This window comes from Paenibacillus xerothermodurans (genome assembly GCF_002220865.2).
Taxonomy (GTDB): Bacteria; Bacillota; Bacilli; order Paenibacillales; family NBRC-103111; genus Paenibacillus_S; species Paenibacillus_S xerothermodurans.
The window spans coordinates 1-115343 of record NZ_NHRJ02000002.1 but is presented as its reverse complement, the minus strand read 5'-3'; the positions used below and the strand labels follow the sequence as shown (position 1 = coordinate 115343).

Annotated in this window: 101 protein-coding genes, 19 tRNA genes, 7 pseudogenes, 2 riboswitches and 1 other annotated feature (1 of these 130 running past the window's edge); of the genes and pseudogenes, 90 read left to right on the top strand and 37 right to left on the bottom strand. The window is 49.7% G+C overall.

Going from position 1 to position 115343, the window contains the following annotated elements; all coding sequences use genetic code 11:
• The 16 genes and pseudogenes from CBW46_RS04165 to CBW46_RS21685 all read left to right on the top strand — a co-directional run.
• Positions 1-1740, top strand: the 3' portion of a protein-coding gene (locus CBW46_RS04165) for a beta-L-arabinofuranosidase domain-containing protein (RefSeq protein WP_089198767.1). 132 nt of this gene lie to the left of the window's left edge; only the last 1740 of its 1872 coding nucleotides appear in the window; its start codon lies off the left edge, out of view; it ends in the stop codon at positions 1738-1740.
• 190 nt (positions 1741-1930) lie between these two features.
• Positions 1931-2716 carry a sugar phosphate isomerase/epimerase family protein gene (locus CBW46_RS04160; RefSeq protein ID WP_089198766.1) on the top strand — a complete coding sequence of 262 codons (786 nt, stop codon included), beginning with the start codon at positions 1931-1933 and terminating at the stop codon, positions 2714-2716.
• A gap of 475 nt (positions 2717-3191) precedes the next feature.
• Positions 3192-3866 (top strand): NAD(P)H-dependent oxidoreductase, encoded by a 675-nt coding sequence (locus CBW46_RS04150; protein WP_089198764.1) that lies wholly within the window; start codon positions 3192-3194, stop codon positions 3864-3866.
• Positions 3867-3886: 20 nt separating this feature from the next.
• Positions 3887-4089 (top strand): annotated as a pseudogene (locus CBW46_RS04145) (VOC family protein); the annotation flags it as partial.
• A gap of 444 nt (positions 4090-4533) precedes the next feature.
• Complete coding sequence (locus CBW46_RS04135) at positions 4534-5001, top strand: NUDIX hydrolase (protein ID WP_089198763.1); 468 nt, start codon at positions 4534-4536, stop codon at positions 4999-5001.
• A gap of 178 nt (positions 5002-5179) precedes the next feature.
• On the top strand, positions 5180-7648 hold the full coding sequence (locus CBW46_RS04130; RefSeq protein WP_089198762.1) for an FIMAH domain-containing protein: 2469 nt from the start codon (positions 5180-5182) through the stop codon (positions 7646-7648).
• A gap of 215 nt (positions 7649-7863) precedes the next feature.
• Positions 7864-9555 carry an endo-alpha-N-acetylgalactosaminidase family protein gene (locus CBW46_RS04125; RefSeq protein WP_243633205.1) on the top strand — a complete coding sequence of 564 codons (1692 nt, stop codon included), beginning with the start codon at positions 7864-7866 and terminating at the stop codon, positions 9553-9555.
• A gap of 66 nt (positions 9556-9621) precedes the next feature.
• Positions 9622-13218 (top strand): glycosyl hydrolase family 95 catalytic domain-containing protein, encoded by a 3597-nt coding sequence (locus tag CBW46_RS04120; protein WP_089198760.1) that lies wholly within the window; start codon positions 9622-9624, stop codon positions 13216-13218.
• 463 nt (positions 13219-13681) lie between these two features.
• Positions 13682-14644 (top strand): S8 family peptidase, encoded by a 963-nt coding sequence (locus tag CBW46_RS04115; protein WP_089198759.1) that lies wholly within the window; start codon positions 13682-13684, stop codon positions 14642-14644.
• Between the two features lie 446 nt (positions 14645-15090).
• On the top strand, positions 15091-17538 hold the full coding sequence (locus CBW46_RS04110; protein WP_089198758.1) for a hypothetical protein: 2448 nt from the start codon (positions 15091-15093) through the stop codon (positions 17536-17538).
• A gap of 57 nt (positions 17539-17595) precedes the next feature.
• The gene (locus CBW46_RS04105) at positions 17596-18882 is read left to right on the top strand and encodes an ABC transporter substrate-binding protein (RefSeq protein WP_089198757.1); all 1287 of its coding nucleotides are present in this window, start codon (positions 17596-17598) and stop codon (positions 18880-18882) included.
• Between the two features lie 50 nt (positions 18883-18932).
• The gene (locus CBW46_RS04100; protein ID WP_243633165.1) at positions 18933-19805 is read left to right on the top strand and encodes a carbohydrate ABC transporter permease; all 873 of its coding nucleotides are present in this window, start codon (positions 18933-18935) and stop codon (positions 19803-19805) included.
• Positions 19802-20605: a carbohydrate ABC transporter permease gene (locus CBW46_RS04095; protein ID WP_089198756.1), complete on the top strand. Its 804-nt coding sequence runs from the start codon at positions 19802-19804 to the stop codon at positions 20603-20605. Before CBW46_RS04100 ends, CBW46_RS04095 begins: the two co-directional genes overlap by 4 nt.
• 36 nt (positions 20606-20641) lie before the next feature.
• Positions 20642-22225 (top strand): response regulator, encoded by a 1584-nt coding sequence (locus tag CBW46_RS04090; RefSeq protein ID WP_165842188.1) that lies wholly within the window; start codon positions 20642-20644, stop codon positions 22223-22225.
• Entirely contained in the window at positions 22225-24051 is a 1827-nt protein-coding gene (locus CBW46_RS04085; RefSeq protein ID WP_089198754.1) for a sensor histidine kinase, read from the top strand. The genes CBW46_RS04090 and CBW46_RS04085 overlap by 1 nt, the downstream gene beginning before the upstream one ends.
• A 459-nt stretch (positions 24052-24510) precedes the next feature.
• Complete coding sequence (locus CBW46_RS21685; protein WP_243633164.1) at positions 24511-25542, top strand: superoxide dismutase; 1032 nt, start codon at positions 24511-24513, stop codon at positions 25540-25542.
• Between the two features lie 116 nt (positions 25543-25658).
• Here the strand turns inward: CBW46_RS21685 and CBW46_RS04075 are convergent, their stop codons facing one another.
• Positions 25659-26999 (bottom strand): TrkH family potassium uptake protein, encoded by a 1341-nt coding sequence (locus tag CBW46_RS04075; protein ID WP_243633163.1) that lies wholly within the window; start codon positions 26997-26999, stop codon positions 25659-25661.
• Between the two features lie 217 nt (positions 27000-27216).
• On the opposite strand from CBW46_RS04075, the gene CBW46_RS04070 reads away from it, so the two are divergent.
• Positions 27217-28602 (top strand): protoporphyrinogen oxidase, encoded by a 1386-nt coding sequence (locus CBW46_RS04070; protein ID WP_089198753.1) that lies wholly within the window; start codon positions 27217-27219, stop codon positions 28600-28602.
• A 35-nt stretch (positions 28603-28637) separates the two neighbouring features.
• Here CBW46_RS04070 and CBW46_RS04065 read toward each other — a convergent pair whose 3' ends face one another.
• Positions 28638-28994, bottom strand: coding sequence for a hypothetical protein (locus tag CBW46_RS04065; protein WP_089198752.1), 357 nt, complete (start codon positions 28992-28994; stop codon positions 28638-28640).
• Between the two features lie 240 nt (positions 28995-29234).
• Here CBW46_RS04065 and CBW46_RS04060 point away from each other — a divergent pair, with 240 nt between their 5' ends.
• Positions 29235-29984: an SDR family oxidoreductase gene (locus tag CBW46_RS04060; RefSeq protein ID WP_089198751.1), complete on the top strand. Its 750-nt coding sequence runs from the start codon at positions 29235-29237 to the stop codon at positions 29982-29984.
• Positions 29985-30108: 124 nt separating this feature from the next.
• Here CBW46_RS04060 and CBW46_RS04055 read toward each other — a convergent pair whose 3' ends face one another.
• From CBW46_RS04055 to CBW46_RS04040, 4 genes are all read right to left on the bottom strand, one after another.
• A complete protein-coding gene (locus tag CBW46_RS04055) occupies positions 30109-30969 on the bottom strand; it encodes an SDR family oxidoreductase (protein ID WP_089198750.1) in 861 nt (286 codons plus the stop codon).
• Between the two features lie 363 nt (positions 30970-31332).
• Positions 31333-33423: a gamma-glutamyltransferase gene (gene ggt, locus CBW46_RS04050; protein ID WP_243633162.1), complete on the bottom strand. Its 2091-nt coding sequence runs from the start codon at positions 33421-33423 to the stop codon at positions 31333-31335.
• A 244-nt stretch (positions 33424-33667) separates the two neighbouring features.
• Positions 33668-34237 carry a M15 family metallopeptidase gene (locus CBW46_RS04045; protein WP_089198749.1) on the bottom strand — a complete coding sequence of 190 codons (570 nt, stop codon included), beginning with the start codon at positions 34235-34237 and terminating at the stop codon, positions 33668-33670.
• A 116-nt stretch (positions 34238-34353) separates the two neighbouring features.
• Positions 34354-34674 carry a YkgJ family cysteine cluster protein gene (locus CBW46_RS04040; RefSeq protein ID WP_089198748.1) on the bottom strand — a complete coding sequence of 107 codons (321 nt, stop codon included), beginning with the start codon at positions 34672-34674 and terminating at the stop codon, positions 34354-34356.
• A gap of 404 nt (positions 34675-35078) precedes the next feature.
• Between CBW46_RS04040 and CBW46_RS04035 the strand changes: the two genes are divergently transcribed.
• Positions 35079-35792, top strand: coding sequence for a YebC/PmpR family DNA-binding transcriptional regulator (locus tag CBW46_RS04035; protein WP_089198747.1), 714 nt, complete (start codon positions 35079-35081; stop codon positions 35790-35792).
• Between the two features lie 137 nt (positions 35793-35929).
• On the top strand, positions 35930-36892 hold the full coding sequence (locus CBW46_RS04030; RefSeq protein WP_089198746.1) for a TIGR03571 family LLM class oxidoreductase: 963 nt from the start codon (positions 35930-35932) through the stop codon (positions 36890-36892).
• A 104-nt stretch (positions 36893-36996) separates the two neighbouring features.
• On the opposite strand, the gene CBW46_RS04025 is transcribed toward CBW46_RS04030, so the two are convergent.
• Positions 36997-38484, bottom strand: coding sequence for a BCCT family transporter (locus tag CBW46_RS04025; RefSeq protein ID WP_089198745.1), 1488 nt, complete (start codon positions 38482-38484; stop codon positions 36997-36999).
• Positions 38485-38691: 207 nt separating this feature from the next.
• On the opposite strand from CBW46_RS04025, the gene CBW46_RS04020 reads away from it, so the two are divergent.
• The 5 genes from CBW46_RS04020 to CBW46_RS04000 all read left to right on the top strand — a co-directional run bounded on the left by CBW46_RS04020 (position 38692) and on the right by CBW46_RS04000 (position 43974).
• A complete protein-coding gene (locus CBW46_RS04020; RefSeq protein ID WP_089198744.1) occupies positions 38692-39426 on the top strand; it encodes an SDR family oxidoreductase in 735 nt (244 codons plus the stop codon).
• A 237-nt stretch (positions 39427-39663) separates the two neighbouring features.
• Entirely contained in the window at positions 39664-41622 is a 1959-nt protein-coding gene (locus CBW46_RS04015; RefSeq protein WP_089198743.1) for a DUF2207 domain-containing protein, read from the top strand.
• Between the two features lie 358 nt (positions 41623-41980).
• Positions 41981-42289: a DUF3846 domain-containing protein gene (locus CBW46_RS04010; RefSeq protein ID WP_089198742.1), complete on the top strand. Its 309-nt coding sequence runs from the start codon at positions 41981-41983 to the stop codon at positions 42287-42289.
• A gap of 171 nt (positions 42290-42460) precedes the next feature.
• Positions 42461-42571, top strand: a riboswitch (TPP riboswitch).
• Positions 42572-42639: 68 nt separating this feature from the next.
• Positions 42640-43401, top strand: a complete 762-nt coding sequence (locus tag CBW46_RS04005; RefSeq protein ID WP_089198741.1) for a 3-oxoacyl-ACP reductase — start codon at positions 42640-42642, stop codon at positions 43399-43401.
• Positions 43402-43467: 66 nt separating this feature from the next.
• The gene (locus CBW46_RS04000) at positions 43468-43974 is read left to right on the top strand and encodes a GNAT family N-acetyltransferase (RefSeq protein ID WP_243633161.1); all 507 of its coding nucleotides are present in this window, start codon (positions 43468-43470) and stop codon (positions 43972-43974) included.
• 59 nt (positions 43975-44033) lie between these two features.
• Here CBW46_RS04000 and CBW46_RS03995 read toward each other — a convergent pair.
• The 3 genes from CBW46_RS03995 to CBW46_RS03985 form a co-directional block, all read right to left on the bottom strand.
• Positions 44034-44106: transfer RNA gene (locus CBW46_RS03995), tRNA-Lys, on the bottom strand.
• 41 nt (positions 44107-44147) lie between these two features.
• Positions 44148-44224: transfer RNA gene (locus CBW46_RS03990), tRNA-Met, on the bottom strand.
• A gap of 221 nt (positions 44225-44445) precedes the next feature.
• Positions 44446-45345, bottom strand: coding sequence for a manganese catalase family protein (locus CBW46_RS03985; RefSeq protein WP_089198739.1), 900 nt, complete (start codon positions 45343-45345; stop codon positions 44446-44448).
• 319 nt (positions 45346-45664) lie between these two features.
• Here CBW46_RS03985 and CBW46_RS03980 point away from each other — a divergent pair, with 319 nt between their 5' ends.
• Together CBW46_RS03980 and CBW46_RS03975 are read left to right on the top strand one after the other, a co-directional pair.
• On the top strand, positions 45665-45892 hold the full coding sequence (locus CBW46_RS03980) for a hypothetical protein (RefSeq protein ID WP_089198738.1): 228 nt from the start codon (positions 45665-45667) through the stop codon (positions 45890-45892).
• A gap of 341 nt (positions 45893-46233) precedes the next feature.
• Positions 46234-47640: a family 43 glycosylhydrolase gene (locus CBW46_RS03975; RefSeq protein WP_089199314.1), complete on the top strand. Its 1407-nt coding sequence runs from the start codon at positions 46234-46236 to the stop codon at positions 47638-47640.
• A 93-nt stretch (positions 47641-47733) separates the two neighbouring features.
• Here the strand turns inward: CBW46_RS03975 and gcvPB are convergent, their stop codons facing one another.
• The 3 genes from gcvPB to gcvT are packed head-to-tail and all read right to left on the bottom strand — an operon-like array spanning position 47734 to position 51735.
• Positions 47734-49245, bottom strand: coding sequence for an aminomethyl-transferring glycine dehydrogenase subunit GcvPB (gene gcvPB, locus CBW46_RS03970; protein WP_207802241.1), 1512 nt, complete (start codon positions 49243-49245; stop codon positions 47734-47736).
• On the bottom strand, positions 49242-50603 hold the full coding sequence (gcvPA, locus tag CBW46_RS03965; protein WP_279386452.1) for an aminomethyl-transferring glycine dehydrogenase subunit GcvPA: 1362 nt from the start codon (positions 50601-50603) through the stop codon (positions 49242-49244). Before gcvPA ends, gcvPB begins: the two co-directional genes overlap by 4 nt.
• A gap of 31 nt (positions 50604-50634) precedes the next feature.
• The gene (gene gcvT / locus CBW46_RS03960; RefSeq protein WP_089198736.1) at positions 50635-51735 is read right to left on the bottom strand and encodes a glycine cleavage system aminomethyltransferase GcvT; all 1101 of its coding nucleotides are present in this window, start codon (positions 51733-51735) and stop codon (positions 50635-50637) included.
• A 191-nt stretch (positions 51736-51926) separates the two neighbouring features.
• Positions 51927-52021, bottom strand: a riboswitch (glycine riboswitch).
• A 194-nt stretch (positions 52022-52215) separates the two neighbouring features.
• Between gcvT and gcvH the strand changes: the two genes are divergently transcribed.
• On the top strand, positions 52216-52614 hold the full coding sequence (gene gcvH, locus CBW46_RS03955) for a glycine cleavage system protein GcvH (protein WP_089198735.1): 399 nt from the start codon (positions 52216-52218) through the stop codon (positions 52612-52614).
• A 146-nt stretch (positions 52615-52760) separates the two neighbouring features.
• Here gcvH and CBW46_RS03950 read toward each other — a convergent pair whose 3' ends face one another.
• Complete coding sequence (locus CBW46_RS03950) at positions 52761-53855, bottom strand: mechanosensitive ion channel family protein (RefSeq protein WP_089198734.1); 1095 nt, start codon at positions 53853-53855, stop codon at positions 52761-52763.
• 232 nt (positions 53856-54087) lie between these two features.
• Between CBW46_RS03950 and CBW46_RS03945 the strand changes: the two genes are divergently transcribed.
• The gene (locus CBW46_RS03945) at positions 54088-54537 is read left to right on the top strand and encodes a GNAT family N-acetyltransferase (RefSeq protein ID WP_089198733.1); all 450 of its coding nucleotides are present in this window, start codon (positions 54088-54090) and stop codon (positions 54535-54537) included.
• Here CBW46_RS03945 and CBW46_RS22250 read toward each other — a convergent pair.
• Entirely contained in the window at positions 54496-54774 is a 279-nt protein-coding gene (locus CBW46_RS22250) for a sugar phosphate isomerase family (RefSeq protein WP_424446064.1), read from the bottom strand. The two genes, CBW46_RS03945 and CBW46_RS22250, sit on opposite strands and share 42 nt — an antisense overlap.
• Before the next feature lie 512 nt (positions 54775-55286).
• Between CBW46_RS22250 and hisH the strand changes: the two genes are divergently transcribed.
• The 3 genes from hisH to CBW46_RS21675 are packed head-to-tail and all read left to right on the top strand — an operon-like array spanning position 55287 to position 56421.
• Positions 55287-55886, top strand: coding sequence for an imidazole glycerol phosphate synthase subunit HisH (hisH, locus tag CBW46_RS03935; protein ID WP_089198731.1), 600 nt, complete (start codon positions 55287-55289; stop codon positions 55884-55886).
• Between the two features lie 29 nt (positions 55887-55915).
• Positions 55916-56173: a HisA/HisF-related TIM barrel protein gene (locus CBW46_RS21680; protein ID WP_243633203.1), complete on the top strand. Its 258-nt coding sequence runs from the start codon at positions 55916-55918 to the stop codon at positions 56171-56173.
• Between the two features lie 26 nt (positions 56174-56199).
• Positions 56200-56421: a HisA/HisF-related TIM barrel protein gene (locus CBW46_RS21675; RefSeq protein WP_243633160.1), complete on the top strand. Its 222-nt coding sequence runs from the start codon at positions 56200-56202 to the stop codon at positions 56419-56421.
• 199 nt (positions 56422-56620) lie between these two features.
• On the opposite strand, the gene CBW46_RS21670 is transcribed toward CBW46_RS21675, so the two are convergent.
• The 5 genes and pseudogenes from CBW46_RS21670 to CBW46_RS03915 all read right to left on the bottom strand — a co-directional run bounded on the left by CBW46_RS21670 (position 56621) and on the right by CBW46_RS03915 (position 57867).
• Positions 56621-56992, bottom strand: coding sequence for a Gfo/Idh/MocA family protein (locus tag CBW46_RS21670; RefSeq protein WP_243633159.1), 372 nt, complete (start codon positions 56990-56992; stop codon positions 56621-56623).
• Complete coding sequence (locus CBW46_RS21665) at positions 56979-57161, bottom strand: Gfo/Idh/MocA family oxidoreductase (RefSeq protein WP_243633158.1); 183 nt, start codon at positions 57159-57161, stop codon at positions 56979-56981. Before CBW46_RS21665 ends, CBW46_RS21670 begins: the two co-directional genes overlap by 14 nt.
• Positions 57162-57163: 2 nt before the next feature.
• Positions 57164-57280 (bottom strand): annotated as a pseudogene (locus CBW46_RS21660) (carbohydrate ABC transporter permease); the annotation flags it as partial.
• The gene (locus CBW46_RS03920; RefSeq protein ID WP_089198730.1) at positions 57279-57461 is read right to left on the bottom strand and encodes a hypothetical protein; all 183 of its coding nucleotides are present in this window, start codon (positions 57459-57461) and stop codon (positions 57279-57281) included. The gene CBW46_RS03920 and the pseudogene CBW46_RS21660, both read right to left, overlap by 2 nt.
• A 4-nt stretch (positions 57462-57465) precedes the next feature.
• Positions 57466-57867, bottom strand: a pseudogene (locus CBW46_RS03915) (carbohydrate ABC transporter permease).
• Positions 57868-57977: 110 nt separating this feature from the next.
• Between CBW46_RS03915 and CBW46_RS03905 the strand changes: the two are divergent.
• The 3 genes from CBW46_RS03905 to CBW46_RS03900 are packed head-to-tail and all read left to right on the top strand — an operon-like array spanning position 57978 to position 59254.
• Positions 57978-58268, top strand: coding sequence for a hypothetical protein (locus CBW46_RS03905; protein WP_089198727.1), 291 nt, complete (start codon positions 57978-57980; stop codon positions 58266-58268).
• Entirely contained in the window at positions 58193-58384 is a 192-nt protein-coding gene (locus tag CBW46_RS21655) for a Gfo/Idh/MocA family oxidoreductase (RefSeq protein ID WP_341538164.1), read from the top strand. The genes CBW46_RS03905 and CBW46_RS21655 overlap by 76 nt, the downstream gene beginning before the upstream one ends.
• A gap of 18 nt (positions 58385-58402) precedes the next feature.
• Positions 58403-59254: an MBL fold metallo-hydrolase gene (locus CBW46_RS03900; RefSeq protein WP_089198726.1), complete on the top strand. Its 852-nt coding sequence runs from the start codon at positions 58403-58405 to the stop codon at positions 59252-59254.
• 20 nt (positions 59255-59274) lie between these two features.
• Here the strand turns inward: CBW46_RS03900 and CBW46_RS03895 are convergent, their stop codons facing one another.
• On the bottom strand, positions 59275-59586 hold the full coding sequence (locus CBW46_RS03895; protein ID WP_089198725.1) for a cyclic-phosphate processing receiver domain-containing protein: 312 nt from the start codon (positions 59584-59586) through the stop codon (positions 59275-59277).
• A gap of 181 nt (positions 59587-59767) precedes the next feature.
• Here CBW46_RS03895 and CBW46_RS03890 point away from each other — a divergent pair, with 181 nt between their 5' ends.
• From CBW46_RS03890 to CBW46_RS03775, 25 genes are all read left to right on the top strand, one after another.
• Entirely contained in the window at positions 59768-60274 is a 507-nt protein-coding gene (locus tag CBW46_RS03890) for a DUF3189 family protein (protein WP_089198724.1), read from the top strand.
• A 264-nt stretch (positions 60275-60538) separates the two neighbouring features.
• Positions 60539-60612, top strand: a tRNA-Ile gene (locus CBW46_RS03885).
• Positions 60613-60660: 48 nt separating this feature from the next.
• Positions 60661-60736, top strand: a tRNA-Ala gene (locus tag CBW46_RS03880).
• 4 nt (positions 60737-60740) lie between these two features.
• Positions 60741-60816: transfer RNA gene (locus CBW46_RS03875), tRNA-Asn, on the top strand.
• A gap of 5 nt (positions 60817-60821) precedes the next feature.
• Positions 60822-60909 (top strand) — tRNA-OTHER (locus CBW46_RS21175).
• Between the two features lie 22 nt (positions 60910-60931).
• Positions 60932-61005: transfer RNA gene (locus CBW46_RS03870), tRNA-Met, on the top strand.
• 4 nt (positions 61006-61009) lie between these two features.
• Positions 61010-61098, top strand: a tRNA-Ser gene (locus tag CBW46_RS03865).
• Between the two features lie 17 nt (positions 61099-61115).
• A tRNA-Glu gene (locus CBW46_RS03860) sits at positions 61116-61187 on the top strand.
• A 5-nt stretch (positions 61188-61192) separates the two neighbouring features.
• Positions 61193-61268 (top strand) — tRNA-Val (locus CBW46_RS03855).
• Positions 61269-61276: 8 nt separating this feature from the next.
• Positions 61277-61353, top strand: a tRNA-Met gene (locus tag CBW46_RS03850).
• A 5-nt stretch (positions 61354-61358) separates the two neighbouring features.
• Positions 61359-61435 (top strand) — tRNA-Asp (locus CBW46_RS03845).
• A gap of 10 nt (positions 61436-61445) precedes the next feature.
• A tRNA-Phe gene (locus CBW46_RS03840) sits at positions 61446-61518 on the top strand.
• A 7-nt stretch (positions 61519-61525) separates the two neighbouring features.
• Positions 61526-61601 (top strand) — tRNA-Thr (locus tag CBW46_RS03835).
• Positions 61602-61604: 3 nt separating this feature from the next.
• Positions 61605-61686 (top strand) — tRNA-Tyr (locus tag CBW46_RS03830).
• A gap of 83 nt (positions 61687-61769) precedes the next feature.
• A tRNA-Gln gene (locus CBW46_RS03825) sits at positions 61770-61844 on the top strand.
• Between the two features lie 8 nt (positions 61845-61852).
• Positions 61853-61925 (top strand) — tRNA-Lys (locus CBW46_RS03820).
• 90 nt (positions 61926-62015) lie between these two features.
• Positions 62016-62090, top strand: a tRNA-Gly gene (locus CBW46_RS03815).
• A gap of 3 nt (positions 62091-62093) precedes the next feature.
• A tRNA-Arg gene (locus tag CBW46_RS03810) sits at positions 62094-62167 on the top strand.
• 204 nt (positions 62168-62371) lie between these two features.
• Positions 62372-63010, top strand: a complete 639-nt coding sequence (locus CBW46_RS03805) for a DUF421 domain-containing protein (RefSeq protein ID WP_089198723.1) — start codon at positions 62372-62374, stop codon at positions 63008-63010.
• 72 nt (positions 63011-63082) lie between these two features.
• Positions 63083-64237, top strand: a complete 1155-nt coding sequence (locus CBW46_RS03800) for a GntR family transcriptional regulator (RefSeq protein WP_089198722.1) — start codon at positions 63083-63085, stop codon at positions 64235-64237.
• A 292-nt stretch (positions 64238-64529) separates the two neighbouring features.
• Positions 64530-65828: an ABC transporter substrate-binding protein gene (locus CBW46_RS03795; RefSeq protein WP_089198721.1), complete on the top strand. Its 1299-nt coding sequence runs from the start codon at positions 64530-64532 to the stop codon at positions 65826-65828.
• Positions 65829-65850: 22 nt separating this feature from the next.
• Entirely contained in the window at positions 65851-66831 is a 981-nt protein-coding gene (locus tag CBW46_RS03790; protein ID WP_243633156.1) for a carbohydrate ABC transporter permease, read from the top strand.
• Positions 66832-66845: 14 nt separating this feature from the next.
• Positions 66846-67664, top strand: a complete 819-nt coding sequence (locus CBW46_RS03785) for a carbohydrate ABC transporter permease (RefSeq protein WP_243633155.1) — start codon at positions 66846-66848, stop codon at positions 67662-67664.
• Between the two features lie 206 nt (positions 67665-67870).
• On the top strand, positions 67871-68749 hold the full coding sequence (locus CBW46_RS03780; protein ID WP_089198719.1) for a sugar phosphate isomerase/epimerase family protein: 879 nt from the start codon (positions 67871-67873) through the stop codon (positions 68747-68749).
• Positions 68750-68770: 21 nt separating this feature from the next.
• Positions 68771-69847 carry a Gfo/Idh/MocA family protein gene (locus tag CBW46_RS03775; RefSeq protein WP_089198718.1) on the top strand — a complete coding sequence of 359 codons (1077 nt, stop codon included), beginning with the start codon at positions 68771-68773 and terminating at the stop codon, positions 69845-69847.
• Between the two features lie 202 nt (positions 69848-70049).
• On the opposite strand, the gene CBW46_RS03770 is transcribed toward CBW46_RS03775, so the two are convergent.
• Positions 70050-70937, bottom strand: coding sequence for a TIGR01777 family oxidoreductase (locus tag CBW46_RS03770; protein WP_089199311.1), 888 nt, complete (start codon positions 70935-70937; stop codon positions 70050-70052).
• 287 nt (positions 70938-71224) lie between these two features.
• Between CBW46_RS03770 and CBW46_RS03765 the strand changes: the two genes are divergently transcribed.
• The 7 genes from CBW46_RS03765 (at position 71225) to CBW46_RS21170 (ending at position 77073) form a co-directional block, all read left to right on the top strand.
• Positions 71225-72634: an extracellular solute-binding protein gene (locus CBW46_RS03765; protein ID WP_089198717.1), complete on the top strand. Its 1410-nt coding sequence runs from the start codon at positions 71225-71227 to the stop codon at positions 72632-72634.
• Between the two features lie 45 nt (positions 72635-72679).
• Positions 72680-73555, top strand: coding sequence for an ABC transporter permease subunit (locus CBW46_RS03760; RefSeq protein ID WP_089198716.1), 876 nt, complete (start codon positions 72680-72682; stop codon positions 73553-73555).
• A gap of 5 nt (positions 73556-73560) precedes the next feature.
• Positions 73561-74424: a carbohydrate ABC transporter permease gene (locus CBW46_RS03755; RefSeq protein WP_089198715.1), complete on the top strand. Its 864-nt coding sequence runs from the start codon at positions 73561-73563 to the stop codon at positions 74422-74424.
• Positions 74425-74467: 43 nt separating this feature from the next.
• On the top strand, positions 74468-75757 hold the full coding sequence (locus tag CBW46_RS03750; protein WP_089198714.1) for a CehA/McbA family metallohydrolase: 1290 nt from the start codon (positions 74468-74470) through the stop codon (positions 75755-75757).
• 442 nt (positions 75758-76199) lie between these two features.
• On the top strand, positions 76200-76541 hold the full coding sequence (locus CBW46_RS03745) for a metal-sensitive transcriptional regulator (RefSeq protein ID WP_207802240.1): 342 nt from the start codon (positions 76200-76202) through the stop codon (positions 76539-76541).
• Positions 76542-76570: 29 nt separating this feature from the next.
• On the top strand, positions 76571-76771 hold the full coding sequence (gene copZ, locus CBW46_RS03740; protein WP_089198712.1) for a copper chaperone CopZ: 201 nt from the start codon (positions 76571-76573) through the stop codon (positions 76769-76771).
• Positions 76772-76902: 131 nt separating this feature from the next.
• Positions 76903-77073: a hypothetical protein gene (locus CBW46_RS21170; RefSeq protein WP_165842187.1), complete on the top strand. Its 171-nt coding sequence runs from the start codon at positions 76903-76905 to the stop codon at positions 77071-77073.
• Between the two features lie 133 nt (positions 77074-77206).
• Here CBW46_RS21170 and CBW46_RS21650 read toward each other — a convergent pair whose 3' ends face one another.
• Together CBW46_RS21650 and CBW46_RS21645 are read right to left on the bottom strand one after the other, a co-directional pair.
• The gene (locus tag CBW46_RS21650) at positions 77207-77308 is read right to left on the bottom strand and encodes a sporulation protein YjcZ (RefSeq protein ID WP_089199310.1); all 102 of its coding nucleotides are present in this window, start codon (positions 77306-77308) and stop codon (positions 77207-77209) included.
• Between the two features lie 257 nt (positions 77309-77565).
• Positions 77566-77682, bottom strand: a complete 117-nt coding sequence (locus CBW46_RS21645; protein ID WP_111361056.1) for a sporulation protein YjcZ — start codon at positions 77680-77682, stop codon at positions 77566-77568.
• A gap of 171 nt (positions 77683-77853) precedes the next feature.
• Here CBW46_RS21645 and CBW46_RS03720 point away from each other — a divergent pair, with 171 nt between their 5' ends.
• The 4 genes from CBW46_RS03720 (at position 77854) to blaI (ending at position 83677) form a co-directional block, all read left to right on the top strand.
• Positions 77854-79797: a TOMM precursor leader peptide-binding protein gene (locus tag CBW46_RS03720; RefSeq protein WP_089198711.1), complete on the top strand. Its 1944-nt coding sequence runs from the start codon at positions 77854-77856 to the stop codon at positions 79795-79797.
• 407 nt (positions 79798-80204) lie between these two features.
• Positions 80205-81143 (top strand): class A beta-lactamase, encoded by a 939-nt coding sequence (bla, locus tag CBW46_RS03715; protein WP_243633201.1) that lies wholly within the window; start codon positions 80205-80207, stop codon positions 81141-81143.
• Between the two features lie 231 nt (positions 81144-81374).
• Entirely contained in the window at positions 81375-83150 is a 1776-nt protein-coding gene (locus tag CBW46_RS03710) for a BlaR1 family beta-lactam sensor/signal transducer (protein WP_089198710.1), read from the top strand.
• A 137-nt stretch (positions 83151-83287) separates the two neighbouring features.
• Positions 83288-83677, top strand: a complete 390-nt coding sequence (gene blaI / locus CBW46_RS03705) for a penicillinase repressor BlaI (RefSeq protein ID WP_089198709.1) — start codon at positions 83288-83290, stop codon at positions 83675-83677.
• Between the two features lie 194 nt (positions 83678-83871).
• Here the strand turns inward: blaI and CBW46_RS21640 are convergent, their stop codons facing one another.
• From CBW46_RS21640 to CBW46_RS22240, 3 genes are all read right to left on the bottom strand, one after another.
• Positions 83872-84483: a cytochrome P450 gene (locus CBW46_RS21640; RefSeq protein ID WP_243633154.1), complete on the bottom strand. Its 612-nt coding sequence runs from the start codon at positions 84481-84483 to the stop codon at positions 83872-83874.
• A gap of 27 nt (positions 84484-84510) precedes the next feature.
• Entirely contained in the window at positions 84511-84963 is a 453-nt protein-coding gene (locus CBW46_RS21635) for a cytochrome P450 (protein WP_243633153.1), read from the bottom strand.
• Between the two features lie 98 nt (positions 84964-85061).
• The gene (locus CBW46_RS22240) at positions 85062-85256 is read right to left on the bottom strand and encodes a DUF6199 family natural product biosynthesis protein (protein ID WP_424446061.1); all 195 of its coding nucleotides are present in this window, start codon (positions 85254-85256) and stop codon (positions 85062-85064) included.
• 276 nt (positions 85257-85532) lie between these two features.
• Here CBW46_RS22240 and CBW46_RS03695 point away from each other — a divergent pair, with 276 nt between their 5' ends.
• Positions 85533-86375: an SPL family radical SAM protein gene (locus CBW46_RS03695; RefSeq protein ID WP_089198708.1), complete on the top strand. Its 843-nt coding sequence runs from the start codon at positions 85533-85535 to the stop codon at positions 86373-86375.
• 247 nt (positions 86376-86622) lie between these two features.
• On the opposite strand, the gene CBW46_RS03690 is transcribed toward CBW46_RS03695, so the two are convergent.
• Complete coding sequence (locus tag CBW46_RS03690) at positions 86623-86943, bottom strand: hypothetical protein (RefSeq protein WP_089198707.1); 321 nt, start codon at positions 86941-86943, stop codon at positions 86623-86625.
• A 314-nt stretch (positions 86944-87257) separates the two neighbouring features.
• Positions 87258-87474 (top strand) — a binding site (T-box leader).
• A gap of 56 nt (positions 87475-87530) precedes the next feature.
• Here CBW46_RS03690 and CBW46_RS03685 point away from each other — a divergent pair.
• The 5 genes from CBW46_RS03685 (at position 87531) to CBW46_RS03665 (ending at position 93410) form a co-directional block, all read left to right on the top strand.
• Positions 87531-88316, top strand: a complete 786-nt coding sequence (locus tag CBW46_RS03685) for a class I SAM-dependent methyltransferase (RefSeq protein WP_243633200.1) — start codon at positions 87531-87533, stop codon at positions 88314-88316.
• Between the two features lie 230 nt (positions 88317-88546).
• Positions 88547-89020: a MerR family transcriptional regulator gene (locus tag CBW46_RS03680; protein WP_089198705.1), complete on the top strand. Its 474-nt coding sequence runs from the start codon at positions 88547-88549 to the stop codon at positions 89018-89020.
• A gap of 19 nt (positions 89021-89039) precedes the next feature.
• On the top strand, positions 89040-89912 hold the full coding sequence (locus CBW46_RS22135; protein WP_089198704.1) for an SRPBCC family protein: 873 nt from the start codon (positions 89040-89042) through the stop codon (positions 89910-89912).
• Positions 89913-90514: 602 nt separating this feature from the next.
• Positions 90515-92791 (top strand): bifunctional 2',3'-cyclic-nucleotide 2'-phosphodiesterase/3'-nucleotidase, encoded by a 2277-nt coding sequence (locus CBW46_RS03670; RefSeq protein ID WP_089198703.1) that lies wholly within the window; start codon positions 90515-90517, stop codon positions 92789-92791.
• Positions 92792-93200: 409 nt separating this feature from the next.
• Positions 93201-93410: a hypothetical protein gene (locus CBW46_RS03665; RefSeq protein ID WP_089198702.1), complete on the top strand. Its 210-nt coding sequence runs from the start codon at positions 93201-93203 to the stop codon at positions 93408-93410.
• Positions 93411-93535: 125 nt separating this feature from the next.
• Here CBW46_RS03665 and CBW46_RS03660 read toward each other — a convergent pair whose 3' ends face one another.
• Together CBW46_RS03660 and CBW46_RS03655 are read right to left on the bottom strand one after the other, a co-directional pair.
• Entirely contained in the window at positions 93536-94162 is a 627-nt protein-coding gene (locus CBW46_RS03660) for a YfbR-like 5'-deoxynucleotidase (RefSeq protein ID WP_089198701.1), read from the bottom strand.
• A gap of 332 nt (positions 94163-94494) precedes the next feature.
• The gene (locus tag CBW46_RS03655; RefSeq protein WP_089198700.1) at positions 94495-95049 is read right to left on the bottom strand and encodes a general stress protein; all 555 of its coding nucleotides are present in this window, start codon (positions 95047-95049) and stop codon (positions 94495-94497) included.
• Positions 95050-95575: 526 nt separating this feature from the next.
• Between CBW46_RS03655 and CBW46_RS03650 the strand changes: the two genes are divergently transcribed.
• Entirely contained in the window at positions 95576-96619 is a 1044-nt protein-coding gene (locus CBW46_RS03650) for an NADH:flavin oxidoreductase (RefSeq protein ID WP_207802239.1), read from the top strand.
• A 245-nt stretch (positions 96620-96864) separates the two neighbouring features.
• Positions 96865-97929, top strand: a complete 1065-nt coding sequence (locus tag CBW46_RS21620; RefSeq protein ID WP_243633152.1) for a glycerophosphodiester phosphodiesterase family protein — start codon at positions 96865-96867, stop codon at positions 97927-97929.
• Positions 97930-97937: 8 nt separating this feature from the next.
• Here CBW46_RS21620 and CBW46_RS03640 read toward each other — a convergent pair.
• Positions 97938-98775: pseudogene (locus tag CBW46_RS03640) on the bottom strand (NAD(P)-dependent oxidoreductase); the annotation flags it as partial.
• 807 nt (positions 98776-99582) lie between these two features.
• Between CBW46_RS03640 and CBW46_RS22005 the strand changes: the two are divergent.
• Positions 99583-99699, top strand: coding sequence for a glycerate kinase (locus tag CBW46_RS22005; RefSeq protein WP_165842186.1), 117 nt, complete (start codon positions 99583-99585; stop codon positions 99697-99699).
• A gap of 150 nt (positions 99700-99849) precedes the next feature.
• Positions 99850-100836, top strand: coding sequence for a 2-keto-3-deoxygluconate permease (locus CBW46_RS03635; protein WP_089198699.1), 987 nt, complete (start codon positions 99850-99852; stop codon positions 100834-100836).
• A 202-nt stretch (positions 100837-101038) separates the two neighbouring features.
• Here CBW46_RS03635 and CBW46_RS21615 read toward each other — a convergent pair.
• The 4 genes and pseudogenes from CBW46_RS21615 to CBW46_RS03615 all read right to left on the bottom strand — a co-directional run.
• A pseudogene (locus CBW46_RS21615) lies at positions 101039-101447 on the bottom strand (thiamine pyrophosphate-binding protein); the annotation flags it as partial.
• A gap of 114 nt (positions 101448-101561) precedes the next feature.
• Positions 101562-103226 (bottom strand): glycerol-3-phosphate dehydrogenase/oxidase, encoded by a 1665-nt coding sequence (locus tag CBW46_RS03625; RefSeq protein WP_089198698.1) that lies wholly within the window; start codon positions 103224-103226, stop codon positions 101562-101564.
• A gap of 88 nt (positions 103227-103314) precedes the next feature.
• Positions 103315-104820, bottom strand: a complete 1506-nt coding sequence (gene glpK / locus CBW46_RS03620) for a glycerol kinase GlpK (protein ID WP_089198697.1) — start codon at positions 104818-104820, stop codon at positions 103315-103317.
• Positions 104821-104858: 38 nt separating this feature from the next.
• Complete coding sequence (locus CBW46_RS03615) at positions 104859-105569, bottom strand: MIP/aquaporin family protein (protein ID WP_089198696.1); 711 nt, start codon at positions 105567-105569, stop codon at positions 104859-104861.
• A 991-nt stretch (positions 105570-106560) separates the two neighbouring features.
• Between CBW46_RS03615 and CBW46_RS03610 the strand changes: the two genes are divergently transcribed.
• The 3 genes from CBW46_RS03610 (at position 106561) to CBW46_RS21160 (ending at position 108262) form a co-directional block, all read left to right on the top strand.
• Positions 106561-106794, top strand: a complete 234-nt coding sequence (locus tag CBW46_RS03610; protein ID WP_089198695.1) for a hypothetical protein — start codon at positions 106561-106563, stop codon at positions 106792-106794.
• A 1089-nt stretch (positions 106795-107883) separates the two neighbouring features.
• Positions 107884-108027: a recombinase family protein gene (locus tag CBW46_RS22230; RefSeq protein ID WP_424446058.1), complete on the top strand. Its 144-nt coding sequence runs from the start codon at positions 107884-107886 to the stop codon at positions 108025-108027.
• A 70-nt stretch (positions 108028-108097) separates the two neighbouring features.
• Positions 108098-108262: a hypothetical protein gene (locus tag CBW46_RS21160; RefSeq protein ID WP_165842185.1), complete on the top strand. Its 165-nt coding sequence runs from the start codon at positions 108098-108100 to the stop codon at positions 108260-108262.
• Positions 108263-108631: 369 nt separating this feature from the next.
• On the opposite strand, the gene CBW46_RS03600 is transcribed toward CBW46_RS21160, so the two are convergent.
• Positions 108632-109207, bottom strand: a complete 576-nt coding sequence (locus tag CBW46_RS03600; protein WP_089198693.1) for a hypothetical protein — start codon at positions 109205-109207, stop codon at positions 108632-108634.
• A gap of 1872 nt (positions 109208-111079) precedes the next feature.
• Between CBW46_RS03600 and CBW46_RS03585 the strand changes: the two genes are divergently transcribed.
• From CBW46_RS03585 to CBW46_RS03575, 3 genes and pseudogenes are all read left to right on the top strand, one after another.
• Positions 111080-111694 carry a hypothetical protein gene (locus tag CBW46_RS03585; protein WP_089198691.1) on the top strand — a complete coding sequence of 205 codons (615 nt, stop codon included), beginning with the start codon at positions 111080-111082 and terminating at the stop codon, positions 111692-111694.
• A 4-nt stretch (positions 111695-111698) separates the two neighbouring features.
• Positions 111699-112194, top strand: a pseudogene (locus CBW46_RS03580) (response regulator transcription factor); the annotation flags it as partial.
• Positions 112195-112605: 411 nt separating this feature from the next.
• Complete coding sequence (locus CBW46_RS03575) at positions 112606-113346, top strand: hypothetical protein (protein ID WP_089198690.1); 741 nt, start codon at positions 112606-112608, stop codon at positions 113344-113346.
• A gap of 218 nt (positions 113347-113564) precedes the next feature.
• On the opposite strand, the gene CBW46_RS03570 is transcribed toward CBW46_RS03575, so the two are convergent.
• Entirely contained in the window at positions 113565-114125 is a 561-nt protein-coding gene (locus CBW46_RS03570; RefSeq protein WP_089198689.1) for a histidine phosphatase family protein, read from the bottom strand.
• Between the two features lie 244 nt (positions 114126-114369).
• Between CBW46_RS03570 and CBW46_RS03565 the strand changes: the two genes are divergently transcribed.
• The 3 genes and pseudogenes from CBW46_RS03565 to CBW46_RS03560 all read left to right on the top strand — a co-directional run bounded on the left by CBW46_RS03565 (position 114370) and on the right by CBW46_RS03560 (position 115248).
• The gene (locus CBW46_RS03565) at positions 114370-114669 is read left to right on the top strand and encodes a hypothetical protein (protein WP_089198688.1); all 300 of its coding nucleotides are present in this window, start codon (positions 114370-114372) and stop codon (positions 114667-114669) included.
• A pseudogene (locus tag CBW46_RS21610) lies at positions 114618-114827 on the top strand (hypothetical protein); the annotation flags it as partial. The gene CBW46_RS03565 and the pseudogene CBW46_RS21610, both read left to right, overlap by 52 nt.
• A gap of 13 nt (positions 114828-114840) precedes the next feature.
• Positions 114841-115248 carry a GNAT family N-acetyltransferase gene (locus tag CBW46_RS03560; protein WP_089198687.1) on the top strand — a complete coding sequence of 136 codons (408 nt, stop codon included), beginning with the start codon at positions 114841-114843 and terminating at the stop codon, positions 115246-115248.
• The last annotated feature ends 95 nt before the right edge of the window (positions 115249-115343 follow it).

Sequence of the window (115343 nt, the reverse complement as noted above, 5' to 3'; positions counted from 1 at the left end):
GTGGGACCGGATAACGGCTGGCTGGGCGGACAGGGGGAAAGCTGGGAGCGCGGACCTTACTACCTGGACGGATTGATACCGTTGGCATTTTTGCTCGAGGATGAGGAGTTAATCGCCAAAGCGTCCAAATGGATCGAGTGGAGCTTAGCAAGTCAGCAGGAGAACGGCATGTTTGGGCCTCAGCATATCACGACGGTCAATAACGATGTGAACAAAAAGCAGGATTGGTGGCATTACACCATCATGCTTAAGGTGCTGACCCAATACCAAGAGGCAACAGGCGATGAGCGAATCATACCTTTTCTCACACGCTTTTTTCGGTACTTGCATAGCGTTATCGATGAAGCTCCGCTGGATGGCTGGGCGCAGGCCCGCGGGGCGGACTTGCTGTTAACTGTGAATTGGCTGTATGAACGGACAGAAGAAGCTTTCTTGCTGGAGCTTGCACACAAGGTGAAAGAGCAGACTCTTAATTGGTCGGATCTCTTTCAAGACTTTCCGTTTTGGCGGAAATATGAAGGAAGGTTTGATCATCGCACACACGTAGTGAATGTTGCGATGGCAATGAAAACCCCGGCGTTGTTTTACCAGCTAACTGGCGAGGAGAAGCACCGTGAGGCTGTGTATAAAGGCCTTGACAGCTTGATGCGGTATCATGGTCAAGCGCATGGCATGTTCTCCGGCGACGAATGGTTATCCGGGACCCATCCGAGCCAAGGCGTGGAGCTATGTGCCGTGGTAGAGTATATGTTCAGCTTGGAGCACTTGATCAGTATCCTTGGCGACGGGAAGTTCGGCGACCTATTGGAAAAAGTGGCGTATAACGCCTTACCTGCCACGATTTCTGCCGATTGGACCTCTCATCAGTATGACCAGCAGGTGAATCAGGTAGTATGTAACGTGGCAAAACGCAATTGGGTCAACAGGGAGGATGCCAACATTTTTGGATTAACGCCCAATTTTGGCTGCTGTACTGCCAATATGCATCAGGGCTGGCCTAAGCTGGTCTCCCATCTCTGGATGAAAAGCCAAGACAAGGGGCTCGCGGCCGTGGCGTATGCGCCTTGTACGGTCCGGACAGTTACGTCCAGCGGTAAACAGGTCACCGCCAAGATAGAGACGGATTACCCGTTCAAGGAAAGCATTCGTATAGCATTGGCGCTTGAGGATGCAGATACGTTCCCGCTGTATTTGCGTATACCGGCTTGGTGCTCTGAGGTTAAGCTGGAAATCAATGGCGAGAACATTGCCGTACTCAGTGAAAAAGGCTTCATCCGTATCGAAAGGCAGTGGCGGGATAAAGATGAGATTCATCTTACATTCCCAATGTCGCCAACGATGCTTAATCGGGGCAACTATGCCGCCAGTGTGGAGCGGGGTCCGTTGGTTTTTGCGCTTCCAATCGCTGAAAGCTGGCACTGCATCCATACCCGTGAACGTTTTAGCGACTGGGAGATTTACCCCGCATCACCATGGAAGTATGGACTGATCAAGGACCAAGATATCCAAGTACAGATTAGCGCCGTGCCGCATCAGCCGTTCCAGGCGGTAGATGCCCCAGTGCGCCTGGTACTTAGGGGGCAACAGCTGCCTAACTGGGCAATGGAACTGCATTCCGCCGCCGCGCCGCCGATGCAGCCGAAGCTGGACGCCACCCAACCCATAAAACAGTTGGAGCTAGTGCCCTATGGCAGCGCGCGGCTTAGGATAGGGGAATTCCCAATGTTCCGCGGCATTTGACTCAGATCCTTATATCTATATTGCTGCGCTGATTCAGCACTACGGCTCACATCCAATTGCCACACAAGCAATGCATAAGCGGATTCAGAAGCAGTCGGAGTTATACAACTGAACAAATGTGATTGTAACCGATTACACAAACGTTTATATTGAGTATGTAGGTTCAAATTTGATAAGGGAGTTGGATTGGATGAAAATCGCTGCGCAGCTGTACACACTTCGGGATTTCCTCAAGACACCTGGCGACATTGCCGAAACACTAAGAAAGGTGCGGGAGATAGGATACAGCGCGGTACAAGTGTCAGGTCTCGGGCCGATCGGTGCTCAGGAGTTAAAAGACGTGGTGGACCGGGAGGGGCTGACGATTTGTGCGACGCATATCTCTTATGCGGATCTGACCGGCGATCTTGATGCCGTTATCGAGAAGCACATTCTGTGGGGGTGCAAATATGTCGGTTTGGGGGCGATGCCGGTTGACTACCGGACCAGCGCGGACGGATACATAAGGTTCGCAAATGAAGCGTCGGAAATCGGCAGAAAGCTGAAGAAAGCAGGTTTGCAGTTCATTTACCATAATCATAACTTTGAATACGCGAAGTTTGACGGCAAAACAGGGATGGATATTCTTCTCCAAGAGTCGGATCCGGAGGCGATAGGATTTGAGCTTGATATTTACTGGGCGCAGGCCGGCGGCGCGGATCCGGTAGAATGGATTCATAAGCTAAGGGGACGCATGCAGGTCGTTCATTTGAAAGATATGACGGTGACGGCAGACAGGGAACAACGTTTCGCCGAAATCGGTGAAGGCAACATGAATTTCTCCCGCATTTTGCAGGCCTGCGAGGACATCGGTGTGGAATGGGCTCCTGTCGAACAAGACCAATGCTATGATCGCAACCCTTTCGAGAGCTTACAAATCAGCCTGAACAACTTAAAGAAGCTGGGTGCAGGGACTTTGTTGGACGTATCCGGATGATGTCATATGCGCAGCGCGAACAGCCAGTAAAAAATCGCGAGTGATAAGCCTAACGGGATGTCCGAATAACGGACGTCTCTTTTTTTGTCTATGAACACTGAAGGAGGACATAAGAGATGAGCGTCGACAAACTGCAGCGAGCTTGGAATGAACATGGCGAGGGCAGTTTTTCATTCGACGTTTTGGAGCCAATCAAGCCCGGGAGGAGTTTTTGGAAAGTTTGGATGAACTCAACAGATATTAGTAAAAATTGGCGAAGATGGAGCAATTGTGGCTGGAGGAATTGCAGCCGTACGGCGAACGCGGATATAACAAGAGGCCGATCTTAGATAATCAGCCGCTGTTTATGCTAATATTATTCTTTGCATGTAAACAATTTTGAGGAAAAAGAACCACGCGAACTGCTAGCTGGTAACCTATTCTGATATGGAAATAACGAAGCGGAAGACAAATCAATTATTAAAGGGTGAATTTGATGAAAAACACGACAACAAAAAAACAGGAAATTCTCAGAGCATTCCAATTCCGCCATGCAACAAAAAAGTTTGCCCCAAATAAGAGTGTTTCTCATGAGGATTTCCAATTTATACTAGAAGCAGGCAGATTATCGCCAAGTTCAGTCGGATGGGAGCCATGGAAGTTCCTGGTCGTGCAAAATAAACAATTGAGAGACAGATTGAAAGAAGTCAGCTGGGGAGCACAGGGGCAGCTTCCTACCGCAAGTCATTTTGTTATCATTCTTGCCCGAAGAGGACTGAGATACGATTCAGATTACGTGCAGCATCTCAGTAGAAACGTGAAAAAAATACCTGATGATGTCATGGATAAAATAACACCTCGTTATAAAGAATTTCAAGAGTCTGATCTTCGCTTGTTCGAAAGTGACAGAACATTATTCGATTGGGCAATCAAGCAAACGTACATTGCGCTAGGTAATATGATGACAGCTGCCGCCCTGATCGGGATAGATTCGTGTCCAATTGAAGGTTTTAACTATGACAAAGTGCACAGCATTTTAGAAGAAGAAGGATTACTGGAGAATGGGAAGTTCGATATATCCGTCATGGTGGCATTTGGATATAGAGCCGCGGAACCAGATCGACCGAAGAGCAGACAAAGCATGGAAGATGTCGTTCAGTGGATACACTGACGTCGTTGATGGAGGTTATCATGAGACCACGAATTACGGTGATTGCACTTGGTGTGGAGATTTGGAAAAATCGATGAAATTCTATCGGGATGGACTAGGGCTGCCAACGCAAGGAATCGTTGGTAAGGAATTTGAACATGGCGCAGTTGCCTTTTTCGACCTGCAAGCAGGCTTAAGGCTCGCAATTTGGCATCGTAAGCCTGCCGGTGCCTGCGCCAAGGTCCACAATGTCTAACCCTGCGAACTCCCTTATGGTTGCTATCTCTTGGGTTAAGGTGGGTTGCTTAGAAATCAATTGGTGATACTGTTCGGCTCCTGATTCGTGGTAATAAATGCTAACGCTGTCTGACATCCTCAAGTCCTCCGTTCCATAAGATGAATTCCTTGCTATTATAAGAGTGACGCTGCGCTAAGGTCAAAAACGAATGTGTCAACGCCAGCGTTGGTGCATGCAGAGAACCGGCTGTTACGCGCTTCCACCGGAGTACTTCGGAATCCAACGGCCCATTATGGTGTAACTTGTACGAGCAGCCAGTCGGGGGCAGCCAGCGGACGACACCAGCAATATATACTAAATGCGCTCCATGTGCCGAATATTCCCATAAACAACTTTCCCCCTGCATTAAAAGTTTTGCTGGTGTGGGGTTAGGGAGGCCTTATCTGATCCATGCAATTTAATCCACCAAATCAGCATATAGTGAATCAATTGAACATTGGGAGGGCGGATGTAGTGGTGCCAAAACATATCGTGTCTGCAGCAGCAATCGTACTGAATGAGCAAAATGAAATATTATTAATAAAAGGTCCTAGGCGAGGTTGGGAAATGCCCGGGGGGCAGGTAGAAGAAGGAGAATCATTAAGAGATGCAGCGATCAGGGAGACTAAGGAAGAGAGCGGTTTGGATATTGAGGTGACACAATTTTGCGGTGTTTTCCAAAATGTAAGCAAGTCTATTTGTAACACGTTATTTTTAGGGCGACCAGTCGGAGGAGAGTTAACCACGACCCCTGAGTCGTTAGAAGTAGGATTTTTTCCAATCGAGGAAGCATTGGAGATGGTGACTTGGACAAATTTCAGGCAGCGAATAGAGAATTGCTTGAATGCAGAATGTCACCCATTTTATGTTGAGTTTTGATCCGAGCAACAGCAATAGGGGGTTGCTTAATTGGCCGATACATTTTAACATATATTTTGTAAGTGCTTTCAAAGTATGATTATGATAAATATGGAAATGGTGGTGGGTTATGTCGCGTCTGCCGGACAAGCTAGCACGTGCAACGGATATTTCATACAAAAGGAGGTACAAGAATCCAATGGCTGGAAACAAAAATCTCTTACCGGTTGTATTGGTTCCATCGTTGATTCTTGGGTTGCTGCTGCCGTATGGCTATGCCCCAAGAGTACACGCGGCACAGTCTGTGAATCTGCTGCAAAACGCCGGATTCGAAGAAGGAGCGATGGGGTGGGCATTCTCCGGGGACACAGGCATTGAGCAGACTACTCCGAAAAACGGGGCGCATCTGGCGCACTTGAACAAAGGAGCCAGCAACGTTGTATCGCAGCGAGTCACCGTCACGGAGACAGGTAACTACTCCTTGACCGCCTGGGTGGGCAGCGCCGGAACCGGGGGCCAGATGGGAGTGCGCAGCGCAGCCGGCCAAGTGTTGAAGAGCACTGCGATATACAGGATGCAGGACTACAAACCCTATCAAATTACCGATGTTAAGTTGACCAAAGGCGACGAGATCGAGATCTACGTGACCGGCGGAAATAATTGGATAAATTTGGATGACTTTGTGTTTTACCGGGATGATGCTAACATCAGCTCATTCAAACTGGTCGGACAGATGGGCGAATCAGAGATTGATCGCGTTGAAAATAAAGTAGTCTTTTATATGCCTCATGGCAGTGACGTCACATCATTGACACCGGAAATCGCTGTGTCGGACGGAGCACAAATTACAGCGGCACCTGCCGGTAAGCTGGATTTTTCCCAGCCGGTAAAATACACCGTGCAAACGCCGGATGGCATCGTGAAGCAATGGGAAGTGACTTGCATCATGGAAGCAAAGAGCATCGCGGTCAACAGTTCCCACCGACAGTTAAATGAAACGTTCAATTGGGCCAAGTGGAAAGCGCAAAAATATGTGCAGACCGGTAAGCGGGGGCTAATTAACGAGGACGAAAGATTGAATAGTCCGTCATCCATCGCAGATTATATTCCTTCCTACTGGGCAGGGTATGCGCACCGAACCGCGTTTTACGCAAGGGATTTTGCCCACCAGGCCACAGGAGCGCATATCATCGGCCTGCAGCAAGAGAATTTCTCCATGTTGAAGCAGTTTGCCGGCAGCGCAACAGAGGAGAAAAAATGGTATCCTTCGTGGGCGCTGAACTTTGACGGCAGCGATTTTAAACTTGATTTTCGCAGTATCGATTCGTTTGTCAGAGAGGTGCCGGCGGTTTTTGAAATCGTACAGAAAGGATATGAGCAATATCTCTGGACAGGCGACGAGCAGTATATTCGAGATCCGGTGCTGTGGCAGTTTTACACCAAGGCCGTGAGTGATTTTATCGAACTGCATGATACCCGTTTTCCTAACGGCATAGCGGAAGGCACCGGAAAAGGGATTTTTAGCGGGTCGGCGAGCTACAACGAACGCGGCGACGAACATTTGATCGAAGCGGGGGACGGCACGGCAGCACAGTACTTGGCGTTTTTATCGTATGCTCAAATGCTCGAGGCCAGAGGTGACTCGGCTCAGGCGGCGGCATATTTCAAACGTGCGCAGGATCTGAAGACTCATTTCAACACAGTGTGGGGAGTAAAAGAAGGAGTGCCTGAGTACATCAGAGGGTACAGTGAAGATGGCACCGCACTTCAGGGATTCGGCCGGGAAGCGTCACTTTTGATGGCAACCAAGCTCATTACCGAGCCCGGTGCGAAGACCGATGCATTTTTAGATTATCTCGATGAGAAGTATGCCACGGAAAAGGTGCCGAACATAGAGGCTTTGTCGTATTTGCCGGATACTTTTTTCTTGTATGGCCGAAATGAAACCGCATGGAAATGGATGAAACACATCATCGACAGCAGACCGCTGCCCCATGAAGTGGCTTCACAAGGAAGCAACGGGGACTATCCTGAAGTCTCATACACGTTGATCAGCCAAACCGTGGAAGGTCTTGCCGGCATACAGCCGAATGCGCCCAAACATCAGGTGGCCACAGTGCCGCGTTTGCCCAAGGACATCGATTGGCTTGAGCTGAATTACGTTCCCCTTGGCGCACATGAGCTGTATGTGAAACATGAGGGCACGACCAAAACAACACTGAAACATAATAAAGGACCTGAAACGCTTGAGTGGGAAGTTCAGTTTTACGGCAGGTTCCCGCTGCTCTTTGTCGACAACAGGATTTATCTCACCAAACAGAAAACACTTAACGGCAAAGATGTGAGCTATATCACCGTCGACGTGCCAGTTGGCAAAACGGTAACCGCCCAAGCTATACCACAATGGACTGTGCTTAAGCTGTTGGCCCTGCTGGAGCAATACTTGCGTTCGCAGGATGTGAAAGGACCTGTCGCAAATCAGCTGTCCAATGCATTGCAGCAAGCTGAGCATCATCTGAGTAAGGGGGCCGTTGACCAAGCTATCCATGAGTTGGAAAAAATGGTCAGGGACCTTCAAGATGCTAAGATGGCGCCGCATGTTTCACATCAAGCGAAAGAAGGTCTGATGGCCGGCATCGCCGAGCTGCTTAAGCAGTGGCGGCCATAATACAATAGCATCCTCCGGTGAAGCGGTTCATCGGAGGATTTCATTGCACAATCGACCAGTGTAGAAAACAGCGGTCAAAGTGTAGATTTTGCACAGTCCAACTAGGCGAGAGGCTCTGATACAATTGGTATGTAAGCGCTTCCTACACACATCCCCACAATTGGGAGCATGCTTCACAAATACTAAATGATGAAAGAGAGGAAATTTACGTGCAAATGAAATTTGTCACTGGTTTGGTGTCGGCGAGCCTGCTGCTGCCCCTAATGGTCAGTTGGCCCGCCCCTGTTAACGCTACTGCGCGGGAGGCGGAAGATCTCAGCAGTCTCATTTTGACTGCGGACCAAACAACGATCAACCTGGATGGCACTGCTGCACTTACGTTGAAGGGAGTATCGCACGATGGTCGTCGCGTAGAGCTGGATTCTGCTGACATCGAGTATTCGGTGAGCGATGACAAAATAATTTCGTCCGTCGAAAAAACGAAGGAAGGGGCGATTGTCCGCGCGGGAACCATCACGGATGGTCAAGCTACGGTCACGGCTACCGTGACTGACGAGGACGGAGATAGGAAGACGGCGAGCGTGCCGATCCATGTGAATCTGGCTCCTGACCGGCCTTTTGTGCACGACTATCATGAGACGTTAACGATGAAATTGTTTATGGCTGACAACAGTGGGAAGGTCTTTCATACTTTTGAGCAAGGCATGGAGACCATCAAGAGAATAGATCAGGCGACGAGGGGAATACCCAAAATCATTTATCTTGTCGGATGGCAATATAACGGCCATGATACCGGCTATCCTGCGATGGATGTGGTTAATCCGAACCTGAAGCGCTCACAGGATGAAAATGCGGAGGACAGCCTGAAATGGCTGATGCAGGAAGCTTTTAAATACAACACAACGGTCAGCTTGCACATCAATATGCTGGATATTCGGGAATCCAGTCCGCTTTGGGAGACTTACCTGGAGAATGACTTAATCGCTAAGGATCCCAATGGCAACTTAATCAAATACCGCTGGGGTTACCCTATCAGCTACACTCGCGAATGGGAGTCAGGCTTTACGAAAAAAAGAATTGATAAGCTGTTCGATATGCTGCCGATCAAGAAAGCGGGCACGATCCACATCGATGCGTTCCATCAGTATGTACCAGGTTTACCGGTCGGACCGATCAGCCCATACCATGACATATCCATGGATCAAGATGTCGAAACCCAGAAGAAAATATTCCGGTATTGGAGAGACCGTGGAGTTGACGTAACTTCAGAATTCGATGCAGGCTATCGCAAAGATCCGCTTATCGGACTTCAGCCCATGGCATGGCATTTTGGCAGGACCGGTCTGGACGGGTTAAAGCTTGATCCGATGAAGATTCCGGCCTCGCTGTATGTCGGCGGCGACGGCGGCGATCCACGCTTTGGGACAAGCATGCTGGGAGAGAACATTATTAAAAACGATCCCGAGAATCTAAGCGGCTTCCAAGCGGATTTCGCCACCAAAACACTGCCATGGCAGTACTTGAATCAGCTGAAACGACTGACGGATGTGAATGGTGTTGTGACGTTTGAGAATGACGTGAAAAGCTGGAATGAGAATGGAAAGCTGCGCATCACCCAAGGAGACGCGGTGCTGAGGGATGGAAATGATGTGTTTGTGCCGGCTCTCTGGAACCAAGAAAAGTATCGTGAAATCATTGCTTTTAGCAAAGACGGGTATGCGAACAGAACCTGGAAATTTCCAAATGATTGGACAGATGTGAAGAAGGTCGATATCTATACGGTCGGTTTCGATGGTTTGAAGTTAGTTGCCAAAAATCAACCGGTTTCCAATGGGGAAATGACGCTAACGCTTGAAAAGGGGCAAACGCTTTCCATCGTCCCGCATAACGCTAATATGAAGAAATAATGCGGCCTAGGAACGCGAAATACACAGGCGTCGCATAATAAACAATCAAAGCAAGGGGGAAAGCCCATGAAATACGCGACACGTAAGCAGATGCGGACAATGGTGGCAGCTGCAGTGATTGCGACCAGCGTCAGCGCACTCACTTTCGGCAGCTATCCAATCAACGCCAAGGAGCACTCTGGCTACACTCCTGCGCAGGCAGTAATCGACCATCTCAACAAAGATGATTGGTCGGAAATTCAGAAGCTTCTGACCGATATCTACGGCTCTGTGACCTCTCCACTCAAAATCACCGACGTGAGCCAAGGGAAATACACACAAGGGCAGTTAATGGGCAACGGGGATATCGGTGTCATCGCAGCAGGAGTTTCAACCACATCGCAGCAGTTTTACTTCGGCAAGAATGACTTTTGGGGAACCACGCACGGCGAAGCATCCCGCATCCGGGATCAAGCGGGCGTTCTATCCGGCGGAGGGTTGGACATTTGGCCAACGACGGCAGCAGGCAGCAGTGCATCGTCCGTGTTTAACATGAAGCAGGATATCCTGAATGCGCAAGTGATTACCAATATCGAGCTCAAAGATAACGACGGAAACGATGCAAAGCTCGAAATGAACTCGTGGACTGCTGATACCGACAACGTATTTGTCACAGAATTAACCAACAGCGGAGCGGGGGCGGTGACGCTGAACACGAAGCTGTGGGTACCTGCCAAGGCCTATCCGGGCGGCGGTGCTGCAGAGATGACGGACGCGCAAACCACCTACCCGTACACGGGCGGAATTGAGGCAACGGCTCACAATCATATCCTTTGGACAACGCGAGACTCCAGCCCGGGAGAAAGCGGCAGCAGTTCGAATTACCGGAGCCGAATGGCGACCGCCGCGACTGTTGTCGGTGCTGAGCTCACGAATCTACGAGAGACAAGAGAGGCGAACGACTACTATGATCACTACAGCAAGAAGTATCAGGAGTCGCTTGGGGAGGCCGGTGACTTCACCGTGGAGCCGGGCAAAAAGGTATACCTGGTGTCCTACTTCGCCAGCAGCAGCGGTGCGTTCGATAAAATTAAAAGCGTTGAAGATGTACGATCGGATGCACTCAGAGGGATCGCAGCTTACCGCTCGGAAGAAGCGATTGTGCAGTTGAAAAATGAGCACTTGAACTGGTGGAAAAACTACTGGCTGAAAAGCTACACACAATTTAATGACCCTGAGCTCAATAAATACTATTACGGGTCATTATATATTCTTGGAAGCTCCAACAGGCCGACAAGTCCGAACGGCAAGGTGAACCCGCAGAATCTGCCTGCGCCGATGTATGGCTCATGGATACCAGCCGACAATATGGGATGGGGCGGCAGATATTTCTTGAATTATAATCAGCAAGCCCACTACTATGGCGCTGGCTCCGCGAACAGAATCGATACGGCGGTTCCGTACAACCACGTCATCGCTTATAACCTGCCGTGGCAGATCAATAACGCAGCAGCACAAGGGTTTGACGGCGCCGCACACATTAGATCGCTGACTCCGTTCAATGCGTTGGCGAATCCGCAGCCCGCGCCAATAGCAAAGGATCCGGTCAAGACATATGGCTTTGACGACAGCTCGACGGACCAGAAGTCGAACGGGTTGTTCGCCGCGATACCGATGATCTTCTACTACGAGTACACATTGGACAAAGACTACTTGCGTAATGTCCTGTATCCGTACCTGAAGCAGTTGATGAACTTTTACAGTGATTATGTTGTGAAAACTGACGATGGCAACGGCCAATACCATTATACCGTGCTAGGCTCGTCCATCCATGAAGGCGATTCAGCTGACATTAATCCTGATTTGGACATCGGTGCAATGAAATACTTGGCCCAATTTTTGACCACTTACGCACCGGAAATGAAGGAGGATAAAGCGAATGTCAGCAGATGGAAGGATTTAAGCGAACACACCTTCTTCCCGGAAGCGATGCTCCCCAAAGGTACATTCAACGCTAACAACAGCAGTAACTTCGTGCCAACGATGATCGCGACCGATTATCAATCACCCAACCAGCCTCACGTGGATATGATTGAACCGGGCGATCAGCCCGTTGAGCTCGAGGGCATCGTATTCCCGTTCCAAAACGTGCAAATGCTGGACGGGGACAAGGAGCTACTGCAAAAGGTACGTCATACCTTGGAGTACATGAACGCATGGGCGGCGACAAGTTTCTCCGGCTGGAGCAGTCAGAACAACGGTTTTCCTAAGGTGTATGCCATTATGGCAAGGGCAGGCTGGCCGGCGGCAGACCTCATTGCAAAATTCGACACCGCACTGGCGGCAAAGATTAAGCACAGCAATCTGACTTATCATTCTAGCGGCGGTGCAGTGGAAACGGTGGGAGCGATGGAGGGATTAAATTCCATGCTGCTGCAAAGCAGTACGACCCCGCTCGTGCCAAGCACAATCTGGGTACTGCCGAATTGGGATATGAATAAGTCCGTGAGCTTTGAGAGAATGGGCGCCAAAGGCAATGTGGCAGTTTCCAGTGCATATGATGCGAGCACGAAAACGATTCCTTACGTGGATTTACACAGCAAACGGAACGGCATCATCGCCCTGGTAAACCCTTGGCAAACCGGGAAGGCCGTAGTTCGGGCAGTGAACAAGGACAACACACTGGGCGACGCTGTGAAATACGATATTATCGGCGGAAAAATTGTGTTTTACGCGAAAGATAATACCAGATATATGGTCATGAATGATTCGCGCAAAAATACCCGTCATGTTTCCGGTATCAACTTGGATAAATACTCCTCGACCCTAATTGTGAATGGAGCAGATGGTACAGATACCACCGCCGTAACGGCCACCGTGTACGGTGGTCCCGATGATACGGTAACCTGGGAATCCTCGGACAAGGACGTTGTGAGGGTGTATGGCAAGGGCAATAGTGTGACCATTAAGGCAGTCGGCACGGGTAGGAATAAAGTGGCGGACGTGACGGTGACGGCCAGAAGTCAACGGGATAAAGGAATTAGCGAAACGGTCAAAGTGAAGGTTGCCGATGCAAGCACCGTCCCAACCGGTCTGCAATTAGTCAGCCCGGATGCGGCTACCATTTACGGTCCGGCTGCAACCGATCCTTCCACCGCTAAGGTCATGAGCACCAACCGGCTGCAGCTGACCGCTTCAATGGAGCCCGGGAATGCTTACGACAAACGGATCATGTGGACATCCAGCGATCAAAATATCGCGATGGTGGACAAAAATGGCTTAGTCATCGGACGGGGACACGGCACGGTTACGATTACCGGACGAAGCATGGCCAATCCTGATCTTCCACCGGTGACTGCCACGGTTACCGTGACAGCTGCCGGCGCGGACCACAGCGCGGATGAAACGCTGGCGAACGTTTTAACCGCCGCAAAAGCGATTTCGCAATATGAGCAGGACCGCACGGGTGAGGGCGGATTTACACGAGTGTCCGCCAGTCCGCACTGGGAGCCGAATCAGGAGCAATTCCAAAAGGCATATATCAATGCGCTGGGTGTAAAAGCGAAATATGCGAGCTATCGCGCTACGGATATCAGCAGAGACACGGCGTACTTTGCGGCAATCGCTTTGAACGAAGCGATCCGTGCCATTGACCCACGCAAAGCGTTAGACATAGGCAGTTAAGCTCGGACACCTTATCAAATCCCGATGATTAGACTCCAATCCGCCGCGGATCACATCAAACGGCAACAATTTCTGCAACAGAGTAATGACATTGGCTCGTGCTCCATATCGTGAACAAGCCGGTGAACACGACCTATGTAGGAAACAGCGGTTTATGTGCAGCGGGCCCTCTCTGTCTGAGAGGGGCCCGCGGCTCTCCGCAGGAAAATGTGGGGCAGGCTTCGGGCATACAGGTATTTTCCACCCTCTTTGAGGTCACCACCGTAACCGTGGACGTCTGGGAATCCGGCATAAACACGACACCGGAACCATTTTGATAGTTGTCACGTGGGATGCGATACCGATCGCCCGTTCTTGCACAAAAAAACAAAACTTACCAAAGGGCATGTTCGATGACAACTGTAAATGTTAATATATTACTTATAAGGTTGATTTTGATAATCTAATAATGGGAGGAATAAACGTGGGGCGAAAGGTGCACTTGATTCCGTTTGAAGTGGTTAAAACTCTAGAAGCGGTGAGCGAAGTCCCAAAAGGTGTGGAGATGATTCAGGCGCCAAAAATGTGGCAGCAAAGCAGAGGTAAAGGCATAACGGTTGCGATACTCGATACCGGCTGCGACATTACCCACCCGGACTTAAAAGAACGGATTATCGGCGGAAGAAATTTCACCAATGATGATGAGGGAAACCCTGATGTGTATACGGATTACGTTGGGCATGGTACGCATGTTGCCGGGACCATAGCGGCAGTAGAAAATCAGGCGGGTGTCGTCGGGGTTGCTCCTGAAGCCAACCTCTTGATTGTGAAGGTTCTTGGTCAACAGGGTTCCGGCCTGTATGAGTGGATAATTCAGGGGATTCTGTATGCAGTAGAACAAAGAGTGGATATCATTTCAATGTCTCTTGGAGGTCCAGACGACGTGCCTGAACTGCATCAGGCGGTGCAAACAGCCGTCGCTAACGGCATCCCTGTGATTTGCGCAGCAGGCAACGGCGGGGATGGCCAAGATTCAACCCATGAATTTGATTATCCAGGCTCATATAATGAAGTGATCAGCGTAGGATCCGTTAGCTTGGAGAGACGTTCTTCGCCTTTTTCGAACTCCAACAATGAAGTAGACTTAGTGGCTCCTGGAGAGAAGATTCTATCAACCTTTTTACATGGGGAATATGCTGCATTGAGCGGAACCTCTATGGCTGCGCCGCATGTTTCCGGAGCCATGGCTCTCATCAAAGTACTTGCTAATAGCAGCTTCGGACGACATCTCACAGAGCGTGAATTATATGCCCAACTTATAAAAAGAACGGTGCCGTTGCAGAATTCTCCACAAGTCGAAGGCAACGGATTTCTGTATTTGACGACAGCAGACAAGCTAGCAGACATCTTTGCTGAGCAATCTGTTGCGAAGTTAGGAAACTTATGATCAGCACGTAACAACCGCAAACTGTCGACTGCAATTCATTGAGTAGGCGGCCTATCTATAGACTTGTGACAATGACAAACGAGCAAGTACCGGGGCAAATCCGGATTTTGAGAGAGGTGTCGGATGCCATAGCATGCGAAAGGTGCGATGATTCGGATCAGGCCGACGCGGGAGCAGGGGAGCGGGCTGGCTTGGCTCACCAGCAGTGAAGCCAACTCGTACCGATGTTGCAGCAGTAATGGTGTAAAAAAAGTAGATAGAAACAAAGAACATGTGAACCCAAGCGCACTTATCGGTGTCGTTTGGTTTTTTTTGTCGTTTGGGGGTTTGTTGTATGTTGGATGACTCAACAAATTATTGAACAGAAAAAGTAAGTTTTCTGCATCGCAAATAGGCAGCGGAACGGTAAAATGATAAGCAAACCAGGTCAGAGAAAGGAGCCTTTTATGCTAAAATTGACGTTTGCCAATGATGTAAGCGGATACTACCCTCTGATTCAAAATATGTCAGGGCCCCCGTTTATCGTCGAATATCCGGTGGTTGCCCGTTATTTGCACGGTAACACAACTCGGCGGAGATATGCTCAGGTGCGTACGGTTAGCAAAAACGAATGGAGAGCTGTGTGCGGTTGGTGTGAGGCTGAGTATGCATTCGAGATCGTCGACCTGTGGCGTGAAGATGAGGGAGGGGGAATTACGGTAAACCGCAGCTTCCGGGCGACCAGGACAATGAACGACACTGTATCTGGCAGTCGCCGTGATCAAGCGCATTTGGACATCGCGCTGTATCCGGTTGATCACAACAAGACATCTGATCGAAGCTATGACCATCGGGATGCGCCCACAGGCGCTGGAAGTTGTGGCGATCATAGTGGGATAGCTGCGGGCGCAAGCGATGATGATCGCCATGTGATAGCTGCTGAAGTGCGCGATCACAGTGGGTATACGCGAGAGGCTAGTGCCAGCGCGAGTCATCTTCACGGTCTGCTGCCGCAAGGGGGCGGTGGAGTGCAGCTCCAGCTGCAGCTGGCACAGCTGGTATCGCCGCATGAAGCAGTACGATTTCATGCTCCGGGCATCCTGTATGCGTCCAATGACCAGCTGCACCAGTGTAATGTGACCAATGTCTATATGGACGACCGCTTAACGTATCCGTTAGTTCTGGGTTACCATCCAGCCTCTCAGGCAGCGGTATGCTTCGCACGCACCAGGTTATCCACCTTTGCTGAGCAGCCGGTCAGACAGCGCGACCAAGCCCGATATGCGCAGAAGACGGATACCGGTTCGCTAGGATATACACGGCTCGAGCACAAAATTGTTTATCAGGCTTACTTACCTTACTTCGAAGGGCAGCAGAGTGTGGCGCTTAACGCTGAAAAAACGCCCGCATCGGCATTTTATCCGTTGACCGATGAGTTTTTCGAGCTCAGCGTGAGCTATGAACTACAAGTTATGACACATGAGCATTATGCCGCTGCCGTATTGGGCGCATTCAAACGCGCTGCTAAACATTCCACACCCGAGCCGGTGCAGCTGCCATTCAGTTTGGAGAATTCTATCCGCTTCCGTTCGTCATCCTTGCAAAGGTCATATCGTGAGCACTCCAATGGCGCGGCCGGTTTTTTCTTTCATTTTGATCCAAGGCACGGCTATGAGTCACCGCCGTCTGGCTTCGGCGCATCCTTCGTCAACATTCCCCACGAAAGCTATTTGACGGTGCTGGAGTACGGGTTTACAGGGCGGCAGATTAACGCCGCTTACACCACGGCCAAGAGTGTGGGCGGTGAATGGTGGGACAGAGGTAAGCGCGTAATTGATTTCTTCATACAGCGCTGTCAGCAGCCGAGCGGCTGGATGTACACACTATACGAGGTGGCTCAGGACCGGCCTTTATATTCCTTTGGAGACCCAACCGCGCCAAAACTGCATTATGTGGCCCATGGCACCGTCGGCGGTAATTATGTGAGATTAATGGTGGAACCAGCTTACGATCTGCTGCTGGCTTATCAGCTGTACAGAGACAACGGCAGGCTGGAATCATTGTGGCTTGAAGCGGCCATCCGTTTCGCGGACTTCCTGGTGCGATGCCAAAATGCAGACGGTTCGTGGTACAGAGCATATGAGCCAAACGGGACGCCGTTAAAGAATGCACCGGGCTTTGGCGATGATGAATTTTCTTCCAAATCCGCTACGATCATTCCCGTTATGTTCTTGTTGGCGCTCTGGCAGGAAGTTAAGGATCAGGGCGGCCGGTATTACGAGGCAGCCAAGCAAGCCGCGGATTTCGTTCTCGCCACGTATGTTGCACAGGATCACTACCAGGGCGGCACGCTGGACAATCCTAACGTGATTGACAAAGAGGCGGCTCAGTACAGCACGGCAGCGCTGTTTACTCTGTACAAACATACCGGTGACAGCCGTTATCTTACCGGGGCAGAAAGGGCGGCGCAGATTTTCACCACCTGGAACTATATCTGGCATGCGCCCACTCTCCCGGGCACCGCTTTAGCGAATGCAGGTTTCAGCACCATCGGATGCGGAGGGATCAACTCTATTTGGGGCGGCGGAGTGGTGGACATTTACTCCCTCTTTTTTCTCCAGGAGCTGTATGAGTTGGGGCAGACCGTGGGCGAACCGTTTTACTGCGAAATGTCCAAGCTGATCGCGGCGGGCACACAGCAGCTCCTGTCTTATCCGGATGATCTGATGGGATTTGCGGATATCGGGATGCAACCCGAGGGCTTCGGTGTGTGCTGGCAAGGCGTGGACGACGGATTCATAGCGAAGGGTGACATTTGGGGTACGTTGGGCTGGATTTACACAGCGGGGATTTTTGGATTGGGCCGGTATCTCGATGGACTGAAAATTCCGGACAAACAGGCGCCGGTAACCTAACATTGCTGCGGCAAGCACCACCACCAACAATCGCAACATACAAAGGGAGGTTCTCTAATGATAAAGCAATTGATTCCGGCAGCTTTGACGGTAGGCATTGCGGGTGTAATGGTCTCTGGCTGCTCTGGAGTAGACAACAACGTTCAACCAAACAACGCATCCAACGTAACGCAAATTAACCTCTTAAGCAGTTGGAGCACCGACACTGAGCGCGGCAGGGTCTTGCAGAATTTGATCGACAGATACAACGAGCAAAACCGAGACAAAGTTAGGGTCAACGTAGATATCAATCCTGATTGGCCCGCTTACCAGGAAAAAGTGAAAACAATGATTGCAGCGAACCAAACCCCGGATGTGTTTAACTTTAATTTTAACCCAAACGATCTGTCCCGGCAGAAATCCGGCAACTTATTGGATTTCACTCCTCATTTGGATAAAACCTGGAAATCCCGGTTCAAAGCCGACGACCTGGAAGCACTAACCGTAGACAACACGTTGACAACTCTGCCTTTTGAAAAAGCCGGCGTATTGTTTTATTACAACAAAGACCTTTTCGCCAAGGCGGGCATCCAACACTTCCCGACGAACTGGGATGAGTTCTTCGCAGTCTGCGCCAAACTCAAGGACCACGGCATTACGCCTATTTCATTAATGACTGCAGATGACGCTTGGCATACGACCAATGCTTTGACTTATCTTGCTGCCAGCGCAGACGGTGTCAATGTATTCGACGTAGGCCAATCTCTGGCTACGCCGGCAATGGTGAAAGCGGCAGAATATTTGGAAAAGTTATTCGAGTACACGACAGAGGATGCCCTTGGTGCAAACTATGCCGTAAGTTCTAATCATTTTGTGCTCGGTAATACGGCGATGATCATTGACGGCCCATGGTTGATCGGATCACTAGATCCGCAGCAGCTGAACTCATACGGTGTAGCTCCGGGTCCCACGTTCAACGACGGCAAGGCAAAGCCAGGTTTCATTGTGACAGATACCTACACGCCATGGTCGGCAGGAAAGCAGGCGTCGAAAGAAAAAGAACAAGCAGTGGTCGACTTTATGAAGTATCTGACGTCGGAGGAAAGCTCCAAGCAGCTCACTTTACAAGGGAAAATTCTGTTGTCCACCAAAATGAATTTATCCGAGGAGGAAATGAATTCTTCTGGCGAAGCGCTTGGCTCCTTTATCCAGATGGGCAACGAAGCCCCGGAAAGCCTGATCCAGATTGTGAGAGTGCTAAAACCAACGGCGATTGCGCAGCTGCCTGCGTTGCTGGAAGGGCTGTTTTTGCAGCAGCTTAGTCCCCAGGAATTCGCGCATCGGCTTGATGCCGCCAATAAATAGATCGCGGGCATTGCAGGGCTAAGCATTATAACGAAAGGAGCGCCTATTAGATGATTTCACATCGTTATGTATTGTTGTACTCACTTCCGGCCGTGGCGTTCACCGTCGTGTTTTTCGTATTTCCGATGCTTTTTGCAGGCTATGTGAGCTTTTACGAATGGAACGGACTTGGAGCAATGACTTTTGTCGGCTGGGACAATTTCAACCATTTGTTGCACGACCCCGTGTTCAAAAAATCACTACGGAACACGCTGATGTGGATCCTGTCCGCCATCTTTCTTCACGTCCCCGTAGGCCTGCTGCTGGCTCTGGTGCTTGCGCAACGTCCCAAGGGCTGGAAGTTTTTCCGAACGTTGTTTTTTCTCCCGAACGTCATTTCTACCACCGCGCTCGCGTTCTTATGGTACTTCGTACTCCACGTGAAACTCGGGATACTCAACAATCTGTTCAAAGCGGTGGGCTTGGGAGATCTGACGCGGGCATGGCTGAGTGACCCGGACACAGCATTGTTTGCGAATCAACTGCCGTTTATACTGTATGTCGGCTTTACGATGGTCGTTTTTCTCACGCAGATCACTTCGATTTCCCCGGATTTGTATGAGGCAGCGGACCTTGACGGCGCGACCGGGCTGCAAAAAGACTACTACATAACGATGCCGCTGCTGAAGAGAACGTTCGCGATGAACATCTTGTTTAATGTGGCATTTTGCCTCAGGATGTTCGAATATCCGTTCTTAATGACCGGAGGGGGACCGGTTAACTCAACCATGAATATGTCTCTGTATATGTACAAAGAGATGGTCACCGCAAACCGTTACGGCGTATCCATGGCCGCAGGTCTGCTCACCATCCTGTTTGGACTGATCATTATGGGTGCCGTGTTTGGTTTGATTCGTCTGAGAGAGAGGAGAGAAGCTGCATGAGACTGATTAAATGGTGTGTCATCGTTGGATTCACAGCGATTATGGTTGTACCGTTTCTCTGGCTCGCCACCGCGTCGTTCAAAACGAACCGCGATCTATTCTCCAATCCGTTCGGACTTCCTGCAAAATGGGTCACTACTAACTACGAAGCTGTGTTATCAGCCCATCCGTTCGCCTTGTACCTGTATAATTCTACGTTCGTTGCCGTGGTGTCGACGATCCTGGCTCTGGTGGCCGCGGCGCTCGCCTCCTATATTTTTAATTATATGTTCAAGTGGAAATCGGGCTGGTTCATATTCCTGACGCTCGGCGTGTTGATCCCGACCAACGCTTTCATGGTACCTTACTATTACATTGTGAATTGGCTTGGCTTATACGATCAGCTTTTCGGTGTCGCACTGGTTTACGCAGGCGTGTCGCTGCCTTTGAGCGTGTTTATCATCAAAAATTACATGGACTCCATACCATATGAAATCACAGAGGCTGCTTTCATCGATGGTGCCGGCATTCATGCGAATTTTTGGCAGATTATTCTACCTGTGAGTTACCCTGGTATTGTGACAGCCTCCATCTTTCTGATGATCACGGCGTGGAATGAACTGCTGTTTGCGAATCTGCTCACCCAGAGCGAGGGCACTCGAACGCTACAGGTCGCTATCCGTTTTTTTCTCACGACGTTTCAGGCCAACTACCCTCAGGCATTTGCGGCAATGATTATAGCGATCGTGCCAACGGTTGTTGTTTATGTGTGTTTAAGCGAAAAAATCATCGGGGGACTCACGGCAGGTGCGGTGAAATGACAGGCTTATATGTTGTGGACAACGGGAGGGGATTTCATGCGGATTATGTGTGTGGATGATGAGGAAATCATCCGGGAAGGACTGCGCACGTTAATCGATTGGAAAGCGGCAGGGTTCGATGAGTGGGCTGAGGCCCCCCATGCCGCCCGGGCGATTGAGTTAATCCGTCTACAGCCGCCGGATTTGATCATTACAGATATTTACATGCCGGTCATGTCGGGTATTGAGTTTGCCAGAACCGTCAGGGCGGAACATCCGGGCATCCGCTTCATCATTTTAACCGGCCATGAGAAGTTCGAATGCGCCCAAGAAGCGATTGAGATCGGTGTGGCGAGGTATATGGTGAAACCCATCTTCCCGGAGGAACTGCAAGAAGCGGTGAGTGCCGTTGTGGATGAAATCATAAGTGAGCGCACCGCAAATAAGTGGAGCGAGCAGGCGAAGCAGCGGCTGCGAGAATACAAGCCTGTTATCACTGAACAATTTTGGGTAGAATTGTTGTCTGGCTCACTCAGGGGAGAGGAGGCAATCCGGGCACGTATGCAGCAGCTAGACATCGAGCTTTACGCTGAGTCACTGTCGTGCGTGGTCATCAAGCTGGATATGCATGCAATTGCAACTCGATATGGGCGCCATAACATGAACCTGATTAAATTCGCCGTCCGAAATATCACCGAAGAGATTATGCATGAGAAATTGGCGCATATAGCCGACATCGAACCTTCACAACTGCACGCCGTGTTCCGTGGTGAAGTCAATGCGGACAGTTTGGCGATAGTATTGCGGTCTTTCGAAACCACGCTGGATCTAAACGGATGCGTCGGAATTGGAAGCGCTTATCCGGATGTGAGTGAACTCTTTCATTCTGCCAGAGAGGCGGAAGAAGCCGCGCAGATACTGACCATGATGGATCAAACGGGGATAATCGGGTACAAAGAGATTCCTACCCGGAAAAAGGAACGCCTAGACTATCCGTACGCGGAAGAAAAAACGATCCTGGACACCCTACGGTACCGGGAGGAGGCGCAGCCAAATTTGCTGACACCCTTTTATACAGCCCTTTCACAGCAGCGTACCGCCTGGCCGATGACCAAGCTCGCGTTCGTTCAACTGCTGGGGTCCATTTACCGCGTTGCGGACGAGTATGACATAGGCGACAGTATGCCGCCATTCTATGATACCTACACGGAGCTGATCAACGCGCAGTCAGGCACAGGCATCCGGGAATTATTCCAACGCTTATGCGAACTGTTGGTGACTTGCAAGAACAAAAAACATTCCAGCTTGGTGAACCTTTTAATCGATCAAGCCAAAGCAGTGATAGAGGAACGGTTTTCCGACTCCGAGCTTACGATTAACAGCATCGCCGCACAGCTCTGTGTGACTCCGAACTACTTATCCAGGATTTTTCACCAGACGACAGGGATGACTTGTGTGGAGTACTTAACGCAGAAACGGTTGGCGGCAGCAAAGACACTGTTAAAGCATACCCGGCTAAAAAGCTATCAGATCGCTGAAAAGGCAGGCTACGCGAATTCCCACTACTTCAGCAGTCTTTTCAAGAAAAATGTGGGGGAAACACCGAGTCAATTCAGAATTGGACATGGAGCACGAGACTAATGAGGCAGACCACTACCATCCGAGCGCAAATGGTCGGCTTTTTTTCCGTTTTGCTTACCATTCCGCTGCTGATTAGCGCGATATATATTTACCTTACACTGCAGTCCAATCTGAAGCAGAACCACATCCGACACCAGAGCCAAACCGTTCAAGTCCTTTCAGTAGAGATCGGCGAATGGAGGCAAGCATATGAAAATTTATCGCTTCGCATTTTCGGTGACCCTCTGGTACAGCATATTCTTAAGATAGAGCAATGGCAGCAGACTGCGCAACATCTCAGCCTGCGCAGTGAGCTGCGGGACCGGTTGATCTCATATGCTGAAACAACGGACAATTGCCGCGCGATCTATGTGATGGACAGCAGCTTCAACAGCTATGGTACCAAGCCGGATGCCGCTATGTTCGAATACATGCAATCCAAGCGTGACACTGCCGACCGGTTGGACGGCTACCCGGCGTGGAGCAGCGAATGGATTGACCAAACGATTGTGCTGTACCGCCGGATTAACGACAACCAGTACGATTTGAATCATGGAATAGGATACCTGTTTATTGTTCTGGATCGGCAGGAGCTCCTAAGTATTTATGAGCAATTCACACTAGAGAGGGGGCAGCAATTTGCCCTGACAGACTTCTGGGGAATCCGCATTTCCACGTCGGACCGTAGCATAGTTAAGGCAATGACCGGGGTCGATGGTGCGGGACATGCAACAAGCTACGGCATCGTTCAGCTGGACGATGGCAAGCACGCCTATACCGCTGTGCGCAATCAGGACTGGCAGCTCACAACATGGGTGGCTGAGGAAGAGATTTATGCACCGATCCGCCCCATTCTGGTAGCGGTTATTTTTGTTTCGGTGGCCCTGATCGTTTACAGCGTGATGATGGTGGTGTTTATTTCCAATCGAATCACAAGACCGCTGCGGGTCGTGCAAAATGCTATGAAGCAGGTGGGCGGCGGGCTCCTCGGCCTTAAAGTACCGGTGATGCGCCACGACGAAGTTGGGCAGTTGGCCGCAACACTAAACCGGATGTCAGATGAAATCGTGGCACTGGTGGAGAAAAACCGCGAAGAGGAAGCAAAGCTCAGGAGACTTCAGCTGCGTACATTGGAATATCAGATCAATCCGCATTTCTTGTATAATGCTTTGGATTCGGTCAACATGTTGGCGCGAAAGTACGATGATAGGCGAATCGCCGACATTGTCACCTCCCTGTCGCGGCTGTTCCGCATCGGGCTCAACCAAGGGAAAGAACTCATCTCCGTTCATGATGAGATTCAGCATGTGAGCTACTATCTAAAAATTCAGGGAATCCGGTTTGGCGATCAATTGAGGTGGGATGTCAACATGGATCAGACGATCAGCAGCTGCGGTATGATCAAATTCCTGCTGCAGCCGTTGGTTGAGAATAGCATTAACCATGGAATCCGGAAGAGCGGCCGGCCAGGTTTTGTTGCAGTGTCTGCCGTCCTTGATAGCAATCATATTGTATTGACCGTGAAGGATAACGGGGCAGGCATGCCAGAGCAGCAGGTCGAGGCAGTGCGCAACCTCCTGTCTCTTGAGGACGGCGACATTAACTTAATGCACTTGAAGTCGAAGGCATCTAATTCTCTGCACGAGCTTTCTGATGTCCAGGCTCACTTGGGTAACAGCGGTGGTGGCTTCGGACTTAGGAACGTGCACCAGAGGATACAGCTACATTACGGCGCGTCGTACGGTCTCACTGTTGAAAGCGAGTATGGCAGAGGCACGGTCATCCGGGTTAGGCTGCCGTTACAGCAGGGCGCGGGTTCTGCAGCGGAGGGAATTGCTAATATATAGCAGCGAACAAAGGGAACGGGCTATGAAATATCCCTGGTGACAGTGTACATGTGCATTATTTAAATCGGATAAAACTCGAGCGTCGTCCAGGGCTTTCGGGCTCCGGTTTTGTGAGCTGCGCGTCGACAGGTGAAGCACCGGACCTGTCACGCCAGATAAGTGATACAAGTCCAGCCACCAAGGGATGGTGGCTCTTTTTGATCACTAAGGAAATTATCCTCATTGTGACCACGTGAAGCGTGGTTTTTTTTCGCCAGGTATTAATGCCGCTCCAGGCAGCAAGACTTGAATACTGGCCGGAGCGACAGTTAATTTATACGTCGGCATTGGTACGCTGAACAAACTTATTGAAACCAACGCACAGGTCCGACTCGACAGTACCGCGGCGGCAAGTGCCTGCACCCATGGGCATTCACCAGCATAAGGTAGGTTATATGGATTTAAGTGAGGAGTGATCATTTGAGAAACTACGGCTGGACGGCTTCAAATCTACAGCAAGCATACCAAAGTATCATAGAATGGTGTGCACGCGGGGCTGGTTATGTATCCCGTTTAAGAGTGGCACAGCTTTCATATGGACGAAACGAGCTGTTAGATAGCTGGGAATACGCATTTCGGGATTTGGAAAGTAAGGTAAGAAACGTCCGGGATAAACCAACAGCTCATAGTCCCCACCTGTTGCAGCAATTACTGTCGCAAAGCCATGTGTTAAACAGCGGTTTTATTCACTTCATCCAACACTACCCTTTTACCAAACATACACCAACTGCAGCATCGATTTCACAGGCTTCCCCCATCATTGCAACAGAGGATAGACCGGAAACCGAATCAAGCATCAGGATTGAAAATGCGGAGTCGATGCGCCCTGTGCCCATCGGGGGACACACATTGCCCCCTCTGCCATATGCCTATAATGCGCTGGAACCTTATATCGATGAGCAAACGATGCGGCTTCATCATGATAAACATCATAAAACGTATGTGGAAGGTTTAAATAAAGCGGAGAAAATGATGCAAAAGGCGCGTAAAAGCGGGGATTTCGAGCTGATTGCATATTGGGAGCGCGAGGCCGCTTTCCATGGTGCCGGACACTACCTGCACACCATTTTCTGGTATAACATGACGCCGGAAGGAGGCGGTGAACCGACAGGAGCCCTGCGTGATCAAATAGAGCAGGATTTTGGTTCTTTTTCAGCGTTTAAGAACCACTTCAGCGCTGCAGCGGAGAAAGTCCAAGGCAACGGCTGGGCGATTCTCGTATGGTCGCCACGGTCGCACAGATTGGAAATACTGCAGGCGGAAAAACACCAAAACCTGTCGCAATGGGACGTAGTTCCCTTGCTGGTGCTGGACGTGTGGGAGCACGCGTACTATTTGAAGTATCAGAATAGGAGAAGGGATTATATTGATGCCTGGTGGAATGTCGTCAATTGGTCGTATGTGAATGAGCGTTATGAAAAAGCCAAGACACTACGGTGGACCCCCTATTGATGTACACTTGACAGCAGGATCGGGGTATGCCGCTGCAGCCGTGTTTCCGCCTCCAGGCACAGCCGCTACGCACTGTAAAGAGCTGGGGCAGCGGCCGGGCGGAAGCGGCATGGACTCTAAGCGATAATGAGCTTGCCTTCCGGATGCCGGAACAAATCCTTCTCCTGTTTCGGGCGAAGGGCATATGCCAATGTGATAGGTCCTAGTCTGCCCGCAAACATGGTGAAAATTAACAGAGCTCTGCCGATATCACTGAGCTCCGGCGTGATCCCAGTGGATAATCCTACCGTTCCGAAGGCCGACACCGCTTCGAATAATATGCGAATAAACGATGCTTGTTCGGTTACCGACAATACCATTGTCACCACAACGACAAGGGCCACACCGAGAGTAGCCACCGTTAGAGCTTTTAAGATGCGGTCCGGAGCTAACCGATGATGAAAAAGGACGATGTCTCTTTTGCCCTGCAGCATCGTTCTCACCCCAGCAAGCAGCGCTGCGACAGTGGTAATTTTGATCCCGCCCGCGGTGGAGCCGGGACCGGCACCAATGAACATCAAGATGATCAGGAAAAACTGGGACGCCTGACGCAGGTCATCCAGCTCTACCGTGTTGACGCCAGCCGTGCGCGGACTGACTGACTGAAAAAATGAAGCCAGAATTTTGCCTCGCCAGCTTAGCGGTTGCAGCGTGTTTGTATACTCAAAGATAAAAAACACAGCTGCACCAAACAAAATGAGAAAGGCGGTCATCGAGAGAACGACTCTTGTGTGCAGTGAAAGTTTTTTTCGAGCTCGCTGGTATTCCAGCAGGTCCTTGATCACGACAAAGCCGATCCCGCCCAAAATGATCAATGCCATAGTGACGATATTGACAAATGGATCTTCCGCGTATGGCGTTAGGCTCCGGTATTCACCGAACAGGTCAAATCCCGCGTTGTTGAAAAACGAAATCGCATGAAAAACTCCGAAATACGCAGCTTGGCCAAGGGGCATATCATTTGCGAACCGTATCGTAAATAGTACCGCGGCGATGCCCTCAATCGTAAGCGAGTACTGCAGCACCCGTTTGATGAGATCCACTATTCCTTGCATGTGCTGCTGACCCATCGCCTCTTGTAAAACGATCCGTTCCCGAAGCGATATCCGTCTGCCCAGCACAATAGCGATTAGCGTACTCATCGTCATAAATCCGAGCCCGCCGATTTGAATCAATAGCAGCAGGATGAGCTGCCCCGGTACGGAAAAATATCTGCCGGTATCCACCACCGTGAGTCCGGTCACGCACGTTGCTGATGTGGCGGTAAAGATCGCGTCCAAATACCGAAGTGCCGTTCCTTCAGCTGAGGCGAAAGGCTGTGATAATAGTACGGCCCCGATCAGAATGATCGCCGCAAAGCCCGCCACGAGAATACGCGGGGGGGATCCTTTAAACAATCGCAAAATAGCAGCAAGCAACGCTTAACACCTCGTCCGCGGCAGAGTCTTCCATGGAAATATGCTCCCCACTGGAGGCGGCATATATTCTGTGCTCGCCTGAACAAGGGACAGGCTGCAACAAAAATGGTGGTCGAAGATGAAAGGACGTATAATAGTGACAAGCATATGTGTATTGTTGGCAGCAGCAATGGGGAGCTTTTTATTACATACCGTTAGCAAGGCAGGTGGAAGCACTTTGAAAACAATAGTTATCATCGGCGGGGGGATCACGGGGTTGGCCACCGCTTACTATCTGGAGAAGACGCTACAAGCTGAGCAGAGAGAGGCAAAAATTGTTCTGCTGGAGGCGGACGCGGCTTTGGGCGGCAAGATCAGGACAGTGCAAGAGGGCGAATTCATTATGGAAGCGGGAGCGGATTCCATTGTCGCGCGGAAAACGAACGTGTCACCCCTGCTGCATGAGCTGGACTTACAGGAGGCGGTCGTGTATAACGCCACTGGAGTGTCCTTCATTTACACCGATGGCGAATTGAAGCAGATTCCGAAGGATGCCGTATTCGGTATACCACTGAGCTTGGAATCGTTGGCTACGACTGAGCTTGTATCGGCACAGGGCAAGGTTGATGCCTTAAGAGACTTGTACACGCCGAATGAAGCCTTTACCAAGGAGGATTCCATTGGGGCGTTCCTCCAGTATTTTCTAGGCAAAGAGCTGGTGGAAAAGCAAATTTCGCCGGTGTTGTCCGGGGTGTATTCCGGCAGGCTGGAAGACCTGACGATTGCGTCAACACTGCCTTACTTGCTTGATTATAAAAATGAGTACGGCAGCATCATTCAAGGATTGTCAGCCAACAAACAAAAATTCCAGGCCAACGGTGACAAGAAATTTTTGTCGTTTCAACATGGTGTCTCTTCCTTAATTGACAGACTGGCAGAGCGGTTAACCGTTGTTGACGTATACCGAGGCGTTCGGGCTGAGAAGGTCGAGAAACGGCAGGACGGGTATACGGTTACTTGCTCCAATCACACGCAGATCGAAGCGGACTTCATTGTGCTCAGCGTGCTGCATGACGCGGCGCGATCTCTTATGAATGATGAAAGGCTTGATAAAGAGTTCGAGCAGTTGAAAAATAGCTCCTTGATCAGTGTGTATCTTGGCTTTGACATCCCGGACAGTCAGCTGCCCAAGGATGGGACAGGTTTCATCGCCGCGGAAGACAGCGGGCTGAAGTGCAACGCATGCACATGGACCAGCCGCAAATGGCAGCACACCTCGGCGCAGCATAATTTGCTGGTACGGTTATTTTATAAGAGCGTCGGCCCTCACTATGAAATGCTCCAGCAGATGACGGAAGAACAGCTAAAGCAGGTAGCACGGAAAGATATCCAAGACAGTATGGGTATCACGGCCACACCGGTATCAGTTGAAGTGACCAAGTGGCATAACTCCATGCCCAACTATCATTTGAAGCACCCGCAAATCGTACGCTCGTTGGAAAACCAACTAGCCGAGCGGTATCCTAACGTCCTCTTGGCTGGGGCGTCCTATTATGGTGTCGGTATTCCGGATTGTATCGCAAACGGAGAGCAAACCGCCCGTAAAATTGCGGAAAGATTGTAAAACAGCAGGCTGCCGCGGCAGCCTGAGCTCCTCCATCATCCTATAACATCGACAATTTGCCAGTTCTGTCCGCTGTATCTTGTCAACCAGAAATATTTCGTCACTTCCTCAGTGTCGAACTGCATAGTCACATGCACCGTGGCGACATCTTTTTTGAAAGGAGAACCTGTGTCTTCCCCCAGTGACATCTTCACCTGATATGCCAGTACGTATTTCGCGTCAGGGTATCTCAGACGAGCCGCGTCTTCCACCATTTTTTTGATCTGGGTTTGCTCATCAACTTTGACAATCGGGCTTTCAATCACAGTGTAAACAACGATTGCTCCGAAACCGGCCACGGCAAGCAGCGTTGTCAAACCCATGATTTGCGATATCACTCTGTGCTGTAACAAAGCTCTTCTCCCCTAGGTGTCGATGTTATGCGAATTGTTCCCCGGGACATGACTTGCGGCACTGTGTGACGCTACAGCAGCGGTAAGAGTGCCCCAACTAAGGAAACGATCTATTATATGAGGTCCCCGTTCCGCGATATGCCCTGGTGGCTGCGAAAAAGATCGCCGTAGTTTTTTTTACAAATATTCGGATAAACTAACAGTTGGAAGTTATTGAACTTGAGAAAGGTGCGTTGAGACGTGAAAAGGGATGGAAACACGGTGCTAATCACTGGCGGTGCGTCGGGCATCGGCCTTGCTTTGGCGGAACGTTTCTTGAAGACGGGCAACACTGTGATCGTTTGCGGGAGGCGACACGAGAAGCTGCAGGAAGCGGCAACGACTTTTCCGGGGCTGCACATCAAGGTATGCGACGTATCGGATACATCGCAGCGGCAGGAGCTGCTTGAATGGGCGACAAGGGAATTTCCGCAGCTCAACGTACTGATCAACAACGCCGGAATTCAACAGCGCGTAGATCTGCTTGACGCTAAAGACGAGTGGGAATATTACCAGAAGGAAATCCAATCCAATTTTGACGCGCCTGTACATCTGACGATGCTGTTCGTTCCACATTTGAGAAAACAACAGCACGCCGCAATAATCAATGTTTCGTCCGGCTTAGCTATTACACCCGGAGCGTGGGTGCCCATTTACAGTGCAACCAAAGCCGCTCTGCACTCGTTTACGGTGAGCCTGCGGATTCAGCTTGCCGACACAGGTGTGGAAGTGCTCGAGGTGCTGCCGCCTGCAGTCAACACAGATCTCGGCGGGGTGGGGCTGCACACGTTCGGTGCGCCGCTGGATGATTTTGCGGATTCCGTATTCAGTGAGTTGTTTACAGGTAAGCAAAAAATCGGCTACGGCGGCACGGAAGAGCGTCTGTTGGTATCGGCTCGAGAAGCGGAGGAGCTGTCGGCAAAAATGTACGAGGGCTTCATGCAACGGTGATCGCTGCATGAAGCCCTTCGCACTGTGCGCTATTGCGTGGCTTATGTCAGGCTCTCAGTTGGGAGTCGGCAGCTGAGCTGTCATGGGACAAGGTGAGACCTGCGCACACAGAACTTTCGGCAAGTCATCCATTGACTATGGTACCACCATTGATATGTAAAAACTGCCCGGCCATGTATGAGGAGTCATCGCAGGCAAGATAGACGTAAGCCGGTGCTAGCTCTTCCGGCTGTCCAGCCCGCTTCATAGGGGTCGTCGTACCGAAATTTGCGACTTGCTTTTCGGTCAGGGTGGCAGTCACGAACGGCGTCCAAATCGGACCCGGTGATACGCCGTTGACCCGTATGTTTTTTCCAATTAACTGCAGGGCAAGTGAACGGGTGAATGACACGATGGCGCCTTTAGTGGCTGCGTAATCGAGCATGTCCGCCGTTCCCTGATACGCGCTGTCAGATGCCGTATTGATAATTGTACTCCCTGGCCGCAGATGGGGCAAAGCCGCCTTCGTCATATAGAACATGGCAAAGACATTGGTGCGAAACGTTTGTTCCAACTGATCTGCGGAGATATCTAGGATATTTTTCTTCGGGTATTGCTCGGCAGCGTTGTTCACTACAACGTCGAGCCGGCCGAACGCTTGTACCACCTGCTCAACTGCTTCGCCACAGAATCGTTCATCACCGATATCACCTGCGATCGTCTCGCATCTGCGGCCTTCCTGTTGTATTTGACGCTTGGTTTCCTCGGCATCTACATGCTCATTGAGGTACATGATGGCAACGTCGGCGCCTTCTTTGGCGAACGCGACGGCGACCGCCCGGCCGATCCCGCTGTCGCCACCGGTGATGATGGCTGCTTTTCCGCTGAGTTTACCTGAGCCTTTATAGTCTTTCTTCTCGAAATCGGGTTTTGGGGTCATGTTGGCCTCTATACCGGGCTGTCTGTCCTGATGTTGGGGCGGAAAGGCGTGCTTCGTATTTGACATTCGCTGACCTCCTGTGCATTTGCTTTCTTCCTTAGGATGGAAATCTGCGGCGAAAATATACCGCGGCCTGCACGGTGTGCGCGTCCCGCATCCATGTGAATGCAATGGCGGGAATGGTTATGCGAAATGGCATGTGAACGGCGCGTCGGCAGGCGCGAAAGAAGCGGGGGAGAGGGACAGGCGGCCGGTGCGACATTTGGCGTCAGGGGAGTGAACTCACACGTCAGCGGATGTCGTCCGAATCAGCGCCATGACAGACTGCCGGCTGCGCCAGCGGAGTGCAGCCGCTGTTTGCAGAACGAAAAGCACCGTGACTAGCTCCCGGTGCTTTCCTTCTATTAATCCAGCGTCTTTACTGTGCCACTATCTGGTGATTTTAAACTTATCTTCCTGATACGCTTTTTCTACCTGATCAGACGCCTTTTCCATCTCCTTCGCCAATAACACTGTGCGCTCTGAATCATTCCAGGTGACGTCATAGCCCAAAGCCTCCGCGGTTGCTCTCACGGGCAGATAGGGCTGACCGTCGAAAACGACCGTGTTGGCAGTTAGGCTCGATCTATCAATGCCGAGACCGAGTGTGAGCGGGGCGGCTGCGATGTAGCTGATGCCATCCTTGATTAGCGTCTGGTCCGCCGTGTAAGGATAGGTGAGCCCATTGACTTTCAGCGTGAATACAGCTTCCATCGGCGGCACGGCAGGTTGGGGCCGGCTTACCGTGAACGCTGCGCCGTCCACACCCGACACCGTGCCCTCGCGGGTGTTATCGGCTCCTCCGTACATTTTACCGCTGTCTGCATCGAATATCACGGCCTGTACGTTGCCTATATCGTCCGGTTTTTCCGCGAAACGGTGGCCCTTGCCAAGCAGCTCAAGTACGACTTCCTGCGGGATGCCGGGCTCCCATTCTACATGGGGGTAGGAGCTTGAATAAACGCGCGGTGTGAGAATCGCCTGCTGCAAAGGAAGCCTGTGGTCGATCACGTTCAGAATCGTTTGGGCGACAGATGCAATGATAGTCGGACCCCCGGGAGATCCAACGGCCATAAACGGCCTTCCGTCCTTAAGCACGAGCGTAGGCGACATGCTGCTGCGCGGCCGCTTGCCAGGCTCTACCTGGTTGACACCGCCGGGCTCTGCGTCAAAGTCGGTCATTTCGTTGTTCAGCATGAATCCGTAGCCGGGAACCATAATTCCGGAACCGAACTCCATTTCTATGGTAGTGGTATAGGAGACCAGATTGCCCCAGCGATCCATCACGGAGAAGTGTGTGGTTTGGCCTGTCGGTTTCTTTTCTTGCGGCACGTTTTTGGCAGAGGCTGCTGTGTCTTCGTATTGCCAGGGGTCGCCGGCTTGGATGGAAGGGGTGGCCGCGCTCGGATTGATGAGCTGTCTCCGTGCGTTGATGTACCGGTCGTCCAGCAGTCCTTGTTTTGGCACCGGGTAAAAATCTTCGTCAGCCATAAACGCCGCCCGGTCCGCGTAGGCCAGATGCATGGACTCGAGCAGACGATGGAGATAATCCGCCGAGTTGACCCCCATTGCCTGAACGTCGTAGCCCTCCATTAACTTCAGAATTTGCAAAACGGTAAGACCTCCGGAGCTGGGGGGCGACATGGAAGCCACTTCATATCCTCGATACGTGCCGCGAACCGGTTCTCTCCATTCCACTGTGTAGTTTCTCATATCATCCATTGTCATACTGCCGCCGCGCTTGTTCACCTCGGCAACTAACGCCTCACCGACCTCGCCGTTGTAGAGCACATCCGAGCCGTTTTCCTTGATTAGCCGGAGCGTTTTGGCCAGATCCGGCTGCACCAACAAATCGCCTTCCTTCAACGGCGAGCCTCCCGGCGCGAAGACGTTGGCTGCCGTTCCGAACTTCTGCAGCTTCTGGATATTGTTCTGTATGTACTTGGCGGTAGCCCAATTCACGGTAACCCCCTGTTCGGCATGATCGATAGCGGGGGCGATCACTTCGTTCAACGTCATGGTGCCGTACTGGGCCAGAGTCGTTTCAATTCCCTTCAAAGTACCCGGCACGCCTACCGCTTTGCCGTTAGTGTGCCGCTCCTCGAACGGGACAGGATGACCGTTTGCATCGAGAAATAGCTTAGGAGTCACGTTAGCAGGCGCAACCTCGCGACTGTCGATAATGTCGATTTTATTGCTATCCTTTCGGTAAATCATCATAAAACCGCCGCCGCCAATTCCGGACATCATGGGCTCCACTACGTTGAGTGACAGCTGGATGGCAGCCGCCGCGTCGACCGCGTTTCCGCCCTGCTGCAGAATGCTTCGCCCGGCTTCGGCCGCTAATGGATGCGACACGGCAACAATGCCGTTAGCGGTGCCTTCCGCCGACGAATCGACGCCGGGTACCGCCGCCAGGGCAGGTGTAACAGCGGAGAACAGTGTCATCATGGTCACGATAGACTTTTTCAGCAATTTCAAATTTAACCCTCCATTTCAAAAAAAAGTATAACTTTCGCATGTAATTACCCGTCAGCCTAGAGCGGTAAGCAAATGGATGCCTCGCATAAAGCCTCGCAGCACAAAAAAGCCGCAAATGATTGTCAATGACATCATATGCGGCATTCCGCCGGGTTAGAGCAGCTTAAGCTGGCGCGAGCGAAAAAGCCATCCGAGCATGGTGCTGCTATGTATGGAATAAACAGCGTCAGGCAATACCGACGGCTCAGGAATTGAGTGCAGGTGGTCTCTCTCCCCGACGCAGCTCCCGAATTGAATAACCGAAATCCATCTGCAAGTGGGGATAATCCGGAAAACTATGCCAATCACCGCCCCATGTAAACCCCAATTGCTTGGCAAGAGTGACGACTTCCATCCAATCAGATTGTCCGTTGCCGTTGCCATCAAACTTCATATCCCAAATCGCCTTTCCGTTATTGCTGCGCAGTGCAAAATCGATTGCGAGGCCGTAATTATGGTAAGACTCTCCGCCCTCCGCGTGCGTCACGATCCGTCCGCTGGTGCTTCGCCCCTGCTGGTATAAGGCATTCTGTTCCTCCACACTGCGGAAGCCGTCAGTGATTAGGATAACGATGCCCTTCCGTTTGGCTGCTGCCACCAGCTCCGCTTGCTTTTGGGCGACGACCGGATGCAGAGCGGTAACGGGCGGGACTTCTCGCGGTTTCACATCAGGCACAATTCTTTCTAGCGACGGCATGTCCTTCCCGAAAGCGATCGCTGTCGCAATCAATAACGCAAAAATTAAAAATTTGCCGACATTGCGTTTTCTTCGCATTGCACGCCGGGGTCGCCCGGACGACGAGTCCGGCACAACGTGATTCCGCTGCAATGCTGACGTTTCTCTAAGATAAGTATTCATGTGCCTATTCTATCATAGTCACACCCTTGGATTCATGTTTCACCGGCGCTGCTGCGCGGTTTTCCAAGTATTGGTACAGTTGCGCAATCAATTCGTATTACAGGGCTAGTCGCTTGCTCCAACAAACTTAAAATCCGATAAGCTTCCTCGTTGGACTGCCCACACATCTCCACGGACGGTGCCAGGCTGCTGCACACAGCCGGACGCTCCGGATGACCGAACAGACGACAGCGGTTATCGCTTGTCAACTGAATGCAGGGAACCCCGGCGGGCTTGCCCTGAGGCATGCCGGGAATCGGCGAAGAGATGGAAACAGCCACACAGCAGGCGGCACAACCAATTCTGCAGTCCATGCACGGCCTCCTTAGTCCTAAAAAATGGAATGTAAACCATTATATCATCTTTGCCCACACATTACTCAGCTGCCAGTCCGAGCAATATTATCGATCTCACCGCAGCGCCACTGTCAGGTAAATACCAGGTAACAACGTTACCGTGTCGACGCGTGGCCACTTACCCGGATGCTTCGGCCGCTGACATTAAACAACAAGCGGACCAGGCGCTGTAGACGTCAAAAAAACAGGTACAAGCAGAGTGTGCTCTAACGCGCGGTTGCGAGTGATCAAGACGCATAATGATAGCGTTGGCATTTGTGCGAGCGGGCTTTTCAGGATATAATGGACAATGTGTGTAATTAACAAACGCATAGTCCTAACGGTGATTGTGCAGATTCAATATTGAAAGTGAGCGGGGACATATGGGCCGTAAGTGGAATAATATCAAAGAAAAAAAAGCGTCAAAAGACGCCAACACGAGTCGTATTTACGCCAAGTTCGGAGTGGAGATTTATGTAGCCGCAAAGAAGGGTGAGCCGGATCCGGAGGCGAACCGCGCGTTAAAAGTGGTGTTGGAGCGGGCTAAAACGTACAACGTACCTAAAGCAATTATCGACCGTGCCCTCGAGAAGGCTAAGGGCAGCGGGGAAGAGAGCTATGAAGAGCTGCGCTATGAGGGCTTTGGGCCGAATGGCTGCATGGTGATCGTCGATGCGTTGACGAACAACGTCAACCGGACTGCTTCATCGGTACGGGCTGCATTCACCAAAAACGGCGGCAGTATGGGAGTTAGTGGCTCGGTGGCATATATGTTTGATGCCACGGCTGTCATCGGCCTCGTAGGCAAATCAGCTGACGAAGTGCTTGAGATGTTGATGGAAGCGGATGTAGATGTTCGAGACATTATAGAAGAAGATGACGCCGTTATCGTATATGCAGAGCCTGACCAGTTCCACGTCGTGCAAGAAGCGTTTAAAAACTCCGGAATTACTGAATTCACAGTAGCGGAACTAACCATGCTGGCACAAAATTACTTAACTCTTGCCGAAGATTCACAAGCGCAGTTTGAAAAGATGATCGATGCCTTGGAAGACTTGGAAGATGTACAGCAAGTGTACCATAACGTCGAACTTTAATTGACCTGATCAAGGACTATTCATCCCGTGGATCCGATCCCACGGTATTAGCGAGAACATCGTATTCCATACGATGTTTTTTTATTGCAACGGGAAATGATAGAGAATGTCCACAAGTTCAGAAAAGGAGCAATGACATGAGTGCTGCACGGCATGGTGCATATCAACGCATGTACCAACAAGACAAAATGACTCTGGGGTTCCTCATTCCATTCGAACCCATGACGAGCTCACTCCCAAGAATGGAAAACACAGTTGAATTAGCGAGAAAACTAGAAGCTTTTGGCTTAGCTTGTATTTGGCTGCGCGATGTCACGGTGCGAAACCTTGCTGCTGACGACCATGGGCAAGTGTACGATTTGTGGATCTATTTGACCTATCTTGCTGCAAAGACCGATCACATCGCACTGGGCACAGCGAGTGTAGTTCTTCCTCTTCGTCATCCTGTGCGCGTCGCTAAGGAGGCAGCCTCTGTCGATCGGCTGTTTCCTGATCGGCTGATCATGGGAGTTGCATCAGGAGATCGCGAAAAAGACTTTATAGCCCTCGGTGTGGCGCGCGAACAAAGAGGAGAGATTTTTGAGGAGAATTATCTTTTCCTGGACCGGCTGCTCAATGAAGACAACCCGACCATTAAATCCAACCAGGGTATTATAGAGGCCAACGAAATGGAATTGATTCCAAGGCCTGTCACGGCCATCCCGACCATGGTCACCGGCTTTAGCCAGCAATCGCTTGAATGGATTGCGGCACATGGAGACGGCTGGATTCAGTATCCGCGAGGTCTAAAAGAACAGGCAGCGCTAATTCAAGAGTATCGTACATTGGTCAACAGAAAGTTTCCTGGCATATTTAAACCATTCACGCAGACCTTGTATGTAGATTTATCGGAAAACGCCGATACCGTGCCCACACCAATTCCATTGGGATATCGCGTGGGACGGAAGCATCTATTGGATTTGCTGATGAAATTCCAGGAAATCGGAGTCAACCACCTGGCGTTTGTGCCATACTTCGCAAAGCGGCCGATAGACGAGATGATAGAGGAGATCGGAGAAGAAATTTTGCCGCATTTTCCGGCGCATGCAATTTCACCATGAAATACACCCCTAAGCAGCACACTCACACGGATAGAGTCTCGCTGCCCGCGTGCTGCCGAGGGGCTGTGTTTTATGCAATATCTATCAGAACGCGTGGATGCTCGTTATTTTTTTCCGCGTGGAAGTTCACTGTTCAACCCTTTCAACAGTGCCCAACACATCAACATCAAAAGTATGGCAAACGGGAATGCGGCGACGAGGGACGCCGTTTGCAGCACGTTTAAGCCACCGGACAACAGGAGCACGGCCGCCGTGGCCGATTGGATCACTCCCCATGTTATTTGGATGGCCGTGCTAGGATTCAGCCTCCCTCTTTCACTCAGCATACCCAATACGAATGTGGATGTATCAGCCACCGTTATGTAATAGATGGATACGACAGCGAACCCCAACGCACTCAATACGGGACTCGCCGGGAAATGCTCGAAGAACCTGAAAATTGAGAGCGAAACATCGGCTGTGATTTCTCTCGCCATTTCCGGCTGATCCAGGTTTTCAATCATGTGAAGTGCCGATCCGCCAAATACCGCAAACCAAGCGCATGTACCAAACGTCGGCACGAATAGTACGCCTATCACAAATTCCCGTATGGTCCTGCCTCTGGAAATCCGAGCGATGAACATACCTACGAATGGAGACCACGCGATCCACCACGCCCAATAGAATAGGGTCCACGTGCCAAGCCAATCATTTTCCCCGAAAGGGTTCAATCCTAAGCTCATTTCGACGAACTCACCTAAGTAATTGCCCAAGGTCGTGAAAAAGATGTTGAACACGGCAGTGGTGGGCCCAAGCATTAGCACCATAAGCATGATCAAAACAGACAAGATGATGGCAGCGTTGGACAAATACTGAATTCCCTTTTCCAGTCCGGTAGTTATTGAAATGATGAACAGAACCGTGGCCGTACCGATCACGATCAGCTGCACATACAAAATGTTCGGCACGTCAAACAGCGCATGAAGACCCGCTGTAATTTGCATGGCGCCCAGCCCTAGCGAGGTGGCGATTCCGAAAACCGTAGCGAAGACGGACAGTATATCGATGGTTTTGCCGATCGGGCCATGGATTCTGTCATTCAACAGGGGATAAAAAGCCGAGCTGACCGTTGCCGGCAACCCTTTGTTAAATTGAAAATAGGCGAGCACCAAACTAATGACCGTGTAAATCCCCCATGGCTGCAAGCCCCAATGAAAAAAGGAGTACGTCATCGCAAGCAGTGCCGCTGCAGGCGTGTAGGGCTCCCCGTACGGCGGTTCCGTGTAATGCGTCACCGGCTCTGCAACCCCCCAGTATACGATGCCTACGCCCATCCCGGCTCCGAATAACATCGCCAGCCAGGAGGCGGTTCTGAAATCCGGTTCGGCGTCGGCCTTGCCCAGTCGGATGTGGCCGTATTTGGAGAACAGCAAGTAGACGGAGAAAAGCACCAGAAAAAACGTGGTAGCCACGTACACCCACCCGAGGTAGTCAATCATGAAGTCAAAAGCCTCTGTCGTTATTCGCGTGAAATGCCCGGTGAAAAAGCCGCCCCACACGATAAATAATATCGTGAGCAGGATGGATATGTAAAAAACGCTATGCTTTTTCATTTGTGGTAACCGCTCCTTTTCTGGCTGACCCCGCAGTGTCTAATGCAGCACAACCTCATGTTATGGGTTTTCTAGCGGCGACCTTTTTATTGTGCTTGAAACATGGGAAGTTATTCATAGCACGAAGGGCAGGCGACGGTTAAATCACGCTGCAACCGGCATGCTAATAAAGAAGTTTTCATCCACCAGTGAAAAAGGAGCGTTAACATGGAAAATAAAGCAGCAATTATCACAGGCGCGAGCAGTGGGATAGGAGAAGCGACGGCCAAGGAGCTGGCAAAACAGGGGCTGCGTGTTATGTTGGCCGCGCGGCGTGAAGATCGGCTGCGCCAGCTGGCAGAGGAGATCAATCAGACCGGCGGGCAAGTTGTGTATAAGGTCACGGATGTGACGTCGCGGAATGACATGGAAGCACTTGCAAAAGAGACCATTGAAAGCTTCGGGCAGATCGATATCCTCATTAACAATGCCGGAGTGATGCCGCTCTCGTTTATTAATAAATTGAAGGTGGACGAATGGGACCGTATGGTGGACGTGAACATCAAGGGCGTGCTTTACGGCATCGCTGCCGTATATCCGCATATGGCCGAACAGAACGATGGACATATCATCAACGTTTCTTCGGTTGCGGGACATGAAATTTTTCCAACCAGTGCCGTGTATAGTGCCACAAAGCACGCCGTCAGGGCTATCACAGAGGGGCTGCGAAAAGAACTAAGTGCGGAACAGAAAATTCGTACGACCATTATTTCACCCGGCGCAGTAGCCACCGAACTCACTCACACTATCACGGATGAGGACGTAGCAGCTGTGTTCAGTCGAATGGGAGATATACAGCCGCTGCGACCTCAAGATATAGCCAACGCTATTGTGTATGCAATTCAGCAGCCACCGTCTGTGTCCGTAAATGAAATTATCGTTAGGCCGACATCTCAACCCTGACACAGCCATCCCCCAAGATGTTGTGCTTGCAAATAAAGACCGAGGTCAAGCCGCCTCGGCTTCTTTGTGCTGGCCGGACGTCGCACGGCATACGCAGTCAGTTTACCAAAAATAGTCTATTGTTCCCTTAACAATTAACTGGAAATTTGAGAGAATTGACGTGGCATATTTACCAGTTGGTCTCCTACTATTGGTGAGGTCGCCTTTTATCAAATACATAGATCACGAGGTGATCGCATGAACAAATGGCTGGCGCTGTTACTCCTGCCGACAGTGTTATTTCTGAGTGGCTGGGAGACGGGAGAGGACTACACGATTGATCAGGTCAGCGCAAGAGCACAGGTTTTGCCGGATGGGGATATGTATGTGGAGGAGTTATTCACGTACACCTTCGACGGAAGCTACAGCGGTACCAAGCGGTATCTGCAAGAAGAAGGCCATAACGGTATTGAGTTCTTCGAGGCGTATGTCGCTCCGAACAATCAGCCGCTCGGCCGCTTTTCTCACGAGGGGCTGCAGCCGCTTAAGGTCGAATACAACGCGGATGATTACACATTTTACATTTACAATGCGGCATACAGCGCAACGAAGCAGGTCTATTACCGCTACCGCGTGGATCAAGCGGCATCCAAATATGTCAGGACAGGGGAGTTGGATTGGCAATTTTTCACGGGCAATGAGAGGCCGCTTGCTAATGTGACGCTGGATATCATCCTGCCGCGGGCTTTCAATAAAGACCAAATTCATGTGTTTCTCCAGGACCGCAGGGGCGGACAAATCACCAACACCTCGGGCACAACCATCCAGTACAAAAATGCAGAGCTGGCGGTGGAAGGTACGGCAGAGCTCCGGCTGCTGTTTCCAAGCGAGTTCCTGACCGAGGCTCCGACGAAGAGCAGGGCCGTGCGCATTGAGCAGATTTTGCAGGAGGAACAACAGAGGGAGATGCGGTTCGCCGCACGACCGGCCCGTCTCGCGCTCGCGGAGCAGCTCATTGTAGGGCTGCTGGTTCTTCTGTTAATCGGAATCGCCGCCTACATCTCGCCCGCAGCCAAGCTCATCGGCTGGGTGAGGCGCAAGGAGATCACGCCGGAGCAGTTGGAAAACACTGATCCGGTTCTGATATCGTATATTTACCGGAAAGGCCGGATGAAGAAGCATGACTTTATCGCTGGCGTGTTCGCGCTGCACCGGAAGGGGTACATACGGATTTACGAGGAAACACCGCAGAAGCGGTTCCTCGATGACCCGGCGGCTCCGGATACCGTGCTGCGGTTTGTGTTCACCGGGGACCGGAGCCAGCTTTCGGATGCCGAATTGCATCTCATGAAATGGCTGTTTCGTAGGCCTGCGAGGGGTGAGCCAGCCTTCACCCTTGACGCCATCGCGGGCCCTACCAAAACGGAGCAGCGCTATGGCGCGCGAGCTAATTATTATTATAAAAAGCTGACCGCGTTCGAGGAACGATTCCGGGTTTGGCTGTCTCTCCTGCAGGCAAGCGAGCCGTTTGCCTCCCTGCTCGGAGAATACACTCCCATGAAACGGCTCGTGCGCCCGCTTATGGCGATGCATTATGTCGTACTATTGTACTTGTACTACGCTGATGTAATGAAGTGGCAGGCGCTGGCAATTACCGCTTCGGTGCTTGGAATTTTGGCATTGTGGGCGGGGTACAAATATCGGCGCAAGAGATACACGGTGTTATTCTTGGTCTTTTGCTTTATTTTCGGAGCGCAGCCGGCAAGCGACGGTGCATCAGGCGGCTATCTGGTCACAGTGCTGCTGTCGTTTCTTTTCCTCTGGGCTATACCGCGCACTCGTGTGACGCGAGAGGCGGCCCAATTGCGTTACGCAATCGCGTCCTGGCGCCGACGGCTGAAGCGAGGAGAGGATTACGTTGCAGCAGACACCGCGCGGCTAGAGCGTGCTATGGCATGCGCCTTAGTGCTGAATGTGGGCGGCTCGTTTATCAAGAGCATTACGCCGCGTGGCAGCGAGTCCGGCATGGACACATATCCTTCCGCGCTGCTGCGGCCCGCCGCCGTCCAGGCGATTCTATATACGCAGAGCAGCCTGGCCGTGAGCGTTAAATCCTCCTCGTCGGGCAGCAGCGGTGACAGCGGCAGCTACAGCAGCTCCGACAGCTGTGCAGCCGACAGCTCCGGCGGAGGAGATGGCGGCGGCGGCGGCGACTGACAGGCAAAAAGGCCGCACCGCAGCTGAATCCCAACAACGGGCTATCCCGAAGTTTTATCTGCCGGGATAGCCCTCTTTGTGCGATCATCATGCATTTGGGATTCTAGCTGCATACCCACTTTCCGCCATACTGGGACTAAGATACGGCCCAGACACCTACGGGACGCAGTCGCAGGGAATCTTCCGACGCGAGTCTTACGGATATGCGGTCCTGTTGGACTGCTTCGCCTGTGTTGCAACGCCAGAGTCTGCACGCAGTTGAATAAGTAATCGAATGCAAAAGGGGAACTGGCACGGGTTGTTTTACCACAGTTCGGCAATGTTATAACCAGTATCTATTTTCAACAGGAGGTTGCATATGGCGAATGTTTTGGTGGCCCGCCCCGGGCAGGGAGTGACGCTTCAGCCGTTCACCGATGAATTGAGCGCTCTGGTCAACGGCTCGCTGCAATGTGTTCAGCTGGGAAATGGCTATATTTTATACTGTAATCATGATGGTGCGGAAATGGATTTGCCCACGAACCCATATTTTTCCCGCGGAATAGTGAAGGGACCGTTTGTCATCAGCAAAACAGGCCCCGATGGCGGCAATGTGGGATTAAATCCGAACGATCACGCCTTTGTGCTAAAAACATTTATACAAAATCAGCATGGGGATGTAACATAGAACTGATACACCGTAAGCCTGCAGGTTGGAGCGCCTGACAGCGTGCCGGACCGATGTGTCCCGTTGTCTCCAAACCAGCGCTGCGCCACCATACTGCTAATCCTGCCAGATCAGCGCTAACTGTTTACTTTTTTATATGTGAAAGTTAAGATTAGAAAGCACGCATCGAATACGTGTTACTGGGGGTGCCCGTGAAAGTCGGGCTGAGAAAAAACGGTAGGTTTTTAACCCTTCGGACCTGATCTGGTTCATACCAGCGTAGGAAAGTAACGTCAAGCTATGTTTACCTTATTTTTGCGGCCAGGCCCTCTAGCGGGATCTGGCTATTTATGATTTGGAGGCGCCAGCGGATGGAGATCAAAGATCAAGTAGTGCTTATTACGGGAGCAGGCCGCGGCTTAGGCAGGGCCATTGCACAGGGCTTCGCCAGGGAAGGCGCAAAGGTTATCATCAACTATCATCACAGCGAGGACAAGGCGTCACAGCTCAAGCAAACGATCGGCAAACAAGCTATCGCGCTGAGGGCAGATGTGCGTGATATCGAACAGGTACAAGAAATGTTTCAGCGAGCGGACAAGCACTTCGGCCGACCCGTCACCACTATTGTTAATAATGCACTCATCAACTTTAAGTTTGACCCTGTGAGTAAAAAAGATGCCTCTAAAATTACGTGGCAGGATTATCAGGCTCAGCTCGAAGGAGCGATCCTTGGTGCGTTAAATACGATACAGACGGGCTTAGCTGACATGAAGGAAGCCGGGTTTGGGCGCATCATCAATATCGGAACCAACCTTTTTCACAACCCTGTGGTCGCATATCATGACTATACAACCAGTAAAGCCGCACTGTTAGGATTTACACGCAACATGGCGAAAGAGTTAGGGCAATATGGAATAACAGTGAATATGGTGTCCGGCGGTTTGTTAAAGCAGACTGATGCCAGCTCCGCAACTTCCGATGAGGTGTTTGAGCTCATTAAAAATTCCACGCCGCTGCGTCGGGTCACTGATCCGTCGGAAGTGGCTGATGCCGTTATTTTTTTCGCGTCACCATGGGCGAGGGCTGCTACGGGCCAAAATCTGATTGTCGATGGCGGCCTGGTCATGGGCTGATAACGCGTTGTCAACAATTTCTGCATGCAATGATTAAACAACACTTCCGGCGGGGAGAGTAAGGTTGTGGAGAGAAACCTATGGCAGTTTAATGCTGACATGCGTGCTGCGCCTTATTACGCCATTATCTTTTGTACAAGGATGGGAACTTCGCCAATGCGGCAATATCAAATCGTTGAACGTGCGCCTACACCGGCGGAGCATAAAAAGCTGTGGGAGGCCGTGGGTTGGGGCCCTATAGACACCCGGATGACACAAGCATCTCTTAGCAATCATATCTACGCCGTGGTTGCGGTGTGTGAGGGCGACGTTGTCGGCATGGGGCGGATTGTCGGTGATGGAGTTATGTATTTTTACATACAAGAGGTAGCGGTTTTGCCTCAGCACCAGGGGCGGGGATTGGGAAAGACGATTATCGAACATTTGCTTGCCTATATACAAAAGCGCCGGCACCACAACGGTGTTGCGTTTGCCGGACTGTACGCCACGCGCGGAAATGTGCGATTATACGAACGATATGGTTTCAAGGATCACTCGCCATTTATGACCGGCATGTACAGGCGATTCGAGTGAACGAATAGAAGCGGCAAAAAAAATCCCACCAGCGATGCTGGTGGGATTTCATGTATTTATGGGCCCGGTGGGGGTCGAACCCACGACCTGATGATTAAGAGTCAACTGCTCTGCCAACTGAGCTACGGACCCATACGGTGCAAAATGTTATTGTTGAACGTATAGTTAAATATTGGTTGCGGGGGCGGGATTTGAACCTGCGGCCTTCGGGTTATGAGCCCGACGAGCTACCGGGCTGCTCCACCCCGCGATATTAACGGTTCTCGGTGTCACCGGCTACATTTAATAGTTTACATAATATCAGTCATGTATGCAACCGGTAATTCATGCCATATGGAGACATGTTCTCGCCCGCTATGGAAACGCGTGCGGAGGAAATAGGCTCTGCCCGCATCGGCACGCGATAAAAAAGAGGCTCAGCGTGCGCTGAACCTCCTCGGTATGCTCATATGTTTACTGAACGTACATAAGTTATCTTACATTTGCGGCTTGTTTGAGGCGCTTCGAGATCTCGAGGAAGTCCTCCGCCGAAATACCGGGCGCGAATTCCTCATCCAGCATTGGTGCTTCCGGGATGGGTACTCCTTTCGGAACCCCTTGTATAACTTCCAGAGGCTGACCGTCTTCAGGATGCGCGCCTTTCCAGATCTGTACTACTTCGTTGAAATCATCGTCGCTCCAAGTGTACAGCTTGGTGTGAACGCCTTTTTCCTCATATTTTCGAGCTTCGTTGAATGCTTTATTGCTCAATTTCGGGATAGGAACGAGCTTTGTTACGTCCACACCAGTGGCTACTTCCAGCGCTTTTGCATAAGCGACCACATGCACACCGCCCCTCACCAGCAAAAAGCCGACGACTTCCCGGGCAGCCGGATGGTCGGTGGTTTCATAGACTTTCATTTTGTGCGTCCGCGCTCCACATTCTAAGAAAAAGTTATGCAGCAGGTCCTCAATCAGGTTGCCGCTGTTGAAAACATATTCACCACTCCAGGGTCTTCCCATGGAGTCGATGGGCATCGAGCCTTGAGCTCCGGCAAGAAACGGATACGACAGCCGCATATCTTTTAGCGGGTTAAGCGGGGTGGCATCGGGCTCTGCATAGCTGGTGGATCCCATCATACATTTATTCACTGCATGCGCAACAAGCTCGACATGCCCCAGTTCTTCCGCCGTGATGCTAGTCACCAGATCATAAAATGGCTTCAACTTGTGTTTTCCACGAAAATTGAAAGATTGAAAGAGGTAATTGTTCAATGTCGACATCTCGCCGAATTTGCCGCCCAACAGCTCCTGCACAGCCGCCGCTGCATTAGGGTCCGGCGTATTCACTTCTGGAATTTCGATCATAATTTCATCCATACGTTTGAACATTGCAGTCCCTCCTGAAAACAGTTGTATCGACCAGGTCGATCAACAGTTAATTACACTAAGGGCAATCCTTTTGAAACCTTAGACCGAGAGTTGAGTTTGCGCACCGCCTGCATCACCACTACGTTGGACGTCAACTGACGCGCCATTTTGCCGAGAGCCAAGCCATTCTAGTAATACTCACGCAATCTGCTGCCAAAGACAAATTTTGCTCATAAACCACAAAAACAGAGCGGCGGACGAACTAATATTTTATGGCGGGCAGCAGCTGTCTGCCTTGTAGTTTTTTCTATCACAATGTCGAGACAATAGAGGTGCGATCATGGAACATGAGATTGAATTAGCTGTGGAAAAGATTGAGCAGTTAAATGCCAGAAACCAGATGGCAATGATGGAACTGATAAAAAAAAGTCTGAAAATGAATGACGAGGAGTTTAACAGAGAATTGCTGTTAGCCTATGCGCACAGAAATCCCGTGCATATCTTGGAAATAGCGATCGCGTTACAGTATGAGGAGATGATTAAGGCATTGCCCGAAAGGTTTGGTTAGTGCGCGGAGGCTCATCAAAGTTCAGCTTGAGAAATCAAGCTGTTTTTTTATTCCGAAGGGAATTGAATCTCCCAAAAAAGGAATTATTTGAATGACACAGAATTCTATCATTGATAAGGGGGTGATACAGCACCAGGTGGTCCGTTGATTGTCCGTAGATCGTGCCGCAGGTGCAACCGCATGTTGGTCCGCAGGCCGGACCGTAGGCCGTGTTTGTCCGCTGATTTGTCGCCGCATCGTCCGGCGCGGAATGGTTTTTGCAGCGACGGCGGATAGTTTGCATGGTTCACACGGAATTTGACAGTAAAAAATCGTAAAAGGAGTGATTATTCGTGAAACGGATGTTGATGTCTGTGCTATGTGTTGTGATGACCATGATGTTAGCACCGCAGGTGAACGCCGACAAGCCGGGGCTGAAGCCGGTCCGCAATTTTTACAACGTGCTTATGCAAGATGGCGCAGATCCCTGGATGTATAAGCACAACAACGGTTGGTACTACTTCACGAAGACAACGGGCGGAGACGTAACGATTTGGCGTTCCAGAACGATAAGCGGACTCGATGCAGGTGACAGTAAGACCGTTTGGACGCCGCCGTCGGAAGGTATGTACAGCAAAAACATATGGGCTCCAGAACTGCACTTCTTAGACGGTAAGTGGTACATCTATTTTGCCGCCGATGACGGACGTAACGAAAATCACCGCATGTATGTGCTTGAGAATGCAAGCGAGGATCCGTTCGAAGGACAATGGACCTTCAAGGGCAACATCAGTGATTCGACGGAACGCTGGGCGATCGACGGCACCGTGCTGGAGGTCGGTAAACAGCGCTATTTTCTCTGGTCGGGATGGGAAGGTACGACGAACGTCAAGCAGAATATTTACATCGCGAAGATGAGCAATCCGTGGACCATCAGCTCAGAGCGCAGCATGATCGCTACACCTACCTATGCGTGGGAGACGAATACGAGCCCCCAAGTGAATGAGGGCCCACAGGTCATCATTCGTAACGGCACGATCAGCTTGGTGTATTCCGCCAGCGGCAGCTGGACCGACACGTACTGTCTGGGTCTAATTACAGCCGACATTACAGACGATCTCACTGACTCCGCCTCTTGGACAAAGAGAGACAAGCCTATTTTCGCCACTGCCAATGGCGTTCATGGCCCGGGACATCACAGCTTTACCAAGTCTAAAGATGGAGAAGAAGATTGGATCATTTATCATACGGCGAGATGGCAGGGCGCCGGGTGGACGAGAAATATTAGAGCACAGCAATTTACCTGGAACACAGACGATACCCCACATTTGGGCGCTCCAGTGAACCCGAACGCGCCGATTCCGCTGCCATCCGGGGAGAAACCGCACTACCGTTATGAGGCTGAAGCTGCAGCACTGGTCAATGGTCCTCAAACGGCAGCAGAAGTAAGCGCTTCCGGCGGTAAAAAGGTGGGATACATCGATCATGCTGACAGCTATGTGGAGTTCCAAGTGTACGCGCAACATGCCGGCGACTATATTGTGGGTGCTCGCACCGGCAACGGCACCACCGGCCGACCGTGGGCAATTCATACGTTGTCGGTGAACGGGGGTGCCGGCAGCAATTTCTATACAGCTTATTCCGGCTGGAACAATTGGGGGCTTTCCACAGCAAAAGTACATTTGAACAAAGGAGTTAACACAATCCGAATTACGCATAAAGAACATTTTGCCGAGATCGATAGTATTGATCTATTTCCAGCGAAGTAGCGGCAGACGAGCAGCGTGAAATATGCGCTAGCCATGGTGGGAGAAAGCCGCATAGGCGGCGGTTGCGGCAGGAGCTCACTTAGGAGGCGATACTCACGACCAACCACAGGAACAGTGCAGAACGGGCTTGCGAGCTGCTAGCGTTTCATCCAATCGCTTGACGACGGTCGTGTGAGGCGCATTCAGCAGCAGTTCAGGTTCATGCTGTGCTTCCTGTGCGATACGAATCATAGTATCAATGAAAGCGTCCAGCGTTTCTTTGCTTTCCGTTTCGGTGGGTTCAATCATAATGCATTCTTCCACATTAAGAGGGAAGTAGATTGTTGGCGGATGATAACCGAAATCGAGAAGGCGTTTGGCTGCATCCAATGTGTGCACGCCGAATTTTTGTAATCTTCTACCGGACAAGACGAATTCGTGCTTGCAGATTCGCTCGAACGGAACATCGTAGTATGGCTGCAGTCTGCGCATCATGTAGTTTGCGTTCAGGACGGCGCACTCGGACACCTGCCTGAGCCCTTCCGCACCGTAGCTGCGAATGTAAGTGTACGCCCGCACCAATATGCCGAAGTTTCCGTGGAAGGACTTCACTCTGCCGATGGATTGAGGGTGATCATACTCCAAATAGTATGTTCCATGCCCGTCACGCTCAACGGTCGGTGAAGGCAGAAAAGGCACAAGCGCGCTTTTCACCCCAACCGGGCCCGCGCCGGGGCCGCCGCCGCCGTGCGGTGTGCTCATCGTTTTGTGAAGGTTCAAATGCACGACGTCAAAGCCCATGTCGCCGGGGCGTGCGATGCCCATAATTGCGTTGGAGTTTGCGCCATCGTAATACAAGAGGCCTCCCGCTTGATGCACGATCTCGGCGATTTCAAGGATTTGCTGCTCGAACAGCCCGAGAGTGTTCGGATTGGTGAGCATTAACGCCGCTGTATCCGGGCCGACCGCCCTTCGGAGCTCTGCAAGATCCACTAGACCGTTCGCATCCGATTTGATGGTCACGGTCTGAAAGCCGGCTATGGCTGCGCTTGCGGGATTCGTACCATGCGAAGAGTCCGGGACAACCACCTTGGTGCGGTGCTCGCCGCGGCTCTCGTGATACGCGCGGATCATCATCAGTCCGGTCCACTCGCCGTGGGCGCCGGCAGCCGGCTGCAGGGTGACTTTACTCATTCCGGTAATCTCAGCCAGGTCGGTCTGCAGCGTGTGCAGCAGCTCCAATGCTCCTTGGATGGACGACACAGGCTGATATGGATGAATTTTCGCAAAGCCGGGGAAACGCGCGACATCTTCGTTGATTTTGGGGTTGTATTTCATCGTACAGGAGCCTAGTGGATAAAATCCGTTATCTATGCCGAAATTGCGGCGCGATAGTGCCGTATAGTGTCGGATGACATCTACCTCATACACCTCCGGCAGCTGTGCGGGACGACTTCTCAGCAGATGCGAAGGGATCCATTCCGTGATGTCGGGCGCCGCTACGTCGCATGCGGGCAAGGAATAAGCGATGCGGCCCGGTTTGCTGATCTCAAATATAAGTGGTTGATCATGTTTCACGTTATCATTGCCAGCAGGTTTAACCCGTTCCAGCTCGTTGTTGCTCATAGCAGGGCCTCCAATCTGTCGGCAAATTCGTCGATTTGTGCTTTGGTTCTACGCTCGGTGACCGCAATCAGCAGCTGTCCCTGCAGTTCAGGGTAGTCGTTTCCTATGTCATAGCCGCCGATGAACCCGGAATGCAGCAGGGCATGATTGATACTCTGAACATTGGAGTGTTCGGGCAATTTGACGACGAATTCATTGAAAAATGGAGGGCGAAACGTGAGTGAGACGCCGTTCACGCGTTCCAGGGCGTTCGCGGCATAATGAGCCTTATGCACGTTGTTCTTGGCCACCTCCTGTATACCGGCCTTTCCTATCACCGATAGATACACGGAGGCACACAGTGCGAGGAGGGCTTGGTTGGAGCATATATTGGAGGTGGCCTTTTCCCGCCGAATATGCTGCTCACGGGCTTGAAGCGTCAGGACGAAGCCGCGCTTGCCGTCACGGTCGACCGTTTGGCCCACAATACGGCCGGGCATCCGGCGGATCCAGGGCGAACCGACGGCGAAAAATCCGCAGGTGGGGCCGCCCAGTGAAGAGGGGATACCCAGAGGCTGGGCGTCACCGACCACAATGTCCGCGCCAAGCGCCCCCGGTGCTTCCAGGATCCCTAACGACAAAGGATTTGTGCTGACTACCAGGAGTCCGTGAGCTTTATGGATGATTTCGCCGATCGTTTTCAATTCCTCAAGGCAGCCGAAAAAATTCGGTGATTGAACGATGACCGCGGCTGTTTGATCGGATACGGCCTCTGCCAATCGCTCCAGATCCGTCACTCCATCGGTATAATCGACTTCCACCACCTGGAGATCCAGCCCGCGAGCCGTCGTTCTCAATATTTGCCTTGCTTCCGGATGCACCGCCCGGGATACGATAAGCTGTTTGCGTTTAGTGGCTCCACTTGCGAGCGCACCGGCTTCGGCCATCGCCGTGCCTCCGTCATACATGCTGGCGTTCGCTGCCGACATGCCGGTTAATTCGCAAATGTAGGATTGAAACTCGAAGATGGCCTGCAGTTCGCCCTGGCTGATCTCCGGCTGATAAGGCGTGTACGCCGTATAAAACTCAGAACGGGAGATGACGTGATTGATGACGACAGGAATATGGTGATCATAAATGCCGGCTCCCAAAAAACTGACATAGTGATCGGTATCCGCGTTTCTCTCCGCCAGCTGTCGAGTATGAGTAAGCAGGGCGGACTCGTCGAGCGCAGACGAAACATTCAAGGCGCCTTGGAAGCGGACGGAAGAAGGAATGTCGGCAAACAGCTCGTCGATCGACCTCACGCCGATCACCCGCATCATTTCTTGTTGATCCTGCTCAGTCATCGGTAGATAGCGATGCCGCAAGAAGATCATCTCCTTAAAAAAAAGTGGTTGAGCACTCAGGTCATCTTTGCCGTTTGTAGAATGGCGTTGGCACCACGCGGGCTTTCAGCCGTTTGCCGCGTATCTCTACCTCTAATTCCGTATCAATATCACAATAAGACGATTCCAGGAGCGCCAGCCCAAGATTTCTTTTTAGCGTGGGGGATTGTGTGCCCGAGGTCACTTCACCGATGCACCTGCCGTCCGCGAACACACGATAGTGTGAGCGGGGGATGCCCCGGTCAATGCTCTCGATGCCGATCAGCTTCCGCCGCAACCCCTCACGCTGCTGTGTCAGCAGAACCTCCCGCCCGATGAATCGTTCCTTTTCCAGTTTGACGAAATATCCGAGACCCGCTTCGAGCGGAGAAGTAGCAGGGGACAACTCATGGCCATACAGCGGCAGTGTAGCTTCGAAACGCAGTGTATCGCGGGCTCCGAGACCTGCTGGCAGCAGCCCGTACTCTTGCCCCGCTTCCAGCAGACCCTCCCATACCGCGGGTGCGTCATCCGCGTGGAGATAGATTTCAAATCCGTCTTCTCCAGTGTAGCCGGTGCGCGAAATCAGAGCCTTAACGCCGAACACGTCCGCATCCGGTGTGAAGCGAAAACTTTTCAACTCGTTTATAGCGGCTGAGGTCGCTGTGGACAAGATGGTCTCCGCATGAGGGCCTTGTATCGCCAGCAGTGCGGTTGTATCGGAAATGTTCTCAAGCTCCACGTCACCCAGTAAGTGAAGGCGCATCCACTGAATATCCTTGTCAATGTTGGACGCGTTAATGACAAGCATGTACTGGTCTGCGGTCAAACGGTACACCAACAGGTCGTCAACCACTCCGCCGTCAGGGTAACACATGAGGCTGTATTGCGCGCGGCCGTCTTGCAGCTTGCCGACGTCGTTGGTGGTCAGCTGCTGCAGATATTTCTCGGCGAAGACGCCCGTCACCAGCACTTCGCCCATGTGCGATACGTCAAACAACCCTGCTCGCTGCCGAACGGCCTCGTGTTCCTTTTGAATGCTGCTGAATTGCACGGGAAGTGCCCAACCTCCGAAGTCAATGCACCGGACGGTATTATGTCCGGCATACAGCGGGAACAGCGGTGTCCGCTTTAAGTTAGCCATAGCTGCAATCACCTCGTTTGTTTAACAGTGTTGGTTGTGAAAAACATAAAAAGGACAGAGGAAAGAAGTCGGTTGCCCTTGTGTCAGCATCCTCAGTTTCTTTCCTCTGTCCTTTGTACCTGAGAGTTCCCTGATGCCACGATAGCATGAGTTGCTCCTTCGGCGGCCCGCACGGGCACTCTCCAGAGGTGTGTCCGGCGACGGTCCTTTTGCCTGAGAGTTTCACCTGGCGGCTTACCCCTTCGGCGTTACTTTAATGTCAAGTAATCTCTCTCATCGCCATCATTCACTAAATGTATTGTGTTGTTTATTTATGATTATTTCCTAAAATAAGGAAATATGTCAATGGACATTTGAGCCAACTTAGCTGTTATGTTAGGCATATTGACGCAAAGGATTGTCCTTACTTATGCTAAAATCACGGCTGCACTCATCAGCTTTCCTGGTTGGCTCATGCGGATCTTAGGAGGTGAAATCAATATGAGCGAAGTGCGAGAGGGACTGTTGTACAGCGAGGATCATGAGTGGATGCAGATGCTGGATCCCCGGACTGTGCGCGTGGGTATCAGCGATTTTGCACAGTGCCAGCTAGGGGATGTCGTTTTCATCGAACTTCCCGAAGTTGGAGCCGCAATACATGCGGGACAAAATATAGGCACAATAGAATCCGTGAAAACAGTGTCCGACCTGATCGCACCTGTGTCGGGCACGGTGACGAAAGTCAACGCCGTGCTGATTGATCAGCCGGAACTAGTCAATGAACAACCCTATCACCTGGGCTGGATGGTGGAGATCGAGTGTACGGAGGCGGCGCAGGCTGAGATTGCCAACCTTATGGACAGTGAACAATATCAGGCGTACATCGATGAACAGCCGTAAAGCAGGGGGAGTTTCGTGAGCTTCCAAGATGTGACGATAAGGCTGCCTGGCGCGGAGGGCCTTTGTGTGCTCCGGTGAAGAGGCGGGCACCGCGGAATTATTGGGCAGCCCAGATCGGCTCTGGGCTGCTCTCTACACCAAGCAACTTACACCTGCGAGTAACGCTTGACCTGGTTGAAGCCGGCCTCTTCGACCAAGATGCGCTGCGAATGATAGGCTAACTCTACCCCTTCTTCCTCCAATATTTCCAATATTGCTAGATTTATTTCCTGGTGCACGGCCAGATGTTCGGACCAGACGGTCGTCTTTGTGAAAAAATAAAAGAGAATGCCTAAGTGATTCTCATTAAACTCGTTGAATTTAACCAGAACGGTGTCCTGGTCCACTTTGTCATGCAAATTTAACATCAGTTCCAGCCGTTCAACCGCATTGGCTAACCGATCTCGCTCGGTATTCAATGCCACACCCAGGGTGAAGGAGATACGCCTCTTTCCCATTTTGCTCCAGTTGGTGATTGCGTGATCGGCCAAGGTGGCGTTGGGCACCGTCACGATAGAATCAGCGAACGTTCGAATTGTGGTACTCCGGAACGTGATGTCTTCGACAATGCCTTCCGCGCTGGGCGTCATAATCCAATCGCCCTTAGAGAAAGGTTTTTCTAAGATAATCACAATACCTCCGAGAATGTTTCCCAGCGTATCCTTAGCGGCTAAAGCAATGGCTAGACTGCCGAGCCCCATTCCCGCGACTAAACCGTTCACGCTGAAACCCCATTCCGAGCCGACTGCTGTGATGATCAGAACTATGATAATGAAACGCAATGCTTTCGACAGAAACGGGATCATCATACTCGAGTCATCCAAACCGAATCTTTTGCTAATGCCTTCAAGAAGCGCGGACGAGGCGGCAGATACATTGTAAATTCCCCAGCCCGCGAAAATGATACCCAAACTACGGCAGATCCGGTCTACGTAAACCATGGCCCACCACTGTGGCGGCATGAAATATGTAATTGCCAGGTAGGCACCTACCAGGACGAACAAGCCGCGAATCGGCTTTTCAAAAGCTGTTGCCCACAAAACGACATGCTTCGATTTGGAGAATTTGTCCACTATCAGCGCAATTACGTATCTGGTGAACAGTTTACGAAACAGCAGGAAAATCAACATGATGCCGACAGAGATGAACAAATCCGTCCATCTAACCCGATCATAAAACTGCATTAACCACTCTACCATCATTGATACTGCAACTCCCTTAAAAAATAAGCATTATTCTATCACAGCGTGCACATTTTGTCGAAATCTGGCATGGGAGCCATCTACGCAAAAGGCACAATCACGGGTGTTGGCAGGAAAATTAAGGAACCAAGCAGAATATGTGAAGTTAGAGAGAAGGCAGGACGGGGCGGCAGGTTTCCATGCGTGAGCCAAGTGAACCCGAAGGCCGCCGAATGACGGGGGGAGCGAAAATATGATTTGCAGACCAGCGGATGTCAGTGAAATTCCGATCATTGCACAATTCAAATATAACATGTTTGTGGAAGTAGATATGGCACACTTACTTATCGACGACTTCATTAGTGAAGTAATCGATACCTATCGAACGCTGTACTCGAACGGAGAAGCCCTGCATTACATTGTGGAAGCCAACGACCGGATAACAGCCTGTGCCGGTGGGTTTATTAAAGCGGACATTCCTTATTGCTTTTACAAAAATCGTAGATATGGTTTTGTTGGTGATGTGTATGTGCTGCAAGATTTCCGCCGGCAGGGCTGCGCGAGAGCTGCAACTAAGGCTGTTCTGCGTTGGTTGGCCGAGCAAGACATTCAAACGGTCAGATTGCTCGCCAGCCACCATGCGCGTCGATTGTATGAATCATTAGGCTTTCAAGGTACGGATGAGATGGTTCTGCACATTTGAGCAGACCGAGGCTGGCGCGAGCGGGCAAGCCCGCTGCAATCGGTCCACGCGCAATTCAATTCCCTGAGTACCGATAAAGCTGATGTTTGCCCGTAATTGTGAAATCAGTTGTTCCGCCAGCGGGCCGACGAGTCCTGTTTTAGAATTCGCCTCCGGCCTGGCTCCTCCGCACACGTAAACCTCCACATCTTCTCTTTGCATGCACCTGTAGGCTATGTCTATGCTGTTAGTGACAATGGTGATTCCGCATGTCTGCAGGATTCAGTCAAGAGTTTTGGAAACCGCTGCAAGCTTATGCGGCAGGCCAAATGAACAGAGAGCAGGTAGTGGAGGAACTCCAAAACCATCTGGGATGCCGGCGTCGACGGTAGGAAGGGCTGAGTGAAATGAGACGGAGTATAAGTCGATCCTTACTTACACAGTATTTGTCGCGCCGGCGGTTATTTTTTTCACGGTCACCGTGTTTGTGCCGTTTCTTGGGGCTGTCCGTGTATTCCTTTGAAGACTGGGACGGAATCAGCAGCACCATTGCCTGGGCAGGTTGGGACAACTATAGACGGATTTTGGAAGATAAAAATTTTTTCAAGTCCTTTGTGTTTACTGTGAAGTAAGTGTTTCCTCTATACGCTAATCAGTGATAGATCACCAAGGCCTGGGCTATAATTAGATTCGACTACATAAGATATCACTACTGGTGGTACAAGAATATTGATAACTATGAGTTACTTTTGCTGGGGGTATAATTTGTTATGATCGGGATAATAGACTATGGTGCTGGCAATCTGCATAGTGTTGTAAAAGCTGTCAACAGATTCGGTGTAAAAACGAAGATAATCTCGGAATTGAGTGAGTTTATTGGTATAGACAAAATCATTTTTCCCGGAGTAGGTAATGCAAAAAAAACGATGGAGCTACTCAATAATATAGGATTTTCCATTTCAATTAAGGATTACATTAACTCTAAGGTCCCTTTTCTTGGTATCTGTTTAGGAATGCAATTGTTGCTTGATTATAGTGATGAGGGAGACACAGGGTGCTTAGGTGTCATTAAAGGAAATGTTTCGCCTTTTAATCAAAATCTGAAAGTACCACATATGGGATGGAATCAAGTTAAGCAAGCTGTTACACATCCTGTATTTAGGGGGATTCCAGACAATTCCGATTTTTATTTTATACATTGTTTTTATGTAACAACACAAGAGACATCTCAAGCTGTAGGCTACACGCAATATGGAAGGGAGTTTGCGAGTGTAATCGCAAAGGAAAATGTCATTGGGGTACAGTTTCATCCAGAAAAAAGTGGAGAGATCGGGATAGCGTTACTTGAAAATTATTGCGTGCATTTGTGATTAAATGTTGGATAAAAAAGTAGGTGAAGATGCTGTTAAGAAAAAGAATAATACCAGCAATTGATGTTTTAAATGACAAAGCTGTGAAGTACGTACAATTTAGAAATCCTACGATAATCGGTGACCCCGCGGTTCTTGGTCGAACGTATGCAGAAGCAGGAGCGGATGAGTTAATCTATTTAGACACAACTGCGTCTTTAAAAAATGATGAAGTTAAATACGACTGGATTCAGCGAGTTGCTGAACAAGTGTATGTGCCTTTCTCCGTTATCGGGGGGATGAAATAATTTGCACGAGCATAGATAGGGATGGTATGAAAAACGGATATGACATTAAACTGATGCAGATACTTTCGGCAGCAGTGAAGATCCCAGTTATAGCTTCAGGTGGCGCAGGAACCTTAGACCACATAAGAGAGGTATTTGAACAAGGGAATGTTGACGCAGCGTTAGTTGCATCATTGCTGCATTATAATGAATACACTATAGCTGATATAAAAGCTTTTTTGAAGGAAAAATGTATCAACGTTCGGTGATGATTTTTAAATTGTAATATGAGATATTGTGCCTACTGCTGCTGCTTAGAATGCCGCAGACGTACGCACAAGGGAGGCATCCTTTTCCTTTTCTGAGATACGGTCGTTATATGCGGCAAGTCCTGGACAGGCAATCCCGTCCTATATTGCCGTACTACCGTTTTGCTTAATCTGTCCGGCTTTCAGCTTGCACTTGCGCCTAACGTAACGTTAAAAACACGAAATTTGCTGCGCAGTAAGTGGCTCCGGTAACGGACACAGGCTTAGGGTTACCGATCAGCCAAACGGCCAAATCGATAAAGTGGACACCCAGATCAATCAAAGGGCCTCCGCCGGATAACGATTTGTTTGTAAACCGCCCGCCTTTGCCCGGTATCCCTCGCCGGCGGATCCACCCGCACCGTCCGGTGTAAATGTCTCCCATTCGACCCGAGTCAATATACTGTTTCAGAAACTGGGAAGCGTGACGGAAGCGATTGTTTCTCATGGTCATAAGAACCTTTCCGCTGTTTTTTGCAGCCTCTGCCATTTTTTCCGCTTCTTCTACATTCACGGCATCACGGCTTCTCACAGAAGACGTGTTTCCCTGCCGCAAGGGCGGCAATAGCAATCCTGGAATGGTCAAGATTATCTGTGCAGATATCTACGAGATCGATGTCGCTAAAATATTGCCTGTGCCGATAACTCCCAGCTTCAACCTTCGCACTACGCTCTCTCCTTATGTTGGATTGTATAATCAACTTCAGCCTTTTACAGCGCCCGCCGTGATACCCTGAATGACGTATTTTTGCATAAACAAGAAAAAGAGAATAATCGGTATCACCGCCAGGGTGAGAGCGGCGAGCGCCAGATGCCATTCACTGCTGTATTCCAAAATTATCAAATTGCAGCTGCTGCGGCAGCGCTAACGTTGAGGTAAGAATTTCGTTGTAGGTTTTAAAACCGCTTACGAAAGTGATATACAGCGGAAGCATAAAAAGGATCGCCAGCACAATCAGTGACAATTCAAGTATCCATTTGCTCGCATCGTACCGTTTCATGGGTTCACATTTCTACCTCCCTGCGTTTCATCCACGCGACCTGAACCAGTGTTATACAGGCCAGCACAAGGAAAAATAACACCGCTTTCGCCGACGCGTAGGAAAACAAGTTTTTCGTGAATGCATCTTGATAGATTTGTAAAGCAATAGATTCCGTCGTCCCGAACGGACCGCCTTTCGTTAAAGCGAAGTTCAGATCGAAGCCTTTTAAGCCACCTGAAATAGCTAAGAACAGGCACACCGTCATGGCTGGCCGAATTAACGGCAAAACCACACTCCAGAATCGCCTTCAGCGGCCCGCCCCATCGATTTCCGCAGCCTCAAGCGAATCCTTGGGAACTCTCTGCAGCGCAGCCAAGTAAATCACCATAAAATAACCGGCCGAATGCCAGACGGCAACAAGAATAATCGATCAGAAGGCGTGATCAGGCAGGCGAATCACCGATCCTATCACGTGCGGCATAAAAAAGTGGGTGCAAATTCGCGGATTCGGGTATCTCGGATTCAGTGCATAGTATGTTTGGAGACAAGCAGGAGGCCGGTACATTCGATGTAGAGGATTTGGCCACCGGTTTTATCCGGTTTGGGAACGGCGCGACACTGCAAATCGAGTTCAGCTGGGCTTCGAACATAGAAGAAGAAGCCAGCTCCTTAGAGTTGCGAGGCTCCAAAGCCGGCGTGAGTTTTAAACACGAAGATCTGAAGCTATTCACAGAGATTGAAGGAACATTATGCGACATTCGTCCGCGGCTGGCGAAGGAAAACAGGAAGCTATGGCCCACGGTAAACACATTGAACATTTCATAGACTGTGTGCAAAATGGCACTCAGCCCATCCTGCTGCCTGAGCATGGAGTAGACATGATCAAGATCATAATGGCGATTTATGAGTCTGCCAGGACCGGGGAAGCAGTGAAATTATAAAGAGGAGCGGTGAGAGTAATGGAATATGGTATGACTTTTCTCGGCACCGGTGCGGCGGAAGGCATCCCGAACCCGTTCTGCCAATGCGGCATCTGTGAGAATGCCCGCCGGAAGGGGGGCGTGGAGGTGCGTACGAGGAGCGCATTCAGGCTCAACGAGCGTGTGCACATCGATTATGGGCCGGATACGTTCGCTCAGGCGCTAAAATGCGGCATCAATCTGCATGCGTTGAAACACATTATTGTGACGCATACGCATGAAGACCATTATTGTGTGAATCAGCTCAATCTCCGACAGATGGCGCGAGACAGAGGGGAAGAGCCGTTGCGCATTTACTTGACATCCCCGGCCTACAAATGGGCGTTTGAAAGGATGACCAAACACGAGCTTTCCTTGATAAAGAATGGGATAGTGCAGTTGGTCGAAATAGACTATCTAAAGGAATATGTGATCGGCGGGATGAAAGTTCGGGCGTTCCCAGGCAATCATAGGGGGCACGGAGAACATGAGCAGGCCGCCAATTATCTCATCACTCTACCAGACGGACGCACGATGTATTACGCGGTGGATACCGGTTATTACTTTGAAGATACGTTCGGCTTATTGCAGTCTCACACCTTGGACCTGCTCGTGATGGAATGTACTTTTGGCTCCCACGCTCTTGCGCCCGGCGCCGAGCACCTCGACATATACAGTTTCATCAGGGTGCTGGAAACGCTGCTCCAGCAGGGGACAATTAATCAGGATACCAGGATCCTGGCGACGCACATCAACCACGCTGATGGACTGGATTATGACGGGCTGCAGCAATATTTCGCAAACAATGCTCCCGTTACAGTGGAGATTGCCTACGACGGATTGATGATCTAATAATGCTCAGGTGCAATGCTTTACACGCTGCCCTCGCTCAGGCGAATCAGGATGGGAATGCGCTTCGGCGCATGTCGGCAGAGTACCCTATACATTTGCATTCGCCCGTGCGGACTGTGGCTGTGAATGATGATTTTTTTGGGGAACAATTTATGTCGCACCATATGTTTGGCGACTGTGTACCCGGTTGGTTTGTTCCCGCCAAGGTTGTAATCCAAAGAGAGGATTTGAATTTGCTGTGTTTGCAATAGTTCGATACATTCGGCGGCGGACCTCACAATACGAAAACCTTTAGGTGCGCGCCGCTTATCGTCGAGAAACACATTGATCATATGATGTGCTCCTTTCTGAGTGATTATGTGGCCATATAATGTATGAAGTGCACAGCACACACGCTCGGGCAAAGAAGCTAAACATTGCGCGCTTTCGGAGTGAGGTTGAGCATTTTCAAAAATACATATAAATACCGCCGACGACCAAAACTAATCAAAAGCTCGATTGGAGTACGGCGGAATGCTATTTATTTATAACGACTTCGCAGGCACACATACAACGGTGTTAGCCGCCGCTTATCATTTGCAGAAGCTAGACCCAACGCGTGAGCCAACACGAGAAGAGATATTGGCTTGTCACAATTTTAACAAACTTGCATTTTCGGATAGAGGAAAACTATATTTCCATGGAATAGACGAAGACGGCAACAAAGTGTATACGATGGGCCGAGGAATATCTACCATCTTGGTTCCCGGTATTTACAATCTCATTGATATGCTGATTGAGGAAAAAGCGATAAATGAGAAGATCATATTATCCGACACATCGCCAACGGTGCCTTTCCGCATGCGGTGCGGAGGCTTGTTGTCACTTTGGATGAAAATTGACGTGCTGGGGGTCCCTTTACTTGTCGCGGGTGCGAGACAGGCTTATCAAGTCATTGCGCAACTTGTTCGACACACCAAAAACACAGCGAACACCACAACCTCACAGCTGGTGATGCTTGAGAATAAGCAATTCAAATGAGAAGCTGAATACATACAAACAATGACAAATATGGATAAAACAATGCATTGTAATGTACCGTTGAAAATGTTAAATTAGTAATCCGGTCGGTTAACCATGTTATTTGCTAGTAAGCTGCTGCTTACCTGTGAGTTGCAGAGTGGTTATGGTAATAATTAGTCCTTGTAACCCACGCGCTCATGTGATAAATTATATTTCTGCCCGTTGACGCAAGTGTAAGATAGATTGCAAGTTTAAGATGGTCACACTGTACGGAATTGATAAGGGCCTTTAGCTCAGCTGGTTAGAGCGCACCCCTGATAAGGGTGAGGTCGGTGGTTCGAGTCCACTAAGGCCCACTATGAACATCTGCTTCGCTCAAGTTTAGAGGACATACTCAGTAGTTCGGGGCCATAGCTCAGCTGGGAGAGCGCCTGCCTTGCAAGCAGGAGGTCAGCGGTTCGATCCCGCTTGGCTCCACCAATGTTCCCTGATAGCTCAGTTGGTAGAGCACTCGACTGTTAATCGAGTTGTCACAGGTTCGAGTCCTGTTCGGGGAGCCAAATATAGAGAAGTGTCCGAGCGGCTGAAGGAGCACGATGGCAAAGTCGTGCAGGCGCGTCAGCGTCTCGAGGGTTCGAATCCCTCTTTCTCGTGATGTGCTAGTTATAAGAAAACGGCGGTGTAGCTCAGCTGGCTAGAGCGTACGGTTCATACCCGTGAGGTCGGGGGTTCGATTCCCTTCGCCGCTATTATGGAGAGATACCCAAGTGGCTATAAGGGGACCCTCTGCTAAGGGGTTAGACTGCGTAAGTGGTGCGAGGGTTCGAATCCCTCTCTCTCCGTCGGAATCACATAGGTCGGCCCGTTGGTCAAGGGGTTAAGACACCTCCCTTTCACGGAGGTAACAGGGGTTCGAATCCCCTACGGGTCATTCATGGAGGCTTAGCTCAGCTGGGAGAGCATCTGCCTTACAAGCAGAGGGTCGGCGGTTCGATCCCGTCAGCCTCCACCATGGTATAACGCGGGGTGGAGCAGCCCGGCAGCTCGTCGGGCTCATAACCCGAAGGCCGCAGGTTCAAATCCTGCCCCCGCAACCAATCGCGGAGCCGTGGTGTAGAGGCCTAACATGCCTGCCTGTCACGCAGGAGACCGCGGGTTCGAATCCCGTCGGCTCCGCCATTCATAGTTTGGCTCGGTAGCTCAGTCGGTAGAGCAGAGGACTGAAAATCCTCGTGTCGGCGGTTCGATTCCGTCCCGAGCCATGTTTTTGCCGCTGTAGCTCAACTGGTAGAGCAACTGACTTGTAATCAGTAGGTTGGGGGTTCAAGTCCTCTCGGCGGCACCATACGGAGGCTTAGTGAAGTGGCTAAACACGGCAGACTGTAAATCTGCTCTCTACGAGTTCGGTGGTTCGAATCCATCAGCCTCCATTTGTTTTAGGGGTTAACGCACTGGATTGTGGCTCCAGCATTCGTGGGTTCAAGTCCCATCGATCGCCCCATATTATAACCCTTGGGGATTAGCCAAGCGGTAAGGCAACGGACTTTGACTCCGTCATGCCTAGGTTCGAATCCTAGATCCCCAGCCATTTCTTAAGAGCCATTAGCTCAGTTGGTAGAGCACCTGACTTTTAATCAGGGTGTCGTAGGTTCGAGTCCTACATGGCTCACTTTGATGAAACGCGCGTATGGCGGAATTGGCAGACGCACTAGACTTAGGATCTAGCGGGTGACCGTGGGGGTTCAAGCATTATTTTTTTGCGGAAGTGGCTCAGCGGTAGAGCATCGCCTTGCCAAGGCGAGGGTCGCGGGTTCGATTCCCGTCTTCCGCTCCATATGTTCCCTTAGCTCAGCTGGATAGAGCGTTTGACTACGAATCAAAAGGCCGGGAGTTCGAATCTCTCAGGGAACGGTATATATTTCTACAATGTTATTCTAAAGCCTCAAGACGATGCCGTCTTGGGGCTTTTTCTATGTTTACGTCGGGCATTTGATTAATACACCGCAGTGAATGGCTGACTCAACGCAGCCATGAATAAAGCGCTTGGTAAGTTCGAAATATAAGCCATAGTCTTCAGTCTGGGCGAGCATGAAACCAAAAATTGAGGTATAAACAATGGAACTTTTCCTGCACTTGTCGGTCAAATTAGTTGTGGGCTTCATTGCATTATTCATCATGACAAAGCTAATTGGCGCACGAGAGGTGAAGCAGCTTACCGTCTTCGATTTCATCTCTGCCATTGTTTTGTCGGAGCTTGTCGGCAATGTATTATTTGTTGAACAAGCTAATGCTATGCACATGATATACGCTATCGCAGTATGGGGTTCCCTAATTATCATCATTGACCAAATCACTCTGAAGTCCAGTAAAGCACGCAAACTGTTAGATGGAGAACCGGACATTATCATTGAACAAGCCAAAATTAACAAAAGTACTTTAAAAAAACATAATATGGACATCAATGAGTTACTGAGTTTGCTGCGCCAAAAGGATGTTTTTACCGTGCGGGAGGTGCGCCTTGCGTTTCTTGAGCCTAATGGGAGTTTAAGTCTCATCAGATATAATGCTGAACAACTAGCCGTACCTGTAATTATCGATGGCAATATCGCGGAAACGGCGCTGAACAGAATTGGAAAAGACCAGATGTGGCTTGATGCAGAAATCAAGAGGCAGGGCTATCAGCACGCTGGTCAGATATTACTGGCAGAATACATGGAAGGGGAAGCCTTACATATCCAACCGCAACCCAAGTGAGCTCACGCCGGTTTCAAATTTTACAAATTATCCGCCACTTGTTATATTTTATATATCAACCTGTGGGAGTAGATGGTACGACAGATGAATGCAGGCCCCTTATACAAGCAAATCTATGATTATATTATTGAGCAAGTGAAAAACGGCGAATTGGAAGCCGGCGACCGGATACCGTCCGAGAAAGAGCTCGCTGAACATTTTCAAGTGAGCCGTATTACGTCTAAGAAAGCTTTAGATTTGCTTTCTCAGCACAGTATCATTCACAGAATTCAAGGGAAGGGCTCGTTCCTCTCGAAACAGGAGTTCCTATCTCCCCAGCCAGCACACGAGTTCGTCGAGCCCAAACAGGGTCATCTGCTGGGGATAATTTTCCCGGATCTCGGAGACAGCTATGGCAGCGGTATTGTCCGTGCTATTGAAGCGCAGTGCAACCAAAGTGGCTCGCATTTAATGATCAAACTTTCCCATGGGAGCAGCACTATTGAGGAACTTGCGATCAGCCAGCTCATAGAGATAGGGGTGGAAGGTTTGATTGTATTCCCGGTTAGCGGAAGGCATTACAACCCCAAAATATTAGAACTTGTAGTTAAAAATTATCCGTTAGTATTGGTGGATCGTTACCTGCGAGATATCCCGGCCAGCTCCGTGTGTACGCACAACCGGGCAGCGGCAACGGCAGCAACAAACTATCTATTTTCATTGGGCCACGAAAGAATTGGTTTCATATCACGTCGGCCGGAGGGCACCAGTGCGATTGAGGAACGCATGCAAGGGTTTCACATGGCATATGCGCAAAAGGCAATCCAACTGGATCCACAGTTGTTTTTGACGACTATAGCGGAAGATGACTTAGACGCAAGCATCGGCGCGATCCAGGACTTCATCGTAAGCAATGCTGATGTGACGGCCTTCATTGCGTGCGAATATGGCGTAGCGTTGATACTTCAATATGCGCTGGAGGCGGTTGGTAAGTCGATTCCTCAGGATTATGCTGTCATATGTTTTGACTCACCTCCCTGTGTTCTGGGTAAGCCTTTTTTCACGCATATCCGGCAAAACGAAGTTGGCATCGGAGAAAAAGCTATGGACTTGCTTCTGCTGCAGCTGGGTGGTAATACAGCACCGCAGAACACACTCGTGGATTTCACATTGGTCGAAGGACAGTCAACAAGGGCTAATAAATTAACGGCTTCCCAGTATAGCCAAATCCCATTTAGTGGACAGTGACAAGCACCCAGGCGGACAGCCGGCGTCGGATAAACCACGTCAGCTTTTCGCTTTTTTGCTATGCCCTACGGCGAAAGACTGCCCAAAATAGCATGGCAGGGAATGACGGCGCCATGTACGGAAGTGTGAGATATCTAACAGGTGGTTCTTTTTCAATGTGAGCATACATACTATACTAACTATAGCAAGTACATAAATCATCATGTCATTAGAAGAACGTGGAAAGGGGGTTGCGATCACTGCCAGTCCGATTCACAATTATGTGCAGCTTTTAATTGAAAGGGGCTTACGCATGAAATTAAAGAGTTTGCCGCTGGTGCTTGTATCTGCTGCTATATCCATTGGGCTGATCGGCTGCTCCGAAGGGAACGAACAAGGTCAATCGTCGACTGCTGAATCAGGCGGTAAGACCAAGGTCACCTTCTGGCATCCCATGACGGACATAACGGGAGACGCGGTGAAAGCCGTTATCAAAGCATTCGAAGAGAAGAATCCCAACATAAAGATCGAAGCAACGTACATTGCAAACCAGGGCGAAGGACAAAATGAAAAGCTTATGGCAGCGGTTGCAGGTGGGAATCCACCCGACGTTGCGTATTTTGACCGTTTTGAGGTCGGTGCCTGGGCGGCGCAGGGCTCCCTCGAGGAGTTAACCGCGCTCGCTCAGAAGTCCGGAATCACCAAAGAGCAGTACTACCCTTTTGCTTGGGAAGAGTCTTCGTATCAGGACAAACTGTATGCGATACCGACAACGACGGATTCCCGACTGGTATACTTCAACGTCGATCACTTCAAGGAGGCAGGGTTGGATCCCAATAATCCTCCGAAGACCATCGCTGACTTGGAGGAGGCTGCCAGTAAGCTGACGAAGAAGGACGGAAAGCGCTTCGAACGTATCGGGTTTATCCCGTGGTTTGGGCAGGGTTCATTGTACGGTTGGGGCTGGGCGTTTGGCGGGGAGTTCTATGACGCGGCGGCAAACAAAGCTACGGCTAACCATCCAAAGAATGTGGAAGCGCTTCAATGGCTGGCGGATTATGCGAAAAAATATAACGTGGAAGACATTTCAGCCTTCACAGATTCACAAGGAACCGGTGCGATGGATCCGTTCCTGACAGGGCAGCTTAGCATGAAAGTCAGCGGGCCGTGGGAAGTATCTGCGATTCAGAGGTTCGCACCGGATCTGAAGTACGGCGTATTCCCTATGCCGACACCAACGGGCGGTGACCATACGACTTGGTCCGGCGGCTGGTCGGTGGTGATACCCAAAGGCGCCAAGCAGAAGGACGCAGCATGGGAATTTTTGAAGTATTTCGGCTCCGCTGAGGGGCAAAAGGTGTTCAGCGGTATCGCCCGCGACTTCTCAGTCATTGATTCTGTCAATGCAGAGTTGGGCTTTAAAGATGATCCTGTATTAAAGCAGTTCGTCGATATTTTGCCGTCATCCCGGAACCGGCCGGTAATGACGCAGGGATCTTTATACTGGAATGAGCTTGCAGATGCAGTGGATAACGCGACGCGCGGCAACGGCACCCCCAAAGAGATCCTTGACAAAGTTACGGACAAGGTAAACAGCGCGCTCGCTAAGTAAAAGTGTATAAGAGGGAGAGGACGTGGCCGCTCCCTCATATCCTCGCAGAAGGGACGTGCCCATCATGGTGCCTGCCAAAACGAAAGCAGCCGTCCGTCCAGGCTTGCAGGGGACATTAGTGCACCGGCAGACAAAAAGTAGTTATCATGGCATACTGTTCGCGTCGCCATGGCTCGTTGGTTTGCTTTTGTTCTATGCGTTTCCCTTGGTCGCTTCGATTTATTTCAGTTTTACCTCATACAGCATTTTACAGCCTGGAGAGTTCGTCGGATTACAAAATTACTCAGACTTAATGAATGATGATTTATTCTGGAAGTCCATCTACAACACCATTTACTTTACCGTGTTTTTCGTACCGCTCAGTATATTTTTCGGCGTATCTTTGGCGATGATTTTGAATATCAATGTGAAGGGGATGGCAGTATACCGGACGATCTTCTTTCTGCCGACACTCGTGCCTCATGTGGCACTGGCTGTGCTATGGATGTGGCTGCTGAACCCCGGCTTCGGCTTGGTCAACGGCGTGCTGCATGCGGTCGGCATTGACGGTCCTGCGTGGCTCGGCAGCGAAACGTGGGCGAAACCGTCTTTGATTCTGATGTCCTTATGGGGGATTGGCCAAGCGGTCGTAATTTATTTGGCCGGGCTTGCGGATATCCCGCAAGATTATTATGACGCGTCGGAAGTAGATGGCGCCAATTGGCTGCAGAAGACGTGCAAGATCACGCTGCCGCTTCTTACACCGGTTATTTTCTTCAATCTAATCATGGGCATCATCGGCGCATTCCAGCAATTTACGCTGCCGTACGCTTTGACCAAAGGGCAGGGTTCACCCGCTAATTCGATGACGTTTTATGTTATGTATCTGTATGATAACGGATTCAAATTTTTCAAGATGGGCTATGCTTCCGCCATGGCATGGCTGCTATTCATAGTAATTATGGTGCTGACATTGATCATCTTCGCCACGTCAAAACGGTGGGTTCATTATCAGGAGAAATAGGGGGTGTGGTCTAGTTGAAGTTACGTAAAATGTTGGCACACGTCTGCCTGATTGCTGCCTCCGTGTTCTTTTTAATTCCGTTTATTTGGATGCTATCCACTTCCCTGAAACCCCGGACACAAATATTCTCGTTTCCTCCGGAGTGGATACCAAGCCCGTTCAAATGGAGCAACTACACGGAGGCGATGAGCTATATTCCCTTCTTTACATACTTGAACAACACAGTTCTAATTACGGTGCTAAGCACCTTAGGTGTAGTTCTGTCTTGTCCGATCGTAGCGTACAGCTTTGCCAAGCTCCGCTGGAGGGGGCGGAACGTGCTGTTCATGATCACCTTGGCCGTGATGATGATTCCGGGACAAGTCACGATGATGCCGCTGTTCATGCTATTTAACAAATTGGGTTGGGTGGGCACGCCGATGCCGCTCATCATCCCCGCTTTTTTCGGCGTACCGTTTTATATTTTCTTGCTGCGCCAGTTTTTCATGGGTTTGCCGGACAGTTTAATGGACGCAGCGCGCATTGACGGGGCCGGCGAGTTCAGAATATACACGCAGATTATGCTGCCGTTAGCCCGCTCCGCGGTGCTGTCTGTTGGGTTGTTCCAATTCATGGCCAGCTGGACTGATTTCATCGGCCCTCTGCTGTATTTGACTAATGAAGTCTCATATACATTGTCGCTTGGCCTCCAGCAGTTCCAGAGCCAAAAAGGCTCCGAATGGGGGTTAATGATGGCAGTTTCCACCATGATGACCGTACCTGTCATTATCCTGTTTTTCTTTCTGCAGAAGACGTTTATCCAAGGCATCACGTTTACTGGGATTAAGGGATAACCCAGTGGGCAGGGAGGACCTTTTACAAAAATGCGTGTGACGGCAATAGAGCAAGGGGGGATAGCAGATGTGTTTCGAGATTGCTGCAAGCTAGACTATGCAGATCATGCCGTGCTTCTCTGGGGATAAACAAAAACGCTTAATCCGCTGGCTCACTATCCAAGTGTGCTCAAAAATTCATAAATCATATGAGGAGGAAATGGGTTATGCCGTTTAAAATTGGAATGCGTATTCCACCAAAGCTAGGTGCACAAGGAATGGAAAAGGTGGCGGCTTGGGCCGCTGAGGCAGGCCTGGATGTCATTGACGTCCCATATTACAATTCCGAGCTGAAATCGATCCTGGAATCACAGTCCCTGCAAGTTGGCTCTATTGACGGTGCTCAAGCTGTTGGTCGCACGCACCTGTTGAGCAATGATGAGCAGAAACGTGGCGAGGCTGTAGCTGCGTTAAAAGCACAATTTACCGAAATCGCACGGTTAGGCGGCAAGACGGTGTTCATGTGCCTTGTTCCCGACGATTTGACACAGCCTCGCGATACGAGCTTCGAGATCTGGAAAGAAACGTTTCCTGAGCTGGTGCAGCATGCTGAGCAGGAGGGAATATTCATGGCATTGGAGGGATGGCCCGGTCCGGCGCCGCATTACCCGACGATCGGCTGTACGCCCGAAATGCTGCGTGCGATGTTTCGTGAAATCCCGTCACAGCATTTTGGGGTGAATTATGATCCGTCCCATCTCGTGCGCCTCGGCATTGACTACATTCGTTTTCTAGGGGAATTTGGTGAGAGGATCAACTATTGCCACGGAAAAGATACCGAAATTTTAACGGATGAACTATTCGAAACCGGCCATCTGGCGGCTACCTTTGCGCCGAAGTACCTGTTTTCTGAAGGATCCTGGCGCTACACCATCCCGGGCTCCGGAGAGGTCGATTGGGGTAAGGTTGCGGTACGGTTGGAGCGGCTGGGCTATCAAGGTCCGATCAGTATCGAACTCGAAGACCACCGGTATTGGGGCTCGTTGGAAGCCGAACAAACAGGTATCGTGAAGGCCCGGGTGCATCTGACACGCTATTTCAAATAACTGTAGAGAGTGGGATGGTATATGGTTAAAATTGGTATTATCGGAAGCGGCGGTATTGCAGGAGCTCATGTAAGGGCGTATAAGAAAATGCCTGACGTAGAGATTGTGGCGGTGGCGGATGTTGTGCCCGGAAGAGCAGATGAGTTTGTTCGTCGATTCGAGCTAACTGGCGCGCGAGCATTTGAACGTCATGAGGCATTACTTGAGATGGATTTGGACGGTGTTAGCATCTGCACACCGAACTTTACCCATCATCGGACGGCGATAGACGCGCTTGAAGCAGGTAAACAGGTGTTGGTGGAGAAGCCGCTTTCGGTCACCCTGGAACAAGGGATAGAGATGGTACGTACCGCGAAAAAAACGGGCAATATGCTCACGGTCGGTTTCCAGCCACGGTACGACCCAAACATGCAAGTCGTACGGGAGATTGTCAGGTCCGGTCAGCTCGGTAATGTGTATTACGTTCAAACCGGGGGAGGCCGGCGTCGCGGTATGCCTGGCGGGACTTTCATTAGCAAAGCGATGGCAGGCAGCGGGGCGATGGCCGACATAGGTTGTTATTCGCTGGACTTGGCGCTGCACGCACTAGGTTACCCGAAGCCGTTATCCGTATCTGCCTTTACATCGAACCACTTCGGTACTAACCCGACGTATCATCGTGAGCCGGACAAATTCGAAGTGGAAGACTTCGGCGTGGCGCTCGTTCGGCTGGAAGGCAACCGAGTGCTTAATTTCAAAATATCGTGGGCGATGCACATGGACTCTTTAGGGCCTACGCTGTTCCTTGGAACAGATGCGGGGTTAAAGTTAACACCGGCTGGCACGGGGCCTTGGAGCGGTGTGTGGGATGGCGGTATCGGTTCTATTCAACTGTTTAGTGACATTCTCGGCCATCACACGGAGACGGTGATACCTGTTCAGTCGCACAATATGGATGTATTTTATGAGAAATTGCGGGATTTTGTGTCCGCCATACAAGAAGGCAGGCCGGCCCCGATCCCGGCAGAAGAAGTACTGCTTAACCAGGCCATCATCGACGGCGTAATACGGTCGTCCGCTCTCGGGAGGGAAGTGGAAATACAGATTCCCGAATTATAAGGGCTAATATAATATCATTCATCGAGCAGCAAAAAATATCTGTCTGGCGGCGGTTAGATGGTTATATCGCCAAACATAAATAAGCAGCACTTGCACAGGACTTACCGACAGGTAACTCCTGTGTTTGCTTTTTTAAGATAAACGGGCGGTTGAAGCGAAGTGGTAAGCAAGGCCTTCTCCATTCTTAGTTAACAACAAAGAGCTAATCCAGTATATCGCGCAGTGCTTGATCTATGGTTGCAAATTTAAACTCATATCCGTGCTTTAATAATTTCTCGGGAATTACCCAACGACTTTTCAATATCAGCTCGGTCTCCGTGCGAATGGCCAACGCGCCCAGCTCAAGCATCCATTTCGGAGCAGGCAGTCCGATTTTTCTATTCATAATGGTTCGAAAATGCTGCATTAATTCGCGATTGGTGATTGGATGAGGCGAAGAGCAGTTGAATACCCCGCTCAGATCTTCTCGCTGCTGCAGAAACAGTATAATATGGAATAAGTCCTCTACGTGAATCCAGCTAAATTTTTGGCTGCCGGGCCCTTGGATGCCCCCAAGCCCAAATCTGACTAGATTTTTATAAGGCGTTAGAACGCCTCCATGCGCTCCCAGCACGATAGCGATTCTTAACGCGATCTGTCTGGTGTGAGGCAGATCAAAAGAGAAGAAGGCCCGCTCCCATGCTTTTGCCACCTCAACCGAGAATCCCGATCCAATTTCGCCGCTTTCTTCTGTCATAGGACGATCCTCAGCATGTCTGTATATGGTAGCGGTACTTGAATTGATCCATAATTTGGGTGGCACTGTGCACGCTAATACCGCATTCCCTAGTATGTTAGTGGTCTCGGTTCTGGAATTAACAATTTCCTCCTGATTTCTACGATTGTAGCGGCAATTCACCGACTTTCCCGCGAGGTTGATTAAAATATCAGCGCTTTCCAATGCTTGCACGATTCCCTCGGTATCCCTCCACGCGATATGAGAAGGTTGTCTCGAAATAATGTGTACGTCATATCCCAAGCGCTCAAATTGCTCCTGAAAATACGCACCGATAAACCCGGTTCCACCGGCTAAAATAACCTTCTTGTTCATATGGTTGATCAACTCGATTCTTTTCAATTTAGCTTCATTTTATCATTGGTTTGGCATTTTTTGTATGTATTTCGTTTTCAGCTTTTCTTTGCCATCGGGCGTTATGTAGGGGGAAAACAGGGACAGCCTCTTCACGAAAACTTCATGCAGCTTTAACAAACATAGGTGGAAAGGTCGCAATTGCTTCTGTACAATTTGCTGCAGCAAGAAATGAAAGTGCTTTATTAAGAGTTCGTGCAAGTAGGTGCACTCGGGATTGATCGTAATTAAAAATGAGGAGGCGTCATATGTACATAAAAGTGAAAATAACGCGTTCCTTGTCGGCATTCATGCTGTCCGGCGGCGTGCTGGCGGGCTGTTCCGACGGTGGGGGTAACGCCGGCGCCCAAAGCGATGCGGGGAAGCAAGAAGAGAAATCGCTCCGCATCATGTCCGGTGTGATCGGAGGCAAAACTCCTGAGGAAAACGTGCTCTTTGAGAAAGAAATCGACCGCCTGACGGGAATTAAAGTAAACCTGGATAAGCCGGCGTCCGATTATGATCAAAAATTAATGGCCGCGATCTCGTCCGGTGAAAAGTTCGATGTGCTTCAGGTAAGCAAAGAAACGATCAATAAGCTAGTGGACCAAGGCGTACTCGCTCCTTTGACGGATAAAGTGAAGTCGTCCAAGACGCTGCAGGACCCTGAAGTGATACCTGCACAGGAATGGGATCAAGTACGGACCAAGGATCGCCAAATATACGGTGTATTCACAAAGTACCAGGGCGGCACCATGCCGATCGTACGAAACGACTGGTTGAAAAAACTCAATCTGCAGGAGCCCAAAACGCTGGACGATTACTACAACGTTTTAAAAGCATTCACCGAGCAGGACCCGGACGGAAATGGAAAAAAGGATACCTACGGGTTAACGACGGCCGGCATGTACGAGCTGCAAGGATTTTTCAGTGCCGCGGGATTGAAGCAGCGGTATGTGGAAAAGGACGGAAAGCTGGACGTACCTTACTCTACCGATGCTGCGATTCCGGTGTACGAGTGGCTGCACCGGCTCTATAAAGAAGGCATTCTGGAGCCGAACTTCGCCACGAACGACTCCGGTAAAATGCGCAACCTGTTCCTAACCGATCGTGTGGGGATGATCACATACTGGGACGCGTGGGTCGGCATGTTCAATAATACGAGGAAAGAACAGGACCCGCACACGCAGTTTGAAGCGAAAGGGCTGGCGGGCGCGGTTGGTCCGGACGGCAAGCATATGCTTGGCCGCGGCGATCCTGATGTTTGGGTCGTTCCTGTCAATGCCGGGCAGCCGGAGACGGCATTCGAATTCATTGAATGGTGGCATTCCAAGGACGGGATCGTGCTGGGAAGCATGGGGATTAGAGACCACGATTATACCGAGAACGGCGGCAAATATGAGCTGACGAAAACCGGTAAAGAGCATGCAATGGATCACGGGGTACCGTTTTGGTATAGCAAGAAGTTTCAAAATCCGTTCGGCCTGCTGCCAGGTGTGAAGGAAGCTCAGGCTCTGCTTGAAAAGCATGCCTCTCTCGAGTTGACACCCGCCAAATGGGCGGATGCCGAGAAAATTATCAACGAGTACTCGTTCAAGGCCATTCTTGGCGAAATGCCCGCTGCAGAGGCCGTCAAGAAAATGCGTGAGCAGTTAAAAGCGAATCAATTGATCGATTGAATTTAGAGAGAACACACAGCATCTATAAGGTGGTGGCAGCTGCAATTGAAGGCCGTCTGGAAATACAAAATGCTTTATCTGATGATGCTGCCGGTTTTGGGTTACTTTATCCTCTTCTCCTATTATCCGCTTATGCGCGGTCTCATCATCAGCTTCGAAAACTTTCGCTTGATCGGTAGTCGCCCTTTTGTGGGTTTGCAAAATTATATGACGGTGGTAAACGACAGTGCCTTTTGGGAAGCACTCCGCAATACACTGCTTATCGGCGGCGGCTCGCTTCTGCTCGGTTTTATCATGCCGATCCTCCTGGCTCTGTCTCTGAACGAGGTACTGTCCACCTGGTTTAAAAAGGTAACGCAAATGGTCGTATATTTGCCACACCTGTTCTCCTGGGTGGTCGTAGGGGGCATGTGGATCATGATGCTGTCGCCGGACACGGGGATCGTAAACCAAATCCTGTTAATCCTCGGGGCCGACAAGCCGGTCGGCTTCATGTCCAGCTCCGTTTACTCACGCTGGGTAATGATACTGTCGTCTGTGTGGAAAGAAATGGGTTTCACCTGCATCCTGTACTTGGCCGCGATTGTGTCGATTAACCCATCACTGTATGAAGCCGCGAGAAACGACGGTGCGGGCCGGTTTCAGCTTGTCCGTTTTGTAACGCTGCCTTCGCTCGTTACCACGATGAAGGTAGTGATCATGCTAAATGTGTTAAGTATCCTGCGGATGTTTGACCAAATTTTCGTAATGAGAAACGGAGCTATCGCCAAACAGGTCGACGTGATCATGATGTATACGTACCAAAAAGGAATTTTAGAATTTAAAGTCGGCATCGCTACGGCTGCGGGGTTTCTCGTGATTTTGGCGACGCTGATCCTGACATTTATCACAAGAGCGGTCATACGCTATGACGAGGGGTGAGAAGAATGAGTGGCCGGTATACCGTTGACAAACACCATATATTTGATGCATTCAACATAGGGTTTCTTCTCCTGCTCGTCGCGACCATGATCATTCCGTTTATTAATACTGTAGCGCTTGCCTTCTCTACGAATTTTGCTTCGATGCAGCCTGGCATTGTGCTATGGCCCAAGGAGTTCAGCCTGGAAGGGCTCAGCACAGTGTGGAACCGAATGCAGCTGCACCTGCCTTTCATGAATAACGTGTACGTGACGGGAATAGGCACGTTCGGGCATGTGCTGCTGTGTGCGATGGCTGGCTATGTTTTGGTTCAGCCCTCGCTGCCCGGGAAAAAGCTGATGGTGTCTATGATATTGCTCACGATGACCGTACCAGGCGAAGCCATTATGATTCCGCTTTATGTCGTGAATAAGCAGTTAGGGCTGCTCAACACGCTTTCCTCTCTGGTGATTTCGGGGCTGGCGTCCGGCTTCAGCGTGCTGTTGATGCGCAACTTTTTCCTGTCGGTGCCGATCGAGATGGCCGAATCCGCCCGAATGGACGGTGCCGGCGATCTGCGCATTTTCTTTACAATGTATCTGCCATTAGCTAAAGCGGGTCTCGCCACGGTCACCTTGTTTGAATTCGTGGGCCGATGGAACCAGTTCACCCCGGCACTGCTGTATATTAACGATCACGCCAAGTATACACTGCAGATCGCATTGAAATCCCTGATCATCGATACGGACAGCACATCGAGCAACTTCATCATCACGACAAACGTCAGAATGGCGGGTATTGTCATTGCACTCATTCCGCTGATTCTGGTCTATCCATACGTACAGAAGTATTTTGTCAAAGGCATTATGCTGGGTGCCAATAAGGAATAGCCGGCGTGGAATTTGTGTAACGGCTGGGGAGGCAGGGCTTCAAATGAAACAGTTGACGAGAGAGAGTATGCAGATTACCGCTGCACGGTGGATCTTGCATGAGGAGCAGAGTACCTATCTCGAAATTCCGTTTACGATGCCGGAGCATGTGGAGGAGATCCATGTGTCCTATGAGGTGAAATCCCCCGGCAAACAAAAAGCGGTAATTGACCTCGGGATTCGGGATGGCAGCCGGGTAAGAGGGTGGAGCGGCGGGGCGCGCACCGAATTTACACTGGGGTTAGAGAAGGCGACGCCGGGCTACATCCCTGGTCAGCTGCACGCCGGAGAGTGGGCTGTACTGCACAATGCTTACAAAGTACCTGACGAAGGGTGTGAGGTCGCAATAACGCTGCAATTTTGCTTTGCCTCGCCGCGATGGTTGAAAGGGGATCTACATACGCACAGCATTCATAGCGACGGCACCTTCACGCTCGAAGCAAACGCGTCGATTATGGAGGTGCTCGGCTGCGATTTTATTGCTATGACCGATCATAATACGAGCAGCCAAAACTTTGCCTATCCGCGGAACACAAATGTAGTCATGATTCCCGGCATGGAGTTTACAACCAACTTTGGCCACAGCAATTTTCTCGGCAGCGTCGATCCGCTCGACGATTTCCGGGTGTCGGATCAAAAGGACGTAGAAGATCGCATTCGTACGGCCCGGCAGCGGGGGGCCAAAATTGTGCTGAACCATCCCCACTGCGACCATTGCCCGTGGGAATGGGATTTTCAGGTGGAGCACGATTGGGTGGAGGTCTGGAACGGTCCGTGGAAAGCGCGCAATGCGAGAACGCTGGCCTGGTGGCAGCACCAGCTGGAGAGCGGAAGACGTATGGTTGCCGTCGGTGGAAGTGATGTTCATCGCGAGGGGGAATATGTACGGCATGCTGTACCGTGCACGTGGGTACTGGCCTCAGCTAAGACGTCAGATGACATCCTCCGGGGGATTGCCCAGGGGCGTGTTTTTATTACTTACTCGCCGGAAGGACCGTTTGTGGAGTTCACGTGCGGCTGCTATCAAATGGGGGATATGGTGCCTGCCTCCGAAGCAGATAAGCGAGTGTTTCTTCGCTGCGCAGATCTGAAGCCCGGGGATTTGGTGAAGCTCATCAGCGAGAATGGAGTGGAGCGGGAGGTGGTGATCACACAACTGCATAATACTCCGCCGGATGTGATTATGAATGGTTCAGCTAAACAGTTTGTGCGAGCGGAAATCTGGCGTTACTTCAAAGAAATGAACGCAATGCTTCCGCTCGTTTTAACCAATCCTATATATTTTGAAAAATAACGGCTGCGCGAACGCGTGAATAGCCGGATGAGGTGAATCGAAACGGGATCCAAAAGCGGGGACAGCGCCTGCCCCGGATCTGCACATGGGCGCGGTTGCGGCATTGGCTTGGATCACATTGGGAAAACGGCCAGGCAAAGGGGGGCGAAGCTGACGCGAACGATAGCGGGGCGGTATCCGTCGGACCATCATCCGGTTGCGGCTAAGCTGTGGCTTTGATTCCTTGGGGCGTTACCCGCTAGCTTTTGCAGGCACCTGCAGTCGTTGTTCGCAGAATAGATACACGGCTCACAGATTATCATATGAAGTACTTGCATTCCAAGGCAAAAGGACTTGTGTCGGAGAAGACAAATAATTCACGTTCCAAGGTACATACAAGGTGAACGACGCGCTTGACATACCCTATGGGGGTATAATATAATTTGGCTGTGAGGTGATACATGTGGCAAATGATGAAGAACTAGGGGCTAGCTCGCCGAGTGATGATTGCTGCTCCTCCGACAGTGAGAGAAAGAGCCATCATTCAGAGAAAACGAAGACGAACCTGATATCCCGTTTGAACCGTATTGAGGGCCAAATTCGAGGCGTTAAAGGCATGATCGAGAGGGATACTTATTGTGACGACGTGCTGAACCAGATCGCGGCGATTCAGGCGGCTTTGAACAGCGTGGGCAAACTGCTGCTAGAAGGTCACATGAAGAGCTGTGTGGTTGAGCGCATCCAGGCTGGGCAGCATGAAGTGATCGACGAGCTGTTAGTGACGGTTAATAAGTTAATGAAATAACGAAATAAGTATAGCGGAGGGATTTTTTTATGCAAACAGCAACACTTCAAGTGAATGGTATGTCGTGTCAACACTGTGTCAGTGCCATTGAGAAGGCCGTCAAAGAAATAGGCGGATCAGCTCGCGTCGACCTTGCAAATAACACGGTATCTGTTGAATTTGATGAAAACAAATTATCCCTGAATGGCATCAAGGAAGCAATAGAAGAACAAGGCTACGACGTGGCCTGACAGGAGATGGACCGCCTCGCGCGGCCTTCTTTTTTTGAAATGAGGAGAGAATGCATACGTCTCGACCGGGAATGTGCCGACGTATAAGAAAATTGCGGGTAACAGATAATAATAGGAAAAGGAGGGCAGATATGATGGCACGAGATGATAACGATAAAGTTGCTGAGACGCCGCGCGTTGTAGACAATGGAATGGACAGAATCCCAATAGATGATCCGTTAGATAACGATAACGCATTCAGTGATCATGGCCTACATAATGCACGTTTAACACGTGCAGCTCTCAACAACGAAAATCGATAAGAACTGGCGAAGACCCCAAGGCTGTTTTCAGCCTATGGGGTCTATTAGCATACACAGATGGGAATCGTGCCAGAACCGTACTAGGAAGCTAGCAAAAATAAGGAACCGGTTCGTCGTTGCCCATAATCAATTGTTAGATCCAAGCACGAGAAACTATGACAAGTAGGATAAACAGAACAAGAATGACGCCTGTGCTGGTTAACAGGCCGCCTCCTCCGCAGCTCAAACCACCCATGGTCTCTCCCCCTTTCCAGCGAATGTACTGTATTCTATGACTGCCCACCCGCCAAGGATTGGGCGGTTCAAAAATTGTGTGCGTTTTATCGGGCCAGGGCGGACAGACGTTCTGCTTCTGATGATTATTTAAGAGAATGACCCTTCCGATTTGACGCCAGCCCTTGGCCCCATATAACATATGGCATTGCCATACTTACCTTAAAACACTCCCCGCCAGCAAACGCTAGCGGGGAGTTCTGGCTTATTGGGAGTCCATTACACTACCCAGGCGCGGGAGATGATGACTAACAGAATGAAGAGAACCAGAATAACTCCCACGCTAGTGAAAAAACCTCCGCAAGAGTAACCTCCGCAAGATGCTCCGAAACCCATTTAGCTCAGCTCCTTTTCGGTATTGATTTGTATTACAGGATATCTTATGCCATATTTCCGTCAAAGATTGTGCGGATACGCCTTGACAGATGCTTTCGGAACGTAAATAGGTACGTCACCATAGTTTGACAAGGAAGAGAGATTGGAACTCTGTGAGCTGGGGGAAGTGCGATGAGTAAAACTGTAGCCGTTATAGGAGAGGGAGTGCTGTCACAGTTGGTATCCACCCAACTGGAAAATGATTTCCGGGTATATCGCCAGGATAATCAGGCTGGAGTGCCAATGGGAGCCGATCTGGTTTTGTTTCTGCACGATAACGAGGAAGCCGCCGTGCCTGTCCAGCCATTGGATGCCGTGCATCTGGCAGGTATTCCTTGGCTGCGAGGCGTCCTTTTCGATACTGAGGCCGTCATCGGGCCATTGGTTCGTCCCGGTACTGCGGGATGCTTTCGATGCGCGGACATACGGCGCCTGATGGCAGGGCGTGACCGTCAGGAATTGTCGGACCACCAATTAAGACAGCTGGCTGAAGGAGGAACCGCAGATGAAGCTAAGGCGTCACCGGCCGGGCAGCGGCAGGTCTCCTTACTGTTGGCGGCTGAGGTGCGAAGGTTTCTTGAGCTCGGTTGCGGCTTCTGTGAAGGCCGGGTTTACCTGGTCAGTATGAGGACGCTAAAGACATCGCTGCACGCCTATTTGCCGGATTCGATGTGTGAGGTGTGCGGGCAAATGGAGGATGATTCCCCTGACCGCGCGCTAATTTCTGTGAATCCAGGCCCAACAATTAGCGGTGACGGGTATCGCTGTCATTCGATTGATGATTTCTCCGACGTTTTGCCCAGAGACTATTTGGATGATCGAACCGGTATCTTCCAAGGGAGAATGGCATACATCCAGTCTACGTTCGCCGATGTGCATGTAAACCTGCCTACGTTAATTGGCACCGAAATCACATCGGGGCGATCTCACTCTTACGCAACTAGCGAATTAACGGCGATTATGGAGGGGCTCGAGCGATGGTGTGGATTGTCACCCCGCGGCAAGCGGACGGTGATTCACGATAGCTATCGCAATGTGTCCGCACAAGCACTTGATCCACTCAGCGTGGGGGTTTACTCCAAGGAGCAGTACGAACTGCCCGATTTTCCTTTCCAACCGTTTGACCCCGGGCGTCCGATCGATTGGGTATGGGGTTATTCATTTTTGCAGGAGGCTCCAGTGTTGGTGCCGGAGCAGCTTGCCTATTACAGCATGGGCGGCGGTGACAGCTTTGTACATGAGACCTCCAACGGCTGTGCTTTGGGTGGAAGTCTTGCAGAGGCCATATTACACGGTATCTTTGAAGTAGTGGAGCGGGATTCGTTTTTGATGACGTGGTACGCGAAACTCCCGGTGCCTCGCCTTGACCCGTTGTCTGCCAATAACACAGAAGTACGGTTAATGGTCGACCGCATGGAGGCAGTGACAGGCTATGATGTATATTTGTTTAACACTACGATGGAAAACGGGATCCCAAGCATATGGGCACTCGCCAAAAATAACAGACAGGACGGCGGCATGAATCTTCTTTGCGCGGCGGGAGCCCATCTGGATCCGGCCAGGGCTGTGAAAAGCGCGCTGCATGAGATAGCCGGCATGCTTCCGTGGCTGAATGACAGCTTTAAAGAGCGCCGGGTGGAGGTGGAGGCAATGTACGATGACTCTTCCTTGGTTGTGGGGATGGGTGATCATTGCATGTTATACGGATTACCGCAAGCGGAACAACGGCTGGATTTTCTACTCACAACAGATCGTCCTCTGCGAACATTTAACGAGGAATTCGACAACAACGTAAAGCACGAGGATCTGACAGATTATTTAAAGGAGATTGTCCAGGTGTTCCGCCAATTGAATCACGATGTGATTGTTGTTAACCAGTCGTCTCCGGAAACCCTGACAAACGGGCTGCATGTTGTGAAAGTTATCATTCCCGGAATGATACCGATCACGTTCGGCCATCACCTTACACGATTGACGCGATTAGACAGACTGCTGCGAGTACCCAAGGCAATGGGATATGCGCAGGAGCAGCTCACGCTTGCCCAATTGAACGCATTTCCTCATCCTTTCCCATAAAGTGAAAGCATTGAATTGTGCTGCTGTTGCTGCAATGGCGAACGCTAATATGACTGCGAGCAAATTACGATGTCAACGTGTATTGAAAAAAAGTTGATGATGATAAAAGAGATCAATCTGAGCGGATTGTCTTAATGCAACGTCTGTTGCATGAGGCCGTCCGCTTTTTTCATCCGGTGTAATTTCCGTCAGGAGATAGTTGACACATGCAGATTACAATTGTAGTATGGATTACATGAGTAATCCATGCTGTGGAAAGAGGAGGGTAGGCGACACGAGTTGCGCGTTTGATTTTTTGCCGAGCATTGAACATCTGTATCATCGAAGAATTACGAATGGAGATGGGAATTTTGACAACAATATCCGAATTCAAATTTACAGCAAACAAGCTAAAAATTGCCGTGCCGATGCTATTGAGTGCTCTTCTAGCTCTCACCGGCTGCGCACAGACTGACGTGCCAACGGCTGCTGCCCACAGTGAAGAGAAGTCGGCCACGGCTGCCGTCAAGAATGAGGAGAAGTTGCCGACAGCTCAGTCGGCTCTTACCGAGCAATCGTTTGCACAACTAGAGCAGCAATTTGCCGCTCATCTCGGCGTTTTCGCCATTGACACTGGCACGGGGCGCACGGTGGCTTATCAGGCTGATAAGCGGTTCGCTTATACGTCCACCTTCAAGGCGCTAGCAGCTGGCGCTGTGCTGCTAAACAGTTCAACCGAGGAACTCGACGAAAACATTACTTATTCCGCTGATGATTTGGTTACCTATTCGCCCGTGACTGAGAAGCATGTAACTACCGGAATGACGCTAAGGGAAATATGCGACGCTGCAGTGCGCTATAGCGACAACACGGCGGGAAATCTGCTGCTTAAGCGGTTAGGGGGACCTGCTGGCTTCGAAGCGGCTTTGCGGCAAATCGGAGATACCGTCACCCAAGCAGACCGGTACGAGATCGATCTGAACGAAGCCGTCCCCGGAGACGACCGCGACACCAGTACGGCGCGGGCTCTTGCCACCTCGCTGCAAGCTTTCGCGCTGAGCGACGTGCTTCCGGAGAACGAACGTTCGATTCTCACGGATTGGTTGAAGCGCAACACGACGGGAGCAGAATTGATACGCGCGGGCGTGCCTCAGGGCTGGACTGTTGGCGACAAGACCGGTGCCGGGGGATATGGAACGCGCAATGACATCGGCATCGTATGGCCTCCGAACGGCGATCCCATCGTTATGGCGGTATTGTCCAGCCGTGATACGCAGGATGCCGCCTACGACAACGCGCTGATCGCACACGCCACTAAGGTTGCAGTCAATGCCTTGACGCACACCGCGAACAAGCCGTCACAGTAATCGCAGAAGCAAAGGCTCACAGCTCGCTTACACGGCAAGCCGCGAGCCTTTGGTGCGTACCTATGGGCAGTTGTTTAGAGAGAAAGGATGGCTTCGTATGCAAAACCGCACCTGTATTCCGAGAGTAGATCGACCGCCGTGGTAAAAGTCTGGTTTGATAAATCGGTTAAGAAATGCGATATTGGAGGGGTAATAGTTTGTTTGTGAGAGCAAGGGAGGGATGCGCGAAGCATGTTTTTTTCTACGTTAGTCATAAGCTGCGTCGTTTCTTTCGTTTCCGCCTCGGCCATTATGCTGATCAAAGCAATCTTCCGGCGGCAGCTTACGGCAAAATGGCACTATAACCTATGGTTTTTGTTAATGCTTGCGTTAACGCTTCCCTTCATCCCGAAAGATTTGTTTGATGCCGGAATGTTTTTCACCGTTTTCGAGGGGGGTCTGCACCATGAAGCAGGATTTTCTGCCACCGATGCAGGAAGTCCAGCGCCCGGCGGTGCGCATTGGCTTGAGGACTTCTCGATTTCCGTAAATCGCTCCACACCGCCAATTCTTCAGACCGTCACAACCGCCGCTTGGTGTGTCGGCGCGTTCATATTTGCTATTTTACTTATGCAATCTTGGCAGAAAATAAAGCGTCTCAGAAGCACATGCCACCGCGTACGGGACAGAGCAGTGTTAGAGCTGCTGGAGCACTGCAAGCAGCATCTGCATATAAAGAGAGATTTAATTGTGTTGGAGTCGCCGCTTGCCACATCGCCAATGATGTTTGGTTTGTTCAGAACGTATCTTGTGCTGCCGGCCCATTTTACCGAATGGCTGTCTATAGATGAAATCAAATATATTTTTCTGCACGAACTGAATCACTTGAAAAAAAGGGATCACATAACGAACTATTGTATCGTCGCGTTTCAACTCATATACTGGTACAACCCGCTCGTTTGGCTCGCATTTAGAAAAATGAGATTGGATCGCGAGATCGCTTGCGATACTGCGGTTTTGCAATCGTTGGACGACCACTGCCATGTCGAATACGGTAATACGATCATTAACTTTGCCGACAGAGCGTCACGCTCAATCAACTTCTCTTTGGCAAGCCAGCTCGTCAGCCCAAAAGGCCACATAAAAACTCGTATAGAAATGATCGTAAGTTTTCAAGCTGAGTCGAAGCGCTTGCGCCTAAAAAGCGTTGCTGTTTTTATGCTGACAGGAGTTTTCATTATAAGTCAGATTCCGTTCGTTTCGGCGATGGCGCGTGACGATCAACGCTATTCGTTTCATAGTGAACGCACTATTTACGAGGATCTGAGCGCTTATTTTTCGGGACATGAAGGAGCTTTTGTTTTATACGACACGCAAGCTGATCAATATCGCATCTACAACGAGCGAAAAAGCACATGGAGGGTTTCCCCGGATTCCACTTACAAAATTTATAGTGCTTTGATTGGTCTGGAAGCCGGCGTTATTTCGGCCGAACGCTCAGAAGTCGAATGGAACGGCGTGACGTACCCATATGATGCGTGGAATCAGAATCAAAATTTATCTACGGCGCTGAAGTACTCGGTAAATTGGTACTTCGAGACCATGGAGAGTAGGATCGACCCAAGTCGTCTGCACGGATATGTACAGCAAATTAATTATGGTAATGCAGATTTATCCGGTGGACCGGAGCCTTTTTGGCTGGAATCTTCATTAAAAATCTCTCCGGTTGAGCAGGTGCAGCTGCTGCAGGCATTCTATGAAAACCGATTCGGCTTCCAGGGCAAACATATCCGGACCGTGAAAGACGCGATCAAGTTGGAAGAAAAGGATGGCGCGCTTCTTTCCGGCAAGACGGGCACAGGTACGGTGAATCAGAAAAATGCGAACGGTTGGTTTATTGGTTATGTAGAGACCAGTGGGAATACCTACTTCTTTGCAACGAACATTCAAAGTGAAGATCACGCGAACGGAAGCACAGCGGCGGAAATAACATTATCGATTTTGAGGGATAAGGGCATATATCCCTGACGATGGCGACTCTGCAACGGCGCGTGAGCACTCACATGCAATACTTTAATCTTGGCGTCGCCTGCCAACATTGACACGCGACAGCTCGGAAGGTAGCATGTTACTTACATTTGTAATCGTACGAGGGGGTGATGGGGATGCCTAAGCCAGTGCCAAGAATTTCGGAAGCAGAGTGGGAAGTTATGAATGTGCTTTGGGAAAAGGCTCCACTAACAGCCAGCGAAGTGACCCACGCCTTGCAGGAGAAAACGGATTGGAAGCCTAAAACGATTCGTACTCTTTTGGATCGTTTGGTCAAAAAGCAGGTAGTCGGCGTCAAACAGGATCAAAAGGTTTACACCTTTTTTCCTCTGCACACGCAAAGTGAGTGCCAGCGTGCGGAGGCGCAGTCTTTTCTTCAACGCATTTACGGTGGAGCGATGAAATCGATGCTCGTTCAGTTTGTCGAAGAGGAATCGATGACCGAGGACGAGATCAAAGAGTTGCGTTCCATTCTGCGCGAGAAAACTGATAAACAACACACATGAGACCGACGGAGGATCATCCCATTCGGCAATCCAAACCATAGTTGAAAAACAACTTCTCCCAAGTGTCGGGGGAAGCTGTTTTTTTGGTTTGACCGCTGCTGGCTATCGCAATGAAAGAAGTGCAGTGTACACGTAACCTGGTGCGCTGTGGAGCCCATTTGGGCCCCTTTTTTCAGCTAGTGTCATTCGCTCCGCTAAAAAGCGACGGGCAAGTCGGCCAATCCCTGCGAGGACAGAGTAAAATTCCAAGCGACACTCTCCCGAGGAACGCTGAGGCGCAGGTTCGGCATCCGTCTCAGCAAGGTGGCAAACGCTACCTCACCTTCCACACGGGCCAGCGGTGCCCCCAAACACATATGGATACCATGTCCAAAAGCGAGATGACGATTGATTTTACGCGTAATATCCAGCTTCTCTGGCTCCGTAAACTGTCGCTCGTCCCGATTTGCCGATTTCAATACGGGAAAGACTATATCTCCTTTCTTGAGCTGCTGACCGGCGAGTTCGATATCTTTAATGGCAAAACGCGGTCCTGCGATTGTAGCAGGCCCATTAAAGCGCAGAAGTTCTTCGAGGGCCGAGGGAACCAGACTGAGATCGGCTTTCAGCTTCTCCCATTGCTCGGGATGATCCAGCAACATCAAGGTCCCTCTGGCGATCAGGTTCGAGGTTGTCTCATGGCCGGCAAAAATCAATAATGTGATCATCGAGATCAGTTCTGCTTCGCTCAGCCGATCACCCTCTTCTTCGATAGCGATCAACTGGCTGATCAAGTCATCAGCAGGATGTTTGCGTTTGTCAGCCACAAGCTGAGCGGTGTATTCGCCGAAGGATCACAGGTGTTCTGCGACACCGGGTTCCTGCCTGCCCAAGCCCAGACCGTGTGCGATCGCCCCTGACCAGACATGGATCTGCGCCCGGTCTTCTTGAGGCACGCCGAGCATCTCAGAAATGACGTTGATCGGCAGGGGATAGGCATAATCCTTGACGACGTCCATCTCGCCTTGAGATTGCACCCGGTCAAGTAATTCGTCAGCCATTTCCTGCACGCGAGGGCGTAAGCTTGCCATATATCTGGGCGTAAAGGCCTTGGACAGCAACCCGCGCAACCGTCGATGATCGGGGTCATCTACAAAGAGCATGGACTTTCCGGTAAAAAAAGTGGGGGGAGCGGCTGGATCAACGTTGTCGGCGAGCGTTCCCCTAATGTCACCGCTGCCCTCGATCGAACTTGGGTCTACAGTAAAGTGGGCATGATCTTTGAGAACTTGCACTGCCTCTTCCACGTGTAACCATCCAGGTTTGACCCGTGTTAGCTTGCATTGCCAATGGGGCTGTACCTTTCCGAAACATATGATCTGTAATTTTATTTCACATGATCCTTTTACTCAATGAAGAAGGCAATAAATAAACATACTAAGCCGAGCAGAAGGCAAATGCCTCCACCGAATCGTGTATTCCATACGTAAAGGTCGGATGGTTCGGTTGCATCGTTTGACATCCATCTTGCTGTCAGTAACCAAAAGAGAGAGGTCTTGAAAACCATTAATGAGCCACTAACAATAAGTAGTATACTCAACAATTAATGTAAAGCTTGTGATCCCCTTTCCACGTATTGTACTTACCTTAACACGACTAACGTTTCATAACAAACGTTTGCGAAAAAACCAATGTTCTGATGGCAGGTCCACGGAACTGGAATTAGTTTATTGAGTTACTGTGTGCGGGGAAGGCGGGGTTTGTTAACGTGCCAGCGTGGGAGAATATTCTGCTCAGTCATTAGGAATCCTTATTTTAACAACCCAGGTGGTTGTCCATTATCGCCTATGCGGCCGGTGTCTAAGAGGTGAGAATTATGCGAGTTGACATCCATGAGATTCTTGCGAAGAAAATCCTTACGGAAGCAACGGGATATTTGGACGTTGGATTTACGCATTCATTGAATCCGTATAGCGGCTGTGCGTTTGGGTGCAAGTACTGTTACGTACAGGAAATGCCGATCCAAGCATTCAGAAAGGTGCCTTGGGGAGAGTGGTTGGACATCAAAACAAACGCTGCAGAAAATTACCGAAATGAAATGCTAAAGCTGCGAGGAAAAAACAAACCCGTGAATATTTTTCTGTCTTCGGTGACAGATCCTTACCAACCAATTGAACGAAAAGCTAACATCACACGTGGTGTATTGGAAGCAATGATTGAATTGCCTCCTGATCTTCTACAAATCCAAACCCGGAGCCCGCTCATTACAAGAGATATCGATTTGCTCTTACAATTGAAAGAAAAATGTGATGTCCTTGCATCGATGACGATTGAAACGGACCGTGAAGATATCAAACGAATCTTTGCTCCGTATGCACCCGGAATTCGCTTGCGGATAAAAGCTTTAACACAACTGCATGCCGCGGGAATCACAACTCAAGCTTCGATATCTCCCGTACTGCCGTTCACCCCCGACTTTCCCAAATTATTGAACGGCATCGTGGATCATATTTGGATCGACACCCTCAACATCGGGGACGGAGCACTGGGGAAGCGCTCGAAGAGACTGGGAATGCCCGCATTGTTTGAAGAACATGGACTATCCGAGTGGTATCAAAATGATTTGCATGAAAAGGTGGAGAAATATTTTTCCAAGTATTTTCCGAGTGAAATCATACGGGTTTCTAAAAAAGGAGCCTTCCCAAAGCTAAAATCTTGAATTCAAGCCCATGGCGAGTAATTGTTAGCTGACAGCACCCGCAAATGTATGGATCAAATTGGGAATTTATTTATCACCTGGTTATATTCGAATTCTGCATCACCGCGTGCCGTGTGGAGCGGGTTGGCGTTCCACTTTACCGCGTGCAGGCGAAGTTTGTAACGCCAAAAGGCCACTCGAGTGAGTGACCTGTGACTGTTTTCGGCGAGGGCGATGGACCTGCCCCGCGGTGTTCAGATCTGCACACTCATTGCGTCCGGTTGGGCTGATCGCCAAACGCTGGATTGCCGGCGAGCGGCGTAAGCGCTGGGCTGCGAGGAGGCGCCACTGCGAACGGGACTGCACCCGCGGGTTCGGCGGGCTCATTGGCATTCTCTCGTCTTCGCCGTTGCGCTTCGAACAGCTCAGCTTGCAAACGATCCGCTTGCTGAATTGACATTTCAAACACGATTTCATTCTGATTATCTGATGCCGTTATCAGCACGTAGGTCTGAGATTCAGCGGGTGTTACATTGCTTATTCTCAAGTTCATGTCCCCAACGTCATACCGTACTCTCATGCCAAGCATTTGCGATACCTCCTCAGAAGAAAAATCCATTACTTACTATGCACCGATTGGGCAAACATATGCATGTCCCCGTCACCGCAAGGCTTCTCGCCAGAACAAGCCACTAAACGGGGAGCCTCGTTTGAGGCGTTTCCCACTGGCACAAAATCGGGGAGCCTCGTTGAGGCGTTTCCCATGGCACAATCCCCCCCTAGCGCGCAAGCCCGACCGCCCACCTGTCGTTATACGCGTAATGCCGTTGGGGCATAAACATGTCATTTCTCGCTTGCAAAACGCATAGTTATTGTTTATAATTTCCAAAAATCTAAAAATAACCTAATTCGATGACGAAGAGAGTAGTTATGTTGAGGTGCCATTCAGCGAATCAGGGACGGTGCGAGCCTGATGCAACCTCCATAATGAAGCCCACTTCCGAGAAATGTGCTTGAAAAACAAAGTAAAGGACATCGGGGACAACACCCCGTTAACAAAACAGAGGATCAGCAATGGTCAAATTAGAGTGGTACCACGGGCATCAATCTCGTCTCTTTGCGGAGACGGGATTTTTTTATTTTTATACACCAAAGGAGGCGCCCCGCTTGAATAACGTGTCCAATTATTACGAGATGATCGACGAAGATTCACGGTTCTCCAGGAATTCTAGAAAAACCGAATTTCTGACAACGACGCATGTCCTGGATGAGATTTTACCGCACGGTGCAAAAATCTTAGACGTCGGTGCTGGAGCTGGAGCTTATTCTTTTCACTATGCAGCACGGGAACATGAGGTGGTAGCGGTTGATCTAACACCAAAGCATATTGAGATAATCAGGGAGAAAAGTAAGCAAACTGGGATAAAACTCGAAGCCTATGTTGAAAATGCCACCGATTTAAGCAGGTTTGAAACTGGCGTGTTTGACTTGGTCACGTGTTTTGGCCCAATGTACCATCTCACGGACGTGAATGATCGATACTGCTGCATTAGGGAATGCTTAAGAGTTTTGAAGACAGGCGGTCATCTGGCGATAGCTTATATAAATAAATACTCTGTCATACCGATGCTTGCGACAAGGGACCAAAAGTTTATTCGCGATAGCGTGATTGACAAGGTACTAACCGACGGTGTCATTTTCGCAGGTGATCAAGATTGTTTTTGGACGGATGCCTATTTTACCAGCCCAGATGAGATTGAACGATTATTGGGGGCATACGGTGTCACGCCCGTTGATCATGTCGGGACGGATGGGATAAGCCACACCATACAAGAATATGTCGACAAGCTCTCTGCAGAGGAGTTTGATGCGTGGCTCAGTTATCATTTTCAAACGTGTAGAGAGAGAACCATATTAGGAATAAGCACGCACGGCCTATATATCTGTCAAAAAAATAGATAGCTGCTTGTACTTTAATTTCTCCCAGTTCTATACCATTTCCATCCGGATCATGGGAAACCGCAATAGTACCCCAATCAAACTGTATACTGATTTCACTATGAAATTGTTCATTCGTGGCGGGATTACGGTACAATACAATTATTGTTGTAATTTCTTCTTGCACCTTACGTAACGGCATGTTTTACACTAAAAACACCGGTAAACAGCTAGCGCCGAAGAAAGGAGTGGTTATGCCGCATCGTTGGAAAGTAGGAGATCTTGCCAAATTAACCGGACTTACAGTCCGCACCCTTCGATTTTACGATCAGATTGGATTATTTTCACCATCCGGGCATTCCGATAGTGGTCATCGGTTGTATAACGAAGCCGACATCAAGCAACTGCATCAAATCTTATCATTAAAAGATTTGGGCTTATCGCTTGAAGAAATTCAGTTGGTACTTAAAGGCGATACGTATACCCCGTCTGACATCGTAAATATTCAAATTGAACGGGTCCGGACAAATATTTTAACCCAACAGAAACTTCTGGCTGCACTCGAACGCGTCGCTGAGCGAATGAACCAGCAGGAGCCACCTTCCGTTGACGAATTTATTTCACTGCTGGAAACAATGAAGATGAGCCACGAAAAGTATATCATTGAACATCGGCTGAACTGGGAACACCATTTTGATGAGCTTGGCGATTTTCTGAACAGAAATTGATTTTAGGAGGACTCATCTTATGCAACAGCGATTTACGACTCACACTACATTTCGCATTGAACGCATTTACCGTGCCACGCCTCAACGAGTATTTTCAGCATGGTCGGACCAGAGCGTCAAAGCTCGCTGGTTTCAGCCTGCCGAGGTATTCGACTTCCGCGTCGGGGGTCGAGAATTTAGTCAGGGTGGCCCTGCAGGCGGGCCTGTCTTCACCTTTGACGCTTATTTTCAGGAAATCGTACCCAATGAACGCCTGGTGTATTCATATAGTCTGGACCAAGGGCAAATCCGGATATCAGTTTCCATCGCTACCATTGAATTGGTCCCGGCTAGCGAGGGTACTAAACTAGTTTTTACAGAGCAGGGAACGTTTTTCGACGGCCATGATACGCCGGAACAACGTGAGCACGGGACAAAACAATTGCTGGACCTTCTGGGAAAATCTCTTGGGGAGAGTAATGCAGAAAAGTTCGAACTGGTATCTCGTCGTAAGCTTGATGCGCCTCGGAATTTGGTCTACCGGGCTTGGACGGATCCGGAACTACTTGCCCAGTGGTGGGGGCCTGACGGTTTCACGAATACGTTCCACACATTCGATTTAAGGCCCGGAGGAGTCTGGGAGTATACGATGCATGGCCCCGATGGTGCAGACTATCCGAACCGAAACGTTTTTCAAGAAATCGGCCCCGAATGTATTGTGCTGCGGCACGAGACCGGACATCACTTTATCCTCACTGCTACATTTAAGGACGTGGATGGTGGGACAGAAATTACTTTCCGTCAGACGCTCGAATCGAAGGAAGATTACGACAAGCTTAAACCCATTTGCGAAGAAGGGAATGAACAAAATTTAGACAGGCTCGGATCGCTCTTGAAGAGGCTTTACGCATAGATTACAGAATAGGCAGGCGTTAGAGTTCACGAACATATGTATAAAGCGTCCTAATTTATTCATAACCTTTACAGTAACAGATTTGTGAAGTCACCTTTTCCTAGCAGGGGTACAGCCAACAAAACGCGAAAACGTACGCGAAGGTATAATTGTTGGTTAAAGCGCTTACGCGTAAAAACAGGGCTGCCATGGCAGCCTGTTCAGCCTGTAGACAAACCTTCCCTAAAGAAGGGCCTACGGCTTTTTCATCGCATAAGCACAGCATTCCATTTTTGGGGGAATTGGTGTACTGAGCAAGGAATCTCATTAGTGTCATTGGATCAATTGGTCCCACGAGACCATTGCGTTTGTGTATGACTTGAACAAGACAAGTACAGCATGGAAACAGGGCGGCCTAGCGTCGACCCGTTGTTTTAGTAAAATTGCGCTTATGTAATACATGTTTAGGATCCGCTCCATGAGGCAGATCATAAGGAAATTGAAACGAGCTTGTATGAACAAAAAATTTACAAAACATACATGTACGCTTTAAATGTATTTCACGTTTATTCCTTAAACTGATAGTCGACAACTCTAACAGTGATGGGAAGGGGATTTAATTTATGAAGCTTTTACGTAGCAAACATCTTGTCACAAGCAAGCTCGCTTTGTCGCTAATCGCTGGCTTGCTCGCGCTGCCCGCACCGATGCATGCAGAAACGGCACCACTGGCGCAAGCCGGAAACGTTCATCTCCGGTTAATGGAGACTACGGACATCCACATGAACCTTGTTAACTATGACTACTATACCATGCAGCAGACCGATACCTTCGGTCTGGCAAAGACGGCATCTTTGATTAAGCAGAAGCGGGCGGAAGCACAAAACAGCATGCTTTTCGATAATGGGGACTTGATCCAGGGTAGCCCGCTGGGGGATTATGTGGCTCGAGTAAATCCTCTGCCAGAAGGAGCCGTCCATCCGGCATACAAGGCGATGAACCTTCTCGATTATGACGCCGCTACGCTTGGGAACCACGAGTTCAACTACGGTCTAGCCTTTTTGGAAAATAATTTGAAGGGCGCTAACTTCCCTTATGTTTCTGCCAATGTGTTTAAAGATGATCATGATAACGATCCGACTAACGATCAACCGTATATCGAGCCTTGGAAGATCATTGACAAGGAAGTGGTCGACGAAGCAGGGCACAAGCACATACTGAAAGTGGGGGTTATCGGCTTCGTGCCGCCACAAATCATGCAGTGGGACAACAGTCACCTGAGCGGCAAAGTGATCGCCAAGGACATTGTCGATAGTGCCAGAATTTATGTCGATCAAATGAAAGCTGCGGGAGCAGACATTATCGTGGCACTTGCCCATACCGGGGGAGGCGACAAAACCGATTATAAGCCGGGTTCGGAAAATGCCGGATATGCATTGGCCGGAGTTGCTGGAATAGATGCGATCCTTCTGGGACACACACATACCACGATGAAGGAGTCCAACTATAATGGTGTGGCCATGGTGCAGGCTGGGGGATGGGGGGACCATCTCGGCGTGATTGATTTAAAGCTTACTAAGGACGGAAGCGGCAGGTGGGTCGTGCTTGACGATCAAACGGCTGCCAATGCTTACTCCATTTTCACAAGGCAAAATGGCGCGGTGATTCCGAACGTGGATGCCGATCAGGATATACTCGATGCCGTTGCAGTGGAGCATGACGGAACGGTGCAGTACGTGCAGCAGACGGTAGGTACAACCAGTGCGCAAATATTCAGCTACTTCGCCCAGGTGCAGGACGATCCATCCATCCAAATTGTGACGCACGCTCAAAAGTGGTATGCCGAACAAAAACTGCAGGGAACGGATTGGCAAGGTCTCCCCATTTTGTCTGCCGGGGCTCCGTTTAAACTGAACACCAATATACCCGCCGGAGCAATCAGTATCAAAGATACCGCTTCTTTATACCAATTTCCTAACACCGTGTCGATGGTCAAAATGAGCGGTGAACAAGTAAAAGAGTGGCTCGAAATGTCCGCCGGTCAGTTTAATCAGATTGATCCGAACAGAGCGGACGAACAGCCTCTCATCAATGCAAGCTTCCCGTCCTTCAACTTCGATGTGATAGATGGTGTGACATACCAGATCGATGTTACCCAGCCGGCCAGGTATAACACGGACGGTAATGTGGCGAATGCGGCCGCTAGCCGGATCAAACAGCTGCAATGGAATGGACAACCGATCGACATGAACCAGGACTTCGTCGTTGTGACCAACAATTATCGTGCGGGTGGCGGCGGTAACTTCCCCGGCATTCACAATAATCCCGGTTTGGAGAAACTTAATTTCCCCGACGAAAACCGGCAAGCACTAGTGGATTTTATTAAGTCGCAAGGTACAATCAATCCAACGGCTGATAGAAACTGGACTTTCACTCCGATCGACGCCAGCGTCAACGTAACGTTTACCGCCTCCGCCGAAGGCAAAAACTTGATCGGTGCCAACAGTATGCTGCAATACGTAAGCGAGACATCGTCACCGGGGACGGCAAAGTATGCGATCAAGCTGAGTGGAACGTCACCGCGTGACGAAGTGTCCCAGGCCCGGATATCTCTAGAAGGGCACAAAAAGGTGCATGCAGGCAAAAAGTTTGATTTGCATGTGAATTTAGCCGAGTCGAATAAGGTGGATGCGGCGTCTGTGACCTTGAAATTTGATCCGCAGCTGCTGCAAGTGCTGGACGCGAACCCGCATATTGCGGGTATCCAGGTAAAACACGGTACGAGCGCCGAGGGAGCAAACGTTAAATATGAAGTGGACAATGCTGCCGGAACAAATAAAGCTTACGGCCACAAACCTGGGAGACCTGCGCCGGAGCGAAGGGAAGGAAGCGATGGGTAAGATTCGTTTCCTTATATCCAATCGGGCTGCAGGTAAAATTAGCATCGCGGCTCACGGCTCGGTCCAGCTGGCAGACATAAACAATAGCACGCTTCCTGTTAAGATTGCATCGTTTGTAGCCGATGCAACGCCGGGAGTGGGTGAAAAGGTAAGCTAAGTCTGGATCTCGCCGGCAGCCCGCAGGGTACTCGCCTGACTCCGCTCCGGGGTCAGGCTGTTTCGTTATGCCGTTCGCCTACAAGCAATTTGGTGAGCTTCTTTCCATTCAGGCGTCTCAACGGTAAATAGCCCGTGTAATTTATGGTCAACGAGTGGATACATATGGTGAACGAAACAGGCGATGCCTTCCAAGACATCGTGAGGTCCATTCAACAAGTCGCTACTGGAATCGGAGGAACTGTCTGCGATCGTGCAGCAAGTCAACGCCAGCGCGCAGCGGATGGGGCAACTCATGGCAGGAGTTGCATCCGTCGCCGAACAATCAGCGGCAAACACACAAAACGTCGCGGCGGCCGCCAAAGAACAGAACGCCTCCATGCAGGAAGTGTCGGCGTTGGCTGACGATTTAAGTAAGACGGGAGAAGATTTGCAACCTGCATTAAACAATTTTAAGGTGTAGACAAAAAAAGAAGACTTCGTGGGGGAGGCCGCTAAAAAGTCCCTCGGTCCACGGACCTGCTGTAACAGCAAAAAGACAACCAGTTATCCAAATATCTGGATAATGGTCGTCTTTTAGCCCACTGGCTAAGCCAAAGCTTCTTCCGTGATCTTCCTGATATCAATAGAAGACATGCTTTCTTCACTTACCATGTCGGGCAAAATATGTTCCAAAAAATATTTCACGCAATTCAAATCAATATTTTTTATTTTTCTAAGAGCATTGCAATACATTTTTACAAACTCCTGTTCCGTATTCCCTCTTTGCAGTTCAGCGAAGGCTTCGTAAACCTGGTCCATTTTATCTGCAACTTCCAGGATCAAGCCTTCCACAGAGTCATCCTTACCCTCACGAAGCTGGTTGCAAAAAATCGCTTTGTACTCTTCAGGAATATGCTCTTCTATAAAGTTATTCACCATTCCTTCTTCAACTTGCTGAATCAACAATCGGAGTTCAGGTGAAGCGTGCTTAACAGGCGTTTTAATATCACCTATGAAAATTTCGCCGTAATCATGGCTACTGGTAATTTCGTAGAGCTTTTTCCAGTTGATTACTGAGCCGTTCATCTCTTCGATATTGGCGAGCGTTTTGGCATACTGGACTACCTTCCATGAATGAGCCGCTACGCTATGCTCTTCAAATTTAAATTTTCCCGGGCAACGAGTGATTCTTTCCAATTCATTTAAAGATCGGAAGTAAGTATGAATTCCCATAGCGACTTGTCCCTCCTGATGCGTCTGATGTTGTATGCAAACTGAGCACTCGTTGAAAGATGCTTTTGCGTTCAATAATTTAAATATAAACCAGGTTGATTAAACGTGAATTAAGCGACCCGCTCTCTTTTGTAAAACGCGGCGGTAATCTACTGGATTTCCATTGATGTATGTGCAAAGGGGAAAAATGTGTTATTGTCTTGGCCAACGCAAGTCCAGTAAAAAGGATGATTGAAGTAAATTCGCGCGTACTGACAACCCGGGGGAAAAAGAAAGAAAACGGTCCAAACGGCCGTTTTCTTTCGTTTCCATTGTTCTATTGTGTTTATCGCTTATCGTGGGGTGATGTCATGCGGTCCATGTCCGTCGGCCGATGGGACTCCGTCTGCAGTGTAACTGCGGGAGTTCAGAGAATTATTGCTCCGAAAAGTATTTATCACTTTGTCGTCATGGAGCCCACTTCTCTCAACCAACACCAATATTTTGCCTTCCTGTACGTGACGTTCATAGTCTCGCGCTTCAACCTCCGGAATCCCGGCGCCCATTAAACCACCGACTAAACCACCGGTTCCGGCCCCAACGGCGGCGCCGGTTAAAGTAGCCGCGATTGGGCCAGCCGCAACGATCGGGCCTACACCCGGAATCGCCATTGCAATTATACCCAACGTAAGACCGGCCAGCCCGCCTAACACGCCGCCGGTAGTCGCCCCCGTAACAACCCCCTCGCGAGCCTTAGTGCCGGTTTCATTTTGTATCTCATCCAAATCGCTTTGGTTTTTACCTATTACGGAAATGTCGTCCGCATTATAACCTTGTTCTTTTAATTGCTCAATGGAACGAATGGCTTCAAGTTCCGTGTTAAATACTCCTACGAGCTGTTTACTCATCTCAAAAACCTCCCTAGCTCTAAGATGGATTTTGGCCGCTTGTGTTGAAGCGGGCCTTTCGTGTTCGCGGTCTATTACCCCTTGCGCATAACAGCTAAACAAATAGACCAGTGGATCCACTGACGAACTTCATTTAGGGAGCAGCAGCGGAATTCACTTTTCTGATACTCAAATAAACATCAGGACAAGGCTGCCGGCGATATTAATTCAATACCAAAACCTTATCCTTTGAAATTCAGCAAATAAAAACAGCCAAATGCCGACCAGCACCACAGATGCATTGTGTTGGGGCTGCAGTTGACTCGGATAAATTTGTGCTGAGGCGTGTTTTGATGCGCTGGGGCTGGTTTATGAAAGCGGAGCGTTTTCAGCGATGTCGGAACTTTGACCGTATGGTCAACAATTGATATGATGATCATATGATCTGATGCTGAGGAGCTTGCTGCTCATCTGCACAGGGGCGCGAAAATTGGAGAAATCAGGCAAAGAATTAATTTACATACTTTAAAATAAGTTGGAGGTCATTATGAGCTATACTGAATCTGTTCAAGCCTTGTTCAAACCATTTATATTCGGGAAAAAGACTATACCTAATCGCATTGTGATGGCACCGATGACCCGACAGTTCTCTCTCGACGGAGTGCCGGGTTCGGATGTGGCTGCCTATTACCGTCGCCGGGCTGAAAACGGTGTTGGTCTTATTGTGACAGAAGGTACGGTGATCAATCATCCGGATTCGTCGAATCAAGTTAACGTACCGCACTTCTATGGTGAAGCTGCAATAAACGGTTGGGCAAACGTAGTCACTGCCGTACACGAGGCGGGCGGAAGTATCATACCGCAGATTTGGCATATGGGCGCACGAGGCAATGTCGGCGATTACTCACAAGCGGAAATCGCAGAAATCGTTGAAGCCTTTGCACAGGCAGCATCCGACGCCAAGAGGCTTGGCTTTGACGGCATCGAGCTCCACGGCGCACACGGATATTTGATCGACCAATTCTTCTGGGAGAAAACCAACCCGCGCACCGACCGGTATGGCGGTGACATGGTTGCACGCACCAGCTTTGCAGTAGAGGTCATCGAAGCTTGCCGTCGTGCGGTCGGCCCGGAATTTCCCATCGTGCTGCGATATTCGCAATGGAAGGGCACTGACTATACGGCGAAATTGGCTGAAACGCCGGCATTGCTGGAACAGTTCTTGGCACCATTAGTCCATGCTGGCGTTGATATATTCCACTGCTCAACTCGCCGTTTCTGGCAGCCTGAATTCGAAGGCTCAGATCTAAATCTTGCTGGCTGGACAAAAAAACTGACGGGGAAACCAACGATTACGGTTGGGTCGGTTGGTCTTGAGGGCGCTGATTTCATGAGTCTCTTTACCGAAGGCAAGGGAGCAAGCAACGCTAATATCGACGGGCTGATCGAGAGGCTCGAACGTGAAGAATTTGATCTGGTAGCCGTGGGAAGGGCATTATTGGTTGATCCTGCTTGGGCAGACAAGATTCGCGATGGCCGAACAGAAGCATTGATCCCTTTCACGTCTGAGGCAGTGAAAACACTGCATTAATTTTTCAACTAACGGATACTTCGGTCAAATGGCAGCAACGGCACGGTTTTATGCCGCAATACTCGTTGCAGGAACCAAACCACCGCTCTGAAAGTGCGAGCTGCTGCTGTCAGCGCCTAACCATATCGTGCAGCATTGGCAAGACATTTTCATGAGTTCACATAATCTTATCATTGCGTTGACTTAAAATTAACAAACTTCCTTTAGCCTTAAACTATCAAATCTAAAGGGAGATGCATGCGAGAATGAAAAAAAGCGTGATAGTCGGATTAACCTGCCTATCTGTTTTGTCTTCCGCCACTCCGTGGGCGGCAATCGCTAATCCTGCTAGCCAAAACACGGTAACGGACAATCAGCAATCGACACTACGGCCAATTGCCAAGGAAGTTGAGGTCATTGCACACCGCGGTGCATCAGGCTATGGTCCCGAGCACACTGTAACAGCGTATAAGCAGGCCGTTAAGATGAACGCGGACTACGTGGAACTTGATCTGCAGATGACCAAGGACGGGCAATTGATTGTGATGCATGATGAATCCTTGGCCAGAACGACCAATGCCGAGCGGCTTTATCCTAACCGTGCTCCATGGATGGTCAAAGATTTTACACTGGACGAAATTCGCCGTCTCGATGCAGGCTCCTGGTTTAACGAAGCCCATCCGGATCTGGCCCGCAAAGAGTACAGCGGCCAACGTGTTATGACGCTGGCAGAAGTCATTCAGTTGGTTAAGCAACAGGAGAACGATAACAATGGACAGCGTGACAATGAGCAAGGTGAGCATAGCAACGAGCATCGCCAACGCGATAACGAGCACGGCCAACACGATAACGAGCACGGCCAACAAGGACAGCATCGCAAGGAGAACGGCCCGCACGACAACGAACACAAGGGGCAGCAGCAGAAGGTAGGCTTGTACATTGAAACCAAGGCGCCGGAAGTGTATGCCGGTATGGAAGAGAAACTGATCTCTATTTTGCAGCAACACAATGCTTTTGAAGGCAGGTCCGTCATGCTCCAATCGTTCAGTGAGGACAGCCTGCACAAGTTGAAAACTCTCGCGCCGAACGTGCCGCTCATTCAACTCTATGAAAAGAGCACACTCGAGGGTAAAGATCTGCATGCTGAGTTCAAACGTATTGCCGAATATGCAGCAGGCGCAGGTCCGGACAAGGAGCTGGTGACGCCAACTTTCATGGCTGCGGCGCACGAGAACAAGCTTCTGGTCCACCCTTGGACTGTGAACGCGCAAGACGACATGACCGCCTTGCTGTCTTTGGGCGTTGACGGTGAGTTCACCAACAATCCTTGAGAAGCTTCTTCTATACAACGGATTAATGCCGTCCAATCTAATTCACCATAACCGCGTGCAATTCCTTCACCAAAATTTGTTTGGATAAGATCGCCCAAAGGTAGAGGCGCATCGACGGCCTTAGCAGCCTTTATAGCCAGTTCAACGTCTTTCATCCCTAGCTTCATTTTAAAGCCGGCTGGTTCGAAACGGCGTTCTGTCATTATCATGCCATAGTTTTGATATACCGGGGACTGGCAGAGTGTATTCACGACGTCCATAAACCTAGCGGGTTCCACGCCGTACTTTTCTACCATTAATTGCGCTTCGGCTAAAGCTTCCAGCATGGAAGCAATCAGGAAGTTTGCGCCTATTTTAACTATATTTCCTCCTTCACTATGATCCCCGATCACAAATATCTCTTGACCTAACGTTTCTCTTGTTTCTTTCAGGAGCTGCCAATATAATGCGCAATTTAGCTGCTTTTGCTGCATCCGGACGTCCGAGTACCGTAGTCGATACCAGATGTTGCGATCGTTCTTGATGAACGGCTAATAACTTGCGAGCCATCTCCACACTAATCGTACTCGCGGATATATGAATTCCTTTTTCCGGTAATCCATTCAGAAGTCCATTGGGTCCCATAACGACCTGCTCCAAAGCCGCATCGTCAGAAAGCAGCGTAATGACAATATTGCTCTCTTTTGCCGCATCCAGCGGAGTTTTGGCATACCGGGCTCCCTGTGCAATGAAGGACTCCACCTTTTCATAGGTACGATTATATACGGTTAACTCATAGCCTGCGTTCAGCAAGTTTTGTGCCATTGGAAACCCCATATTACCCCATCCGATAAATGATATTTTCAACTGTCCTCTTTCCATTCTCCGTGTAGTTTGTTATTTTAGTGATTTATCGAATAACATAACGGCTGCAATAACAATAATACTCGCCATCTGGCCATCGTTTCGTCTACTAGTTCTTAAGCTGTGTCATATGTCAGCATGTTCTGTGGCTCTTTATTAGCGTGAAAGCGCCATTTGCTTTGATACGGAGTATACAAAAATCTATCAAGTTTAAACGCTGTTTTTTGTTCATATTGACCGAAGATTTTTATCGATTAGTTATGTACACTAATTTGTAACTCACACATTTTAACACAAGTGGCGGTGATAGGCAGAAAAATTATGATTGCGCCGGACTTCCTTTACAGAAAGCGTGTATGCCGCCGCGGCCGCAGATGCGATTGAAAAAGGGATTAAACGGTACCTGCTTGACGTAAAACCGTTTTGTTAACGGTTGCAGATGGTGGCGCAGGGACGATGGGGTAGAATGGCAGTGGCATCAAAGGGCACCAAGGTCGATTTACCGTGTGCAGGCCCTGCAGGGAATCCGGTGAAAGCGATGTGACTTGCGCTGTGAGAGGTAAATTTGCGTTATTGAGATGGCCAGCGCATTCGGTATGGTTCTAGTACCAAAGCTCAGTTAAACCCGCCGGGCACAACAACCTATGGAACGGGAGAGCTGATTAAAAAAGCCCTGACGAGGCTGTCGGTAACTTATTGTTGCCATTTGTGAAAGCGCTATAGATGATGGGGGCATCGGCATGCTGCAGCGCTTGGAATGCAGTTGCTGGCATGTTCAGGTCAAGCGGTAGGGTATGGTGGACAAGCACTATGCAAGATAAAAAAATGGACGATACCGGTTGGGATAAACGGATTGCCGAATCTGCTTTCTTAATTGCAACCGATGTGCAAAATTCATGGGTGGGCATTCAAGGCTATGGTATTTAAAGCATACACAGTATTGTAAGTGGTCCATGACATTACAAGAGGCTATGGAAAATGCCTCCGAGCTTCTTGCCCAAACAACGGAGCAAGTTATGCGAAACCTATTATAAGGGTTAGAGGGAATACATCTACGTACTAGAAGGAGAAACCATTATGCAATTAAAAAGAGCGATTGAAAAAGTACCGGGAGGAATGATGGTTATCCCGTTGCTGTTGGGGGCATCGATCAATACTTTTTCCCCTCACACGGGCGAATATTTTGGATCCTTTACAGGGGCTTTATTTACAGGCTCATTGCCGATCTTAGCCGTATTTTTCTTTTGTATCGGGACCACCATAAATTTCAAAGCGACTCCCTATATTCTAAAAAAGGGCGGGGCTCTGCTCCTGACAAAGATAGGGGTTGCGGCCTTGGCGGGCATTGTCGCTACTCAATTGATTGGGCATGATCCAAGCACGACGGTACTTGGCGGTTTATCCGTGTTAGCCATTGTTGCCGCTATGAACGATACCAACGGTGGTCTTTATATGGCGCTAATCGGTCAGTTCGGCAAAAAGGAAGACGCGGGGGCTTACTCGCTCATGAGTTTAGAGTCCGGCCCATTCTTGACCATGGTTACCTTGGGGATAGCAGGCCTCTCTTCTTTTCCGTGGCAAACGATGGTCGGAGCCATTCTGCCTTTGCTTGTTGGAATGGTTATCGGCAACTTGGATAAAGAGCTTCGGGAGATGTTCAGCAAAGCGGTACCTGCTGTAATTCCGTTTTTTGCATTTGCATTGGGCGCAGGCCTTGACTTCAAGAAAGTTGCACAAGCCAGCTTCACAGGTCTGTTTTTGGGCATTGCTGTGGTAATAGTTACAGGAGCAGCACTCTTTTTCGTAGATAAAATAACAGGTGGAAACGGAATAGCCGGTTTGGCCGCCGCCACTACTGCCGGTAATGCCGCCGCTGTACCGGCAGCTGTAGCCGCCGCCAACCCGGCGTATAAGGAGGTAGCCGCTTCTGCAACGATAATGGTTGCGGCCAGCGTCATTGTAACCGCTGTTCTGGTGCCGTTCATTGTCGCCTGGTATGCTAAGCGAATCGGGACAATAACGGTGCGCAGTACCGAGCCCAGCGCGGTTCAGAGTAACACTTAGTCTTTGAACTAAGAAAGAAGTGGTACGACTGCCGTATGAAGAGATAGAGATGAAAACTCCCTGCTGTACGGAAAAAGAATTTGCCTACAGAAGTGCCAGACCATCCGTGATCATAGAACCGCATCAGTTTGCACGGTATGCAGGAGGATAAATCAGCCGTTTTGGAGACTGTCAGGCGTCCCATTGGTTTGCCGCCTCTGACGGAGATGGTGACGGCGCTTTGCAGCGCTATCGTAATCGGACGGGGCATTTCTTTGGCGTGGTGACCGCCTCGCAATAGTGGCTGCAGTCCCTGAACAGATCCTCCGGACTAGTTGCTTGAAAATAGTCGCTGGCGATCTCGTCGCTTGGAATCTGCGCCGCGATCGCCAGCACCGGTATCCCGTTGCGGAACAGTCATACAATCCGTTTAACAGATGCATGTGCCGGGACCACTGCTTCCCGCGCACGCCGCAACGGTCACGTTGGCGCCGGCAACCTCCTCATGGCGCACCCGGAACGGCGAATGGAGTCGAGCAGGCATTCAGCGAATCCCCAACGATTCCGTATATCCCTTTAACGCCTGATTCAACAAGGCTGCAACTATGGATATCTGCGACCGTGTGCTTCATTGCGTTCAATTTCCCTCCCGTTTGTTCCTTGGTGTGACGTGTATTCCACAGCAATCAAACTATCCGTTATTGTGCGTTGCGCCACTGTTCAATCGCAACCCTGGTGCCAGGGGATTACCCCTTGTGCAAAAGCACCGCATCATGCAACAGTTCATCAAGCCGTGTGTGGTACTTGGCTTGTTCCTGTTCGCTCCATCGCAGCTTGGCCGCCAGATAAGCGATGACTCGCTCTTTCCACTGTTTCACCCAGCCAATGTCAAAATACAGTGCGCCTGTGCGGCGAACAAAAAAATCTTCCGGTGTGCACACCATTTCTTCCAGCATGCTGTAAAGAAGTGCACCCATCACATCTTTCGGCAGTTTGTACTGTTTCGCGTCTCCCTCGTGCTGTTCGATCAGTTGATAAACACGGTTTACATTTGATCCGTAACGTCTCGCTAAACGCTCTGAGTCCGTCTCCGACAAGCCGATTTTAGTGCCTTCCCGTGTTTTTTCTTTAACAAAAGCCTCAAAATTTTCCGAGCCGTTCACATCGCCACCGGACAGACGAATTTTCCGCGTCGTGCTTCCAGGGTAGGTCCCGTGCCCTTGCTCTTTTAACCGCGAAGCGGTCAAATCAACAATTCGTTCTGCCATTTTTCGGTATCCGGTCAGCTTACCGCCGGCAATACTAAGCAAGCCGGAGTCTGAGATAAAGATTTCGTCCCTACGTGATAGCTCAGAAGGCGACTTGCCCTCTGCGTGAATTAACGGCCGTAATCCCGCCCAGCTGGACTCCACATCATTTGCGGTCAACCCCAATGTTGGAAACATAAAATTGGTCGCGTGCAAAAGGTAGTCTCGATCTTCTGCGGTCATTTTGGGATGCGCAATATCACCCTTATAATCCGTATCTGTTGTTCCAATATACGCCTTTCCATCGCGAGGAATAGCGAATATCATACGGCCGTCGGGCGCGTCAAAGTAGACGGCCTGTCTGAGCGGAAACCGGCTACCATCGATAACCAGGTGAACGCCTTTGGTCAGATGTATGTATTTCCCTTCCTTTGATCCGTCTTTTTCCCGCACCTCATCAACCCAGGGCCCGGTAGCATTTATTATCTGTTTGGCCCGGATCTCATGTGTTTTACCAGTAAGTTGGTCTACGCCAGCCACACCCACGACTCTTGCGTCCTCATATAGTAACTGTTGTGCTTTCACATAATTGATAGCCGTTGCGCCACGAAGCACAGCTTCTTTCATCACCTCAATCGTGAGGCGTGCATCGTCCGTGCGGTACTCCACATAATAACCGCCACCCTTGAGTTTATCTGTGCGTAGTAGAGGCTCGCGGTGAACTGTTTGCTCTTTGTTCAGCATCACCCGGCGTTCATGTTTTCTTACGGCAGCCAATATATCATACACGCGTAGTCCAACCGAGGCCGCAAGCTTACCATACGTCCCGCCCTGCAGCAGTGGGAGCAGCATCCACACAGGTGTGGTGACATGAGGAGCATTTTCATACACGATCGCACGTTCCTTACCAACTTCGGCAACCAGTCTGATTTCCAACTGCTTCAAGTAGCGCAGTCCACCGTGTATCAGCTTGGTCGACCGGCTGGATGTGCCTGCGGCGAAATCCTGCATCTCAATCAATGCGGTTTTCATGCCGCGTGCTTGCGCATCCAGCGCAATTCCCGCACCCGTGATGCCGCCGCCAATAACCAGCAGGTCGAATGAACCTGTTTCCAGTTCACGTAGAATATGCTGTCGATTTGTGCTAGAAAACGTCTGTGCCATTTGTTGTTAACCCTCCTGTGATATCCTGTGAGTTGCAAAGGATATGCTAGCCTGCGTTGCGGTTAGTGCCAGCTTCGTATTCGTCATCTCACGCTTTGTGCGGTTTGAATGCTCTGGCGGCTTCAACCGCCTGCTTCCAACCGGCATACATACGGCGACGCTGCTGCTCCTGCATGTTTACTTCGAATCTCTTGTCTATTTGCCATTTCGCGGCGATTTGATCCTTGCTTTCCCAGAATCCTACGGCGAGCCCAGCGAGGTAGGCTGCGCCTAATGCTGTGGTTTCATGGATAATCGGGCGTTCCACCGGCACGCCCAGAATATCACTTTGGAATTGCATCAGAAAATTGTTCGTCGATGCTCCTCCGTCCACCCGGAGCCGCTTGAGTTCGATACCGGAATCTGCTTCCATAGCCGATAACACATCTTTAGTCTGGTACGCGATTGCTTCCAATGTGGCTCTAATAAAATGCTCTTTTTCCGTGCCGCGGGTTAAGCCGAAAATCGCACCGCGCACCTCACTATCCCAATAAGGAGTGCCCAGACCGACAAAAGCAGGAACCATGTACACGCCTTCCGTGGATTCGACTCGCTGTGCATAGTCTTCACTGTCAGGCGCACCTCGGAACATACGCAGTGCGTCTCGGAGCCACTGAATCGCGGAGCCGCCGACAAAAATACTACCTTCGAGTGCATAATGCACTTTGCCGTCAATCCCCCACGCTAGAGTAGTGAGTAATCCGTGTTTCGATTTTACGGCTGTTTCGCCAGTGTTCATCAGCATGAAACAGCCAGTGCCATACGTATTTTTCGCCATTCCACTGTCGTAGCACGCTTGACCAAACAATGCTGCCTGCTGATCACCTGCCGCCCCTGCTATGGGCACAGTTTCCCCGAAGAAATGATAGCTAACTGTGTTGGCATACACTTCGGAAGATGGGCGAACCTGCGGCAGCATACTTCTCGGTACGCCCAGCATTTTTAAGAGCTCGTCGTCCCATTTCTGCTCATGAATATTGTACATCAAGGTACGTGACGCATTGGAATAGTCGGTGATGTGAGCCTCTCCACCGGAAAGGCGCCAGATTAACCAAGTGTCAACGGTGCCGAAGAGCAGGTCGCCGCGTTCTGCCTTTTCACGTGCTCCTTCGACATGATCAAGAATCCATTTTACTTTTGTGCCAGCAAAGTAGGGGTCGATCAGCAGACCTGTTTTATCGCGCACCATATCAGCATAGCCCTGCGATTCAAGTTCGTCGCAAATATCGGCTGTTTGCCGTGATTGCCAAACAATCGCATGATACACTGCGTCGCCGGTGTGTTTGTCCCATACAATCGTCGTCTCTCGCTGATTGGCAACTCCAATTGCTGCAATTTCTTTTGGACTAATGTTAGCGGTAGAGAGCGCATGCGCTATAACTGCAAGCATGGAACCCCAAATTTCGTGGGCGTTGTGCTCGACCCAACCGGGTTTTGGAAAATATTGCGGAAACTCTCGCTTCGAAGAGGTGATAACTTCGCCCTGTCGATCGTACACAATAGCGCGCGAACTCGTGGTGCCCTGATCCAGTGCCATCACGTATTTTTTCTCCATATAACCGCTCCTTATCAACACTTCATGCTCTCACTGAACTAAGAAAGAAAAGCGAGTTTGTACAAGAATCCCCCCAGCACCCCGCCTATGAGCGGACCTACGATCGGCACCCATGCATAACCCCAATTGGAGTCGCCTTTGCCTGCGATAGGCAGCACAGCATGCGCCAAACGCGGGCCGAAATCGCGTACCGGATTGATTGCGTAGCCGGTGGTACCGCCCAGAGACACGCCAATGCTAACCACTAGCAATCCGACAAGCAGTGGGTTGAGGCCTTCTGCCAGTGTGTTCGCTCCAATCGCCATAACCCCAAATACGAGGACAAATGTGGCAATGATTTCGTTAATCAGGTTGGCCAATGTGTGCGGAATCGCCGGGGCGGTTGAAAAAACCGAAAGCTTGTCCGCAGGGCTCTCTGTCACTTCCCAGTGGGGAAGATAATGAGCCCATACGACTACCGCCCCGAGAAAACCACCAATCAGCTGGGCCACCATGTAGGCGGGGACATCGGCCCAGGGGAATTGTCCCGCCACCGCAAGTCCCAGCGTGACAGCCGGATTTAGGTGCGCTCCACTGACGTTTCCGACGGCATATACCGCCATCGCGACCGCCAAACCCCAGCCGACAGTGATCACAATCCATCCGGAATGATGTGCTTTCGACCTCTTCAAGACCACGCCGGCTACCACACCACCACCTAATATGATCAAGAGCATTGTTCCAGTTACTTCTCCAAAAAATGGTGACATTCCTTGAGCTCCTGTCTTCGCATGTACCGTGGCAAATACAATGGCCACGAAGCGGGCACAGAGAATAATATTCAATGTTCTAAATCATCAGTTGGGAACATCCTATGTTGCGCGGATGGAATAACGCAATCTAAGCGATTAATCCCAGCGCTTTTCTGCGGAATAGCCAGTCAGCAGTCCGGCCAACAGAATCATTCCACCGTATCCGACAGCTGGGTACAAATATCGCACCATGGTAGAAAAAACCAAGTGGCTTACGGCAAAAGCGGCAACAGCTACGATTAGCGGTGGTATGGATTTTTACTAACTGGTCTGTCCGGGAGACGAATCCGATCAAGTTGCGTACTGCTGTCATAAATATTTCGGTCGCGCCCCCAACGGACCCAGCCACCGCGACGGCCATCACTCAGCTATAAGAAACATAGTTCAGCCTTGCGATCAACCAGTTCGCGGCGGCTCTCCCCGCATCGACAACAACGCCAAGCAACTTTGCCGTCGGCAAAACGCATGATTTCAAGATGGGAATCCGCGTTCAGTGTTCACCCGAGCAGCAGCACAGTATATCCGCAAAGGAAAACATCGGTTTTCAACAGGCACCCCTACAATCCCTGAATTCCGCATGCCGCGAAACATTGCCACACCTTTGACCGGAAGCGAATCCGGCTCCCACGACCGTCCCCATGCATGTGGTAGCCCGTAACAATATTGATTTCATCAATTTGGACTGTTCCACGCACGCACCTCCATCGTCGCATCTGCCACAGCACAATGGTACCGGGGCGGCGAGCCGTTTCGTGGCGATCGCCTTGCGAGTCTACTTGTTTATTATACTGCCCAGCTGACAGCAATATCCGCCAGTTATAACCTTAACGGTTTGAGACATGAGCGGCGTACACTGGTGCCTAAATCTATCCATTGCGGGGCAACATATGTTTTAGGACTGCGCGCGCAAAAGCCGTGCTTGCCTATCTGAAAAAAAGGAGTGAGTTGAATGGCTGAAAATAGCGAACGCAACCGGAATGAAGCTGGTGGTGAGATAAGTGAGGCTGCAGGAACCGTGGGAGGTGGTGTAGCGGGCGCGGCCGTGGGCTCTGTTTTAGGGCCGCTTGGCACCGTCGCAGGTGGCCTTGCTGGCGGTGCGTTGGGTAACCAGGCGGGTGAAGAGGCCGCCGACGGTAGCACGAAAGCTACTGGTGGTAACGGCGGCTCCAATAACGGGAGCTAGTAGAATAAATTCCCGTGGCAAGTGAGGGAAGGCAGGGCGCGGGACCCCCACGCCCGAGCTTACTTATTCAAGTCGAACCGTTACAAAGACACTAGCGCGAGACCTTGCCACTCTCGGTGATTACCGCGAATGATTTGTGTCCGATAAGTAATCATTCTCGGGTTCGTTCACAGTACCGCTAAAGACGCTCAGGGGTGATCAAGTCGGGGATCATCTGAACTTGTGCTAGCGCGCAGACCTTTATACCCTTACGAGCGAGTTAAGAATTAGGGCAATCCTCTGAGGAACAGTATCTAGAGGAAAACTTTATGTCCGAGGATACTCCAGTTATTAGTCCATTCCACAGGTGAACAAAGCAGTTCCTCTTTTCACTCGTAAGTTAATGACGGAATTTAGCAATTGCCTCTGCTAACTCTACTAATTCATTTCCGTTAACCTCTTTTACCGCGTTGTACCAACTTTCATTTACACTATGAGGGGACATCGCTCCCGCAATTGCAGACCCCATCGAAGCAACGGAATCGGTATCACCGCCTAAGTTGCAGCGAGCAATGTCGTTGTTTCCGCTGATTGTGAAATAACGGCAAAGTCTAAATCTAGTCTTCCAGTACGAAAAAAATAAGGTAAACCAGTCTATTAAATTTACTTCTTCGGATGGAAACTCTACTTTGGAGCTTCCATTTTGAATTTAAGAATGGGGGGTATCTGAAGCTTTACGAGAACCCGAAAAGTCATGAACAAAGAAAATATTCTACTGTTTTTTGTCTATCAACTCGTCTAAAATTCTAAGTATATTAACGATCTATGATTTACCTGTAATAGACTAAAATGTGGGTGAGCTATGGCTAAAATTGGTTGTGCTCGTGTGTCCGACGGCTGAACGGTCAATGGATCTTCAAATCGCCGCGGGCTGTGAGCGCGTATAAAATGATCGGCCTGAGTTACGACAATGTCTGGATTATTTGCGCCCGGGAGCTACACTGGTCATCTGGAAGTTAGATCGCTAGGTCGTACCACAAAACAATTAATTGAACTTTCCTATGATCTAAGGGAAAGAGAGAGATCGTTGCAAGATCATCACGCTTGGGCGTGGATACGAGTACTCCGGCTAGCAAGCTGTTTTTTGCCATTATGGCTGGTTTAGCTGAGATGGAAGCAGAGACCATACGGGAAAGAACGAAAGCAGGGCTAGAGTCGCTCGAGCTAAGTTGTTACAAAGTGTTAGACCACTAGGCCCTCCTGATCCTGAACAACATCACTAGTCCTATGATTACTGTTATTTACAAGGATGTCATCCCGGTGTATGGCAAGGATTTACTATCGCCGTTCGGAAGAGGGTGCCGAGATACTTGGATACGTAGATAAGACCAAGAATCGCGTACTCGAGTTTTGGACGGTGGATGTAAGGTACATACCATTCGTTTCGATTTGGCTATATGGCGGAATGGCTTGCTTGGCTGATGGCTAGCAACTGAACGACACGCAGCCGCGAAGGTTCCTGTTTGAGTGGTGAATTGTTTTTTTTCTCAAAGACGCATACGAAAACTCTTGTGGTTTGTGTAGTGATACAAGAAATTCACCGCACAATCTGTGCCGGGATTTTTAGCGGCATCGCGAGCGCACTCGTTGGGATTTCCTGATCGGAGCACGTTGCTCTAACGCCAGGCACACGTGCGTCTTTGATACACCGGTGTCGTGCGGATGTATACTTGCTAGCGCTCGATCGGGGCGCGTTTCATTTAATGAGGGCACCCTACCCCGGCGCGTCTAACAAAACCGCCGACTCGGGGGTAGGGCAGGAGCATTTTTTACAGCACATAACCGCGTGCTAGAAATCTTAGTTCGCCTTAACCTTGTGTTTTTCCAACGCCTTCTGAATATCGGCATCTGTAGCAACGGCCTCGCGGCCTTCTGCATCCCGAACGAGCGTGTAATAATCGCCGTACTTTTTCAAAAAGAGAACGTATTTGCTACCCTTTTTCAGATCATCCGGATATTTATCCAGCGTGAGTTTCTTTTTACCTTCAGCTGTATTGATAACCGCCGTTTCTTCTCTTACTTTGATGGTATCGCCTGGATGCACTGAAGTATCGCCCTTGTATACCGTCTGTACTTCAAAGTCAGCTAGGGTGTAGAACGATTCCAGCGCTTGTGGCTTGCCCGTAGTGTCGCCAGGATCGCGGGGAAAATATTTCACTACGCTCTCACGATCTTGCAAATCCTGCGAAGGAGAGCCGACCACGACCAAATCCGCAAACTCGCCTATTTTGTCCATGTCCACCGTGTACGCATAGTGAGCTTCCACATGAACTTCCGGCAGCGACGAATCTTTCGTAAAATACTGATTTGCCGCGACAATGCCAGTGACAGCCAATGCGCCGGTTAGTGTAAATAATGCTATTTTTTTTAACATTTGCTTTTCTCCTCCGCTGTCGATGCCTTACCATCTACTCACAATACTGTTTATGTCGTAACTAGTTGGTCCGATGCTCTGCTGGCCTTGCTTCATAACAGACGAGGCAGGGTTATCCGCGGGATGGGCCAGAGATAGGGCATGACCAATCTCATGCGTTGCGTTTGATACTTCGTTCGGGGTACGTCATACCAGTGGCATCCATTTAATGTTATGGTAAATCGGGTAAATCGTGGCTAACCCAAGTGACGGTCCCAGGTGGGTTATCGCAGTGGCCGACATAAAACTCGTTAGCGTCTGGGTGAGTTCGTTGCCGTGTAGTAAACCTCACATTGCTGGAGGTGGGATTCCAATTTGCTCTAGCATCATCAAAGTGAGGGGCATAGTCATAACTACCCTTTTCATAATCCTCCTGAAGTCTACCATCCTATCAAGCGGTAAAATTCAACAGGATTGGTATGTTGTTAGAATGCTTTCATTGACGTTGCTGACGCTCTATTTGTTTCAATGCACTATTTTTCTAGTCGCAGGCCTTTTATTGCAAATGACTTGCAACAAGTCTAGAGGTCCTGGGAAGCGCCCTAAATCCCCAGCGACCCCGGGAGAATCGTTTGGGTTCCATTGGGATTCTTAAGGGGACTCGCAGGAAGCAAAAGATTCTCGGGTAATGGCTTAACCATCGTGTATTTATGGGATCAATAAATTGTTGTGGGCGCAGGTGCAATAGAGGAAACAGCTAAATAGTAAATGCAGCTTCCGTCGTCAGCGACACTCAATGTTCCTTGCGGATGCTGTTTGCGCCCATCATAGAAAAAGCGATATATAACACCACCGCGCTAATGGGTAGTGTGTATAGTGCGATTCTAACACCATAGCTTCGGATACGAGCGCGAAAAAAAACGCCAAACATATCGCACTTACCACACTTGTCGCGACCCCGTAACGTATGCCCAGCACGAGTGGGTGATTCCAGCTGTTCGACATAACTACTACCCCCTCCCAAGTATGTAAATTCTTGCACATAACCATTAAAGCGCATTTTAGGTTTTAGTCCGCATACTTTGAAAGCATATTCTCTTCAATTTAACATGCTGCTCCGTGAGATCGGTAACCTCGAGATAGAAGTTCCATTTTCCAATTATTCATTAAAGTACATACGCGGGTAGCATGTGTTGCTTTAAAAAGGGCCTAAATTAATCTAAGCGCAAAGAAAATGCTTTATTTTCATAAAACAAATGCCGCCCATCATCACCATACCAGCTCATAGTAAGGCCGCTGCTCACAAAATGGCTACAATTCGAATTTTTCCTGATTCAGGCAGCTGTTGAAATGAATAACCATCGAGCTGTACGTTCTTTAGCAATTGCTGGTTGGCGTGCAAATATGGAGTTAAACTTTCGGTTCTACTAACGAATTTCCATCCTTCTTTATCGCAAACGAATTCCGAAATGGCTTACAGGACCTTTCAGTCAATCGGGGAGAGCTGACGGAGTCGGCTTGAACTAGGTTTTTCCATGTCGAACTATGTGATTGCCCACATGAACGGAGGAAGTTTAAGCCGGCTTCCATCTTGTCGCCTCAAGGAGTTGGTTTGCTTCACAAACCCGCTTCATTCATTGGTGGAGGGGCTTATTGGGATGGGGTGGCAGATCGCCGGTGATAAAACTCGCATAATGGCGCTACAGAAAATACGTACTCCAATATGATGATTCTCCCACCGGAATTGACAAATCTTCGTATGCAGAGGTCTACCAAAAGATTTGAGGGCATGTATGCTACTCTTATTTATCGATAAGGTCGAATATTACCAGCACCCTTATTCCTTATTATGGTAAAATAGTTCTGAAATTAGCCTGGATGGGAGGGGTACATTTGCCTTGGCCTATGGTACATTTTGAAATTGCAAGGCGTTTGTATGGTGATCCAAGCCCGGAATTTTTGTTAGGCAGCTTGGCGCCCGATTCGATTCATGTAAGAACGAACGACCGTGCAGAGAAAAATAAGTCTCATCTCATGCAACCAAACGGTGATTTTGCAACCAACAATGACCTGAAGGCATTTCTGACTATCCAAAGGAAATACGATGCATTATATTTGGATTTCATTCACGGATATGTTGCTCATATCTACGCCGACCGCGCATGGACCTATACGGTATATCGCGAGTTTGAAAAGCAATCTACTGACAAGAATGTCTACAATATCGATGTGAGCAAGATCGAGTTTTTGCTGTCGCGATCCACGGTATGGTTTGAAGAAGTCATTCAGAAGTTGCACAGAGCCACGTGCTATGATGTGGGTGGCCTGACAAGACAAGAGATCTTAACATATAAAGACGAGAAAATTGATTATTTGTCGAATCCGCTCAATGAGCCGATGAGTATACCAGGAATTATCACTCTCGATATGGTTGAAAGATTTATTGATGATGTGGCATATGAATTGAAATTGATGTTTGAAAATGTCTCATTAGAAGCTACAGAATGAGTGCGGAACCGCAGCATTACAATGTATTGAACAGACGAGACTGGATTTGTCGATAATGGACGTTCTGTTGCTCGATACAGGTGGGATTAAGCTGTGCAGTAAAATTCGGGAAAAGTATTTCTATCCCATTATTATGCTTACAGCGAAAATTGAGAATACCGATAAAATAACAGGTCTTACCATCGGTGCGGACGACTATATCACCAACCCTTCAATCCAATGGAGGTTATGGCCAGAGTCAAAACGCAGCTTTGCAGATATATGAGCTATAACGGACAGAATCAAATCCACGCAGAGAAAAAAGAGACCGTAGAAATACGATGTGAGAGGGCTTGTCATCAATAAAGCAACGCATAGATGCACCTTATACGGCGAAGAGCTGACCCTGACCCCGATCGAGTTTTCGATTCTGTGGTATTTGTGAGCGCCAAGGGAATGTGGTTTCCTCGGAAGAACTTGTCGAAGCGGTATGGGGAGTAAAAGTACTTAGAAACACTTCTTTTGGCGGTGCGGCTGACGTAGAAGCTCGTTTCGTGTGCGCGGCGAACCCACCGGTGGTTCAGACCCGGACTCGAAGGTAGGGTGGATTCAAGTAAATACGAAGCTGTCTCAACACGAGCGGCTTGGCTTCGTTTCATAAAATGACCTACTGCTTCAGAAAACCGCCTAGCGTATTTTCGGCATATTCGAGCTCACGCCGATTTTTGCAACAATATCGGTGGCCACTGCGTTTATGCTAATGAAACAAATATCACATGGAGGTGAACATGAAAAAAATCATTCTACGGTTCTGTAATACTTTTGATCATGCTGCTAATTAGTTCATATGGCAAGGCTGACTCCAATGTGCGTGTGGAACTTAGTTTGAAATGAAACAGGAGCAACTTACATAGTCCAGGAGGGATGAGCAATTGTTTAAAAAACTGCTTTTAACCGTTTCCACTTGCTTATGTCTATCATCATTCCCAGCGGCGTATGCCGCCGACTCGGTTTCACAAATTCACGGCCAATCCAATGCCCAAAAACACCCGTCATTCTACGATTTTTCAGATGGTTATCAAGGCTGGTTCGTTGATTTTGCTGACCTGCCGGTCGATTACTTAAATAATGATTACCGCTTACAACATAAAACTGATGTCATTCCACTGAGTGCCAAAAAAGCAAGCCATGGTTTGTTCGTTTCTGGTATGAACCGCAGTGATGATTTATTTATGTTTATCACCAAAAAGTTAGATCGTTCGCAGGGCATTTCACCGAACACCAAGTATCAAGTGACGCTTGAATTTGATATCGCGACAAACGCCGCGGAAGGTCTGATCGGTATCGGCGGATCGCCCGGGGAAAGTGTTTTTGTCAAAGCAGGAATTAGTAATCGTCAACCGATGACAACAATAGCCGACTCTTATTATCACTTGAACTTAGACAAAGGTAACCAGGCAACTGGCGGGAAAGACATGCAGGTGCTTGGGACGCTTGAAAAATTAAACACGGAGGACGATTCTTACGAGTTGAAACACTTCACACAAACCTTTGAGGCGGAAAGCAATGAGAAGGGCGAATTGTATGTGATTATCGGAACGGATTCGGGTTACGAGGGTTTGACAAGCATTTATTATACAAATATCAGTTTAAAGGTGAAAAAAAGCAAGTAAAAGCAATGCAAGGGATCTGCGCTCGCAAATCCCTTGTTTTGGTATTCGAAAAACAATTTCACATAGCGATATACTGCAAGTGCTCAGCATTGACACTTCCCACTTCGTTAGATTCCCCCGGTTTACTTTCAAATCTGGTTGTGCTTGTGTAAAGAGGATTGTGGGAAGTCCACGGCTGTATTCGTTATGCAAGATAAAGCCCCTGATTGTTAATAAATTTAATCCATGCTCCAAATTCTATGTACTGCTTTCAATTCTGTTTTATCAAAAGTAAGTTTATAAATATCAGGCATACTGAGTTCTTTCCAAAAATCAAAGCCATAATGATTATCAAAGTAATTCATAATAAGAACCATTATATTGCCGTGTGTTCCTATTACAACGTTTTTACCTTCATATCGCTCTAAGACTTTTAAAGTAGACTCGACTCCCCGTTTCTGAGCAACTACATTGGATTCTCCGCCTTCCCAACAAAATGAAGGCTCTGTCCAGACTTTAGTGATAGCTAACTGAAAATCTTTAACAGGGCTGGAAGACAATTGTCTCTCTTTGAAAGCATCCTCAATAATAACCTCTTTTTCAATACCATTTGCTACACCTTCTACTGTTTGAACTGCTCGCAGATACGGACTTGAGATGACATAATCTATACCTTCTTTGATAAGCAGTTGATTAATATTTTCTACGTCAGACAAACCTTTTTCAGATAAGGGTCTTGTAAGCTCTTCTGGAGTATATTTAGAATGAGCGTGTCTCACAAAGTACAGATTTGTTAACAAAATTGTCCACTCCTTAAACGTTATTCTTATTCCACAATCCTGCTGCCTTAGCGGAATAAGCTATTGCAATATAATGATTTATAACTATTTATACCGCTCAACCTTGAACCATGCAGGGCAAATCCGACGTAAAGCACCCCTAAAGATGTTTATGTCTATACTGGAAATAATTGTTACCGCTACACCGTAACTAAATCGTTCGTTTGGCCGTCCTCATTACTAAGGACAGTCGGGGGGCTGATGTATGAATGAAAAAATGTTGTTGATTATTTTTGTTTTTACATTATGGTTAGGTGCATGCGGTAAGCCACTTAATGGTAATCCTAACGCGAGAGTTGACGATGAAGAGCGTCGGCACTTACCACCCGAACAATCGCAAAAACACCAATTTATTATGTCATTAAAGGAAAAAATGCTAAGGGGCAATCCAAAACGGTTTATGTATCTTCCAATTCAACATTTGACGTTTTCGAAATTCAAAATAAGTAACCCGGCGTTGCTACGAAGTATCTCCAGCATTATTTGGCCTGGTTTCGTTACTTAGACAGTAAAGCATATGAGAATACAACGTCAAATAAGAAGAGTATGCTTGTCACTTCGTGCCTTTTTCACTGTGAATGCGACGAACAACAAACTCCGAAGGACATCATCACGAAAAAGAAAAATCTTGAATTCATTGTGTTATCTCGAATTTGGCGATAGAAAGGAGAAGATTATGAATATCAGAAAATTAAGGTTTGATGAGGATTACCCGATGAATCTTTTGCTGTTAGCTGACCCTTCTCGAAAGCTTGTTGAGGATTACATAAAAAGAGGAGAATGTTTCGTATCAGACATTGAAAATCAAATAGTTGGAGTTTATGTACTTTTGCCTACCAGACCTGGAACAGTTGAACTGGTTAACATTGCGGTAACAGAGGGCATGCATGGCAAAGGAGTTGGGAAGCAATTAGTCTCGCATGCAGTTGAAACAGCCAGGTCGAGAGGTTACAAGACCATAGAAACTGGCACAGGCAACTCAGGCATAGGGCAATTAGCCCTTTACCAAAAATGTGGCTTTAGAATTGTTGGGGTCTGTCCAGAATTTTGTGTAAACCCTCTTGAAGCACAGATTCTAACGTAAATGATGCCCGATTCGGTCAGGGAAGAAGACGGAGAGCTGGAGCAGGATTTGTCCCCAGTTCTGCACGCGACCAGTCCATTTACGTGTCACGTCCA

Bases quoted from the DNA above. Each gene is read 5' to 3' on its own strand.
- CBW46_RS04160 (WP_089198766.1), top strand. From the start codon at position 1,931: ATGAAAATCGCTGCGCAGCTGTACACACTTCGGGATTTCCTCAAGACA.
- CBW46_RS04150 (WP_089198764.1), top strand. From the start codon at position 3,192: ATGAAAAACACGACAACAAAAAAACAGGAAATTCTCAGAGCATTCCAA.
- CBW46_RS04135 (WP_089198763.1), top strand. From the start codon at position 4,534: ATGCAATTTAATCCACCAAATCAGCATATAGTGAATCAATTGAACATT.
- CBW46_RS04130 (WP_089198762.1), top strand. From the start codon at position 5,180: ATGGCTGGAAACAAAAATCTCTTACCGGTTGTATTGGTTCCATCGTTG.
- CBW46_RS04125 (WP_243633205.1), top strand. From the start codon at position 7,864: ATGAAATTTGTCACTGGTTTGGTGTCGGCGAGCCTGCTGCTGCCCCTA.
- CBW46_RS04120 (WP_089198760.1), top strand. From the start codon at position 9,622: ATGAAATACGCGACACGTAAGCAGATGCGGACAATGGTGGCAGCTGCA.
- CBW46_RS04110 (WP_089198758.1), top strand. From the start codon at position 15,091: ATGCTAAAATTGACGTTTGCCAATGATGTAAGCGGATACTACCCTCTG.
- CBW46_RS04105 (WP_089198757.1), top strand. From the start codon at position 17,596: ATGATAAAGCAATTGATTCCGGCAGCTTTGACGGTAGGCATTGCGGGT.
- CBW46_RS04100 (WP_243633165.1), top strand. From the start codon at position 18,933: ATGATTTCACATCGTTATGTATTGTTGTACTCACTTCCGGCCGTGGCG.
- CBW46_RS04095 (WP_089198756.1), top strand. From the start codon at position 19,802: ATGAGACTGATTAAATGGTGTGTCATCGTTGGATTCACAGCGATTATG.
- CBW46_RS04090 (WP_165842188.1), top strand. From the start codon at position 20,642: ATGCGGATTATGTGTGTGGATGATGAGGAAATCATCCGGGAAGGACTG.
- CBW46_RS04085 (WP_089198754.1), top strand. From the start codon at position 22,225: ATGAGGCAGACCACTACCATCCGAGCGCAAATGGTCGGCTTTTTTTCC.
- CBW46_RS04055 (WP_089198750.1), bottom strand. From the start codon at position 30,969: ATGTCAAATACGAAGCACGCCTTTCCGCCCCAACATCAGGACAGACAG.
- CBW46_RS04045 (WP_089198749.1), bottom strand. From the start codon at position 34,237: ATGCGAAGAAAACGCAATGTCGGCAAATTTTTAATTTTTGCGTTATTG.
- CBW46_RS04040 (WP_089198748.1), bottom strand. From the start codon at position 34,674: ATGGACTGCAGAATTGGTTGTGCCGCCTGCTGTGTGGCTGTTTCCATC.
- CBW46_RS04035 (WP_089198747.1), top strand. From the start codon at position 35,079: ATGGGCCGTAAGTGGAATAATATCAAAGAAAAAAAAGCGTCAAAAGAC.
- CBW46_RS04030 (WP_089198746.1), top strand. From the start codon at position 35,930: ATGAGTGCTGCACGGCATGGTGCATATCAACGCATGTACCAACAAGAC.
- CBW46_RS04025 (WP_089198745.1), bottom strand. From the start codon at position 38,484: ATGAAAAAGCATAGCGTTTTTTACATATCCATCCTGCTCACGATATTA.
- CBW46_RS04020 (WP_089198744.1), top strand. From the start codon at position 38,692: ATGGAAAATAAAGCAGCAATTATCACAGGCGCGAGCAGTGGGATAGGA.
- CBW46_RS04015 (WP_089198743.1), top strand. From the start codon at position 39,664: ATGAACAAATGGCTGGCGCTGTTACTCCTGCCGACAGTGTTATTTCTG.
- CBW46_RS04010 (WP_089198742.1), top strand. From the start codon at position 41,981: ATGGCGAATGTTTTGGTGGCCCGCCCCGGGCAGGGAGTGACGCTTCAG.
- CBW46_RS04005 (WP_089198741.1), top strand. From the start codon at position 42,640: ATGGAGATCAAAGATCAAGTAGTGCTTATTACGGGAGCAGGCCGCGGC.
- CBW46_RS03985 (WP_089198739.1), bottom strand. From the start codon at position 45,345: ATGTTCAAACGTATGGATGAAATTATGATCGAAATTCCAGAAGTGAAT.
- CBW46_RS03980 (WP_089198738.1), top strand. From the start codon at position 45,665: ATGGAACATGAGATTGAATTAGCTGTGGAAAAGATTGAGCAGTTAAAT.
- CBW46_RS03975 (WP_089199314.1), top strand. From the start codon at position 46,234: ATGTTGATGTCTGTGCTATGTGTTGTGATGACCATGATGTTAGCACCG.
- gcvPB (WP_207802241.1), bottom strand. From the start codon at position 49,245: ATGAGCAACAACGAGCTGGAACGGGTTAAACCTGCTGGCAATGATAAC.
- gcvPA (WP_279386452.1), bottom strand. From the start codon at position 50,603: ATGATCTTCTTGCGGCATCGCTATCTACCGATGACTGAGCAGGATCAA.
- gcvT (WP_089198736.1), bottom strand. From the start codon at position 51,735: ATGGCTAACTTAAAGCGGACACCGCTGTTCCCGCTGTATGCCGGACAT.
- gcvH (WP_089198735.1), top strand. From the start codon at position 52,216: ATGAGCGAAGTGCGAGAGGGACTGTTGTACAGCGAGGATCATGAGTGG.
- CBW46_RS03950 (WP_089198734.1), bottom strand. From the start codon at position 53,855: ATGATGGTAGAGTGGTTAATGCAGTTTTATGATCGGGTTAGATGGACG.
- CBW46_RS03945 (WP_089198733.1), top strand. From the start codon at position 54,088: ATGATTTGCAGACCAGCGGATGTCAGTGAAATTCCGATCATTGCACAA.
- hisH (WP_089198731.1), top strand. From the start codon at position 55,287: ATGATCGGGATAATAGACTATGGTGCTGGCAATCTGCATAGTGTTGTA.
- CBW46_RS21680 (WP_243633203.1), top strand. From the start codon at position 55,916: ATGCTGTTAAGAAAAAGAATAATACCAGCAATTGATGTTTTAAATGAC.
- CBW46_RS21675 (WP_243633160.1), top strand. From the start codon at position 56,200: ATGAAAAACGGATATGACATTAAACTGATGCAGATACTTTCGGCAGCA.
- CBW46_RS03920 (WP_089198730.1), bottom strand. From the start codon at position 57,461: ATGAAACGGTACGATGCGAGCAAATGGATACTTGAATTGTCACTGATT.
- CBW46_RS03905 (WP_089198727.1), top strand. From the start codon at position 57,978: ATGTTTGGAGACAAGCAGGAGGCCGGTACATTCGATGTAGAGGATTTG.
- CBW46_RS21655 (WP_341538164.1), top strand. From the start codon at position 58,193: ATGCGACATTCGTCCGCGGCTGGCGAAGGAAAACAGGAAGCTATGGCC.
- CBW46_RS03900 (WP_089198726.1), top strand. From the start codon at position 58,403: ATGGAATATGGTATGACTTTTCTCGGCACCGGTGCGGCGGAAGGCATC.
- CBW46_RS03895 (WP_089198725.1), bottom strand. From the start codon at position 59,586: ATGATCAATGTGTTTCTCGACGATAAGCGGCGCGCACCTAAAGGTTTT.
- CBW46_RS03890 (WP_089198724.1), top strand. From the start codon at position 59,768: ATGCTATTTATTTATAACGACTTCGCAGGCACACATACAACGGTGTTA.
- CBW46_RS03805 (WP_089198723.1), top strand. From the start codon at position 62,372: ATGGAACTTTTCCTGCACTTGTCGGTCAAATTAGTTGTGGGCTTCATT.
- CBW46_RS03800 (WP_089198722.1), top strand. From the start codon at position 63,083: ATGGTACGACAGATGAATGCAGGCCCCTTATACAAGCAAATCTATGAT.
- CBW46_RS03795 (WP_089198721.1), top strand. From the start codon at position 64,530: ATGAAATTAAAGAGTTTGCCGCTGGTGCTTGTATCTGCTGCTATATCC.
- CBW46_RS03780 (WP_089198719.1), top strand. From the start codon at position 67,871: ATGCCGTTTAAAATTGGAATGCGTATTCCACCAAAGCTAGGTGCACAA.
- CBW46_RS03775 (WP_089198718.1), top strand. From the start codon at position 68,771: ATGGTTAAAATTGGTATTATCGGAAGCGGCGGTATTGCAGGAGCTCAT.
- CBW46_RS03770 (WP_089199311.1), bottom strand. From the start codon at position 70,937: ATGAACAAGAAGGTTATTTTAGCCGGTGGAACCGGGTTTATCGGTGCG.
- CBW46_RS03765 (WP_089198717.1), top strand. From the start codon at position 71,225: ATGTACATAAAAGTGAAAATAACGCGTTCCTTGTCGGCATTCATGCTG.
- CBW46_RS03755 (WP_089198715.1), top strand. From the start codon at position 73,561: ATGAGTGGCCGGTATACCGTTGACAAACACCATATATTTGATGCATTC.
- CBW46_RS03750 (WP_089198714.1), top strand. From the start codon at position 74,468: ATGAAACAGTTGACGAGAGAGAGTATGCAGATTACCGCTGCACGGTGG.
- copZ (WP_089198712.1), top strand. From the start codon at position 76,571: ATGCAAACAGCAACACTTCAAGTGAATGGTATGTCGTGTCAACACTGT.
- CBW46_RS21170 (WP_165842187.1), top strand. From the start codon at position 76,903: ATGATGGCACGAGATGATAACGATAAAGTTGCTGAGACGCCGCGCGTT.
- CBW46_RS21650 (WP_089199310.1), bottom strand. From the start codon at position 77,308: ATGGGTGGTTTGAGCTGCGGAGGAGGCGGCCTGTTAACCAGCACAGGC.
- CBW46_RS21645 (WP_111361056.1), bottom strand. From the start codon at position 77,682: ATGGGTTTCGGAGCATCTTGCGGAGGTTACTCTTGCGGAGGTTTTTTC.
- CBW46_RS03720 (WP_089198711.1), top strand. From the start codon at position 77,854: ATGAGTAAAACTGTAGCCGTTATAGGAGAGGGAGTGCTGTCACAGTTG.
- bla (WP_243633201.1), top strand. From the start codon at position 80,205: ATGCTATTGAGTGCTCTTCTAGCTCTCACCGGCTGCGCACAGACTGAC.
- CBW46_RS03710 (WP_089198710.1), top strand. From the start codon at position 81,375: ATGTTTTTTTCTACGTTAGTCATAAGCTGCGTCGTTTCTTTCGTTTCC.
- blaI (WP_089198709.1), top strand. From the start codon at position 83,288: ATGCCTAAGCCAGTGCCAAGAATTTCGGAAGCAGAGTGGGAAGTTATG.
- CBW46_RS03695 (WP_089198708.1), top strand. From the start codon at position 85,533: ATGCGAGTTGACATCCATGAGATTCTTGCGAAGAAAATCCTTACGGAA.
- CBW46_RS03690 (WP_089198707.1), bottom strand. From the start codon at position 86,943: ATGCTTGGCATGAGAGTACGGTATGACGTTGGGGACATGAACTTGAGA.
- CBW46_RS03680 (WP_089198705.1), top strand. From the start codon at position 88,547: ATGCCGCATCGTTGGAAAGTAGGAGATCTTGCCAAATTAACCGGACTT.
- CBW46_RS22135 (WP_089198704.1), top strand. From the start codon at position 89,040: ATGCAACAGCGATTTACGACTCACACTACATTTCGCATTGAACGCATT.
- CBW46_RS03670 (WP_089198703.1), top strand. From the start codon at position 90,515: ATGAAGCTTTTACGTAGCAAACATCTTGTCACAAGCAAGCTCGCTTTG.
- CBW46_RS03660 (WP_089198701.1), bottom strand. From the start codon at position 94,162: ATGGGAATTCATACTTACTTCCGATCTTTAAATGAATTGGAAAGAATC.
- CBW46_RS03655 (WP_089198700.1), bottom strand. From the start codon at position 95,049: ATGAGTAAACAGCTCGTAGGAGTATTTAACACGGAACTTGAAGCCATT.
- CBW46_RS03650 (WP_207802239.1), top strand. From the start codon at position 95,576: ATGAGCTATACTGAATCTGTTCAAGCCTTGTTCAAACCATTTATATTC.
- CBW46_RS21620 (WP_243633152.1), top strand. From the start codon at position 96,865: ATGAAAAAAAGCGTGATAGTCGGATTAACCTGCCTATCTGTTTTGTCT.
- CBW46_RS22005 (WP_165842186.1), top strand. From the start codon at position 99,583: ATGCAAGATAAAAAAATGGACGATACCGGTTGGGATAAACGGATTGCC.
- CBW46_RS03635 (WP_089198699.1), top strand. From the start codon at position 99,850: ATGCAATTAAAAAGAGCGATTGAAAAAGTACCGGGAGGAATGATGGTT.
- CBW46_RS03625 (WP_089198698.1), bottom strand. From the start codon at position 103,226: ATGGCACAGACGTTTTCTAGCACAAATCGACAGCATATTCTACGTGAA.
- glpK (WP_089198697.1), bottom strand. From the start codon at position 104,820: ATGGAGAAAAAATACGTGATGGCACTGGATCAGGGCACCACGAGTTCG.
- CBW46_RS03615 (WP_089198696.1), bottom strand. From the start codon at position 105,569: ATGTCACCATTTTTTGGAGAAGTAACTGGAACAATGCTCTTGATCATA.
- CBW46_RS03610 (WP_089198695.1), top strand. From the start codon at position 106,561: ATGGCTGAAAATAGCGAACGCAACCGGAATGAAGCTGGTGGTGAGATA.
- CBW46_RS21160 (WP_165842185.1), top strand. From the start codon at position 108,098: ATGGCAAGGATTTACTATCGCCGTTCGGAAGAGGGTGCCGAGATACTT.
- CBW46_RS03600 (WP_089198693.1), bottom strand. From the start codon at position 109,207: ATGTTAAAAAAAATAGCATTATTTACACTAACCGGCGCATTGGCTGTC.
- CBW46_RS03565 (WP_089198688.1), top strand. From the start codon at position 114,370: ATGAATGAAAAAATGTTGTTGATTATTTTTGTTTTTACATTATGGTTA.
- CBW46_RS03560 (WP_089198687.1), top strand. From the start codon at position 114,841: ATGAATATCAGAAAATTAAGGTTTGATGAGGATTACCCGATGAATCTT.